Here is a 115343-nt window from a genome sequence, read left to right on the forward strand (position 1 = left end):
CAAGATTCAAGCGCCTGGCAACATCGGCATGGTCACCCAGAATAAGGGCTGCAAGGAGCACGATCACTGCCGCCGAGTTGCGGGGTGCGGCCGCGCACGTCCAGCGGGCAACGTACAGAACAGCAGGCATCGGGAGCCGTCGCGAAACCTGAAGGCAAAGCACCACCGGGTCATCGCCCAGGTGGTGCCAAACTGTAGTGAAGCCGAGCAGCACGTTCTTCAAGAGCTGAAACATTAGATTCTGGTGGATCCTTTGCCGAGAAGCGAACATATGAGGTCCATGTACTGGCTGGCCAATGGTTCGTATTCGGCGTGGGCCTTCACCCACTCCCTGCTGGTTCCGTTCCGCACGAGCCGCCCGCGGTCCGCCGCAAGTTCTCGCCAGAGGGCAGCAAGTTTGTTCGGATCGCTCTCCACAATGTCACCCGCTTCAGCCTCCCTGATAATCCGGGCGGCCTCCCCACGGACGATCGCTGTGACGTGGCGGCCTACGGCCAGTACCTCGTAGGTCTTGGACGGGACCGTCGTTTCAAAGGACTTCCAATCATCACGAAGGGATACCAAGCATGTATCGGCCGATGCGTAACGCTCGAGAACTGCTTCAGCGTGCAGGGGCGCATGGAAAGTAACTGGGGCATTCAAAAGTCGTGCAAGCTTCTCCAGAGCCGGCCGCTGGGTCCCATGACCCACCATATGCAGGTGCATTGATTCGCCCACAAGTGCGCTGGCGCGTATGGCAACATCCAGCTTCTGACTCTCGCCATGGTTTCCGAGGTACAGGGCTTCAAAAATGGGGCGGATGAGATCCGGTGGTTTCATGACTGGAATCGACTCCAGATGAACACCGTTACTGACGGTGGCTACATTCCGGACACCGCGTGCCCGAAGGGTTGCAGCAAATCCCTCGGTCACTGTGATCACGAGGTCGGCACGGTGCTGGACGAAGTCCACCAGGTGCTCGATGACGCCTTTGACCTTGCCCTTAACAATCCGTGCATCCCGGGCCAGGTCCGGCCAAGCATCCCGCATTTCAACGATAAGCGGCACCCTGCGTAGTTTTGCCAAGAGGTAGCCAGCGGCCAGGGAGGGGAGAGCCGGGGCTGTCACAATTACGACGTCAGGCTTCCTCACGAGCAGGCCCGCCGGAACAGACAGCGCCGCGGAATAGCATTGATCCAATAAGCGTGCAACGCGCGATGTACCGTGACGCAAATACGGCACATGCATGATCTTTTCGGTGAACTGCCCGTTGAGGACACGGAATCCGCGGCCGGCAGTAAGGCGCGGCAGGTTTCTCCTGCCGAAGGGATAATGAGCCACTGGCGCGACCACGTCAATCCCCCACCCGGCGCGGGAAAACTCCTTTATCATGGCTGTCCAGCGGCGCTGAGGCGGGCTGTGCTCAGGCCAGTACGAATGGGTGATGAGGGTGATCTGCGGAGCCTCGTTCAAGGCCCCGCCATCTATCGGCGATCCGTATTTCATCACTCAGGACTTGCCCGCCCTGGCTGAAATTGTCATCCTTGCCGACCGAAGAAAGCGAAAGTAACCGTAGCCCAGGCCCAAGAGGGCGCAAACGACAGCAGCCTGTAGCCATAGGGGGCTGCCAGACGCCGCCGCAACTGCCGCCTGAACCGTGGACTCAACCACGGCGGCGGGCTTTTCAGGTGGCGCTGCGGCAGCGGTAGATTCAAAAGGGGCTGGGGTCATAACTGCTGGCTCCGGGGCAGGCTCCGTAGCCACGGTATGGGGGACCGTTTCCTCGGTTACCTCTATGGGCAGTGCAGGAGGAAGGACGACAGGGGCAGCATATCCCGGCGGATTGAAGGCTGGCTCTTCGGCCACCAAAGGCGGAGCCGCCGGGTTCTGCGTGCCGGGGAATGGATCCGATGGCTGGTTAGGCACCGTACCCGGATCCGGATCCGGCGCCGGATCGGTGACCGGTTCTGTGGGTTCCGCTGGTGGTGGTGTTTGTGATTCAGTCGGCCCCGGTTCAAGCACTGTCAGGGGCGGAGGACTAATGGGAGGAGTCTCCGTGGCGAAGGCTACCCCGACCGGACAGAGCACCAGCGCGGACGTCACCGCAGCACTGAGAACCATGTTGGCAAACTTATGTCTCCAGCCGCGATCGATCACCGGCATTCCTCCCCCATATCGAATACATTGTGCATAGTTGTTTGCCGCCCTGAGCTTGCGGCAGATCGACCCGCGACTCCCAGTCTACTGGACGACCACAATCGTAAGATGTTATGGCTGCACGGATGTGCAATTACACAACCGGTCATAGTCTTACCGTCTCCGCGTTTAGGCTTGATCCATGCATCCAGTTGTTCCCTTCGAGTCCACGCTTCGGCTCATTGCCCTCGCCGTTACGACTGGAGCCGCGTTCCTAGGACTGACTGCCTGCTCGCCCGTTGTGGACGTGGCTGCCGCAAAAGACGCCGCGAATCCAGCCTGCGCCCCGATGATGTTGGCGCTGCCGGACTCCATCGGTGACGCCAGGCTGCGGAAGACGAACAGCCAGGCCACTGCAGCCTGGGGGGATCCCTCCCTGGTGGTCCTGCGATGCGGCGTCAACGTGCCGGGGCCGACGACGGACCGTTGCGTTAGCGTGAACGGCATTGATTGGGTCATCAAGGAGGGCGACCCCATCTACACGCTGACCACGTTCGGGCGCGAGCCTGCCACCGAAATCCTGCTGGACCCGGAAAAGATCCCTTCCGCCACTGTCCTGGCCGATCTTTCCGGCGCGGCAGCGAAAATCCCCGCCACCCGAAACTGCGTGGGCCAGCAGGAGCTGCAGGACCTGCCCAAAAGCCAATAGGGCGGGCGGTGCTGGGGACCAGTGCCGGTGGTGGGGACTAGCGCAACCCCGTCTTCCGGTTCAGCGCGAGGTAGATCAGTTCATCAATCAGTTCCGCATAGCTCAGCCCGGACGCCGCCCACATCTGGGGATACATGCTCTTGGGCGTGAATCCCGGCATGGTGTTGATCTCGTTAATGATCACGTCGCCGTCGGGGGTGTAGAAGAAGTCAACGCGGCTGAGCCCTTCGGCCCCCACCGCATCAAAGGCGGCAGCCGCCAGATCCCGCACCCGGGCGATGGCTTCTTCCGGGATGTCTGCCGGGCAGCTCAGGGCGGCGGCGTCATCCTCGACGTACTTGGCGTTGAAATCGTAGAACTCGTGGCTGCCGCCTGCTACCGAGATTTCACCCGGCATGGAGGTGCGTGGGGCATCCGTTCCACGGCCTTCCAATACGGCGCACTCGATTTCACGGCCGGTAATGCCTGCCTCGATAACAAGCTTGAGGTCGTGCCTGCGTGCTTCTTCGACGGCGGCATCCAGCCCCTCCATGGAATCCACCTTGGAAATCCCCATGGATGATCCGGCCCGGGCCGGTTTGACGAACACCGGAAAACCAAGCAGGTCCACCTGCTTCCGGACCGCTTCCGGGTCCTTAAGCCATTGCCGGTCAGTAACGGCAACGTAGGGCCCCACATGGAGCCCGGCTGCCTCAAACACCACCTTCATGTAGTGCTTGTCCATGCCTACCGCCGACGCCAGGACCCCGGCGCCCACATACCGGGTGTCAGAAAGTTCCAGGAGCCCCTGGATGGTGCCATCCTCACCAAAGGGACCATGGAGAAGGGGAAAGACCACATCAACGGTTCCTAGTTCCTGCGGCACTTCATTGGGGGAAGCGACAATCAACTGGTGGTCACCACCAATTTCGGCGAGTGTCACTGTTTTCGACGACGGCGGCACCTCCGGCAGCGACTCCGAGGACAGGGACCATTGGGCAGTGTCCGCGGCAGCGAGCACCCATTGCCCCGACTTGGCAATCCCGATGGGGATGACGTCGTACTTGTCCTTGTTGATGGCGCCGAGAACGCCGGCGGCGGTTACACAGCTCACGGCATGTTCGCTGGAACGGCCGCCAAACAGCACCGCCACTCTTGGTTTCCGTTGAGCGGCTGAAGCTTCTGCAGCCAGTTTGTCTTCACCGGACATGTCAATAATCGCCTTCGGGTTTCAGGTCCCGGGCCAGCAACAGCGGCCCCAGTTGGTCAACGGACAGTTTGCCCGCCAGGACGGCAACCACGGCGGCAGTAATGGGCATTTCCACGCCCAGCTTTCCGGCGAGCTCGTGCACGGCCTGGCCGGACTTGATGCCTTCCGCGGTTTGGGTCATCTTCTGGGCCACTTCGTCCAGCGTGAGCCCCTGGCCCAGGAGCCGGCCCGCTGTATGGTTCCTGGACAGCGGCGACGAGCACGTGGCCACAAGATCGCCCAGCCCCGCCAGTCCCGCCATGGTTTGTGCCTCGCCGCCCAGGGCAAGCGCCAGCCTTGAGGTTTCCGCCAGCCCGCGGGTGATGACTGAGGCCTTGGTGTTGTCCCCCATCTGCTTTCCTTCGCAGATGCCCACGGCAAGCGCGATGACGTTCTTGACGATGCCGCCGATTTCCACACCCACAACATCTGTGGTGGTGTAGGGGCGGAAGTACGGAGCGGTGCAGCTTCGTGCGATCCAGCCGGCTGCTGCGGCGTCCGTGCATGCCACCACGGAAGCTGTGGGTTCTTCGCGGGCAATTTCCATGGCAAGGTTGGGGCCGGACACCACGGCAATGCGGCTGCCGGGGATTCCCAGTTCTTCGCCGATGACCTCGCTCATGCGAGCGTCGGTGCCTAGTTCCAGTCCCTTCATCAGGGACACCACCATGGCGTCCGGAGCAATCATGGACTTCCACTCGCGAAGCTGGAGCCGGAGCGATTGTGCCGGCACGGCCAGGACAACAAGGTCTGCGCCATTAAGGACTTCACGGACGTTCGTGGACGCCACGATGACGTCCGGCAAGGGGATGTCTTTCAGGTACTGAAAGTTGCGGTGGCTGCTGTTAATCTGCTCCACCACTTCGCTGCGCCTGCCCCATAACCTGATGCTCCGGTGGTGTCCGGCAGCGGTGGCAGCATCGGCGAGGATTTTGGCGAAGGTGGTCCCCCACGAGCCTGCGCCAAGGACAGCGACAGACTTCGCAGCGCCCGGGTGGCTTCCGTCAGGCCTCATGAGCCGTCCGCCTCGCGGCCAGTCCCGGTAGCCGAAGGTTTATCAGAGCCGCCTGTCCGGGGGCCGCCTTCCACAAACCGCCCGTGCTTGGCCTGGTTGTGCTTGGAGGGGTCCCAGCGCTCGGCGGGAGCTTCCTCTCCCCTGATTCCGGCCAGCAGCGCCGTCACGGCATCCATAATGGCGTCCGTTGCAGCTGTCAGTGTGGCCTTATCCAGCGGGCGGCCGGAAAAGGCGCTGAGGTCCACCGGGTCACCCACCACAACCCGCGACGTTTTGCGCGGGAACAGGTGGAACCCCTTGGCATAGCGGGGAAACACTTCGTGGGCACCCCAGTGGGCTATGGGCACCACGGGGATTCCAGCTTCCAAAGCCAGCCTGGCTGCGCCGGTGTGGCCCTTCATGGGCCACAGGTCGGGGTCGCGGGTCAGCGTGCCCTCTGGATAAATGATGATCGCACCGCCCTCGGCCACGATCTCCTGGGCGAGCTGGAGCGACCGGTTGGCTCCCGCCGTCGAGCGTTCCACCGGGATCTGCTTGGTGGCCCGCAGGATCCAGCCCAGCGCGGGGACCCTAAAGAGGGTGGCCTTCGCCAGGAAGTGCGGCGCGCGCTTCTGGTTGTAGAGCAGGTGCCCCACGATAAGGGGATCGATTTCGGTGCAGTGGTTGGGCGCGGCGATGAAGCCGCCGGGTGGCAGCTTCTCGGTGCCCTCCCATTTTTTGGCCATCATAAGGTTCAGCAGGGTGCGCGCTATCGCGGCGATGACCACAAACGTGGCCTGGCTTTTGGCCGTTTCCTTCACTGTCCACCGCTACTTTGCTGAGGTGATGTCGAAATCGGCCCCGAGGCCGGCAAGCTTTTCCGTGAACCGCTCATAGCCCCGGTTGATGATGTCGATCCCGGTGACCCGTGAGGTGCCGGTGGCCGCCAGGGCGGCAATCAGGTGGCTGAAGCCGCCGCGCAGGTCCGGGACATCGATATCGGTGCCCTTGAGCTGCATCGGTCCGGAAATGACAGCGGAGTGGAGGAAGTTGCGCTGGCCGAACCTGCAGGGCACGCTTCCCAGGCATTCGCGGTGCACCTGGATGCTGGCGCCCATCCTGATCAGGGCGTCGGTGAACCCAAAGCGATTTTCATAGACGGTCTCGTGCACGATCGAGACGCCCTCGGCCTGGGTCAGGGCCACCACCAGCGGCTGCTGCCAGTCGGTCATGAAGCCCGGGTGTACGTCGGTCTCCAGCACCAGTGGATTGAGCTTCCCGCCCCGGTGGTAGAAACGAATGCCGTCCTCACCGATGTCCATGCCGCCACCCACCTTGCGGTAGGTGTTCAGGAACGTCATCATGTCCCGCTGGGAAGCTCCTTCCACAAAGATGTCCCCGCGCGTCACCAGGGCAGCTGATGCCCACGAAGCCGATTCGTTGCGGTCTGAGAGGGCACGGTGGTTATAGCCGCCCAGGTCCCTGACGCCTTCGATGCGGATGGTCCGGTCCGTCTGGACGCTGATGATGGCGCCCATTTTCTGCAGCACCGCGATGAGGTCGATGATCTCCGGCTCGGTGGCTGCGCCCTCGAGTTCCGTGATGCCTTCCGCACGGGTGGCGCTGAGCAGCACCTGTTCGGTAGCGCCGACGGAGGGGTAGGGAAGGGAGATTTTTGCCCCGTGCAGGCCTTTGGGCGCGGAGATGTGGATGCCGCCAGGCCGCTTTTCGACCACGGCACCGAACTGGCGCAGGACGTTGAGGTGGTAGTCGATGGGCCGGTCGCCGATCTTGCAGCCGCCCAGATCAGGGATGAAAGCCTCCCCGATCGCGTGGATGAGGGGCCCGCACAGCAGGATGGGAATCCTGGAATCGCCTGCATGCGCGTCGATGGCAGTACTGGGAGCAGTCTTGGCAGCCTTCGGGTCAAGGGTGAGGTCTCCGGTGACGGGATCCTTCACCACAGTTACTCCGTGCAGCTGCAGGAGCGAGGTGACAACCTCCACGTCCTTGATCTCCGGAACGTTCCGCAACACCGACGGTTCGTTTCCCAGCAACGCTGCCACCATTGCCTTGGGGACCAAATTCTTGGCCCCGCGGACGGTGACGCGGCCTGTCAGCGGGACGCCGCCGCGGATTGTCAGAACACTACTCATATACCGGTTTCCTTACGATTACTCGCCCCCAAATCCTTGCAAAGGCTCCTGCTAAGCATAGGAGGTCGCTTTACCGAACCGAAATACAGAGGCCACGAGGCCAATACCATGGCGCCCCTCCTGGCCTCCCTGGGCGTCGGAGGTTGCGGTAACAGCGTCCCTCATATGATCGGCTATCCCCATGTTCGCTTCTCGAGCAAAATAGTAGTCTGCGTATGCCCGACTACGCTCAGCATGCAACGGAGAGTTGCTCGGGCACCGTCAGCACTTTGTAGCCAAGACTCTTAATGTGCGCGCAGCACTCGGCGAAGTAGGCGTTCAGCTCCGCATCACTGGTTACGTGGGTGCTGTCCAGGGGCTCTCCGGATTTGGGGAGCTGGTTCAATGGCGTACTCAGCACCAGGGTCTTCTCACGCAGGCCCATAGTGGTCAACGCCCCGAACAGCCTGGTGGCCGCCGACTCCCATAATCGCCAGTGGTCTTCCGTGGCAGGGCCAATGTGGCGTTGAGTTCCCTGCACATTTTCCAGCCGCCCTGATCGTTCCAGCTCCTTTGACTGTGTGACGTAGCAGCCGTCCGGTAGCCGAATCACGCCCAGCCGTTCATCCCTCAGGTCTATGAAAAGTAGGTCGATGTTCGCCGCGAACCTCCGCAGCGTCGGCAACAAGTGCGATTTCAAATCGCCCTCCAGGGAACGGTCTTGAAAGGTTCGTTCATTTGCGTCCATTTGGAGGAGATCTGTAGGCCGGGACAACGCGCTGATCATCGACTGACGCCTCACATGAGCCAGCAGTTTGTACCCTGTTCCGAGCCCATCGAACGTGTGCCTTGACACGTCACTGCCATAGATCATCACGTTTTTCTGCATTGAAGAACCTTAACAGAGGACAAACCTCAGTCTCCTGCCCCCTCATCCGCAGGCAAGCGAAGCCACATAGGTGGAAGGTCCCGAGTACAATCACGAGGTCCGTAGCTGCGGACAGAAGGACTATACAGTGCGTCAGTTGATGCACTATTGGGGGCACATTGAGTTTTGGTAATAGGAAGTCGAATAACTTCAACATCTTCGCCGCTTTTTGCCTTGTAGTCATTCTGATGCCCCTACCGATCGTCATGGGGCCGGCGGCTTTGGCGGCCTCTGATGTGGCCGGGCCGGTGCTGGTTTCGTCCACGGTGACACCTCTTGACCTGAACATCGCCGCGGGCCCGGCCACCACCACAGTCACGGTACAAATCACTGACGCCACCGGCACAGCCGCCCCCACCCTGACCGTCGGCCATGACGCAACCGGGCAAAGCCAGGGATTCGGCAGCATGGCCCTAGTGTCCGGCACCCCCCAAGATGGCACCTGGGAACGATCCATAACCATCCCCCAAGGCGCCGCAACCGGCGCCTGGACGGTGACCCTCTATCCCCTCCGTGACACCATCGGCAACAACGGCACCGGCTTCCAAACCCTTGCCACCCTCAACGTCACAGGAACGGCCTCTGATGTGGCCGGGCCGGTGCTGGTTTCGTCCACGGTGACACCTCTTGACCTGAACATCGCCGCGGGCCCGGCCACCACCACAGTCACGGTACAAATCACTGACGCCACCGGCACAGCCGCCCCCACCCTGACCGTCGGCCATGACGCAACCGGGCAAAGCCAGGGATTCGGCAGCATGGCCCTAGTGTCCGGCACCCCCCAAGATGGCACCTGGGAACGATCCATAACCATCCCCCAAGGCGCCGCAACCGGCGCCTGGACGGTGACCCTCTATCCCCTCCGTGACACCATCGGCAACAACGGCACCGGCTTCCAAACCCTTGCCACCCTCAACGTCATGGCAAGCACCAGCCCTGCCACTTTGATCCCAGGGGTGCCGGTAATCAGCGGTAGCCCCAGAGCCGGGTACACCCTCACTGCCGCACCAGGGACCTGGTCCCCCGCGCCCGTCACGCTCAGCTACCAGTGGTATCGCACCGGAATCGCCATCCCAGGCGCCACCGCCAGCACCTACAAATTGACAACATCAGACATCGGCAAAACCATCACCGTTCGCGTCATCGGGCGCAAGACCGGCTACACAGCACTCGGAAAAACGTCCACCCCCACCGCAGCCATCACGGGCACACTGACTGCGCCGGTACCCACAATCACAGGCACCACCAAAGTCGGCTACACACTCACCGCCACCCCAGGAACATGGTCCCCAGCGCCCGTAACACTGACCTACCAGTGGTACCGCGCAGGAATCGCCATCACCGGGGCCGCCACAACCACCCATAAGCTGACGGCAACCGACGCCGGAAAACCCATCACCGTCCGCGTCATCGGGCGCAAGACCGGCTACACAGCACTCGGAAAAACCTCCACCCCCACCGCAGCCATCACGGGCACACTGACTGCGCCGGTACCCACAATCACAGGCACCACCAAAGTCGGCTACACACTCACCGCGACCCCAGGAACATGGTCCCCAGCGCCCGTAACACTGACCTACCAGTGGTACCGCGCAGGAATCGCCATCACCGGGGCCGCCACAACCACCCATAAGCTGACGGCAACCGACGCCGGAAAACCCATCACCGTCCGCGTCATCGGGCGCAAGACCGGCTACACAGCACTCGGAAAAACCTCCACCCCCAGCGCATCCGTGTCACCATAGGCGCATATCTCAGGGGATGCTCGAGATGGGAAATGCCCTGCCGAAACCGAGGTTTCGGCAGGGCATTTCCATCAAACAGCCTAGGAAAGGCACGCGGGCAACGTCTTCGACTTGAGCGACGGGCGCGTGGCTCGTAGGCCGTGAAGGTCCTATTCGTGCTGGAGGATGAGCCCGAGGTCGTCAAGGCCCCTCCAGCAGTCGCCAGCGTGTGTAGTCAGCGATCTCGAACTGTTGTGTCCCACTGCGGCACCGGCCGCACCGCCAGCCGCCCAAGTAACGTTAGGTAGGGACGGCGCTTACTTCGCCTTACACATTGGCGGAGCATGGAGACATGGTTAAGTACAAGGTGGAGCCGAGTGCATTGGAGCACCGCTGCCAGTGCTGCGGCGAGATCACGGAAACGGTCTTCTGCGAGGACTGCCAGCAACACATGCGCTCCGACGCTTTGGCCACAAAAGCTGAAGACGGCGAGCCCACTTAGGGCAGCTTATTGGCAAATTTCCATAATTCTCCAAGCTCAGCAGCGCAATGTTAGTGGGATGACGAACTCCACAGTGTCTCTAACCGCCCTGGAACACAGATGCCAATGCTGTGGCGAGCTGGCGGACTCGCTATTCTGCGCAGATTGTGGCGGGTCATCCGAGGTCGGACTTACCCCAGTAGATGTCCCTTATGAGATCCAGATGCCTATGGCCTCGTAGCGATCAGCTCCGTCAGGGCAGCGCAGTTCCAGATTGCGGCCTATGCGGATTGGCCCACAGACGTTAGCTACATGCGGTGTGTAACGTGACAAGAAGAAGACCTCTGAGCGGAGGGAGGCAGGTCGAGAGTCCGGTCCAGAAGGGTCGTCACGTCCTATGCTAATACGAACCAGATGCCGAGGGGCAGGCTCCGGGTGGCCCGATCCTCGGACTAATCCCTGACGCCAGCGGACACAGCAGCCCTGGGCAGGCGGGCGGGAAACGGAACAAGATCCGGTTCGGCGCCGAACCGGCGACCTGACGGACTAGGATCCTGTCACCCCTTGTCTGCAAGGACGCGCTGGCCCGGACATCAAGCACTACGATCATCCACCGAGGTCATACTTTCCTGAAAAGGTAAGCCAAACCGCCAGCAGCGCTACCAACCTCTCAGGTCAGACACCTAGGAAAGGCGCGCGGGCAACGTGGTGGGTTTGAACGCCGGCCTGGTGGCCTCGTAGGCGGTGATGTCGGCTTCGTGCTGAAGGGTGAGCCCGATGTCATCCAGGCCCTCGAGGAGGCGCCAGCGGGTGTAATCATCGATGTCGAACGGAGCCACGATGTTGCCGCAGATGACTGTCTTGGACACCAGGTCAACAGTGACTTCGGTGCCGGGGGCGTTCTCCAGCTCTTTCCAGATCAGCTCGATGTCATCCTGGGCGAGCTCGGCGGCCAGCAGCCCCTGTTTGCCCGAGTTGCCGCGGAAGATGTCTGCGAACCGGGAGGACAGGACGGTCTTGAAGCCGTAGTCCTTCAACGCCCAGACTGCGTGTTCACGGGACGAGCCTGTGCCGAAGTCCGGTCCTGCAACCAGTACGGAGCCGGTATTGAAGGGCGCCTGGTTCAGGATGAAGGACGGGTCTTTGCGCCAGGCCGAGAACAGTGCGTCTTCAAAGCCGGTGCGGGTGATCCGCTTGAGGTAGACGGCAGGGATGATCTGGTCCGTGTCAACGTTGCTTTGGCGCAGCGGGACGCCGATTCCGGTGTGCGTGGTGAACTTTTCCATGGCGTGTCCTAGGCTGCGTTGGTGCGGATGGCGGCAGATTCCGGGGCGGGATCAAGATCCGACGGCGAGCTCAGCGTGCCGCGGACAGCTGTGGCTGCTGCCACCACCGGAGAAACGAGGTGGGTGCGGCCGCCCTTGCCCTGGCGGCCCTCGAAGTTGCGGTTGGAGGTGGACGCGCAGCGCTCTCCCACTTCAAGCTGGTCCGGGTTCATGCCAAGGCACATGGAGCACCCGGCGAAACGCCATTCGGCGCCGAAGTCCGTGAAGACCTTGTCCAGGCCTTCAGCTTCGGCTTCGAGCCGCACACGGGCCGAACCGGGAACCACCAGCATCCTGATGTTCGGGTCCTTCTGCCGTCCGCGGATGATGTCCGCGGCGGCCCGGAGGTCCTCCATACGGGAGTTGGTGCACGAGCCCAGGAACACGGTGTCCACGCGGATGTCCTTCATGGGCGTTCCGGCTTCCAAGCCCATGTACTGCAGGGCGCGCTCTGCGGCGGCCTTGGCGTTTTCGTCACCGAAGTCCTCCGGCGAGGGAACTTTCGAGGACAGCGAAACACCCTGTCCCGGGTTGGTCCCCCACGTGACGAACGGCTCCAGGGTATCGGCGTCGAGGTCCACCTCAACGTCAAACGTTGCCTCGTCGTCGGTCCGCAGCGTGTTCCAGTACTCGACGGCGGCGTCCCACTCTGCGCCCTGGGGCGCATGCGGGCGGCCAAACATGTAATCGTAGGTGGTCTGGTCCGGCGCGACGAGGCCCGCACGGGCGCCCGCCTCAATGGACATGTTGCAGATGGTCATCCGGGCTTCCATGGACAATGCACGGATGGCGGAACCGCGGTACTCCAGGACGTAGCCCTGGCCGCCGCCGGTGCCGATCTTGGCAATCACGGCCAGGATGATGTCCTTGGCGCTGACACCCGGGCGCAGTGTGCCCTCGACGTTGATCGCCATGGTCTTGAATGGCTTGAGGGACAGGGTCTGCGTGGCCATGACATGCTCAACTTCGGACGTGCCGATCCCCATGGCCAGCGCCCCGAATGCGCCGTGCGTGGACGTGTGGGAATCACCGCAGACAACTGTCATGCCCGGCTGCGTCAGGCCGAGCTGCGGGCCGACAACGTGCACAATCCCCTGCTCGGCGTCGCCGAGTGAGTGCAGCCGGACGCCGAACTCGGCGCAGTTGTTGCGCAGGGTCTGGATCTGGGTGCGGCTGGTCAGGTCGGCAATGGGCTTGTCGATGTCCAGCGTGGGTGTGTTGTGATCCTCGGTGGCGATTGTCAGGTCCGGCCGCCGCAGCTTCCGGCCAGCCAGGCGCAGGCCTTCAAATGCCTGCGGTGACGTGACCTCGTGCACCAGGTGCAGGTCGATGAAGAGAAGGTCTGGCTGGGCGTTGACTCCTTCGCCGTCGCCTTTGCGCACCACATGTGCGTCCCAGACTTTCTCGGCCAGTGTCTTTGCCACGGCCATCTCCCTTCACTGCTGCTTGACTGCGGATTGCCTGCTATTAACACTGAATCAGGATGGCTGTGGAATATGCCAGCCGAAACATTTGCATCTCAGATATTGAGACGGCAATATCATTACATGGACAATTCTAGTGGAGTCGGAGTCATTGATAAAGCGGCCCATGTGCTTGATGCACTTGAGGCGGGCCCCACCACCCTGGCACAGCTGGTGGCGGCGACAGGACTGGCCCGGCCAACCGTCCACAGGCTTGCCCTGGCTCTGGTCCATCACCGGCTGGTAAGCCGCGATATTCAGGGGCGTTTTGTGCTGGGCAGCAGGCTTGTGGAACTGGCATCCGCTGCCGGAGAGGACCGCCTGATCGCCTCCGCAGGCCCCGTCCTGATGCAGTTGCGCGACGCCACCGGTGAAAGCGCGCAAATCTTCCGCCGGCAGGGGGACTGGCGTGTATGCGTCGCCTCGGCCGAACGGCCCATTGGCCTGCGTGACACCATCCCCGTTGGTACCCAGCTGTCCATGAAGGCAGGATCTGCCGCGCAGGTCCTGCTGGCCTGGGAAGACCATGACCGCCTCCTGGAAGGCCTTCAGTCCGCAAGGTTCACGCCTACTGTGCTGGCAGGAGTACGACGGCGGGGTTGGGGCCAGAGCCTTGGCGAGCGTGAGCCGGGGGTCGCCTCCGTTTCAGCGCCGGTCCGTGGACCCTCCGGCCGCGTAATCGCTGCGGTCTCCATTTCCGGCCCTATCGAGCGCCTCACCCGCCAGCCTGGCAGGCTACACGCCGAAGTGGTCTGCAACGCCGGCAGGATTCTTACCGAAGCCCTGCGCAAGAACAACGACTGACCGCGCAACCTTCAGCGCCCCAGGTCCGGAGCATCCCCGGCACAGGCTGTTCCCAACACTAGGCTGTTGCATATGAGCGGTTACGCAGTGTTTCTCCATGGCATCAACGTGGGCGGAATCAACATCAGGATGGCAGACCTGAGGGACGCCCTCACGTCCTGCGGGTTCACGGACGTCAAGACCCTGCTGGCCAGCGGAAATGTGGTGCTCGCCAGTGAGCATGGCGCCGCCGCCGTCAAGCAGCAGATCGAGGACTGCCTTCGCGCCTCGTTTGGTTACGATGCCTGGGTGGTTGTCCTGGCCGCCGGGCGGGTGGCCGAGTTAGTGGACGCCTGCCCCTACCCGGAGGATGACAGGAAAACCCACACCTACATCACGCTGGCCTCCGACGCCGCCATGCTGGACGAGCTCGATGCCGCCGGCGCCGCCCTTGAGGGCTCGGAGCAGAAACGGCTTGGACCGGAGGCCCTGGCCTGGCTCGCCCCCGCGGGCGGGACACTGGACAGCCCCTTCAGCAAGATATCGTCCAAGGCACGATTCAAGGCAACCACCACCACCCGGAACCTCAGGACACTGATCAAGGTCCGTGACGCGGCCGCCGCGCTCGCATAGAGCGGCCGAGCCAATATGCGCACAAAGACCAATATGCGCACATAGTGGCGCCGCGGCTCACTTGCCGAAGGCCGTCTTGAGCGCCGCGTTGAACGCGTTGAGCCGGCTGATCTCCACTTCTACCGGCTCCACCACCAGTTCCTGCGCTACCTCCGCCACGGCATTCCTGAGGCGCTTCCGGGCCTTCCCAGACCGGGCATTCGCTGCAGCCGCGGCAATAAACTTCCCGGTCACGGCCAGGAAGATGCCAAGGACCACTCCGCCGGCAATCATCAGGGTGGGAACCGGCCAGCCCTCCACGCGCGGGACCTCCGGGACCGGCATCTGGAAGTACCCCAGCGCGGCAAGCACTCCGAGCCAGCCGAGGCCGCCCAGGACAGTCAGCAGCGCCAGCCATTGGACAACATTGAACACTCCCCACCACCATGACTTCCGGGATGCCAGGAGGTCGGTGCCCGCGATGGCCTGGTCCAGGGCGTCCGGCAGACGTTCCCTCCCCTCCCGGGCTGCACCCCGGATAGCCGCCCGCCAGGGGCCAGGGGCGCCCGCGCTGGCGTGGTCTGCGAATTCACGGACCGCCGCATCGGTTCTGGCCCTTTCCGGTGCCCCTGCCGGCGGCAGGGAGGTCCGGCTCAATTCCGCCGGAGAGTCGCTGCGGAGGTTGAGCCGCCGCAGCGGATCGGGCCTGAACCGCGAGAGCCAGCGTGTCACCGGCCACCCGGTGCGGCGGGTGGATTCCAGCCGGTAGGAACGTGCCACGGCCCGCACCACGAGGGGCACATTGGCAGCGGTAGCCAGCTCATCGGTAAGGCGTGAGGTGGTGGCTGGCCTGACTCCGGCAGCTTCGCCGTCGCCGGACGCCTCCCGAACCAGGCGGGCAGCCTTCCCCACGTCGGCGGCCAGCCGTTGAGACAACGCCTGGCGCTGCACCGCAACCTTCCGGATGGCGCTGCGCACCCTGTCCACTCCGGTACCGAGCAGCGCCGACGCAGCCAGGACCTGGACGTTGCCCAGCCCGTCCCGGGCCAGGATCCCCTTCAGTGATTCCAGGACCGGTCCCACGTCCTTTTCAGGCAGCCGGTCCACCTGGTTAAGCACCACCAGGGTCACGGCACCATGGGCGGCCAGGGGCGCCAGGAAGTCATTGTGGACGGCGGCGTCGGCGTACTTCTGCGGGTCAAGCACCCAGACCAGGACATCCACCAGCCCCACCATGCGCTGCACGATCTCGCGGTTAGCTGCCCTGGTGGAATCGAAGTCCGGGAGGTCCAGCAGGATCAGGCCCGTGCCTTCGTCCGCGAATCCGTCAACGGGGGCGGCATGGTGCCGGCTGCGGACTTCCAGCCAGTCCAGCAGCGGTTCACTGCCCTCCACTCCCCATACGCCTGCCAAAGGTTCCGATGTGGTGGGCCGCCGCGCCGCCGCCGTCGCGATTTCGGCGCCGCTGACGGTGTTGAAAAGCGTTGACTTCCCGCTGCCTGTGGCACCGAAAAACCCCACCACGGTGTGGTCCGCGGACAGTGAACGCCTGGAACTCGCGCGCTCCAGGAGCTGGAGCACTTCCTCAAGCGGTTCATCAGGCAGCACCCCGTCCGCGAGTTGGCGGGCATCGTTCAAGGCATCAAGCCGGCGGTCCAGCTGCAACGATTCGCGGGCATCACCGTGGCGGCTCATGCGTAGTCCGCCAGCTGTGCCAAGGCGGTGGAATGGCCTGTCAGCACACGCGCAGCGTCCGGGTCTGACTCCGGGAGCCGGTCAAGGAACTTCTGTTGCTCCACCCGGAGCAGCTGCTGGCAGCGGATGTGGAGGTCCTCGCGCGCCGTCTGGGCGAGCCTGCGGACGGCATCCTCACCGAAAACGGCCTCCAGCAGCTTCTGGCCTACAACGGCGGTACCTCCAGCCACACCGATCTCCAACCCGGTCAGGCCGGCCGTCATGGAGAACACCACAATCATCAGCGCGGCGCCCAGCCCGTTGATGCCAAAGGACAGCAACCTGGCCTGCGTCCGTTTGCCTTGGCCCTCGGTCCGGATCAGTTCCATCAGGCTGGCCTGCCAGGCCCTGATCTCTTCGGCGGTCCTGTCCGCAAATCCGGGACTGGTCCCGGAAAGATCATCAGTTCCGAGCAGTTCCCGGCCGGCCGGGTCTGCCCGCCACCGTTGGTCGGTTTGCTCCGCCGCGTTGGCTGCCTCGTCCAGGATGACGGCCTGCAGCCCGGTCTCAATGGCCACTTCGACCTGGACGGCGGGAGCAGGCTCACCCCGGAAGAATGCTCCCACCCGGTCCCGGAAACGGCCAATGTTCTGTTCCAGGTTCCGGAAGAACTCGCCGGTCCCCACGAAGTCCTGCCAGCGGGCAAGCACTTCTCCGCGAAGCAGGGCGCCGTCCTTGGTGGCGTCCAGGATGCGTGCGGCAGCATCGCGGTAGGCGCCCTGGGCGTCTGACTCAAGGGTCGCCGCGGCGCGCTGCTGATCCTGCAGCGCTTCGGCGACACCGGCCACGCGTCCCGCCAGTGCCCTGACGGTTCCATTGAGCGTCCTGCGGGCGATCTCCGAGCGGCGTGCCGCGTCGGCAGCGAGCTCCTGAAGCCACAGCCGCAGCGGCTCCACCGCGTGCGGAGGAAGCATCCCCAGTGGATCTAGCTCCGTCTCCTGCACGATAAACAGTCCTGCTCCGCCGAGGCCTTCCTTGTCCAGCAAAGCCAGGAGGTCAGCACTCACTTCAGCCTCAGCTGCCGGCGGAACCCGGTCCAGTACCACGGCCACCATGATGTCCCGCGAGGCCGCGTCCAGCAGGAGCCGCCAGGGAACGGCGTCGGCATAGCGGTTGGCCGTGGTCACGAAGATCCAGAGGTCAGCGGCAGCCAGCAGCTGACCGGCGAGTCTGCGGTTGTCGTCGGAGATGGAGTCGACGTCGGGAGCGTCCAGCACCGCAATTCCCTGCGGGACGGCCCGGTCCGCCACCAGCACCAGCGAGGAGATGGCGGCGGCGTCCGGGGTCACTCCGGCGCGGCTGGCAGGGACAGGATCAGTGGCAAGCGTGCCCCTGATCCGACTCAGCGTGGGCAGGACGCGCTGGTCTTCGAACCACCCCGCGTCCGCAGGGTGGTGGAGCAGGATGGGCTGGCGCGTGGTTGGCCTGATGGCCCCGGAACGCGTAACCGGATGGCCTACCAGGGCGTTGACGAGGGTCGATTTGCCTGCACCAGTGGAACCTCCGACGACGGCAAGCAGCGGTGCGTCCAGGCTGCGGTAACGCGGCAGGATGTAGTCGTCCAGCTGTGCGAGTGCATTCCGGGCCTCTTGCCGGGCGCGCCCGGCCGCCGGGAGGGCAAGCGGAAGGGAAACGTGCGACAGGTCCCGCCGCACGGCTTCCAGCAGCGCGAGGGCAGCCGCCGCCGGTTGGCCCGGGCCTTGGGCGGGAGCCCTGGCGGGAGGATGGTCATTGGAGCTCACAGCATCATCATGCCAGTAACAAACTTCGGGAACGCAACCAACCACGATATCCCCGTGGAGATCACCAGCCATATCGAAGACCGGCGGCTACGCTATTGGAGCGGTAGCCTTGCTTCGGGCTGTAGTGCATCCTGTAGGTTTTAGAAAGCGTACTTCGCCACTAAGCGAGGTAAAGTCAAAGGAACAGACTTACGGAATTTACAGGGGCCAGCACTAGTGCAGAACAATCCAGGTTTTCTAAGCTTCGTCGTGGCTACTGCTCATGGAAAAAGCATAAAAATAGCAACGTCTTCTGAGGACGACCACATCAGCGCATCGATAAAGAACACCGGAAACTTTTACGAAAGCCAGTTCCTCGATGCGCTTGCCTCGATCCTCAAACCCGGTGATCTAGTGATCGATGTAGGTGCAAACGTAGGAAATCACACCCTGTACTTTTCTCAAGTTCTGGGCTGTCACGTCGTCGCCTATGAGCCGGTAGAAGAAGCGCTGCGATGCCTTCTCCATAGTGTTGAGCTCAACTTCGCAGACGAGCGGGTCGAGGTCCGCCCATTTGCCGTTGGGAGAACTTCCGGTCGAGCGCACGTACACTCCGTAAACAAGGGAAACCTCGGCGCAACTTCACTCATGCCCTCCATGAACGGCGATATTGTCCTGACTTCGCTCGACGAACAGGACATTGAAGGAAAGGTGGCGTTCATCAAGATTGATGTCGAGGGGATGGATTTAGATGTCATCTGTGGCGCAAAGACGCTGATCGAGCGTGATCGCCCGTTCATCTCTTGTGAAATTAACGACGGCAAGGACCTCGACAGACTCAGCGCAATTCTCGAAGAACTGGACTATGCTTCTCTCGGCCGTTTCAATGCTTCACCCACGTTCGTATTGGCTCCAGTCAGGACACACCAGGAACAAACCTCAATCATTAAGTTTCAGATGCAGCAAATGCAAACGCTGAGAGAGGCTCAAACTGAGTTAAACAACCGCTTGCTACGCTCCAACAGGTACACCGAGCGATTGCACCGGGAGGCTCTGCAGAAGATCGCGGCAGAGTGCTCCCTTGTGGACATCAATGCTGATGCGGACGGCTCCACCAACCGGGAAGACGCAATGGCTCAGCGAGTGAAGGAACTCTACTCGATGATGAAGAGTTCGAGAGCGGCCCAGGAGAAGAGCCAGTTGGCCATTGAAAGCCTTGAGAGGGAAGTTCGCTTGCTGAGGGGGGACGAGGCATGAACGTGGTCCGCGATCGGGACTACTCGGCATGGCCCGATACTCACTTCCAGTGGAATTCGATCGAGGCGTACAGCAACGAAAGTAAGTGGCAGGACGGCGTCCATACAATCTCCCTAGATTCTGGGCCGAGCCTGGATCTTATTATCAGTGGCAGCCCGCTATACAGCGATAACAAGATCATTCCAATTTTCCTGTCAGGTGCCGTTCAATCACGTGAATTGAAAGCTGGGCCGTTCTTTTCTGGCAGCAACGTCTCTGCAAAAGGCGGCTTCCCGTACATCTCAATTTCTGACCCATCGCTGGAATTAGACCCAACCTTAGGTCTTGCTTGGTACGCCGGAAACGAACAACAGGACCTAACTCAAGGCCTGCTGAAGGTACTGAGGAACCTAATCGCCGCTTCAGGGAAAGAACTCCTTCTTATCGGAGGCTCAGGAGGAGGTTTCGCCGCCCTGCGGTTGGGGCAGAAGCTGGGGAATGCCGCTTCTGTATTTGTCTGGAATGCGCAAACAGATATTCTCGAATATAATGAGAAATTTGTTCGTAATTATTTGCGAGCCGCCTACCCGACCCTAACTGCGAATTTGCTGGAGTCGGCAGGTTGGAAGGAGGCAGTACGTCGCAAATTCGATGCTGCTGGTGTTGAACTGTCCCTTCTTCCAGACGCAAGGGCTGGCAGGAGTCCTCGCCGCCTCCTTTTTGTACAAAATGCAACCGATTGGCATGTGCCGATCCATACCGCTCCGTTTATTGAAGCCTTTAATCTCAAACACTTAGGCCGAGGAGTTTACTGGGCCAACCCCGACCAACTGCTTTGGGTCACGCAATTTGGCACGGATCATCAGCCACTGCATGCGGACGCCGTAACCCTAATAATCAAAGAGATGCTAGATCCGGTGAGGGCTGTGAGTGATATAGTTGCCAGCCTCAAACAATCCAAACTGGTTCCCCATCAGCAGCCGGGAACGGAGCCTCGCGACCTGAGGCACATCGAGTCCCTAATTGCGTTGAATTTATCACTCGAACTTGAGTTTCGTAAGAATGGGCAGTTATATGCGCAAGTGAATCTCGGAGACGTACCCGCCTCTTATGGTGGCATCACATTCGGTTTCTTTACAGTTGACAAAGGTGGCGGCGTCAGTAACGTCCGCTGGTTCTCTTCTGATACGGAGTGCCTCATGGAGGTAGACACCGAATCAACAGGAGCCGTGCAAGTTCGTGTTCGTGATGGATTCAACAATGAACTAACGACGCTTTCCAAGAAGATTACTCCTAAAACTGCCGTAGAGCATTTACCCTTACGCGTCTTCATATACGGGAGTTGCGTTTCCAGAGATGCCTTCCAATTCCCACACGCCTTGCACCTCGTGGACTATGTCGCGCGGTCGCCACTGGGGAGTGCCTTCGCGGAGATTCCATCCACAACTGACTTCCGCACTGCTGCTATCTCAAGCTCATTCCAGAGGCGCATGGTGGAAATCGACTTGAAAAAGGAGCTTTCGTCCATTCTTCGTCACTCGGAATATGACCTTCTGCTTTTGGATCTCATTGATGAAAGAATACCTCTAATGAACTATGGGCATTCCGTCGTGGCGTATTCATCCGAGCTTCAAAGCACTGGTCTCACCGTGGAAGAAAAGTCGCTAATTGGAATGGGAACCGACGAATATTTTGCTCGCTGGCTGGAAGGCCTGTCGAAACTGTTAGCAATCTGTCCAGCTTCGAAAATTGTCGTAAACAAGGTTTGGTGGGCGGTCACCGACAGCGCCGGCGCACTTCTTCCAAACCAAGGATATATCAAGACCAATAACGAAATTCTGGAACGCCTTTATGCCGAGCTCGGCCGGTACCCAGAGATTCGCTTCATTGAGTACCCGGCAAATGTTCTGGTTGCTGATGCTCGCCACAAATGGGGCGCAGCACCATACCACTTTATTACCAGGGCGTCTACGCACCTGCTCGGCATACTGGCTGAGTATTGCCCGCCTGCTGAAGTTCAGTCCACAACCTCAGACAACTGACATAGCTAGTAACCATGCGACGTGCAGCCCGGTTGCCTATGGGTGCCCTCTAACCAGGAATGGACGCCCAATGCTGTGAAATGGATCTCTGCCGCGCTTCGTTTGCGGCAGAGCTACGCCGCATTTCACGCGGTGACGAGAACATCGGCTCATCGGAGTGGTTAGTTTCAAGTGGCCTGCAGGTTCTCAATCTCGTAAAAGCCATCTCCGTCTCCGCTGGCCAGAAGGACGATGGAATGCCGACATGGCCGACCCCGACGTACGGCCTTGAGACGGTCATTCTGTCTTCGAGTGCAACAAAAGCATGGACTGACTCGCCGATTTCTTCGAGAAAGGGGTTCAGATGCTCTTCCGTATGCCACGTATCGCCCGCGTTGTGCACATAGGATATGAGATTCCCACGGTTCCAACACGGGTCCGTATATAGGTCGGCAATACGAAATCTGTGTGAGTAGTCTTTCATAATCTCGACGTACGAGAGCCCTGACCAAGCCGTGTTGAGGCTTTCACGCACCGGCTGACGTATTGAATATCGGAAGATGTCCGTCTGCGGAATGCGTGGTATCGCGACCGAGTTTGCGAATCTTGCCCCTAGGCGCATGGCGACGAAACCGCCCGCCGAAGAGCCCTCAAGGATCAAGTATCGAGCACCTACAACGCCCATCAACTTCCTGATGATCGCTTCCATCCAGTTGTCTGGGTCAACATCCGGGGTACCAAGATACCAAGACAGTCGATTCTTTGGCGCCAGTGACAATGTGGGATCAGAGAATAACACGAAGGGCGCATTTGACGCCCGAGAGAGTGCTACCGGCGCGAAGTACCTGCCATCAGGGGTTATCGGTCCTTTTGCTGCATGAAACCCGGTCCTTATTTCCCCCCTGATGCTGGGACGACAATTTACGAGAAACGACAGCAACATGCCATCGCCGATTTCTAGCTCGTAGATGGTCTCGTCATCACCCAGACTGGGAGTGAAGGCATCCAGCTCACTCAGGGTGACAACTGGGGCTTTATAAAACTCGTCAAACTCTGGCACATGACCTCCGGGCCGGACGGTATTGGGGACACATTATGATTACGGCAAAAAGCTTCACTTGAACGGACGGGGACGCGGGTCGGCTAGCGGAAGCAGCTAGCATTCATCGAAATCCGCACGCGGTAGGATCCATGTGAGTGGAGAATCCTCAGTCGGCATACCGTTGGGCACGCGGTGAAGCTCAGCAAATTCTCCGTTTTTTCCCAGCTCGATGATTGGATTGCCAACGCCATCGCCGGCCCTGTACATGCGACCTGACAGCACACTGTAAGTTCCGAACCGTGTGGCGTGTAGAAGATCTTCAAAATATGAATCCGTGGGAACCTTGCCCCAAGAGGCGATCCAGCTTTGCTCTACTTGGCCAATCTGTGATGCGGGTGCTACAGAGATCCCTCCCTCTTCCAGCGCTGCGCGGTTCGGTGCACTAATGATATCCGTGAAGACAACAGCTGGCCGCCACGTTTGACGCAGAATTGCAGCCACTTGATCAGAGTCAATTCCTTTCCTCGCTAGAGCATAGGAGGGAAGAGGCCTGGCCATGACGGGTATTCCAGCGGTACGCATGACAATAGCCAGCGCGTGTTCCGCCAGATGGGACCTCGTGATGGTGCGCATCTGTCTCCAAACGGCTGCCACCCGCCCCGTTTCGTCAGACATCCAGGTGGAAAGCAGTTCTGCCCACCTCGAGTCGGAGTTGGTGGCTTCAATCCCTCGGATTTGCTCAGTAATGCCTCGTCCACGGCCACTTAATACCAAGGATCCGCTCGCTGCGATTTCTACGACTCGGCGCGAAAACATGGTGGGTGAATCATTTGCTGAATTCACATTGATGTTGACTGGGTGTGCTTTGTACACCTCGAGAACCTCTTTGTAAGGAACACCTTCGCGAACATAAGGAACGAGTTCCTCAGGGAAATGATAGGGCGAGTTGGGAACATTTACTTGACGGTCATAGATAGTGAGCCCATGAACCTTGGCAGCATCAAGAATTCTATGTAATTCTTCAGAGCGTTCTCTGAAACGATCGCCGTAGTATGTCCCCGCATAGCTCACTGTGTGCATATACTTTCGCTCTGTCGGCAGTGGATTATGAATTACCGGTTCAGCGTAGAAGGGCAGCGACGAAACGCTCTGGTTTGCAGAATCTGCACTCTGCAGGTATCTTCCGACCATATCAGCGTCGGTGGTGAAGACGTGATCCATCATCCGAGCCGTTCGTTCAAAGGCTCGGAAGTGCACGGGGTCTTCTTTATTCCAAAAGATCACTGGGATACCACGCGCTCTAGCGACCTTAATAATCTTTTCGAGGTCTTTGATCTCATCTGGATAGTAAGCAACCCCTCGGCGCCACTGATTTTGCGCGCCCTCCCAGGCCGACTCAACGAAAATTGCGTCCAAGTCTAGCGAAGCCACTTCGACGTAGCCTTCATTTCGCGAGAGCGGGAATGTGTGAAACGAATGCGCAATGGTTGTACTGGTGAAGTTGTCTGCGATGATACCAACGCGTAAATCCGCCAGGTTTTTTTGCTCATCCTGGTTTGTGGCTTCCCTGTAGGAATTTGTGGCATCCGCCAGACAGTCAACGGGTGTCCCGGCGAAAACCGCGTCAGCTTGCTCCAGGCAAATCAGAGAAAGCTCCTCATCTACCGCACCAGGTGAGTCTGCAAGCATAAAGGGCACACCGAGTCGTCGCGCCGCAAGAAGTGCGGGAAGCCCGACCCAGAAGTCCGAGTGAGCGGCTATTCCTGCTGGCCGGACCGCCCTTGCTTCTCTGACAATGGCGTCGGCGGCAGCAATTATGAACTGGGGCAGGAGAAGGTCATCAGAATTGCGGAGTGGAAGCCTTGTGACCGGCAATTCTTGCACATGGATGGTTTCGCGGCTCTGGTCTGAATCGAGGAATACGGTGTTGATTGTTGCGGACGTGACACTAACAATACTGACCTTCCCGTCTTGGACGCTTTCCAGTAGTGGAGCTGTCCAGGCACGTTGAAGGGACGCCTCGCAGAACTCATTTATTGCGAACAGGACACTGCCATGTTCGATGAGGTATGCAGCTCCCTCAGACCTTCTGGGCACCAGAGGGGGCGCGGCCCTTAAACGTTCAACACCTGCTGCCCATCTCTGAGCCGCCACGTACTTCAGAGCTGATCCGACAACAAGCTGAGGGTGACCTTCGGCCAGCTCTCCGATGCGCGCTAAATCTCCCTCTCGGTGTAAAACGCTGAGGAGCCTTGTCAGTGTCTCAGAAGTTGGCTTTTGGACGAACCGCTCTTCCATTGCATCGACTGAAATGTTTGTACTCGGCGCGTCAGAGTGCTCTGCCTCTGTTGAGAACAACATCTTCAGCCACCGTTGCCCATTGACCAGAAGATCATATCTTGCTGCGTAGTTTGACGCCGCACACGAAACTTCGGTATACGTATCTGCGTTGCGGTTCACGTTTGCAATATATTCAACCGCTGCATCCAAATTGGCATGGACCCACTCGTCGCCAAAAATCTCCACGGCACCTTCGCGTTCCCACACAACAGGGATTGCTCCAGACGCCATACCTTCCACCGGCGCAAGATGGAACGTCTCGCGGTAACTCGGCGATAACATCCAACCGACGTTCTGGAACCACCGACCCATGTCCGGACCGAACTCATCGAACGCTATTCTCCGCCTCAATAGTGGGTTGGTCGAAATGCGTTCGTAAAAGGCATCATAGGCTTCTCGGATTTCCTCATTTTCCCACATCCAGCCATATTCCCACGGCGCTCTTCCTCGGATGTGCAAAACATAGCGGTTGTCAAGATCAAGTAGCCGCTCAAGAATATCTAATGCTCGGTCTGGCCGCTTCAAAATCGGCACAATACCAGCGATACCAAGATGAAAACGAGCACCATCATTCTTTGGACGTTTGAGATCCAGAATGTCTACAACATTTGGCAGTACGACCGCTTTATCACGAGACCATCCGAGTTCGTTACAGACTTTCTCCATGTAAAAATTCGAGACAAAAACAACTTTGTCGACATTGTTCAGATTGATATCTTGAATCCAAGGGGAAAGTAGTTCATATCCGTGGAACCGAATTACTAGCACCTGATTAGGCTTTTTGTTCCATGAATACCAAACGGAATTGTGTGATGCGAATTCGCAGAGAACGATATCGGCCCAATCCCGAAGGCTTTGACTTTTATCCTCATCTTGTACGTTTTGCGCTTTCCAGTGATCAACTCGAAGCTCAACGTCGACTCTTTGTTGTAGGACATCAATCAACTCACCAGCAAACTTAAAGTCATGTCCAGCCAGCAGAATCTTGCGATTAGTAGAGTTGCACGGGACGGCCCTGTAGTCGGCCACGAACCTGTCGAGATAGCCTTCAAAGACATCTGCATTGGGCTTTGTTGCTCCAGCTAGACCCGGAGAAATGGGATCAGCCAAGAGAACCCCTTTCGATGTGGACGCTGGAATTCGAGATTCTACGACGGCACGGCACTCATCATTCAAGTAGACCAAACGAGGCAGCGCCTCAGCTATGCGCTCATAGCTCGAGAGTGCTGACCTATATTCGTCATAGCTGGGGAAGTCGATGATTGGCCATAGCTTCCGTTTCAGCTCGCTATTCGTGAAACCGTGCTCCACAGCTTCGAGATCATCGGTAAGAACGACTGAGCAGTCCAGATCCGCTGCGGCAACGAAGATATGCCACGCTGCGAACCTGGACATCAGCTCACCGTCGACGAGCTGATGTGCCGCACTTGCTGGTTCGATCACAGTCGTATACGGGCTGTCGTGTCTGAGAACCGACCCTAAAGCTGAATGCGCATTGTGGCACAGCACGACTACGTGGACTCGTGAGGAAGCCAGGGACTCGGCCATTTCATACCCGCGGTCTGCCCAGCGAGGATCGTTTGAATGGGGACGAAGATAAATCATTACACGACGCTGAGCGGTGGCAAGGTTGAAGGTACTGACAGACTTGCAGTCATCAACTGTAATGATTCTGTGAATAAAGCGCGGCTTGGCAAGGCGAACCTGGTTTTGCCGTTTTGGGTGCGAGACTACTGTCCTCGCAGATTCCTCGACCACCTGATCGAGAGATGGAGTAAAACTAGTTTGAGCTTCGATTATTGAAAAATCGGATTCGGATAGGACAGACCAAACCCGTCCCCTAAGTGAGTTCTGCTGGATTAGTTGAGCAATCAAATCCAGACCCAGTGCGATGACGAGGTCATAACCCTCGTTCTGAACGATGCGTTCGATCTTTTCCGCAAAAGTGACCACATCAGCACCCACTATCGCGCTGTTTTCGACGGGGCTAAAGTCAAAATTGGTCGACGGGTATGGATTTGGAGTCGGCCTGTCCGCAGCGTCGGTCGCGGCTGTTACCACATCGACATCATAATTTGACCGTAGGACTGCGTAGATCTGGTCTGCATATACGTCCTCGATAGCTTGGTTGATGCGACAAAAAAGCACTTTCACTTCAGATGTCTCCGTCTTGAGTCGATACATGCGGTGCGGTCGAAAACTTATGTGCGATGTAAAATACCCGAGGGCGTGGCGCTTGTTCAGGAACCCGACTAAGAGTATTTTCTGACGGCACAATTTCAGTGCCAATCCTCCGGAGTCGCGCCGTGAAGTACAGATCAGGCTTGCCGTTCTCTATGAAAAGAACGGGGACGGATCGTTTCCGACTCCACGGGAGCAGACGGGAAATTGTATCTGCGGCTACGCCACCTGTTGCGTATTCAGCACCGAACCATGGACCGCTTTCAAATGCCGAACGATGGATGATGATCATTTTTGGCTGTCCATCGTCCACAGAATTGACCAAGCACGAGGGCATAAGCGGCATAAGGAGGTACGATTTCTCAAGTTCGTCATATAGTTCGTCGTGGACTATTGTGGCAATCTTCAACTGGGGATGGTGTGCCGTGGCCGACTTATACCCGATGCCGATGGTGTCCGCCAATTTGGTCTTGGAAAGATTCGGCGGAGGGGGCGTGGACGATCGACCGCGAGCGGCTAGAAGGCTGCTAATGTTCCCGATGCTCGGGTCGAGATCTACTCGCTTTGTGGTGCTCACGCTTCCCCTATCCAGACTTCGACTAATGCTCATACTCCATAGCATTATCGGTCATGATCCAGCTAATTGCTAAAATTCTGACAACTCGATGCCTGGGCTCGTAAGCGCATGGCAGGTGTGAGCCGCGAGTTGTCAAGGAATTTATTGCTGCTTGCCGCCTGTAAATTCTTCGTATTTGAATCGACAAAGATATTCATTGTGGAGAACAACGCGTCACTCCGTGCAAGTAAGCACCAACGACTCGGCCAAACCAGCCTTTCCATGTTCTCTGAAAACGTCCACAGAACAATGCATGGCCACCACCCGTCCAGACAGTGAACGGACGACCAACCCCGCAATCCTCGTCATACGCTCGACCAGGTCCCGCCCTTCTAGGGTAAGTGGGGTGGCTAAGCTTTTGACGCTTAGGTGGCTCGAATGTTACCTCTGTGACCTCCGAGGTTAGAAGCTGGTCCGGAAAAGGAGAAGAGCTGTTGGCAACCAGCGCTCCCTGTCCCTTCGCTGCGGGACGAGCCGTTCGGGAGGGTCCCGACGAGAGCCGGTGTACGGAACTGAACCGCTTTCTTGGTCAGCTTATCAAGAAGGGCAACCTAGAAGGGACACCCCGTCCGGCACACATGGCACGGTCGGGTAACGCGGCGCACGGCCGGTGCCAGAGCACCTTGCCCTGGGATCCCAGCGACGGAAGATGTCCATGACCAGATCCAGGCCGACGGGGTCGATGTGTGGTCAATGGTTAGACACCGAGCACACAGCAGCGTGAACCACACTTGTCACGCATGCCTGAACGGAACCCTCGTGTTCCGCGATAAGTGCTCTGGAACCGAACAGTCCAGCCCGAGTGCTGGCAGGAGGCCGCTACTGAGCGCCATCTCATCCTCGTCCAGCGCAACGCTGTTGGAACCCGCTCCGGCCGAAGCTTCACCTCTTCCTGCCCGTCCAATTCGCCACCCTCGAGACTTCTTCCGCGATCACCCGAATCTAAGGTGGCACCAAAGAAAAATGGCCCCGGGCTTAGCCCGGGACCATTCTGCTGTGACCCCAGCGGGATTCGAACCCGCGTTACCGCCGTGAGAGGGCAGCGTACTAGGCCGCTATACGATGGGGCCTCATACTTTCCTGAACAGCATTTCTACCATTCAGGCCAACTGAGTATTTCATACACTCAGCCTGTGTTTCAAATCGGAGTGACCGTCTTGAAACCTCTGATTTTCCGCAAAGTTCGCGGATTTTCCAGAGCTGGGATACCAGGACTCGAACCTAGAATGACGGTACCAGAAACCGTAGTGTTGCCAATTACACCATATCCCAATGGAACATTCGGGCCGGATCCGCAGGTCTAAACCAGCGCTCCCGGCGCCTCAGCACGAGTAACAACTTTACCCGAGACTTTTCCAGCGCACAAATCGGCAGGCGATTAGGTGGGTCACGCCAGAAGTCCCCGCGGCAGTCAGTACGCCGTTGTGGTCAGATCCAAACTGGTGACGCGGGGCATCGTGAGCTTAAGGACCGTCAATGCCCTGCCGTCCGTCGTGGTTCCCGACGCCGGTTCCGCGCTCAGCACAGCTCCCGTTGGAACTCCAGTCAGAGCGATGGTGATCGCCTGTCCATCCCGCCGCAACACGGCCCTGTTTGTTCCGAGACTGACAGTGGCATCAGTGACCCACTGCCAGGTGAAGTCTTTTGCCACGGAGGAACGAACCACATCTTTGATGATCATACTGGTGGGCCCATGAGCAACAGTTCGGGTTGCGGTTGACGTGCCCGGAAGCGCCTGTCGCAGATCCACCATCGCTGTAGTAGACGAGACCCTACGGACCGGAGCCGTCGCATTAGTGGGCTGATTCAGGTCCGTGTAGGCAATCGTGGAATGGGCCGAAGTGCTGGGATTCCAATAGGAAAGGCGTTGACTCTCAGAATAGTAGCCAGGAGTCAGCGGCGGCATCGGTCCGGGGTCAACAGCCCATTCAATGCCTTTCCTGAAAAATGAGATAGTACCCAGGTCCAGGTGTGCGTGGTTCGCCGCGTTTGAGCCACCCTTCAAGGTCGCCGTGCTGCCAACGACATGGAGCGCCGCAAGTCCGGTCTGTGGATAGACAGTTGACTGCTTGGCGGGAAGCGTCCCAGGTGGGATCCGCCACCACATCAGATATGCATCCGGCTTCTGCGCGAAGCGGCCAGCAACCCATGCCGCGACCGTAGAATCACCGCGCACCTTAGCGTCCCAAGCAGGCATCAGTCCACTGAGCTCCTTCGGTTCGGCATCCGCAAACGGACTCGGCCGGCCGTCCGGACCCGTGCTGTTCATCGCATAATGGGACACGCTCTCCAGAGACGGAAGGGTCACCGGCAGAGTGGCGTAAGCGTTAGGAAGCGTTGAATAGAGCACCGCGATCGCCCGGCTTTGGTACGTCCAGTACCCCGGCCCTTCCTGCGTGCCTCCGTCCGTGGTAATCATGCTCAGGGCCGGCTGGACGGACTTCAGGGATTCCTGCGCCAGGGAGGCCGCCAGCTCCGGCCAGGACTTCAAGAAGACCGCTGCAGCCGTGAAATTAGCAGCGTTGTGTATCGCCCCCAAGTTCGTGGGCCCTTTTACAAAAGTGTCGCGGTCCTCGTGCAGGCACGTCTGCGGTCCCAGCCACCGCACGAGGACCGTTTCGTCCAAGGCCGGCAGCTTCACCCAGTCAGCGGCGCTCGACGCTGCCAGCAACAGATGCGACGACGCCAAGGTACTCATTCCTTCCGGCCCGGCCAGCAGGATGCGCTGAGTGTCTGCTGCCAGCACATCCCGGGCTTTGCCATCACTTCCTGACAACCATCCGTACGCAAGTCTGGGAGTACGCACCACATAAGACGATCGCAGTTGCTCCAGGCTCATCTCAATTGCCGACTCGTTCACTGCGGCACGAAGGAGCTGCCTGTGAACTGCCCCGGTAGCTGTGTCCGCTGAAGCGCCAGCGAGGGAATCCCGCAAGATCTGCCGGTTCGTTGCGACCCCTGGACCGTCAGTGGGGAGCGCGGGCCTGAAGGCAGGCGGTGCCGCTGGTAATGCACAGCCACCAGCAAATCCGACCAGGCCCGATACCGTCGGAATGCTCCCAGTCCCCTGTTCCAAAGCTGCCACGTAGGTCGGAGACGCAAGTGCCGGAGCGGGCACAGCGTGCCCCACGGCTCCGAGTTGCCTGGATGTGTCCGCCGAAAGCTGTGTGCTGAAACCAGCGGTGCGGGCTTTTTGCGCCTCATACGTTGACGCCGTGATCTTCCCGGCCATCAGATCCCCGAGAGCAGTAGTTGCTACCTGCTGCTGCTTTCCGCGCAAGTCTTTCAGCAAAGTGAGCTGGTATCCGCCTTTCTTTACCGTTGCAGCACGGAGCACCTCAGCCTTCATCTTCGCGGCTACCGCATCCATTGAACTTTGCGTCGACGCCGCCGTCAGCTCGCCGCCCACAACTTTGAGCATCTCCAGCCCGGACGCAATAGCTCCCTTGATCACAAGCCCGTTGGCCCGGGCCAACATAGGAACATAGTCACGCGATGCAACATAATCCTGTGCCGCAGAATACTGGGCTTGCCGCAATAACGCCCTTTGCTCGCTTAGCGTGGCAGCCAATGCAGGCGGAGCCAGAAGGCTGCTCAGGATGATAATCAGGACGGTGCCCGCTGCCAGGCAGGATTTTAAGCCCAGGCTTGCAATCGTTCCGGCGGAAAGGAGGGCAACGCGTCGGCCGCCCCTTGCGGCCCTGCTCTTTCGCTGTTCGGTGGATGACTGCTCGTACATCGAGAACCCCCGGATACCAGTGCGGCTCAGGGTCAACGCTCATGCCAACCCAAGGACGGAAAGGCACAGGCATCCGGTCACAACAAGGAACGGCTCGTTGAGCATCGGGTCAATCAACGATGCTGAACGATTACGGTCGCTTGCTATAGCCCGCAGACAGGAAATGGCTGCGAAGACGCCTGCTTTTAATGCATCCCTAGGAATTTCGAGTCTATGAAGGCGCGCGTATTGAAACACGCGTGGTGACTACTCCAATTTGGCATGCCACATTTCGGGCTGGCGGGAGAACTACTCGCAAAAGCAGGAGCTGACACTTGCACGAGGGATCACGCTCTACTCGTGTTCTCAGTTCCCACCACTTGGGACTGGAACGGCCGTGCCCCAAGCGCAAAAACGCTGGTTGGATCTATCTCCTGATCTGTTCCAATGACGAGATCATGTCGCCTTCGAACCCCTGAGACGGTTCACCCACCCTGTTGAGCCAAACGCCCAGCAGACCGGCCGCCGTCGCCCCTTCGGCGTCGAGCAGCCGATTATCGCCGACAAATAACGTGTCCCCCGGTTCAACACCCAGGAGCCGCACGCCCTCGAGGTAAATCGCCGGCTGGGGTTTGGCTACACCGACGGTATCGGTGCCCACGAGCCTCGTGATGCGTTCCAGACCGGCGCCGTCCAGTTTGGCCCGCTGATAATCGTGCACGTTGTTGCTCACGGCTCCGTAGGGGATACCTGCCTCATCCAGGAGATCCAGCAGCGGCGCAACGTCGTCAAAGGCCCTGACGTAGCCCGGCTGCAACCGGGCGTACGCGCTCACCCACTGGTGCGCTTCCTCACCGTCAGCGAGTTCCACGCCGAAATGCCCCAGCGCGGCCCGTCCACGCAGCAGCCGCTGGTCATTGAAGGTCAGCTCCCCCGCCAGGTACCTGTCGTAGTAGTGCGTGGTTTCATGGGTGAAGATCCTGCCGAACCTCGCCCATCCGGCCTGGTCCAGGCCGGGAAGGAGGTGTTCGCTGACCTCGCGCAGTGCGGTGGTCATGGAGTATTCAAGGTCAACCAGGGTGTCATCGATGTCGAAGAGGACTCCCCGGATGGTACCGAAGCGTGTCGCCAAGACTCCCTGGGCGGCCGTATTGGTTGCGTTCATCAGCCGCGGAAGGAACGGAGCCGGGTCAGGGACGGGCCCTTGCCCAGGATGACCATGGACTCGAACAGCGGCGGGGAGATCCGGCGCCCTGAGACTGCTGTGCGGACGGGACCGAAGGCGAGCCGGGGCTTGATGCCGAGGTCCTCCACAAGTGCCTGCTTGAGGGCGGTCTGGATGTTTTCCGGCTGCCAGTCCTCGATCGGCTCCAGGGCGGCAATGGCGGCATCGAGGACCTCGGTGAGGTTCTCCGGCAGCCCCTTGCGGGCGTCGTCCGCGACGTCGATGGCGTCGTCGGCCTTGAAGAGGAACGCGAGCATCTCCGGCGCTTCCCCCAGGAGCGCGATCCGTTCCTGGACCAGCGGAGCGGCCTCCGAGAGGATATCCTCCTCGCGGTCCGTCAGGGTCTCCCCCACCAGGCCTGCCGCGCGCAGATAGGGAACCAGCCGGGCCCGGAAATCCTCGGGGGCGAGCATACGGATGTGCGTGCCGTTGATGGCCTCGGCCTTCTTGATGTCAAAGCGGGCAGGATTGGCCAGCACGTCATGGACATCGAAGTTCTCGATGAGCTGATCCACCGTGAAAATGTCTTCGTCGGCGGACAGGCTCCAGCCGAGCAGCGACAGGTAGTTCAGCAGCCCTTCCGGGATGAAGCCCCGGTCACGGAGCAGGAAGAGGTTGGACTGCGGATCGCGCTTGGACAGCTTCTTGTTGCCTTCGCCCATAACGTACGGAAGGTGGCCAAAGACCGGCATGTAGGTGGCGACGCCGATCTCCATCAGCGCGCGGATCAGGACAACCTGGCGCGGGGTGGAGGACAGCAGATCCTCGCCGCGCAGAACGTGAGTGATTCCCATCAGGGCGTCATCCACCGGGTTCACCAGGGTGTACAGCGGCGAGCCGTCTGCGCGGACGATCACGTAGTCGGGGATGCTGCCGGCTTTGAAGGTAATCTCGCCGCGGACAACGTCGTTGAACGTGACATCCTCATCAGGCATCCGCACGCGCAGCACCGGCTGCCGGCCCTCGGCCTTGAAGGCGGCCAGCTGCTCCGCCGTGAGTTCGCGGTCAAAGTTGTCATAGCCCAGCTTGGGGTCCCGGCCTGCGGCCCGGTGCCTGGCCTCCACTTCCTCCGGGGAGGAATAGCACTCGTAGGCATAGCCTGCATCCAGCAGCTTCGCGACGACGTCCTTGTACAGGTCCAGCCGCTGCGACTGGCGGTACGGTTCGTGCGGGCCGCCCACTTCCACGCCTTCTTCCCACGTGATGCCGAGCCACTTCAGCGCCTCGAGCAGCTGCTGGTAGCTCTCCTCCGAGTCGCGCGCAGCGTCCGTGTCCTCAATGCGGAACACAAAGGTGCCCTTGGTGTGCTTGGCGTAGGCCCAGTTGAAGAGGGCGGTACGGATCAGGCCAACGTGGGGGGTGCCTGTGGGCGACGGGCAGAACCGGACCCGGACAGGGGTATCGGCGGTAACTTCACCGGTGACTTCAGGGAGAGCGGAGCTGGAAACGGCGTCGGGCGCAGAAGGAGTAGTCATAGTGACTCCAACTTTACCGCCTGCCAGGCGGGCGGCCGGGCGCCCGAATCGCTTGCCCTTAGCGGCGGACCACGGGGTTGGAGAGGCGCCCGATGCCCTCGATTTCCACCTCGTAGCGGTCTCCGGCCTCAACCAGGCCCACACCGGCGGGTGTTCCGGTCATGATGACGTCCCCGGGCAGCAGCGTGAAGGCCTGCGACACGATGGATACCAGCTCACGGACGCCGCGGATCATCTGGCTGGTGCTCCCGTCCTGGCGGAGCTCCCCGTTCAGCCTGCCCTGGATCTGGAGGTCCTCGGTGTCCAGCTCCGTTTCGATCCACGGCCCCAGCGGTGCTGAGGTGTCAAAGCCCTTGGCCCTGGCCCACTGCAGATCTGTTTTCTGCACGTCCCGGGCGGTGAGGTCATTGCCGCAGGTGTAGCCGAAGATGACGTCATCCACCCGTTCCTCCGGAACGTCCTTGCAGATGCGGCCGATGACCACACACAGTTCGGCCTCGAAGGAGACCTCCTCGGAAAATTCAGGCAGCACGATGGGGTCGTTCGGGCCCACCACTGAAGTGTTCGGCTTCAGGAACAGCAACGGCTGGGCGGGTACCTCGTTGCCCAGCTCGCGGGCGTGCTCCACGAAGTTCCGGCCGACGCCGATGACCTTGCTGCGGGGAATGATCGGAGCGAGGAGCCGCACGTCTTCCAGCTTGTGGCGGACAGCGGTGCGCTCCACTCCGTTGAAGAAGGGGTCGCCGTTGATGACAGTGATTTCTTCACTGCCGGGCTGGCCTTCAACCACGCCGTAGAGGGGATCAGAATCGACTACAAACCGGGCAATACGCATGGTTCCTACCCTACAGTCTTGGGGCGGCGCGCTCCGGCGGGTCACAGGAGCCCGGATTCTCCCCGCAGGTAGTCCAGCTGCGCCGCAACGGACATTTCCGCTGCCCGCCGGACGGACGGTTCGACGTCGGAATACACCGCGTCGGTCACGGCACCGACGGCGGCGTCCCGGCCCAGCCGGTCCAATGCGGCGCGGATCTGCGCCAGCCGTTCCTGGCGGTGGTCACGGTAAGCGCGGGTGATCGTTTCGAGGGAAGAAAGGACGGGGCCGTGGGCGGGAAGGACCGCGGCTGCCCCCAGCGCCTCCAGCCTGTCCAGTGAGGCAAGATAGTCTCCCAGCGTTCCGTCGGGGTAGTCCAGCATAGTGGTGCCGCGGCCCAGGATGGTGTCGCCGGTCAGCACACTACCGTTTGGGCCGTCCTCCGGGAGCTGGAAACACACAGAATCTGAGGTGTGGCCGGGCGTGGCCAGGACCCGGATATCCAGCCCGGCCGCCCGGATGGCCTCACCGTCCTGCAGCGGCAGCCCACCGCCGTGGCAATGCCGCGGGTCTGCCGCCCGAACAGGGGCGCCCGTCAGTTCAGACAACCGCGCCGAGCCGGCCGTGTGATCGGCGTGCCGGTGGGTGACCAGGACGAGTTCAACGGGTCCGGCGGCGGCCAGCGCCAGAAGATGGGCTTCATCTGCCGGCCCGGGATCCACGACGACCGCGCCGGCCTGGCCCGCCGCGCGTAAGACGTAGGAGTTGGTTCCCTCCAGGCTCATGGGTCCCGGATTGGGGGCCAGGATGAACCGCGTCAGGGCTGAGCTGCGCTGCAGGATAGGGCCGGAAGCTGAAGTCACCATCCCATCTTTGCATCCTCCCCGCACAGCCACCCCCGGAATAGAACCACGCACAGGCAGGGTTGACCACCAGTGAAGACCACACGAACTCCAGCAGGAAGCCGGACCCGGACACCATGAGCGACACAACCCCCACCCTTGCAGATCTCCTCGCCGAAGCTGACTCGGCCGGCCATGACCACGCTGCGACGGAGAAGAGCAGCGGCCTGCAGCACATCCACAACCACGCGACCGGCGCCGTTGTGTGGTTCCCCACGTGGCGGAAGTTCCGCGAGACCTCCGATTGGCGCGAGGATGTGGATGCCTTCGCCGCGGACCTCAGGTCGGGTTCACAGTTGGTGGAAGAAGTGGCAGCCCGCTCCGTGGCCGAAGAGCTGGAGTCACTCCTGAAGCGCGCAGCTGCAGCGAATGATGCGAATGTCTTTGTCCAGGAAAACCTGACCAGGCATCTGACCCGGACCTGGGCCATTGCCGACGCTGTCGCCGAGGTAACAGGGAAAGATCTGCCCACCGGCAACACCACGCCGACCGTTTTTGCTGATTACCCGTATGACGTCTACGCACAGGACGGCGGCGCCTTTGCCACCACGCTGTGGAATGACATTATCGATGCCCGCCGCAACAGTGTCCTGGCCGAAGAAGCGGCACGGAAGGCGTTGAAACCCGTTTCCCGGAAGGCAATGAAAAATGCCGCCCGGAAGGCCGCCCGGCGCTGACCGGCCGGCGTTTGCCCCTGAAACCAAAGGGACCAAAGGGATCAAAGGGACCACAGCACGACGGCGGCCGCCCAGCACTGCTGCCCGTCTTGGAGCAAGTGCCGGCCAACCGCCGTCGTAATTCTTGGGGTGAAAAGCCCGCCTAAGCCAGGCGCGTCAGCCAGCCGTGAGTGTCGGGAACCGTGCCTGTCTGGATGCCCAGGAGTTGCTCGCGGATGACCATGGTGGTCTCCCCTGCCTTGGCGTCCTCTGAACCGATGAACTCGGTGTCGTCCTTCAGCACCCCGATGGGAGTGATGACAGCTGCCGTACCGCATGCGAAGACCTCGGCGATCTCACCGCTTGCCACACCATCGCGCCATTCATCCAGCGTGATCTTGCGCTCGGTGACTTCCCGGCCCATGTCCTTGGCCACCTGGATGACTGACATGCGGGTGATGCCTTCCAGGATGGTTCCGGTCAGGGCCGGCGTCACGAGGGAGCCGTCCTTCAGCACGAAGAAAACGTTCATGCCGCCAAGTTCCTCGATGGCATTGTCATTGAACTGGTCCAGGAAGAGGACCTGCTTGCAGCCGTTGGCCTCGGCCTGCTGCTGTGCGATGAGGGAAGCCGCGTAGTTGCCGCCGCATTTGGCGTCACCGGTGCCGCCCCGTCCGGCGCGGGCATACTCGCGGGAGATCCAGATGGAGACAGGCTTCAGTTCCCGGCCGAAGTAGTTGCCCGCAGGGGAAGCGATCACCCGGAAGGAGACTTCGCGGGCCGCACGTACACCCAGGAAGGCTTCGGTGGCGATCATGAACGGACGCAGGTAGAGGGCCTCGCCGTCACCGGAGGGGACCCATTCCTTGTCGGCCGCCACCAGCTCCCGGATGGCTCCCAGGAAGTAATCCGCGGGCAGTTCCGGAAGGGCAAGCCTGCGGGCGGATTTGTTCAGGCGTGCCGCGTTGGCTTCCGGGCGGAAGGTCCAGACGGAGCCGTCGGCATGCCGGTAGGCCTTGAGCCCCTCGAAGATTTCCTGGCCGTAGTGGAACACAGCAGCCGACGGGTCCAGGGAGATCGGGCCATACGCCTCGATGCGTGGGTTGTGCCAGCCGCCGTTGCCGTCCGCGTCCACGCTGTAGTCGACGATGGCGGTGTGGTCGGTGAAGTAATCGCCAAATCCCGGGTTGGCCAGGATGGCATTACGCTCTTCAGCGGACTTCGGGGTTGCCGAGAGCTGCTGGGTGAATTCGACGCCAGGGGCAGTCTGAGTCATGGTTCCTCCACGATCGGCCGCCTGTGGAAGTGGTTCAGCGTTGAACCACAGGCAGCATTTGGTGATTCGAAACTAGCTTACGCCGCCGCGCAGGGCCGCAAACGCACAGCCCCAGGTGCTGGGCACCAAGCGCCCAGCCTCAAGCGCAGCGCCCGGCCGTGCCGTTACTAGAGGGCTGCCGTGATGGCATCCCCGACGGCGCTGGTACTGCGGGCGCCGCCGTCGCGGTTTTCGACGTCGGCAGTGACGGCAGCTTCAATTTTCCGCGCCGCCGCAGTGTAGCCAAGGTGGTCCAGCAGGAGCGCAGCCGAGAGGATCGCGGCTGTGGGATCCGCCTTCTGCTGTCCCGCGATATCCGGGGCGGAGCCGTGGACCGGTTCGAACATGGACGGAGCGGTGCGGTCCATGTTGATGTTGCCCGACGCGGCCAGCCCGATGCCGCCGGTGACGGCAGCGGCGAGGTCCGTCAGGATATCGCCGAAGAGGTTGTCGGTGACAATGACGTCAAAGCGCGAGGGGTTGGTAACCATAAAAATGGTCGCGGCATCAACATGCAGGTAATCGTGGGTGACCTCAGGGAAGTCCTGCGCTACGGCCTCAACAGTGCGCTTCCACAGGTGGCCCGCATAGACAAGCACATTGTGCTTGTGGACCAGGGTGACATGCTTTCGCTCACGGGCGCTGGCTCGCCGGAAGGCATCGCGGACAAGCCGCTCAACTCCGTGGGCGGTGTTGAGCGAGACCTCGGTGGCTACTTCATGGGGAGTGCCGGCGCGCAGCGTACCTCCGTTGCCGACGTAGGGGCCCTCGGTCCCCTCACGCACCACAATAAAATCGATGACGCCCGGGTTGGCCAGCGGGCTTCCCACCGTGCCGAAGAGCTTGGATGGCCGGAGGTTGACGTAGTGGTCCAGGCTAAAGCGCAGCTTGAGGAGCATCTCGCGTTCGATGATGCCGGACGGAATCCTGGTGTCACCGGGAGCGGCACCCACTGCGCCGAAGAGAATGGCATCCCTGGTGCGGAGGTCGGCAAGGACTTCATCCGGCAGCGTTTCACCCGTGGCCAGCCAGTGCTCGGCGCCCAGCTTGTAGTGGGTCTGCCGGAGGGCCACGCCCTCTGCGGCCACGGCCTTTTCGAGGACCTTCAGTGCCTCGGCAATGACCTCGGGGCCGATGCCGTCACCCGGGATGACAGCCAGATCAATAGTGGATGCGCTCATGTATTTTAGGGTAGCCAAGTCATCCACATTCTGGTCAAGCTGTCTCACGATACGAACGGCACTGGGTCAGACCACGGTATGACGCCGGAACGCTGCCAAGGAAATAGAGTTTCAGCGTGGATAAACGTCACGCCCTCTACAGCTGGATCCGCAGCAACCCCTGGAAAATGGACCTTGTGGCCACGGGGCTGCTGTTTGTGGCCTTTGGGCCGGTGTACCTCCTCGCGGGCCGCCTGGAACTCTTTGTGCTCTCCTGCGCGCTCCTGGTCCCGTTGGCCTGGCGCCGCGTCCGGCCGGCGGCTGCCGCTGCAGCCATCGCTTCGGTGTGCCTGGTGCAATGGGGCCTGGCCATCGAGCCGGTAGTGGGCCAGTTGGCCGTGCCGCTCATTATCTACGCCGTTGCCGCCTACGGGTCTCCGTGGGCCAGCCGGTCCGTGCTGATTCTGGGGCTTGTGGGCGGGGTGCTGCTGACCACCCGCTACTTCACCGGCCCGGCGGAATCCGGTGTGCTGGGGCTGACCACCGGGGCTGTCTACACGGTCCTCACCTGGTTGCTGGTTCTGTTCAGCTGGACGCTGGGTGACCTCACCAGGGTCAGGCGCCTCCAGCTGCAGACCCTGTCCGACCGGGCCCGGCGGCTGGAAGTCGAGCACCAGCAGGAAAGGTCCCTGGCGGCAGCTGACGAACGTTCCCACATTGCCCGCGAGATGCATGACATCGTGGCCCATTCACTCTCCGTGATCATCACGCAGGCCGACGGTGCACGGTACGCGGCTGCAGCCAGCCCGGAACTGGCTCCCCAGGCGCTGGAAACCATCGCCGCCGCGGGACGCAGCTCCCTGGCAGAGATGCGCAGGCTCCTGGGCGTCCTCCGGCGCGAGGATATGGCCTCCACCCGCCCCCTGCCGGGCCTGAATGACCTGGACGAGCTGTTTCTCAGTTTCCGGGCCGCCAGCCTGCAGCTGCGGTTTGAAGAGGCCGGGACAGCCCGGCGGCTGCTCCCGCCGGGAGCCGAGCTCACCGCCTATCGCGTCTTCCAGGAAGCCCTGACCAATGTGCTCAAGCACGCCGGGCCGCAGGCCCGGGCAAGGGCCACCATCGAGTGGCAGCCCCGTGGGCTCCGGATTGGCGTGCACGACGACGGCAGGGGCGCCAGCGCGGATCCCGTCCAGGGCGGGGGCAATGGGCTTCGTGGCATGGCCGAGCGCATCAGGCTTTACGATGGTTCGTTGACGGCCGGACCGGCCAGCGGCGGGGGCTTCCAGGTCTCGGCTTTTATCCCCTATACGGAAGCCTGAGCATGAGAACGCCAACAGTGGAACAGATCCGGGCAATTGAAACCATCAGGGTGGCCCTGGTGGACGACCAAAGGCTGGTCCGCTCCGGCTTCGGAATGCTGATCAACTCCCAGCCGGACCTTGACGTGGTGGTTGAGGCGGGAAACGGGCTCGAGGCCATCCAGGCGTTGAACGGAACCTCCGCCGACGTGGTGCTGATGGACGTCAGGATGCCCGGCATGGACGGGATCGAAGCCACCACGCGGCTGTTGGAGAGCGCCGCTGCCGCCCCTGCCGGCTCCCGCCGCGCTGACATCAAAATCATCGTGCTGACCACTTTCGACCTGGACGAATACGCCTTGGCTGCCATCCAGGCCGGTGCCAGTGGATTCCTCCTCAAGGATGCCCCGCCGGAGGAGCTGCTGGAGGCCATCCGCACCGTACACCGCGGTGATGCCGTGATCGCCCCCTCCACCACCAGGCGGCTCCTGGACCACGTCGCTCCGCTGCTTCGTGCCCAGGCTCCGGCCAGGCAGGAACACAGCGACGCCGTCGGACGCCTGACTGCCCGCGAGCGCCAAGTCTTCGAACTGATCGCCCAGGGTTGGTCCAATCCCGAGATCGCGGCCGGCCTGTTCGTGTCCGAGGCAACGGTGAAGACCCATGTAGGGCACATCCTGGCCAAGCTTGGCGCGCGGGACAGGGTGCACGCCGTAGTCATCGCCTACGAAACGGGCGTGGTTTCGCCCGGCACCTGACGGTCAGGGAAGGACGGGGGTAAGGATGACGCCCGGACCCGCCATCTCAAACCCCGGTATGAGGAGGCTGCCCGCCGGAACCATCCCGGGGCGCGATCCGGGCTAAAGTGCCGGAAACATAGCGTGGACCCATGACAACTTCGGTACACCATCAGCACTCCCCGGATGACCGCAGCGCGGCTGCCGGGAACCTCGCCGTCCAGGCGACGTCACTGACCAAAAGTTATGGGCGGGGCGATACCCGCGTCACAGCGCTCAGGGACTTCAGCGTCGCCTTCGAGACCGGCCGCTTCACAGCCATCATGGGCCCCTCCGGCTCCGGCAAATCCACGTTGATGCACTGCCTGGCCGGTCTCGATTCCGCAGATTCAGGACGCATCCTGGTTGGCGGAACGGAGATCACCTCTCTCTCGGACAAACAGCTGACCGCACTCCGGCGCGAGCGCATTGGATTTGTGTTCCAGGCATTCAACCTGGTGCCCACACTGACGGCTGAACAGAACATCACCCTGCCGCTCGCCCTGGCGGGCACGAAGACTGACGCTGACTGGTTCGGCTTCATCGTGGCCACGCTGGGCCTCAAGGACCGCCTCAAACACCGCCCCCATGAGCTGTCCGGCGGACAGCAGCAGCGGGTGGCAGTGGCCAGGGCATTGCTGACCCGGCCCGACGTCATCTTCGGCGATGAGCCCACGGGCAACCTGGACTCCACCTCCGGCGGCGAGGTCCTCTCCTTACTGCGCCGGAGCAGTCAGGAGATGGGCCAGACCATCATCATGGTGACCCACGATCCCGTTGCCGCCAGCTATGCGGACCGTGTGGTGCTGATGAGCGACGGAAACCTCGTGGGCGAAATCATGGACCCCAGCGTTGATTCCGTGCTGGCCGCCCTCGGCAAGCTGGGAGGCTAGGGTGCTGCAGGTTGCCCTGTCCCAATTCCGGGTCCACAGCCGCCGGTTCATCGCAGTGGGGCTCGCCGTGATGCTGTCTGTGGCCTTCCTGGCGACCACGCTGATGGTGAGCGCCAGCACTCAGGCGTCGCTGGAAGCCAGCCTTGGCGAGGCCTACAGCAGGGCCGGCATTATCGCCACGCCTGCCGGGCAGGCCTTCGACGAGGCCGCCCTTAAAGCAGTGGCCGCAACCCCGGGAATTAAGGAAGTTTACGGACAGCAGTCCGCTGCCACCGTCTTTGGCGTCCGCGGCGAGCAGGTTTTCGGCAGGGTACGGAACCTGGCACCGGCAGGACTGGAACCATCCAGCATGGAGAGCGGGACGGTGCCGGCGCACCCCGGCGAGGTGGCGCTCGATGCCACGACGGCGGCCCGCTATGGGCTCTCAGCCGGAGACTCCCTGACGATCGCTTCCAGCGACGGCGGCACAAGCGTCACCATGACCGTTTCCGGGGTCATGGGCAGCAGTAATGACCCATTCGCCGCCGCCGTCCCGCAGCTCCTGGCCCTGGCTCCGGCGGTCAGTGCCCTGGCCGGCCAGGGCACCGGTTCATCCCTCGCGGGCGGATACGAGAGCATTCAGGTGGCCCTGGCCCCGGGGACGGATGGCGCCAAGGCCAAGCAGGACCTTGCGGCCGCGTTGTCGGAGTCTGGAGCCGGGAATGCTTACCTGAGGACGTCCACCGAGCAGGTGACAAGCCAGGTGGCCCTGATGACGGGGGGCCGGGATGAGCTCACCATCGTCCTGCTGGCCTTTGCCGGCGTGGCGCTGGTGGTGTCGGGGCTGGTCGTGTCGAACACCTTTCCAGTGCTTGTGGCCCAGCGAACCCGCGAACTTGCCTTGTTGCGGTGCCTGGGCGCTGGACGGAGCCAGGTCCGGAACTCGGTCCTGGCTGAGGCGCTGGTGGTTGGACTGGCTTCGTCGGTGCTCGGCGTCCTGGCCGGAACCGGCCTTATGGCGGCGCTCATCGGCTGGGCCAGGACCCAGCCGGACATGACGTTCACCACCCTCGCCGTACCGCCGTCGGCCCTTGCTGCGGGACTGGCAGTGGGGACGTTGCTCACGGTCATTGCTGCGCTGGTGCCCGCGCGGGCAGCTACCGCGGTGGCACCGCTGGCAGCGCTGCGCCCGTCGGACGACGCCAGCATCGGCAATGCCAAGGGCCGGCTCCGGCTGGTCCTGGGCCTCCTGGCTCTGGTGGCGGGTGTTCCACTGCTGGTGGTGGGCGCCCTGGGCGTGCAGTTGGTCATCGCGTTTGCCGGGGGCATGATCTCTTTCATCGGTGTGCTGCTGTGCTCCACGCTGTTCATTCCTCGGCTGGTAGCCCTGTTCGGAAAGCTCGCGGCGCCGGCCGGAGTGCCCGGAAGGCTGGCAGCGGTCAACGCCCTCAGAAACCCGGCGCGCACGTCCGTCACTGCCGCAGCCCTCCTGATCGGTGTCACCTTGGTGGCGCTGATGATGACAGGTGCCTCCACCGCCCGGCTGGCTTTCGACGACGCATTGGCGCAAAACTACCCGGTGGACATGGGCGTGATGGCCGGAACGCCTGGAGGGTCCGGGGCGTTGGGGGTTTCCGCGAAGGCGGATGTTACAGGAGTGCCGGAGGTTCCCGGGCTTGCCCAGGAATCCGTCCTGACAAAGGAGCAACGCCAGGCCGTACTGCAGATCGGCGGCGTGTCGGCGGCTGTCCTGGTTCCCATCAGTGGCCACGTTGATTTGGCCGGGGTGAACACCCCTGTCTTTGCCCTTACCGCGGCTGAAGCGCGGGAGGTGCTGCGGGACGATGCACTCAGGCTGGAACCGGGGAAAATCTATCTCCCGGAGGGGTCGGCTTCAGGTGCTGCCACCGTCAGTGGAAATGCCGGCGTACGTGAGCTGGATGCCGTGGTCCTGAAGACGCGGAACATGCCCCCGCTGGTCAGCAGTGAAACCGCGCAGTCCCTGGGTGTTCCTGCCGAAGGTGCCGCTTTGTGGGTCCGCCTTGCTGACGGGCCCCGCGGAGCCCAGCTGTCAGCCGACCAAATTCATGACATCCAGCGCTCGATCGCCGACGTACTGGACGTCGGGGAAAGCGCAGTCAGCGGCGCCGCGATTGAGCGTGTCGCTTTCAACGATGTCATTGACGTGCTGTTGCTGGTTGTCACGGGACTGCTGGGAGTGGCAGTACTGATTGCCCTGATAGGAGTGGCCAATACGCTGTCCCTGTCTGTCCTGGAACGGACGCAGGAGAACTCCCTCCTGCGTGCCCTTGGCCTGACCAGGGGCCAGCTCCGAGGCATGCTTGCGCTGGAGGCAGTCCTGGTGGCCGGGGTTGCGGCGTTGCTGGGGGCAGCGCTGGGAAGCATCTACGGCTGGCTGGGCGCGAAGTCCGCGCTGGGAAGCCTCGCTGAGGTGACACCCTCAATTCCCTGGCTGCAGCTCCTGGGCGTCCTGGCGGTAGCCATCCTGGCCGGACTGTTGGCCTCGGTGGTGCCGGCCAGGCGCGCGGCCCGGCTCTCGCCGGTGGAAGGGCTGGCAACGAGCTAAGTCCCCAACCCCGGCCCCGGACTTCTGCACATCAAACTCATCCGACGGGAGAAGCCACAACAACAACGTTGGTGCCCCACAGGTCATCGGTGTAACAGGAAATCAGCACCAGCCGGTGGGGCGCCACGTCCCACACGGGACTGTCCTTGAGGCCGTCCTTAACGTACGTGGTGACCTCATCCACCTGGTACATCACCTCGCCCGTGGAGGTGGCCACCGTCAACCGGTCCCCCGCCGCCGCCATGGTGCTGAGCCTGTTGAAGGGTGCCTCCCTGTCCGCCCAGCTGTGGCCGACGATGTAGGTGGTGTTGACGGACCCCTCCCCCGGCATGCCAAACGGCGTCAGCCAGTACCCGTCGATCGTGGAAGGCGGAATGATGGTCCTGGTAGCAACGTCCGCGCCATTTGGATCCAAGGGATGAACGGCCACATCAATCCCTGCCGCCGCGTAGACCAGCCGTTGCGGCGGGGCCGCGGCGGGACCAGCCGGGATGGGCGCCACCGGCGGATTGGCAGGCACCGGGTTGGAAGGGGCCGGACCGGAGGCAGTGGGGCTTTCTGTCCATTGGCCCGCGGCTGGGGCTGATGCCGGCGCCGGGTCAGTGGCCGGGTCAGTTCCGCCTCCGCCGCCGGCCAGAAGGGGGATGAGGGCCACCACCAGGTAACCCAGGACACCGCACAGCACCACAAAGATCATCGCCCGGCGCCAACGGCCGCTGCGTGCAGCTGTCGACGTTTGCGCGGCAGGCGGAACAGTGGCCGACGGAACTGTGGCGGGTGGATCCCCGTTGGAAATTCCAGCCTGGTGATCAGTATCCATGGGTTCCTCGCGAAGGGGCCGGACATAGCGAACGAGAAGCGACGAAGAGCAGGCGCCGTGCACCTTCCGGGCACGGCGCCTGTCGGTGTGTCATCCGACGCCGTCTGGGGCGTCAGCGGGTGCCGTCACTTCTGGCGCTGGCCTCCCGAGCCTGCACTGATGGCCAGTTTCCTGTGAACTGCCACGCCGGCAGCAGCGAGCAACATCGCCACGACGCCGCCCAACCATGGGGCGAGGGCAGTGTCCGGTGAGCCTGTCACGGCAGTCTGGACGTTGAACCCCTGGTTAGTCGCCACTGCTCCTGCTCCGGCGGGCTGTCCGGCTGCCGCCCCGCGGGGAACAACGGCACCTGGCACCACCGTTTTGCCTGCCGGAGGCACCACCTCAGGAACAACAGGCCGCTTGACGGGAACACAGCCGTTGTTGAACGTTGCCTGCCCTTCAGCGGTCCAGTTCTGTCCACCAGGAACAATGTTGCCGCTGTTCGGCGGGATGATGTCCTCACCGTTCTGGTGCCCCGCGCCTGCGTGTCCATTCAGGCCGTTCAGGGAGATGGTGATGACCACAAACGGATTGGACGCCGAGCCGGTGGCGTGGCAGATGGTGATCTTGTGGTCGCCATTGCCTTTGGGCGGTGTGACCGCTCCCCCCGGTTTCACGCAACCCGCGTTCCACCAATCCACCTTGTGAAGGTTCTGGCCGCCAGGCAGGACGCTCCCGGAGTTGGCGGGGATGATGTCCTCGCTGTGCTGGTGGCCCACGTGCCCGTTAAGTCCGCTGAGGCTGATGGTTATCGGCACGTAGGGGTTCGTCGCTGACCCGGTGGCGTGGCAGATGGTGATCTTGGCTCCACCATCCTTGGTGTCATCCGACGCGGTTGCCGGTGCGGTGGCGCCCAGCAATGCAAGGCCTGTGACTCCTAGTGCGGCAAGGATCCGTTTCATTTCCGTCTCCGTCCATTGTCTGGTCGAACTGATCAGACACGGGGAAAACGGCGACCGCCCCTTGATGACGGGTCAAACAGCAAACAGACGGCATCGGGGCGACGGTTCTCCCAGATGTGAATCATCAGTTCGCTTACAGATCTAGGCTACGGACCTGCATACTTGCCCGTCTCCAGTACTCAGTACCCGCTTTGGCGGACGGACGCTACTTGGTGGGGCCGTTCCAGTACCTGTTTCGGGCCGGGCCAGGTAGCCCGGCCCGAAGGTACTCTAGGCCTCGGCAGGTTCCTCGTACTTGGGGAAGACGGGGGCCGGCGCCGGCAATGCGGTCCCTGCGGCAATCGGTGTGGTGAGCGCAGCAAACTGCCGGGCCTGGCCTTCCCGCTGGCCAAGGGTGTCCAGGAGTTTTGCGGTTGCGGTGGGCATCACCGGCTGGGCAAGGATGGCCACGATCCGCAGCACCTCCAGCGTGACGTACAGGACGGTGTTCATCCGTTCGACGTCGGTCTTCCGCAGCACCCATGGCGCCTGGTCTGCAAAGTAGGCGTTGGTATCCCCCAGTACGCCCCAGATCGCTTCGAGGGCGCGGCTGAATTCCTGCTTTTCGAAAGCGGTCCGCGCGGTCTCAAGAAGCCCGTTGGCCTGGTCCAGCAGAGCGGAGTCCGCGGCGGAGAAATCCCCCGGTGCCGGAACAACGCCTGCACAGTTCTTGGCGACCATGGACAGCGAACGCTGGGCCAGGTTGCCGAAGTTGTTGGCCAGGTCCGAGTTCATGCGTCCCACAATGGCCTCGTGGTTGTAGCTGCCGTCGGCACCAAACGGAACTTCACGAAGGAAGAAGAACCGCACCTGGTCAAGGCCGTACTGGGCCACAAAGTCCGCGGGGGCCACCACGTTGCCCAGCGACTTGGACATCTTGACGCCATTGTTGTGCAGGAAGCCATGGATCATTACGCGCTTGGGCAGTTCCAGTCCGGCACTCATCAGGAAAGCCGGCCAGTAGATGGCGTGGAAGCGGGAAATATCCTTGCCGATGATGTGGACGTCGGCAGGCCAGAACTTGCGGAATGAAGCCGAATCCACGTCCGGGTAGCCAACCCCCGTGAGGTAGTTCGTCAGTGCATCAACCCAGACGTACATCACGTGCTTGGGATTGCCGGGAACCGGAACACCCCAGTCAAAGGTGGTGCGGCTGATGGAGAGGTCCTCCAGGCCACGCCTGACGAAGCTGATGACCTCGTTGAACCGGGACTGCGGGGCACCGAATTCCGGCTGTGCCTCATAGAGGGCAAGGAGCCGGTCCTGGTACTGGGACAGCCTGAAGAAGTAGCTCTCCTCGGCAGTCCAGGTCACCTCGGTGTCCGTCTCCTTGGAGTAACGTACGCCGTCGTCCTTAACCAGCGTGTCGTCCTCGACGTAGAAGGCTTCATCCCGGACGGAATACCAGCCTTCGTACTTCGACAGATAGATATCGCCGTTGGCTTCCAGCTTTTTCCAAATGGCCTGCGATGCCGCGTAGTGGTCAGCGTCCGTGGTGCGGATGAACCGGTTGTACGTGATTCCCAGGGCGGAATGCGCAGCCTTGTAGACCTCAGCATTGCGGTCCACCAGCTCCTTGGGGCTGATGCCTTCCTTTTCGGCTGTCTGGGCAATCTTCATGCCGTGCTCGTCCGTGCCGGTCAGGAACATCACGTCATAGCCGTCCAGCCGCTTGAAGCGCGCCATGGCATCAGTGGCGATGTACTCATACGCATGCCCGATGTGCGGCACACCGTTCGGGTAGGTGATGGCCGTGGTGATGTAGAACGGAGGTTTTTCTGTTGCAGTCACGAGCGGACGTTACCTTTGGTGCGGAGGGACGGGCTAGATGAGTTCAGTCAGCGTATCGCTAAGACGGACCAGTTCGTGGTCGTGGGAAGCGACCAGCACGGCGATCCCGTCGTTGGTGGTGTCCTTGAGGATGCTGATGATGCGGTTCGCTGAGGCCCGGTCCAGGCTTGCGGTTGGCTCATCCACCACCAGCACGCGGGTGCCCAGGATCAGCGCACGCGCAATGGCCACGCGCTGGCGTTCACCACCGGACAGCTGGGCGGGACGGTGGCGCATCCGGCGGCCCAGCCCCACAAGGTCGAGCAGGTCCTTTGCCATGTCCCGGCGCTGGTCCACTTCGCCGTCCGGGACGGCCGGCAGGAGCACGTTCTCAAGTGCGCTCATGCCGTCAATCAGGGCGCCGCCCTGGTCAACGTAGCCGATCAGGGCCCGACGGCGGTCAGCGATTTCGTCGTCGCCCATGCTTTCGAGGGAGTCGCCCTCCCAGAAGACACGGCCCGACGTCGGCAGTGTCAGTCCCGCGCCCACTGTCAGGATGCTGGTCTTGCCGGAACCGCTTCGGCCGGCAACGCAGTGCATCTCGCCGGCGTGCAGGGTGAGGTCAAAGCCCTCCACGACGCTGACTGCCTCGGCGCCGCCCTTGCCACCGCCGTAGCGGATGGTGACATCGCTGAGCTCCAGCGGTGTCCCGTGGTCTGCAGCCTTGACGATGGTATTGGCGCGCGTCTGGAGAGGGTCTCCACCGGAGTCGGCCCTGCGGCTCCGTTGAACGTTCGTCTGGTTTGTCATTGGACCACTTTCGTTGCAATCGGTATCCAGCAAATCACAGCCACAAGGCCGGCCACTCCGGCCCACAGTGCGGCGTACGGGGCCAGGAGCATTCCTATGCCCAGTGCGCCCAGGACTCCCAGCGGCAGGGCCACTGTTCCCACGAGCGCGTTCTCGAAGAAACGGACCTGGCGGAGCATGTCCGGGTTCCAGCCCATGGCCTCGAGGATGCCAAGGTACTGGCGTTTGGCGGTGAGCTCAAACCTGCCCGTCACCAGGGTCAGCACCAGGCCAACCGTCACTCCGGCCAGCGCCAGGAGGATGCTGGGCAAAGCGATGCTGGCTGCCGCCAGTCCGCTGAGTGCACTGGCCCCGGCCGCGCGGGGAATATCGATCAGCAGCGCAACCAGCCCGCCGACAGCTGCTCCAAACACTCCAACCGCCACCGCCAGTGACAGGGTGTTGAACTTGTTGGTGCTCAGCTGCCGGTTGGCGAACGTCAGCGGCGAGTCAACGGCGATCAGCCGTTCGTCGTGCTGCGGTTCCTGGTCCACCTCGTCACGGTGGCGCAGCTGCTGGGCAGCGAAGAACGCCGCTGCGGCATACAGGACCAGGACCGACGCCGAGACGATCACGGTCGCCAGGCTCCAGCTGAGCAGGCTCAGGGCAATTCCCGCCACTGCCAGCAGGGCAGCACCCACCGCGAACTCCTCAAGGACCCAGTTCCGGATCCGGCCCTGCGTCCAGCCCATGGCCCGGAGGGTGCCGGCTTCCTGCTTGCGTTTCCGGATGTAGCTGACAGTGGACGCCCCGGTGAGCAGTGCAGCCCCACACAGAGTCAGGAAGAGCAGTGTGACGTTGGTGCCGGTGAGGGATCCGGAGACGGCATCGGCGGCGTTTTGCCGGACCCATGACTGCTGGACTGTGCCCAGGTCGGATTCCTTGCCGGCGTCGTCCTTGGAGTAGCCGGGAACAAAGATGCTGGCGTCCTCACGGGCGGAACCGGCCACGACGGTGGCTTCCAAGCCCATGGCACGGATCTCGCCCGCCAGCTTTTCGACGTCCGGCTGGGCCTGCTTCCAGCTGCCGGGGGCCTTGGCGCGGACTCGTACGGCATCGATCACCGCAGCGTTGTCCTTGTAACCTCGGGCGGCGGCCAGGCCGTAGTAGTCGGTGATGGCGCCGGCGGACTGGCTGGCGAGCCCGGTCGCGCTCAGCGAGGGCTTGAGTTCGGTTTCGGTGACGGCCTTTCCTTCGGCGTCCTTGGTCAGCGTCAACGGGGTGGGGTCATAGCCGCCCAGGGGCAGCCTGTTGACGTCGCCGGCGGCCTTTTCGACGGCGGAAGGGTCAAACGTTCCGTAGACCATGGCAAGCGGTGCCGCGAGCTTCTCCCCTGTTGCCAGGTTTTCACGGTAGGAACGCTCATCTACGGGATCGCGCTGGGTCTGGTCCACCGAAGCACCGCTGGCACTCTTTTCGGGCAGCCGGTTGACGGTGACCCAGTCGCCGGGAACGGCTGACTTTTCAACTGCGCCGTTGCCGGCCGTGCTGCCATCCGTGTACTTCGGGGCAGACGCAAAGTCGGTGCTCCAGGCTGCAGGGGTGTACAGGCCCTGGTTGAAGTTTCCGGTGTTGCCCAGCAGGTCGGAGTGGTCCTTGGAGCCGGGCCAGGACAGTGCGAAGGGATCCTTGGAAACGAACGGCAGGTAGTCCTTGTCCAGGGAACGCGTCGCTGTGCCGACGTCCTTGACCACCTTGCCGGACGCGTCGATTTCCTCGATCTTGACGTTGTACTTCAGGTCAAGGGACGTGCCTGAACGCACAATCAGGGGAATGGCCTGGGAATCCGCGGTGAGCAGGCCGTTGCGTTTGGCCTGCTGGTACTGGGTCATCAGCGGTGCCCAGTGCTTGAGCTTGACGCCCAGGAAATCGGGACCGTCTGCCAGCTCCTGCATGCTGATGCCGTTGGTGAAGAGAGTTTCAAAGTGCCGTCCGATGGCGCCGGCGTTGCGGGCATCAGCCGGCGGCGCCTTTTCCAGCGGCGCCAGGAAGTCGCCAGCGGAGCCGAGCAGCGCACGTTCTGCCACGGGATCAACAGCGACCACCGACTCCGTCACCTCCGGTGACAGCGGCAGGGAGACTGAAAGGTTGAAGAGGTTGTGCTCCGAACCGCCGGCAGGCGCTGGGAACTTGATGCCGGTTTCCCCGGCCGGCGGGGCAATCCGGATGCTGCTGCCGCCGGCGGCCTTCTCCTCCACGAGCTTGCCTTTGCCCAGGGTGCCTTCGGCGGTGGACTTGAAGAGTGTCTGTTCAGAAACGCCGTCGGAGCTGACAGCGCTGGCTGTCAGCCGGTAGGTCTTGGGAGTGTCGCTCAGGACGGACTCCGCAGCCGGCCACTTGCTGGGCTCGGTGGCACCCGCGGCCTGGTCGGCTGTGGCAGTGCCTGCCAGTCCTGCGTTGTAGCCGAGGTAGTCCATGGCATCAAGCCGGGGCGCCTCGAGGTTCTGCGTCACACGGGAGACCAGGCTGATGGGAGCTGCCACTGACGTGCCGGTGAGGTCGCGGATGCCCTCCAGCTGGTCAAAACTGATTCCGCCGCCGCCGTTGGCGATTTCCGGCTGCATCAGCGCCCCGGATCCTGCCTTGGCCTGGACCAGGACGTCATAAAGTCCGCGTGAATTCTCATCCACGGTCCGGTTGAGCGCGGCCTGCGACTGGCCTTGGACGAGGACCGACAAGCACATGGCTGCGATCAAGATGGCCGCGGTCAGCAGCAGCACTTTGCTTCTGATGAACCTCTGGACGGCGTTCATTGGGCTCCCTGAAACCTGGATTGCGTGTGTGCACCCCCACGTCCGCCGGGCGGAGCTAAAGGATTACCTGCGGGGTGTGCAAAAGGTATTGGCCGGCCTGCCGGATGTGTGTCCTGAATCAGGACCCAGTCATTGTAAGCAGACCGGCCAATCATACGTGGCCGACGTTGATCCGCCGTTAAGATGCTGTCACGCGTTGCTCACGGTGGTGCGGTTCTTAGTCCTCGAGGTCCACTTCGCGGACCATCTCGGCGCCGATTCCCGCCTTGATGGCGTCCAGGACCTGCTGCGGAACGGAGCTGTCGATGGTGAGCAGCGCCAGTACCTGTCCGCCCTCAGCCTGCCGCGCCACCTGCATTCCGGCGATGTTGATGTTGTTCATGCCCAGGATGTGGCCGATGGTGCCGATCACTCCGGGTCGGTCGGCGTAGGCCACCACCACAAGGTGCTCGCTGATGGGGATCTCCACGTCATAGCCGTTGAGGCCCACCAGCTTCTCCACCTGCTTGGGCCCCGTCAGGGTGCCGGCCACTGAGATCTGGGAGCCGTCGCTCAAAGCACCCCGGATGGTCAGGACGTTGCGGTAGTCCTCGGCCTCCGGCGTCGTGATCAGGCGGACATTGATGCCGCGCTGTTCCGCGATGACGGGGGCGTTGACGTAGGAAACCTGCTCGGTGACAACGTCGGCGAAGATGCCCTTGAGGGCTGCCAGTTCCAGGACCTTGACGTCCAGGGCGGCGATCTCTCCGGCTACTTCAACATCGATCTGGGTCAGGGAGGCGTGCGTCAGGGCGGTGAAGATGCGGCCCAGCTTTTCGATCAGCGGGATGCCCGGCCTGACGTCGGGGGCGATCACGCCACCGGCGACGTTGACCGCGTCCGGAACCAGCTCGCCGGCCAGGGCCAGGCGTACGGACCTGGCCACCGAGACGCCTGCCTTTTCCTGGGCCTCATCGGTGGAGGCACCGAGGTGCGGGGTAACCACAACGTTGTCGAGGGCGAAGAACGGCAGGTCCGTGCTGGGCTCCTTGACAAAAACGTCCACCGCGGCACCGGCGATCTGCCGGTCCTGGAGGGCAGCGTAGAGGGCTTCCTCATCGATAAGGCCACCGCGGGCCACGTTGACCACGTAGGCGGTGGACTTCATCTTGGTGAATGCATCTGCCCCGAGCATGCCTACTGTCTCCGGCGTCTTGGGCATGTGGATGGTGACGAAGTCAGCCTGGCTCAGGAGTTCATCCAGGGTGACGAGCCTGACGCCGAGCTGCGCAGCGCGGGCCGACGTGATGTAGGGGTCGTACGCGAGGATCTCGGTTTCGAAACCCTGCAGGCGGGCGGCCACCAGGGCGCCGATCCGGCCCAGGCCGATGATGCCGACCTTCTTTTCGAAGAGTTCGATTCCGGTGTACTTGGAGCGCTTCCACTCACCGTTTTTCAGTGCCGCGCTGGCCTGCGGGATGTGGCGGGCCAGGCTGAGGATGTGCCCAACTGTGAGTTCCGCGGCAGAGACAATGTTCGACGTCGGGGCGTTGACCACCATGACCCCGGCCTGGGTGGCGGCCTTGATGTCCACGTTGTCCAGTCCCACGCCGGCACGGGCGATGACCTTGAGGTTCTTGGCCGCGGCAATGGCTTCGGCGTCCACCTGTGTGGCGGAGCGGACCAGGATGGCGTCGACGTCGGCGATCGCAGACAGCAGCTGGGAACGGTCGGCGCCGTCGGTCTGGCGGATTTCAAAGTCCGGGCCGAGGGCCTCGACGGTGGCGGGCGAAAGTTCTTCGGCGAGCAGTACTACGGGTTTTGACACGGCTGATCCTCTGCGTTGCAGTCCTGGGGGATATAACAAGTCTAGGCCGACGGAAAGGCCGGGCCCACATTGTGAAGTGTGAACCCGGCCTTGTCCGGTGCCGGGGCTATGCGAAAAGCATGGCCTAGCGGGCTACGGAGCCCTCGGTGTAGTCGTCGCTGGTCTTGATCCAGGAGAAGAGCTTGCGCAGTTCACGGCCGGTGGCCTCGATGGGGTGGTCCTCACCCTTCTTGCGCAGCTCGGCGAACTCCGGAGCTCCGGCATCCTGGTCGTCGATGAAGCGCTTGGCGAAGGCACCGCTCTGGATGTCCGCGAGGACAGCCTTCATGTTTTCCTTCACCTCGGGGGTGATGACGCGCGGGCCGGAGACGTAGTCGCCATATTCGGCGGTGTCGGAGACGCTCCAGCGCTGCTTGGCGATGCCGCCCTCGACCATCAGGTCAACGATGAGCTTGAGCTCGTGGAGGACCTCGAAGTAGGCGACCTCCGGCTTGTAGCCGGCCTCGGTGAGGGTTTCGAAGCCGTACTGGATGAGCTGCGAGGCGCCGCCGCAAAGGACAGCCTGCTCGCCGAACAGGTCCGTTTCGGTCTCTTCGGTGAAGGTGGTCTCGATGACGCCCGCACGGGTGCCGCCGATAGCCTTGGCGTAGGACAGTGCCAGTTCCTTGGCCTTGCCCGAAGCGTTCTGCTCCACGGCAATCAGGTCGGGAACGCCGCGGCCGGCCTCGAATTCGCGGCGCACGATGTGGCCCGGGCCCTTCGGTGCAACCAGGGCGACGTCAACGTCAGCCGGCGGCTTGATGTAGCCATAGCGGATGTTGAAGCCGTGGCCGAAGAACAGGGCGTCGCCGGCCTGCAGGTTGGGGGCGATGTCTTCGGCGTACACGTGGCGCTGAACCTGGTCCGGGGTGAGGACCATGATGAGGTCGGCCTCGGCAACGGCGTCGGCAACGTTCAGGACCCGCAGGCCCTCGGCCTCGGCCTTGGCGCGGGACTTGGAGCCTTCCTTCAGGCCAACGCGGACGTCGACGCCGGAATCGCGCAGGCTGAGGGCGTGCGCGTGGCCCTGGGATCCGTAACCGATGACGGCAACGGTGCGGCCCTGGATGATCGACAGGTCGGCGTCGTCGTCGTAGAACATTTCAGTCACTTTGGGTGTCTCCTTTTGAGTGGATTCTCTGGTGTAAATAGTCTTGCTGCTGTACTGCACGGGCTTTTGGCTCGTAGAACTGCCCTGGGCTGTGTCCTACGCGGAGCGCAATGCCCTGTCACTCATGGAGCGGGATCCCCGTCCAACGGCCAAGGTGCCGGACTGCACAATTTCGCGGATGCCGAAGGGCTCGAGCACTGAGAGCAGCGCCGTGAGCTTTTCGGGGTGGCCTGTTGCTTCAATGACTACGGAGTCTGTGGAGACGTCAACCACTGAAGCACGGAACAGGTCTGCAGCCTGGGTCACCTGCAGACGAGTTGCGGCATCCGCACGTACCTTGACCAGGATGTGGTCTCGCTGTACGGAAGATTCGGAGGTCAGCTCAACGATCTTGATCACGTTGACCAGTTTGTTGAGCTGCTTGGTGATCTGTTCAATCAGGTCACCATCGGCGTCGACGACGACGGTCATCCGGGACATGCCCGGAACTTCCGTCGGTCCAACGGCCAGGGAGTTGATGTTAAAGGCACGGCGGGCGAAAAGGCTCGCAACGCGGGTCAGTACACCGGGTTTGTCTTCGACCAGAACGGACAGTGTGTGGCGGCTCATGATCAGTCCTCCTCTTCCCATTCCGGGGTCATGTTGCGGGCGACCTGGATTTGGTCGTTGCTTACTCCGGCGGGCACCATCGGCCACACCATGGAGTTGGGGCTCACCACAAAATCGATGACCACGGGTCGGTCGTTGATCTCGAGTGCCTTCTGGATGGTGGCGTCGATGTCCTCGTCGCGTTCGCAGCGGAAGGAAGCGCAGCCGTAGGCGTCAGCCAGCTTGACGAAGTCCGGGATGCGGACGGTGTCGTGCCCTGTGTTCAGGTCGGTGTTGGAGTAGCGGCCTTCATAGAAGAGCGTCTGCCACTGTCGGACCATGCCCAGGGACGAGTTGTTGATGATGGCGACCTTGATCGGGATCTTGTTGATCGCGCACGTGGCAAGTTCCTGGTTGGTCATCTGGAAGCAGCCGTCACCGTCGATTGCCCACACCACCCGGTCCGGGTCCCCCACCTTGGCACCCATGGCGGCCGGAACGGCATAGCCCATGGTGCCGGCCCCGCCGGAGTTGAGCCACGCGTGCGGACGCTCGTACTTGATGAACTGGGCAGCCCACATCTGGTGCTGGCCAACGCCGGCAACGTAGATGCCCTCGGGCCCGGTCAGGGCTCCGATCCGCTCGATGACCCGCTGCGGGGCGCTCAGTCCGTCGTCCGGTTCCGTCCAGCCCAGCGGATAGGTTTCCTTGAGGTTGTTCAGGAAAGCCCACCAGGTGGTGAGGTCGGGGACGCCTGACGTGTCGAACTGGGTGCGGACAGCTTCCGTGAGTTCGGGGATGATTTCCTTGACCGAGCCCACAATGGGCACGTCCGCCGTACGGTTCTTGGAGATCTCCGCCGGATCGATATCGGCATGGATCACCTTGGCGTTCGGAGCGAAGGTCTTCAGGATGCCTGTCACGCGGTCGTCAAAGCGGGCGCCCAAGGTGATGAGGAGGTCGGACTGCTGCAGGGCGGTCACGGCGGACACGGTGCCGTGCATGCCCGGCATGCCCACGTGCTGCGGGTGGGAGTCGGGGAACACGCCCCGGGCCATCAGGGTGGTGACCACCGGCGCTCCGGTCAGTTCGGCCAGTTCACGCAGCTCCGCTGAAGCGTGCGCCTTGACCACGCCGCCGCCCACGTACAGGACAGGCTTGGTGGCCGCCGCGATCAGCTTTGCCGCTTCACGGACCTGCTTGTTGTGGCCGCGGGTGACGGGACGGTAGCCCGGCAGATCCACCTTAGGGGGCCAGGAGAACGTCATCTGTCCCTGCTGGGCGTCCTTGGCAACGTCCACCAGTACCGGGCCAGGCCGGCCGCTGGAAGCCAGGTGGAAGGCCTCGGCCATCACATGCGGGATGTCGTTGGGGTTGGTCACCAGGAAGGAATGCTTCGTGATCGGCATGGTGATGCCGACGATGTCCGCTTCCTGGAAGGCGTCAGTGCCAATGACGCCACTGGACACCTGGCCGGTGATGGCCACGAGCGGCACGGAGTCCATGTGGGCGTCCATGATGGCGGTAACGAGGTTGGTGGCACCGGGACCGGAGGTGGCAATGCACACACCTACCCTCCCCGTGACCATGGCGTAGCCTTGCGCGGCGTGGCCGGCTCCCTGTTCGTGACGGACCAGAACGTGATTCATACTGGAGGCCATCAAGGGGTCGTAGGTAGGCAGGATCGCGCCACCGGGCAAACCAAAAATATCGTCGACGCCGAGTTCTTCGAGCGAGCGGACAATAGCTTCTGAGCCGGTCATCACCGTTGGGGGTACAACGTTGTTCGGCCCAAGGACAGGAGAGACTGCAGCAAGGTCGGTGACGACAGCGACGGCGTCAGCCGATCGGTCGGCACGTTCCGGAGCCTTGTGGGCTCCAGCGGACTTAGTAGCCATCAGCGAGGGGCTGATCGGCGATCCTTTGCTCATCGGACTCTTCCTTGTGGATCATCTTTATTCTTGGAAACTGCGGGAAATAAAAAAACCCCTCAGCCTGGCGGCTCTTCGAGGGGTTTGCGCGTGACGGTTCGTTACCAGTCGGGCTATTGAGCCACGCGCCTGGTAAGGACGACTACTGCATCTGCAGCAGTGAAGCCGGTAACGAACGAGATCATGCGTTCAGTTTTCCCTCTGGCGGGATACGTGTCAATGTGACCTTACCGCATCTCACCATGTGGACTACATTGTCCACGTGCTGGCGCCGTCCCCCAACTGGGTCGCGCTAACTGTCGTTTTGAACGGTTATAACGACAGTTAGCGCTACCTGGTTGGGCTTGGCCGCCGCATACGTGCTTGCTACCCGCAGTATGCGCCGGTGGAGGCGCTGTGCACCAGCTTGGCATACTTGGCCAGGACGCCCTTGGTGTACCTGGCCGGCAGCGGCTCCCAGCCGACGCGCCGGGATACCAGTTCCGCCTCATCAACGAGGAGGTCGAAGCTGCGGGCCGCGATGTCAACGCGGATCCGGTCCCCGTCCTCGACGAAGGCGATGGGGCCGCCGTCGACGGCTTCCGGGGCGACGTGGCCGATGCACAGGCCGGTAGTGCCGCCGGAGAACCGGCCGTCGGTAAGGAGCAGGACGTCCTTGCCCAGCCCCGCGCCCTTAATGGCACCCGTGATGGCGAGCATTTCGCGCATGCCCGGGCCGCCCTTGGGGCCTTCATAGCGGATGACCACAACGTCACCCTTCTGGATGTCGCCCTTGTCCAGCGCATCCAGCGCGCCCTGCTCGCGCTCGAACACCCGCGCCCTGCCTTCGAAGACGTCGGCGTCAAAGCCTGCGCTCTTCACAACCGCACCTTCAGGTGCCATGGTGCCGTGCAGGATGGTGATGCCGCCGGTCTTGTGGATCGGGTTGTCCAGTGCACGCAGGATCTTGCCGTCCAGGTCCGGCGGGTTGATCGCTTCGAGGTTTTCGGCGACGGTTTTGCCGGTGACGGTGAGGCAGTCTCCGTGCAGCAGGCCGGCGTCGAGCAGTGCACGCATGATGACCGGCACGCCGCCGATCTTGTCGACGTCGGTCATGACGTAGCGCCCGAACGGCTTCAGGTCACCCAGGTGCGGGATCTTGTCGCCGATGCGGTTGAAGTCCTCCAGGCTCAGCTCCACCTCGGCCTCGCGGGCGATGGCCAGCAGGTGCAGGACGGCGTTGGTGGAGCCGCCGAAGGCCATGGTCACGGCGATGGCGTTTTCGAAGGCCTTCTTGGTCATGATGTCCCGCGCGGTGATGCCCAGGCGGAGCAGGTTCACCACAGCCTCGCCGGACTTACGCGCGAATTCATCACGACGGCGGTCTGCCGAGGGCGGCGCGGCGGAGCCGGGAAGGGACATGCCCAGGGCTTCGCCGATGCAGGCCATGGTGTTGGCCGTGTACATGCCGCCACAGGCACCCTCGCCCGGACAGATGGCCTTTTCGATGCGCTCCAGGTCGCCCAGGCTCATCTTGCCCGCAGCGCAGGCGCCCACGGCCTCGAAGGCGTCGATGAGCGTGACTTCCTTCTCGGAGCCGTCCTCCAGCTTGACCCAGCCCGGCATGATGGAGCCGGCGTAAAGGAAGACGCTGGCCAGGTCCAGGCGGGCCGCCGCCATCAGCATGCCCGGCAGGGACTTGTCGCAGCCGGCCAGAAGCACCGAGCCGTCGATCCGCTCAGCCTGCATCACGGTTTCCACTGAGTCGGCGATGACCTCGCGGGACACCAGGGAGAAGTGCATGCCCTCATGGCCCATGGAGATGCCGTCGGAAACGGAGATGGTGCCAAACTGCATGGGGAACCCGCCGCCGGCGTGGACGCCTTCCTTGGCGCCCTGGGCCAACCGGTTCAGGGAAAGGTTGCAAGGAGTAATTTCGTTCCAGGAACTCGCGACGCCGATCTGCGGCTTGGCAAAGTCATCGTCACCCATGCCCACGGCGCGGAACATGCCACGCGCGGGCGCTGCGTGGATTCCGTCGGTAACCACACGGCTGCGGGGCTTGATATCTGGCTTGTTCTGGGTCGCGATCTGGGTGTCCTCACTCATGGATCAAAGTCTATGGCTCGAATCAGGGGGCCAACGACACGGGACGGTCCGTTAAGCTGAAATCCGGGAATATTTCGATCATATGGTGGACGCTCGTCTCATATATTGAGATGACAAAGCAGGCGCGACGCTTGGTCGCGTGTCAGGAATCACCCGGGGCAGCGCCGTCGGCCACTGATGCCGCTTCAAGCTTGAGCATTTCCAGCACCTCCCGGACAGTGGTCCTGGCAGCAACGTCGGGGCGGGCAAGCGCCACGATGGTGCGCCTGGCGGGGACGCCCACCAACGGACGGAGCACAAAGCCCCTGCCCTGATTGGCTGCGGAGGTGTACCTCGGCAGGAGCGAGAGCCCATGGCCTGCGCTGACGAGGGCTTCAAGAACCCTGAGGTCCGGGAACAGCTGGGCCCTGACAACGGTTGAGCCTGCCTGTTTTTCGATCTGGCGAAGAACAGCGTCGAACGGGAAGCCGTCCGGGACACCCATCCAGGGGTAACCCACCACGTCCCGGGCCGTCACCCGCGGCCTGCCCGCCAATGGATGGCCGGCCTGCATGGCAACGTCTAGCGGTTCATTGAGCAGCGGAACAACCACCAGCCCATGCCTGGAAAAGACCTCTGGCCCGTCCACGCTGTGGGCCAGGACAATGTCGTAGTCCGCTGCCAAGCCGGCAAAACCGGCAACTCCGGGATCCTCAAAATGGGCCTCAAAGTGCATCCCCTCGATGGCCTTCACCCGGTGCAGGAGGCCGGGAAGGAACATTTCAGCAGCACTGGGGAAAAAGGCTGCCCTGATGTGGGCCTGCCAGCCCTGCCTGTAGGTGTCGATGGTGGCTTCGGCCCTGGCCATGGCGGTGGAGACGTCTGCGGCCGCGGTTGCCATCGCCTGGCCGGCCTCGGTCAGCCGTACTCCCCTGCCGGACTTTTCCATCAGGACCACGCCGAGTTCGTCCTGCAGGGTCCTGAGTTGTTGCGACACGGCGGACGGGGTGACATGCATGGCTTCCGCTGTGGCGCCCACCGAACCCCGGTCGGCAAGTTCACGCAGGATCCGGAGCCGTTTAAAGTCCATGGAGTGAGGCTACGCCACGGCAGCTATGTTCCCTTGATGCTTGGAACAGATGACCACGGGAGCGGGCCGTCGACGGAATGGCGGAAGTCACCGTTATCCAGGCGTCGCTCCAGCCTGACCTGCGGATACAGGAACAGGACACAAACCTAGACAGTCCCGTCCGGCCCGACGTACCGTCGGGGAACGGCAACCTTGCCATCCGGACCGAAGGGCTCTGCTATGGATTTTGTCTTCTGGATTATTCTCATTGTGCTGATCGTCGGTGTTGTCTGGTGGCTGCTGAACCGCAGCAGTTCCGCGAATACCAGTGACGCCGGGAGCCGTGCCGGAGGAATGCGGACCGACGGCGCCCTTGAGGGCGGCAGCGCCGCGGCCTCCGCCGACGCTGCAGCCACCACCGGAATCGCCGGCGCAGCCGGTTTTGGCCGGCCTGCGGAACCCACTCCCCCGACGACGGCGGATGAGGCGCCTGAACTGTCCACGTCCCCCGGTTGGAGCATGCGGGACGCGGAGCCCGTCCCGCATGCTCCAACCGGGGGACCCGCCGACTCCCCTTCCCACAGCCCGACAGTCCGCGGCAACGAGGAGACCGACGGCGGCAACGAGGAGATCGACGGCGGCACGCGCACCACCGGCGCCACCCCTGACGCTGAAGGTGAAACCTGGGCTGAAGCAGAAACCGGCAGCCCCGCCCAGGAGACCGGTCCCGGACTGGAGGATGCGCGCGTCGAGGAGGATGCGGGCCTCGAGGAAGATGCGCGGCTCCAGGAGGAGGCACGCCGGCAGGCTGAGAAACGCCGGGAGGAAGATGCTGCCGAGTGGGAGACCCAGTGGTCCGAGGCCAGCGGATCCACCGCAGTGCCGCGGACAGAGGCTCCGCAGGGAGATCTGTCCCCGGGAAGCGATGGAGAACCGTCAGGCGCCGCAGCCCCCGTCCATAACCCGGAATACACGGGCCCGCATTCCCCCACCCTTCCGGGTGCTGAAACTGCAGCCCTCGAGGATGCCGACGCCGGTGCCATGCCGGCTGAAAAGGCAGGCGCCGGCGTCGAAGGGCGCCGTGGCGAGGACACCGCCACGGCAGGGAGCATGGCACAACCGGAGGTGCCGGACAACGCAGCCGCGACGGAGACACTGGACCGGACGCAGTCCTCTGCAGCTGTTGAAACCTCAGCAAGCCACACAGCAGAACCGCCGGAGGCCGACGCCGAACGTGCACCAGGTTCTGAGCCTTCCAGCCATCTGGACGCGGAGGAGCCGTACGGCCAGGGTTCGGCATCACCGGCCCCCGACGGCAGTGGTCCAGCGGACTACACGGTCAAAGGGGACGCCGCGACCATGACCTACTACGAGGAGGGGCATCCGGACTATGAGCAAACCCGGGCCGGAGTCTGGTTCGAATCGCCGGCACATGCCGAGGCCGCCGGCTTCCGGGCTCCGCGGAGGAAACGGCTTTAGTTCATCCGCTTCGTCTTCCCACCCGCTTGCCGTAACCGCCGCGGCGGCTCTGAGCCTGGCCCTGCTGCTGTCCGGCTGCACTGGTGAAGGCGATGGAATGCCCACCGGCAGCACCAGTACCAGCACAGGGACAGGCACCAGCACCAGCACAGGCGCAGGCACTCAGTCAGCACCGCGGATAGTTGAACAACTGGACCTCCAACTTGAGATCCCGTGGGCTGCGGTCTTTTTACCAAACGGAACAGCGGTCATTTCGGAGCGGGACTCAGCCCTACTGAAGGCTGTCCGTGAAGGCAGCGCGACCAGCATCGGGCAGGTCCCTGGCGTGGTGCCGGGCGGCGAGGGCGGCCTCCTGGGGCTCGCGGTGTCGCCCGCGTTCGCCACGGACAATTACCTTTACGTATATTTCACCGCCGACCAGGACAACCGGATTGCCCGCGTGGACCTCCGGGAAGAGACCGACGGAACCCTGGCGCTGGGCGAAACGGAGGTCATCTTTACCGGGATCCCCAAGGCCTCCACCCACAACGGTGGCAGGATCAGGTTTGGCCCCGATGGTTTCCTGTACGTGGGGACGGGTGACTCGCAGCGGCGGAATCAACCCCAGGACTCCAACGCCCTGGGCGGCAAGATCCTGAGGTTGACGCCCGACGGGGACCCCGCCCCCGGAAACCCGTTCGGCAACGCCGTCTACAGCCTGGGGCACCGGAACGTTCAGGGCTTGGCATGGGACAGTGCAGGGCGGTTCTGGGCCAGTGAATTTGGGCCGGACGTCAATGATGAACTCAACCTGATCCAGCCAGGTGGCAACTATGGATGGCCGGCGGTGACCGGCGCGCCGGGCAGGGAAGGCTTCATCGACGCAAAAGTTGTGTGGCCCTCCACGTCGGATTCCTCCCCCAGTGGCCTTGAGATTGTTGGTTCAACTGCCTACCTCGGGGCACTCCGGGGCCAGCGGCTCTGGACGGTTCCCCTGGACGGCGAGGACGCCGGCACACCTGTGGCCTACTTCACGCGCGAATATGGGCGGATCAGGGACGTCGTAAGGTCGCCGGAGGGTGGATTTTGGCTCCTGAGCAACAACCAAAACCCTGATTTTGTGCTGGTTGTGGCTCCTCCCGGGTGAACACCCCGAAGGAGCATCGGTTCGATTTCACTTGGACTGAAAGTTCGTGTAGAGTTTCATGTCGTTGCGGAGATCAACGGGGAAAGAAAAAGCCCCGGGAGATCGAAACAAAAGATGCACCTCTAGCTCAATTGGCAGAGCAATTGACTCTTAATCAATGGGTTCCGGGTTCAAGTCCCGGGGGGTGCACGAACGAAACCCCGTCTTCATGGCCACAAGCCACGAAGGCGGGGTTTTCTTTTGCTCCCCGCCCTTTTAGAGCGTGACGCGATAGACGTGGTGAGTGTATTCGGCTGAGAAGCTGTCAGAGAACCTGCCGTCCACTACAGGCAATGTGCGGCCTTCCCCCACTACCTCCGCCGATGTCCCGGTAACACCCTTCGGCAGGGTGAAGGTCCGGTCGCCCGGTACTGAGGTTTCCTCGCCACTTGGCATCGCGAAAATGTAGGCCGAGCCGTCATGGGTTTTCAGCATGGTGTCCAGGTTTGGCCCGAACGTATGCACATACGATTGCGTGTTCAAGATGGGTGCAAGGGACTTGATTTTCAGGTTTATTTCCCTCATGCCCGCGATGTTGTCCGCCATGCAGTGGTTGGGGTCGACCTGAACCTGACGGATGAGGTTACCCCCGGTGCAGGGGCCGTTGAATGACTGGTTAAAGTAGACGACGCCACGGGCCTCATTAATGATGCCGTTCATGACGGCGCCCTGGATCTCGCCCGGGGAGATGTACTCGTTGGAGGCTGTTGATTCCGTGCCCCCGCCCATGAGTTCAACGAAGACGTACACCGGCTGAAGGATGCCGTCCGACGCGACTCGCTCACGTACTGATTTGACCATTTTCCCGTAGCTGGAGGCGGTGCGGCAGTGGGATTCATTGACCGGAACGAATGACCAGTCTACGTACGGCCTGTCGCTGCAATGCGTGTCGGTGTACCAGTACCCGTCAACGGAAACAGGCCCGTCCACCATATTCACGTAGGTGTTTCCGGCAGTGACCTGGTCCCCGTTGTAGTTGCTGGCGACGACGGCTGTGAAGTTGTTGTACTTCATCCTTCCGGTATCTCCGTATTCGTCTATGATCCGTTGCAGTTCAGCGATGCCAACTGACGGCGGGTCGAAGCGGCCGTCAATCTCGTCGGGGAGCATGTCGGCAGACTTGGTGCTTTCCGCCGTGGCTTTAGCGCTTTTCAGGTGGCCTATGTACGTCATCCCGTTCGCTGCCAGGAGGTCGGGGTCCGAGTCCGGATTGACTTCGAAATACGTGTTCAGGCCCTGCGCCTTGTCGAACTTTACGTTCTCGTCGGTGCTGAAGTTATTCCACCAACTTCCTATGGGGAAGAAGCTGGGGTCAGCCCATCCGGCCGCTTTTGTGATCGGATATTTCCCGTAGAACGCTGACGCGCCCTCCCATGGCACCCGAGGGAGGTCCGGGACCGAGCTCCCAGGATTTGTCGGGGCCTGACATCCAACCAGTGCGAGCGCCGACACGGCAAGCAAGACTACAAGTTTCTTCATGGACAATGACCTCCTGCCTTCCCGTTATACCCGGCGCGGATGGCCATGTCGCGGCTTGAATTAAAAGTTCACAACGGTGGCCGGCCGGCACGAGGTTCTGGAGGTATACCCATCGGGGCCTTAGGCGATGATCAGCGCCGGCAGACCAGCAGGTCCCCCACCTCGCAATCCAGCGCTTCACAGATTGCAGTCAGGGTTGAAAACCGGATGGCTTTGGCGTGATCGTTCTTGAGGATGGAAAGGTTCACGAGGCTCACGCCTACCCGCTTGCTTAGTTCCGTCAGTGTCACCCCCCGTTCGGCCAGCAATTCATCGAGCCTGCAATGAATGGCTGAAACATCGTCAGCAGGCATCAGACCAAACCCTCGGTGTCTTTTTGGAGGCGGCGGCCAAATTGGAACACCCCGGCGATCACCAGCAACATCAGGCCCGCCGCGGAAGGAAGCAGATTGATTTCAGCGATGAACACGATCGCCTCGTCAGGCGTTCGTTGATTTGCGCCGACAACTTCCGCTAGCCGGTGCCTGGCGGCGGAGCCGAGCACCTGGCCTGCTGTACCGGCCAAGGCAAGTGCCAATCCCGAAATGCCTACCACCAGGACGGAGCCCGCGGTGAAAAGATTCTCCTTCAGGAACCGGATGGCAAGAAGAAACACCAGCAACGCCACGGCAAGGATGCCTACCTGGTTCAACGCAGCAGACCACATCAGGAGCACGGCCTCATCAACCGGAACGGCAGGAATCGTTACTTCCATTTCCGTATACCGGCCTTCCGCTCCTGGAACCAGCCCCACGGGGTCCTGACGGGCAGCAGCCAGTGGAACGGTCAGGGTTGCCGGGCCGGATCCCAGGCCCACAATGCCTGTTACGGTGTAAAAAGTGGTACCAAGGGCGGCAGTTGCTGAGGCGGTCATCAGGAAGAGCGCATCCGCCCTGGACACGATCCTCCTGGTCCGCACTGGACGGTCGGCGCGGCTGCTGGCTTTCATGAATCCCCCAATTTTTTGTTATCGATACTCGTTAATAACGATATTCGATAACATAGGGGCAATTCAGGAGTGGGTCAAGAAGCGGCAGGTGATCCCGCCGCGATCAACAGTGCGGGATCAAGGAAGTCCGTGCGCGGTTCAGCCGGCGCGGCAGGATCCTTCGGACGCGTCACAGCCGGGATACCCACAGCAACAGATTGCGCCGGGACATCCCGCACGACGACGGCGTTGGCACCGACCGCGGCATCGTCTCCCACCACCACAGGGCCAAGGATCTTTGCTCCGGCACCCAGCATGACGCGGTTGCCGATGGTTGGGTGCCGCTTCGTCCTGTTCAGTGCCCGGCCACCCAGGGTCACACCCTGGTACATCAGGACGTCGTCACCTATTTCGGCGGTTTCGCCCACCACTATGCCGGTTCCATGGTCGATGAACAGCCGCCTGCCGATGGTGGCGCCCGGATGGATCTCAATCCCTGTGAGGGATCTCGATAGCTGGGAGAGGAGGCGGGCCGCTCCTTTGAGCTTCCGGTGCTGCCACAGTGCATGCGCCACGCGGTGACTCCAGACAGCGTGGACACCCGAATATACGAAAGCCATTGCCAAGAGGCTCGACGCCGCTGGATCCTGGTCTTTGGCTGCCTGCAGGTCCTCCCGCAGAAGCAGCATGATCTTCACCCGCGCTGACCTACGCGAGCGGTGCGCCGTCCACCAGTGCCCTGGTGGCGGGGGAAGCGAATTGACTCGCCAGCTCACGGACTACTGCCTTAAGCTCCTGGCGCAGTGCATCGGGATCAATGGATGCGGCAGCAAGCACGGAACGCTCCATTTCCACGGCCGCCGCTACCGCCTCCTTGCCGCGTTCAGTCAGCGAAACAACGTGGCTCCGGCGGTCCGAAGTGCTCCGGACCCGGGCAATGTGGCCGTGAGCTTCCAGCCTGCTGAGGGTTTTGCCCATAGTTTGGGCCTGAACGCGGACATATTGGGCCAGCTGTGCCTGGGTCATAGGCCCCTGAGCCGCTAGAACTTCGATGGCGATAACACCGGCGTGGGTTAATCCAATGGCGCCGAGCTTTTCATTCCACGAGTGTTCAACGAGACGGGCCGCAGTGGACAAGAGGCGCCCCGTGGGCCAGTGATCCATATCAGGCATACCGCAAGTATAGCCAAGTGCCGATTCGCACCGGTCCCCTGCACTTACTAAACTGGTGTGTCCCGCCCGCAACCAGGAGATAAACATTGGCAGACAAACTTATGACCGGTGCTGAAGCACCCGGCTTCACCTTGAAGGACTCCTCCGGACAGGACGTCAGCCTTTCCTCGCGGCTCGGGCGCAACACCATCGTTTACTTCTATCCGGCCGCCTCCACGCCGGGGTGCACCAAGCAGGCCTGCGACTTCCGCGACAACCTGGCATCGTTCCAGTCTGCCGGTTACGAGGTCCTGGGAATCTCACCCGACCCCGTTGCCAAGCTGGCTGCCTTCGCCGCCAAGGAGACCCTCAGCTTCCCGGTGCTCTCGGATGAGGACCATATGGTGGCGGAGGCATACGGTGCGTGGGGTGAAAAGAAGAACTACGGCAGGACCTACCAGGGCCTCATCCGCTCCACGATCGTTGTCGATCCTGAGGGCAAGGTGAAGGTGGCGCAGTACAACGTCCGGGCTACCGGGCATGTCGCCAAACTGCGCCGCGACCTCAAGCTTGATGCGTAGCCTGATTCTTCACGCTGAATAATTTCCAAAGGCACGGGCTGACGGGATCCCCGCAGGCCCGACGCTACAATGGAACCTGATAACCGCCGTCGTACGTTTTCCCCAGGTCTGGCACCATCGGCCCTGGCCAGCGGCAGCAGTCGTCAAGCGCGAGTGGTGAAATTGGCAGACACGCAGGATTTAGGTTCCTGTGCCTTCGGGCGTGGGGGTTCAAGTCCCCCCTTGCGCACAATCCAGACAGCACGAAGAAATACAGACAGCACCAAGAAGAATCCCGGGCCCTGCCGCCCGGGATTCTTGCATTTAACAGCAGCCTTGCGGGACCTCCCGCAACCCGTTTTCTCCTGCTTCAAAAAAAACTCCTTAGGTTCCACCCATCCGCTGCCGGGCAGTCCCCGAATACCCATTGAGACACCAGCCAGGGGCAGGTGCCCGCAATAACAGTTGGAACAAGAGTCGGAACAAGCCACGCCGCCGGCACCAAGCATGCGGCGGGCAACACATCGGCACAACCAAGGAGAAACAAAATGCAGTCATTCAAGCGCACAACCTTCACCGTCGCAGGCGTTGCAACTGCAGCCCTGCTCAGCCTGACCGCCTGTGGCGGAACTGCGGCAACGGCGCCGAACTCCTCGGCTCCCGCAGCCGCACCGTCAGAGTCCAGCATGGCGCCGTCTCCGTCGGCCAGTTCCTCAGCGGCCATGGATCCGGCAGCAAACCTGGTTGGTCCCGGTTGTGCAGGCTACGCGGAAAAGGTCCCCACCGGAGCAGGGTCGGTAGCCGGAATGGCTCTGGACCCCGTTGCGGTGGCTGCTTCAAACAACCCCATCCTGACCACCCTCACAGCTGCCGTCTCCGGCAAGCTGAACCCCAAGGTGGATCTGGTGGACACACTCAACGGCAGTGAATTCACGGTCTTCGCTCCCGTTGACGACGCCTTCGCTAAGATCGATGCAGCCACCATCGAAACGCTCAAGACTGATGACGCCCTCCTGAGCAAAATCCTGACCTACCACGTGGTCCCGGGCCAGATCACCCCTGACAAGATCGCTGGCACCCACGCCACGGTCCAGGGCGGAAGCGTCACCGTAACAGGCAGCAAGGACGCCCTGATGGTGGACGGTGCGAACGTGATCTGCGGCGGAGTCCAGACCGCCAACGCCACGGTCTACCTGATCGACTCTGTACTGATGCCCAAGTAACATTTCGGTACTGATGCCCAAGTAACATCAAGGCGCAAAAAAGCTGGGGCCCGGCCTGCACATGCCGGGCCTCAGCCATGCCCTCAGGTCGGTCAACTAGACTGTGTCCGGTCCGCAGTCCGCGGTGCCTGCCATCAGCCCAGAGGTGATTAGAGCGTGCCCAGCAGTACATCGCGGCGAACGGTGATCAAGACCGGCGCCGTTCTCCTGGCGTTGACCGTAACGTCATGCACGGGAGGCCCCGGGCCCGCTCCTTCGCCGACGTCTCCTACAGCCACCACCGGAGCTTCGGATCCTTCGGAGATTTTCAACTTTGGTACGGCATCGCAGCCGCTGGGCCTGGACCCCGCGCTCTCCAACGATGTGGAGTCCCACCGCATCACCCGGCAGATCCTGGAAGGCCTGGTCGGTGTGGACCAAACCACCGGCAAGCCCACACCGCTGCTCGCCACTGAGTGGAATGAATCCGACGAAGGCCGCAGTTACACGTTCAAGCTCCGAAGCGGCGTCACATTCCAGGACGGCACCCCCTTCAACGCCGACGCCGTCTGCGCCAACTTCAACCGGTGGTTCGCGTTCTCTGAAGGACTTCGGAAACAGGCGCCGGGAAGTTCCTTCAAAGGCGTCTTCAAGGCCCACTCCGATGAGGCATCACTGTCCATCTTCAAAAGCTGCACCGCGCTGTCCGCCGACACTGTACGCATCGATCTCACGCAGCGCTTCACGGCTTTCCTCCAGGCCCTGACGCTCCCCGCCTTTGCCATGGCTTCCCCGGCTGCCCTTGTGGCCGGCACCGCCGACGTCCTGGACCGGACCAAGGGCGGACAAGCCCTGTCCGCCTTCGCCACCAACCCGGTGGGAACAGGGCCGTTCAGCCTGGCAGCCTGGGATGAAGCCAGCGTCACGCTCATCAACAACCCAAACTATTGGGGGGACAAGGGCCAGATTGCCACCCTCAAATTTGTCACGTACGACCATCCGCAAACACGGCTCCAGGCACTCCTGGACGGCGCAATAGACGGATACGACGCCGTCACCGTGGGCAACTTCGATCAGCTGGTCAAACGTGGAAAGCAGATTGTCCAGCGGGACCCGTTCTCCGTGATGTATCTGGGCATGAACCAGGAGGTGCCTATCCTGCAGAACACCAAGATCAGGCAGGCCATCGAAATGGCGATCGACAAAGACACGCTGATCCGCAGGTTTTTCATCGACAACACAGCCCAGGCCACCCAGTTTGTTCCGCCCAAGATCAGCGGCTTCAACAACAATGCTCCGTCGCTGGGCCATGACCCTGTCAAGGCAAAGGCCTATCTGGCCGAGGCAGGCTACAACGGCGAGGAGCTGCGGTTCTACTACCCGCTCAACGCCACACGGCCGTACCTGCCCACGCCCGAAAAGGTTTATGCCGAAATCAGCCGCCAGCTGACCGCCGTCGGGCTGAACATCAAGCCGGTACCGGTGGAGTGGTCAGACGGGTATCTCCAGAAAGTCCAGTCCCCCGGCGACCACGCCCTCCACCTGCTCGGCTGGAACGGCGCGTACTCGGATGCCGACAACTTTGTGGGCCCGCTCTTCGGCGAGAAGAATGGCGAGTTCGGATACCAGGACGCCCAGGTCTTCTCCAAGATCAACAGGGCTCGCGGAATGCCGGAAGGCAAGGAACGCGACGAGCAGTACCACACCATCAACGCCCAGATAGCGGCCTCCGTCCCCGCTGTCCCCATCGCCTTCCCCATTTCGGCGCTGGCACTCTCGGACCGGGTGATCAGTTACCCTGCGTCCCCTGTCTTAAACGAAGTTTTCACGAAGGTGCAGCTAAAGCCTTGACGGGCCGGACCAATTTCAGTATGCGGGCCGCGCGGGGATATTCTGTGACAGCCAGAGCCGCTGCTATCGGAGACTGATTGTGACCTTCATTTCCAAGACCAAACATGCCGACGTTGTCCTGATTGGCGGCGGCATCATGAGCGCCACGCTGGGGGCGTTCATCAAGCAGCTTGAACCTGACTGGACGATTTCCCTCTTCGAGCGGCTGGACCAGCCCGGGCTGGAGAGCTCGGATCCGTGGAACAACGCCGGAACGGGGCATGCCGCCCTATGCGAGCTCAACTACTCCCCCGCAGCCAAAGACGGCTCGGTGGACCCTTCCAAGGCACTGCTGATCAATGAGCAGTTCCAGCTCTCCCGTCAGTTCTGGGCCCATCTTGTGGAACGGTCGCTGATCGGCTCACCCAAGGGCTTCATCAACACCGTCCCCCACATGAGCTTTGTCATCGGGGATGACAACACCAAATTCCTGCGGACACGCTATGAGGCACTGAAGTCCCATACCCTGTTCCGGGGCATGGAATATTCCGAGGACCAGGCCCAGATTGCCAAGTGGGCGCCGCTGATAGTCAAGGGCCGGGATCCGCGGCAGCGCGTCGCCGCCACCCGGGCAGCGGAAGGAACAGACGTCGACTTCGGTGCCCTCACCCGCGAGCTCGTCACGTACCTGGGAAACAACGGCGTCGAGACCAACTACGGCCACGAGGTCACCGGAATCTCCAAAGCGTCCGACGGCGGCTGGAACCTTTCGCTCAAGTACCCGGCTTCCGGGGAACACGGGAAGATTCACGCGAAGTTCGTCTTTGTGGGCGCCGGCGGCGGGGCACTGCATCTCCTCCAGGCCTCCGGCATCCCGGAAAGCAAGGGCTACGGCGGCTTCCCTGTTTCCGGACAGTTCTTCCGCTGCACCGATGAGAAGCTCGCGGCGCAGCACAGCGCCAAGGTCTACGGCCAGGCCTCCGTGGGCGCCCCGCCCATGTCCGTGCCGCACCTGGATACCCGCTACGTCCACGGGAAACGTTCCCTCCTGTTCGGACCGTATGCCGGCTTCTCCACCAACTTCCTGAAGAACGGCTCGTACCTGGACCTTCCGCTGTCCATCCGCCCCAGCAATGTCATCCCCATGCTGGCCGTGGCCAAGGACAACATGGACCTGACGGCGTACCTGATCAAGGAAGTGGCGAAGAACCACGGAGACAAGGTCGAAGCGCTCCGGGAGTACTACCCGGAGGCCAAGGACAGCGACTGGGAACTCATCACCGCCGGCCAGCGTGTACAGATCATCAAGAAAGACCCGAAGAAGGGCGGCGTGCTTCAGTTCGGTACCGAAGTAATTGCCGGCCGCGACGGTTCCATCGGTGCCCTCCTGGGGGCATCGCCCGGAGCTTCCACCGCGGTGCCCATCATGATCGAACTGCTGCAGAAGGCGTTCCCCAAGAACTTCAAGGGGTGGCAGTCCAAGCTCAAAGACATGATGCCCGGCTACGGCGTCAAGCTCGATGACAACCCGGAACTGGCGGAGGAGCTCGAGAGGGCAACGGCCAAGGCTCTTCAGCTGGAAGGCGTCTCGGCCTCACGCTGACCCTGCAGGGTCTTCTGTTCGGGTCCCGGTCTTCAGGACCGGGACCCGAACGCGGAGGGGGCAGATCCGGTCCACAGCAGTCCGTCAACCCCACAGGAGTCCACGCGATGTTCCGGCTGGCACAACTCTCACTGGGGAACCGGGCCCTGATCGCTCTGGTCACAGTGTTCGCGTCCGTGTTCGGGGTGATCACCATGTCATCGCTGAAACAGGAACTCATACCCTCCATCGAGTTCCCCCAGATCACTGTCCTGACGGCCATGCCCGGCGCGTCCCCCGAAGTGGTGGACAAGCAGGTAAGCGCGCCGCTGGAGACTGCGCTGAACGGCGTCGAAGGCCTTGAGTCCACCTCCTCCACTTCACGCAACGGCGTTTCGCAGATCACCATGGTCTTCACCTACGGGTCCAACCTTGACCGGGCCCGGAACCAGATCGACCGCGCCATTTCAAATGCCAAGCGCACCCTGCCAGAGGACGTGCAGCCGCGGCCCATCGCCGGCAGCATCAGTGACTTCCCCATCGTGTTCCTGGCCGTGTCATCGGATAAACCGCTCAGCGACCTGAACGCCGATCTGCAGCGCCTCAGCGTTCCCGCGCTCCAGAAGATCGACGGCGTCCGGGGTGCCGATGTGACAGGCGGCGCCACCCAGCACATCGAAATCCTTCCCCGTGCTGACGCCATGGCGGCAAAAGGCGCCACCATCCAGTCCATCCGGGATGCGCTGGGCAATAACGGGGCATTGATCCCAGCGGGCACCATAGAAGAGCAGGGCAAAACGCTTTCGCTGCAGATTGGCAGCCCCGTGGATTCACTGGACGCCATCAAAGCCCTTCCCCTGGGCGGCGCCAAGGACTCCGCCACCATCGGCACGGTGGCAGAGGTCAGCCTCAAGGACGATCCACAGACATCCATCACGCGGACCAACGGCGAGGAAACCCTGGCTGTCTCCGTCACCAAAAAGCCCGAAGGCGACACTGTAGGGATCTCCCACTCGGTGAAGGACTCCCTGGCCCAGCTGGAAGCCGAACTCGGCTCGAACGCCAAGTTCACGGCAGTGTTCGACCAGGCGCCCTTTGTCGAGAAATCCATCAAGGACCTCACCACTGAGGGGCTGCTGGGACTGGGCTTCGCCGTCGGCGTGATCCTGGTGTTCCTGATGTCCGCCCGCTCCACCATGGTCACAGCAATCTCTATCCCGCTCTCGCTCCTGATCACCTTCATTGGGTTGTCTGCCACAGGTTATTCGTTAAATATCCTCACGCTGGGCGCACTCACCATTGCGATCGGGCGGGTGGTGGACGACTCGATTGTGGTGATCGAGAACATCAAGCGCCACCTCAGCTACGGCGAGGAAAAGGTGACCGCGATCCTGACGGCCATCCGCGAAGTCGCCGGCGCCATCACGGCCTCGACCCTGACCACGGTGGCAGTTTTCCTGCCGATTGCGTTTGTCGGGGAATTGGCAGGCGAGCTCTTCCGCCCGTTCGCCCTGACCGTCACCATGGCGCTCCTCGCTTCGCTGCTTGTGTCCCTGACGATCGTCCCTGTTCTCGCCTACTGGTTCCTGAAGTCCCCCACACGTGCAGGATCATCAAGGGACGGTGAAACGGCCAGCCGGGAAGCGGCGGCTGCCCGTGCCAAGGCGCAGGAAGCCGAACAGAGGAGTCTGCTGCAGCGTGGTTACCTGCCGATCCTCACCAAGACCCAGAAGCATCCTGTCGTGACCCTGGTGGCCGCTGCCCTGGTGCTGGGGGGCACCGCCGCCATGACACCCCTGATGGCAACCAACCTTTTGGGCGATTCCGGCCAGAACAGCATGACCGTCCGCCAAGTGCTGCCGGCCGGAACAAGCCTGGCAGACACGAGTGCTGCCGCCATCAGGCTTGAGGAAGTGATCCGCAGGATCGACGGCGTCAAAAACGTCCAGGTCACCTCAGGCAACGCGCAAACAGGCTTCGCTGCCCTGACATCATCCGGGGCGTCCAACTCCACCTTCACTGTGGTCACGGATGAGAAGGTCAACCAGGCCCGGCTGCAGCAGACTGTCCGGAATGAGTTGGCTAAGGTGCCGGACTCGGGGAAGGTTTCGGTGGGAACGCAGCAGGGCGGCTTCGGCACGTCCTCGACTGTTGATATCACTCTGAAAGCGGCAACGTCCGCGGATCTCCGGACAGCGAGCGATGCAATGGTTCAGGCCATGATGGGCGTGCCGGGAACCAGCGAAGTCACCACCAACCTTTCGGCCTCTCAGCCTGTTGTCCAGGTCAAGGTGGACCGCGGCAGGGCGGTAGCGGCCGGGCTCAACGAGGAGCAGGTTGCGGGTGTCCTGGCCTCAACCATCAGCCCCGTCCCTGCCGGCACTCTCCGGATCGAAACCAATGACTTTCCGGTGCAGATCGGGCAGGGTACGAAGTTCGCCAGCATAGATGCCGTGCGGGCCATCCCGCTTCCCGCCGCCGCAGGCCCCGTGACCCTGGGCAGCATCGCCTCCGTGGAGCAGGTGGATGTTCCGGTCTCCATCACCGCCAGCAATGGGCAGCGAACCGCCAAAGTGTCAGTGACGCCGTCGGGCTCCAATCTCGGCGCCGTCAACGCGGAGGTGCAGAAACGGCTCACGTCGGTGGCTCTGCCTCCCGGAGTCACGGCTGAGATCGGCGGCGCCACTACCCAGCAGGCGGAGTCCTTCCAGCAGCTGGGCCTGGCTCTGCTGGCAGCGATAGCGATCGTCTACGTCATCATGGTGGCGACGTTCAAGTCCCTTGTTCAGCCGCTGATCCTGCTGGTGTCCGTCCCGTTCGCGGCAACCGGTGCGGTTGCCCTTTTGCTCGTGACCGGTGTTCCCCTGGGACTGCCTTCCCTCATCGGCATGCTGATGCTGGTGGGAATCGTGGTGACGAACGCCATTGTGCTCATTGACCTCATCAACCAGTACCGCCAACCGCGCAACGGCCAGCCCGGCATGGGCGTGGCGGATGCCATTACGCATGGGGCACGCCAGCGCCTCCGGCCCATCCTGATGACTGCGCTCGCCACGGTCTTTGCCCTCACGCCCATGGCACTCGGCCTGACCGGGGGCGGCGGTTTCATCTCCCAGCCGCTGGCCGTAGTGGTGATCGGCGGCCTGATTTCCTCCACCGCCCTGACACTGGTGCTGGTTCCTGTGCTGTACCGGCTCGTGGAAGGGCGGCGCGAAAAGAAAGCACTGCTCAGCGCGATGCTCGGACGGCCGGAGTTTGCGCAGGCGAACGACGTCGACGCCGAGTTTCGTGACTGGACCACCGGGATGATCCCCAAGGCATCCGGCCGCCGCGCGGCTCCCGGGGAACCTGAATAGCTCTGTTTTGAGGGTCTTCATCCGGCAAAACCGAAACCTGTCAGGCACCTGGCGTCCGCGGCCACGAACGAGTACCACTCCGGGAACGGATCCATAGGCAGGTGGGCGTCGTCCACGTCACTGTCTGGCCCACAACCTTCAAACAGGTCAGCATTCCTCGAGTCAGCGTGCGGCGGATGAGTATCTGGTGGACGAGTATCCGGCAGATGAGTATCGGGCGGATCGGTGCCGGGCGGATCGGTGCCGGGCGGATCAGTGCCCGGCGGATCAGTGTCGGGCGGATCAGTGTCGGGCAGGGATGGGCCAGCCGGCTTAAAGAAGGCCGGGCCGGCGCCAACGAGATCGAGGAATGAACCAACTCCGTCGATCAGGTCCAGGTCAGCCTGCGTATCCGTGATTTCCTCCGGCCAGCGGGGTGGTTCCCAGTCGGGTTGTTCGCTGGGGTAGCTTCGTCCTGTTGGTGAGGTCCAGCCGGGTGGTTTGTTTTTGGTGGCGCCGGTTGGGGTCCAGGGTGTGGTGTGTCTGAGTCGGTGGTGTTTGGGGCAGGGCTGTCCCAGGTTGGCTATGCCGGTGGTGCCGCCGCGGGCCCAGGCGAGGATGTGGTCTGCTTCGTTGTCCAGGGAGTGGTTGTTGCAGCCGGGGAAGGGGCATTTGCCGTCCCGGAGCCGCAGCCATTGGCGCATCGCTTTGGTGATGCGGTAGCTGGTCCGGCCGATTTCCAGAGGTGCGCCGTCGCGGGGGTCTGTCAGGACCCGCATGAACGAGGTGGCGCCGTCGCTGACGAGGCGGCGGGCCATGGACGGCGGGATGGGCCCGTACCCGTCCAGGGTGGCTGGTTCGTCGGTGGCGCCCAGGAGGGCCATGACCGGCACGGTGATGAGGACCTGCGCCGTTGGCGACGGCACAGCACCGGCGATGCCGGTCTCGAGCCTGGTGCCGTTGCCCGTTCCGGTGCCGCCGATGCTGCTATTAGTGCTGGTGGCGCCCATCGTGCGGTCGCCAGTATCGCCGGCAATTCGTCTGCGATCGGTTCCTCCACCAGCCATAGGCGCGGTGAGGCTGCCGCTGGTGTTGTTGGTGAGCAGCCAGGTGGCGGTCAGGTCGGCGCGGAGTTGGGTGAGGGTCCTGCTTTCGTGCGGGCCCTGCAGGGCGCGGGCGGCGGTGGTGGTCCGGTCCCAGATCCCGGAGGCTTGGTCGGCCGGGAGGTACGCGGCGAGCCAGGCCATGCCGTCGCGGTCCGGCTGGTACTCCAGCCGCCGGTCCTGGACGCCCTTGGCGTGGCGTTTCTCGATGGAGACGGGGTGGTGGCGTTCGCGCCAGGTGCGGGCCTTGGCGCGGAACCGGGACGGCACGAGTTCCCCGGCCGCGACTCCGCGGGCAGGGGCGGGTGCCTCGGGGTCCAGGAAATGTGCCTCCAGCGCGGCCGCGTCTGCGGGTTTCAGATTGTTGGTTTCGTCAACCATAATCCGGGCGTGCTGCCGGAGCCTGTCAAGTTATTTGTGTAAGTCGGGTGCAGTCTCATCGGTTTAGGTAAGGTCCGAGTCTGTCGGGATAGTTCAGGAGGAGGACGCCAAGGGCTTCGCTCCATCCAGGTGTGAAGGTTCCCTCGATGAGTTTGTTCACCGTCTTGGCACGGTTTTCCCGGGCTCTGCCTTCAAGCTTGGTCCGGGCACTGGTGCGTTTGTCCTCGATGTTGCAGATCGCCAGCCAGAGTAGCTTCACGGCCGCCTGGTCGTTGGGGAAATGCCCGCGGTTCTTGATGATCTTGCGCAGCTGGTAATTCAGCGACTCGATCGCGTTCGTGGTGTAAATAATCCGTCTGACCGGCGGTGGGAACGCCAGGAAGGGGATGAATCTCTCCCAACCGTTGCGCCAGGTTCGTACAGTTGCGGGATACTTCCGTCCCAGATCGGAGGCCTCGAATGCATCGAGTGCCTCCTGCGCGGCGTCGGCCGTCGGGGCGGTGTAAACCGGCCTCAGAGCGGACGCGACCTTCTTCCGGTCCTGGTAGCCGATGAAGCGCATCGAGGCACGGATCAGGTGCACGACACAGGTCTGGACGGTCGCGGCCGGCCAGGTCGCGGCGATCGCCTCAGGGAAGCCGGTGAGCCCGTCGCAACAGACGATCAGAACGTCCTTCACGCCGCGGTTGGCGAGCTCGGCGCAGACCCCTGCCCAGAACTTCGCACCCTCGGTAGCTTCGACCCAGATCCCCAGAACGTGCTTGATCCCGTCCATGTCCACGCCCACGGCAATGTGCGCGGCACGGTTCTGCACTTGGTGCCCGTCACGGACCTTGATGATGATCGCATCCAGATACAGGATCGGATACAGCGGCTCCAGTGGGCGTTTCTGCCACTCCATCACCTCGTCCAGGACCTCATCGGTGATCTTGGAAATCGTCTCGTGGGACAGCTCCGTGCCCAGCGTGGATTCCAGATGGTGGGCGATGTCCCGGACCGTCATCCCGCCGGCGTAAAGGCTGATAATCATGTCATCCAGGCCACCTGTCCGGCGCGCACCCTTCGGGACCAGATGCGGGGTGAATGACCCAGCACGGTCACGAGGCACGGCCAGATCCACGTCCCCCGCGGAGGTCCCGAGCGTCTTCGGATAAGACCCATTGCGGGCGTTAGGCAGGAAACGCCCGATCGGATCGCCCTTGTCATAGCCCAGATGCCCCGACAGCTCGGCCTGGAGCCCGCGTTCCAGCGAGGCCTTGATCAGCTGCTGGATGAAACCGTCCTTGCCGTCGAGTTCCAGCTGTCCGGAATCGATCTGGTTCATCAGCTCATCGAACGCGCCCGAAGCCTTCAACGCCTCCATGCTGCCGGCCGCCGCAGCCCTGCGGGCCAACTCCTCCGGGGACACCTCACGGGGTCTAGTCATAGCCACAATGATTCTCCAATCACCCAGCGACTACAGCCCTCCTACACAAACAATCTGACACCCCCTGCTGCCAGGAAATGCTGCCTTCCTGCAGCGCAGACAAGGTCTGCGGCAGGCCTCTGGTCAGGGCCTGGGATTCAGAGATCAGCGCACCCGCGGTGCGTTCGCTGACTGTCAGGGCGCACGCGACCTCCGCGATCACCGACATTTCCTGCGCCGTGGCGTCCTGCGCGGTCACCGCCGGGGCGGCGACGGCCTCTGCCAGCTCGGCGATTCCGGCGGCCAGATGTACCTTCAGCGCCGCATGTTTTGCCTCAGCGCGGCCAACCTCGGCCAGCGCATTCAGGTAAGCGTCCAGCCGTCGGCGCAACGGATCAGAATCCTGCATCGGATCGGCGTCCAGCACCGAAACAGGATCGGCGTCCACCTCACCAGCGGCGCCAGGGCCAGCCGTGCTGTCATCCAAATGGGGCCGGATGATTCGGCCAAAGGCAGCCGTGGAGGCTTCAACAGCAGCCAGGGCACCCGCGATCCCACCACCGGTGGCAGCCTCCAAGCCCGCCCCGCTCCCCGCCGTCCAAGCCCCCGTGCTGTCCATAAGAAAAGCATCCCAGCAGGTTCTGACAAAAACGCTGCCCCAAACTGAAGCGTCCCAAACTGAAGGCGCCCAAACTGAAGCGTCCTTAACTGACCGGTCCCAGGCGCACGGGTCGCTATGCATTGCGGGGGGACGGACCTTCCCAGGGACCAAGCGAACTGAACGGTGTAGCGGATAGCCGCGCCGTCGTCGTCGTGCACCAGATGGCCCGCCGAGCCCCGCTAGGGCTAAGGCACGCCGCCGGGGAATAACTCCAGCAGCCCTGCGTTACAGAAGACGATAGATGCAAATGCATCTAGTTTCGGGTACAGTTGGAACAAGCCCGGAGAAGCCAGCAACGGAAGGCACATCATGCAGATCGGCGTATTCAGCGTCAGCGACATCACCACTGACCCCACCACAGGCCGCACCCCCAGTGAGAATGAGCGCATCAAAGCCTCGGTGGCCATCGCCAAGAAGGTCGAAGAAATCGGCATGGATGTCTACGCCATCGGCGAGCACCACAACCGCCCCTTCTTCTCCTCCTCCCCCACCACGACGCTCGCCTACATCGCGGCGCAGACCGAGCGGATCATCCTGTCCACGGCCACCACGCTCATCACCACCAACGACCCCGTCAAAATCGCCGAAGACTTCGCGATGCTCCAGCACCTCGCGGACGGACGCGTGGACCTCGTCCTGGGCCGCGGCAACACCGCGCCGGTCTACCCCTGGTTTGGCAAGAACATCCAGGACGGCGTGGAACTGGCCATCGAGAACTACAGCCTGCTGCGCCGGCTCTGGGACGAAGACACCGTGAACTGGTCGGGGAAGTTCCGCACGCCGCTCCAGAACTTCACGTCCACGCCGCGGCCTCTCGACGGCGTCGCCCCCTTTGTCTGGCACGGTTCGATCCGCACACCTCAGATCGCGGAAGTGGCTGCTTACTACGGTGACGGGTTCTTCGCGAACAACATCTTCTGGCCCAAGGAGCACTACCAGCAGCTGATCGGCCTTTACCGTGAACGCTACGAACACTACGGACACGGCAAGGCAGACCAGGCAATTGTGGGCCTTGGTGGCCAGTTCTTCATGCGGAAGAACTCGCAGGATGCCGTGAAGGAGTTCCGTCCCTACTTCGACAACGCTCCTGTTTACGGCCACGGCCCATCGCTGGAGGATTTTACGTCACAGACACCGCTTACGGTGGGCAGCCCGCAGGAAGTCATCGAAAAGACCCTGACATTCCGGGAGTACTTCGGCGACTACCAGCGCCAGCTGTTCCTGATCGACCACGCGGGCCTGCCCTTGAAGACAGTCCTTGAGCAACTCGACCTGTTCGGCGAGGAAGTCCTCCCGGTGCTCCGCAAGGAATACGCAGCGCTGAAGCCGGCGCACGTTCCGGATCCGCCCACCCACGCGGGCCGGGTTGCCACCCTGATGGCTGCCCAGAGCGCCGAACCGGCACCGTCGGAGGCGTGATGAGCCCCGGAGGATCTGAATCCCCTGTGCGCCTGGCCGCAGAAACATGGGAGTCCCTGTTCCGGGCGCAGGTAGCGGTGATGCGGAAGCTTCAGTCGGGTCCGGCTTTTCGAAAGCTGGCGCTCAATGAGTACGACGTCCTCTTCACGCTCTCCAGATGTCCTTCCGGCTGGCTCCGGCTCAACGAACTAAACGACCATGTCCTGCTGAGCCAGTCGAGCCTCAGCCGGCTGGTGGAGAGGCTGGAGAAGCGCGGGCTTGTGGCGCGGACACCTGCTCCCGACGACGGCCGCGGCGTGCTGCTGAAGCTGACCGAGGCGGGGGTGGAGTTGCAGAAGGAGATAGGCCGCGAGCACGTCCGCGACATCGCCGGCCTGATGGGGCCCGCCCTGACCCCTGCCGAGCAGAAGGAACTGAAGCGCCTCACCGAGAAGCTCAGGAATTCAGTGGGTGCGCGGCCGGCAAAACAGCCGGTGAAGTAGCCCGCAGGACAGCGGAGCCTTGTCAGCCAGCGGAGCCTGTCTGCCAGCACAACCTGTCAGCCCACACAGCCGTCAGGCCAGCGGAGCCTTGTCAGCCTGGGCAGCCTGTCAGGCCAGCACAACCAGCCTGGCAGGGTCTTCCACCGGCAGGTTTCCGTTGACCACAGCGGTGATACGCATCTGGTTCAGGGTCAGGCTGCCGCCGATGGTGGACAGGAATGCGGTGTCGGAGGAATCCCTTCCCGCCGTGATCCTCAGCATTGACTCCCTGGGGGCCAGGCCAGTGGGGTCAATGATGTGCCAGGCTCCATTCACGTGCGCTTCAGCCACGGCATGGAAATCCATGGGGCTCAGTCCCGGGGCGTACACGGCCGCGAGCCGGGCCGGGATGTCCTTCGAGCGGAGCAACGCAATGGCCAGGTGGGCGAAGTCCCGGCACACCCCGCGGCGGTTCAGGAGCGTCTCCACCGCCCCGTCCGTCCCCCTGGAGGAGCCGCTGATGTACCTCAGCTCGCCATAAACCCAGTTCCTGACACCGTGCAGCAGTTCCTCACCGTGCAGGCCGCCAAATTCCGCATAGGCCGTAGGCAGGAGCTTGTCCGATTCCGCATACCGGCTGGGCCGGACGTAGCGGATAAGGTCCGCCAGTGAGGCTTCCTCCGGGAGGGCCTGTCCTGTCACCGTTGCTGAATAGTCAACGGTTACTTCAGAGGGGTCGGCGAACTCCATGTAGTGCATGCGGCCCCCATGGTGGTCCGGAACCTCCGTCACCGGCACCTCCTCGCCGGCCACCGTGACGGCCAGGGATTCCTGAAAGGACGAGTAGCCGGGGTTTTTGGCCACGGCAACGGCCAGGGCAGCCTTTGTGTCGGCCGCTGTCTTGAATACCAGGCGTGCTGCAACAGTGCGTTCCATGAGTCTCCGGAGTATTGGGGTGGCGGCAGGATGGCCGCCGCTCCTGCCGGGCCGTGGTACAGCCGGGAGCAGGATTAGTTCTTGATCTCCAGAGACATTAGCATCCGTTGGACATTGGCAAATTCAGGGCTCTCCTTGGCATATTTTGCCGCCTGCCCTAGAGTGTCAAACGCCTTGGCGGGAGCCACCTTTTCGTCCGGGGCAAAAGCCTTGAGCGTTCCCAGGTCACCGAAGGAATAGTCGCCCTTCCCGGCTGGTCCACGGACAACGTTCCGCAGCTCGCAGGCCTGCCCGTCGGCTCCGCCCACGATGTTGGTGATGCCGTACGAGCCGAAGTACCGGTAGCCCTGGATGACACGGAACACCACATGCGGAGCAATGGTGCCTTCCCCGGCCAGTGCCGGGAGGTCCACCGGAAGGCTGCTGATCACGGTGTACGGCCTGCGCGCCGCTTCCGGGCAATCGGGCGCCGACGGCGGGAGCCCGGTCTTCAGGACGGCGACCACTGTGCCGTCCTGCTTTTTCACCTCAATCTTCAGCGCTCCGGCCTGGGTTCCTTCCTCAGGAGCAACCGACTGGGCGATCCATTCCTCCGGCAGCTCGAAGCTGACCGTCTTACCTGGATCCGAGAAGGACTTCCACGCGGACGCCGTCGCCGGGGCTGCTGCATCGGGGGACGCTGCGTCCGGGGATGCTGAACCTACTGCCGAAGAACCTGAACCAGGCACCGGTTCTGTGGCCGCAGGGCTGGCTGTGCCGGCGTCGGAAGAACCGGCGGTGGAGGAAGCGTCCGGCTGAGCCGTCCAGGAGGGCGCCGATTGGCCTTGCCCGCCGCAGCCGGCAAGGATGCCCCCTGCCAGCAGTACTGCCGCGATCCGCAGCCCGACCATCGTTGCCTTGCCTGTCATGGAGCCAGCCTAGCCGCCGTCGACGGTGCTGATGTGGACAGGCGTCAGCGTTTCGCCCGCGGCACGGGCACCTGTACCGGGGGCGGCTGTTAAGGCGCGGCTCGCTGTGTGTCGCGGTCCGGCGGGCTGCGGTGGCCGGACGGACTAGGCTTGGGGTTATGGCGGATCAGCAGTACGGCACGGCCGAAGGCAGCCTGGCGGACATCTCCGCCATCGATAGTGCAGACTGGCGGCTGCGGACCTTTGCCCTCTATGACACGGTACGGAAAATAGCCGTGGAAAACCCCGCCGAGGCGCACAGCTACTGGCGGCAGGAACGCGACCGCATGTTTGCGACCCACCCGGCATCAGCCTTGACTGAGCGGGACAAGGCACGCTTCTCCGGCCTGAAGACCGCCGACTACGATCCCATTTACCGCTTCCATGTGCCCCTGACCAAAGAGGGTGCGGGGCGGGAGCTGACAGTGGAAACCACCGAGGGAACAGCCAGTTTTGTCCGCCTGGGCACATTTGATCTTCCGGAGATGGGCCAGCTCGCAGTCTGGAAGCTGCACGGCTATGGCGGTGGCATCTTTGTCCCCTTCCGGGACGCCACGTCAGGCCAGCCCCGCGGCAGTTACGGCGAAGGTCGGTACCTCCTGGATACCAGCAAGGGTGCGTTTCTTGGCGTCCGCGGCTCGGGTTCGGGGGCCGAATTCATCCTGGACTTCAATTTCGCCTACAACCCGTCCTCCGCCTACAACGATGCCTGGACCTGCCCGCTCCCGGGGCCTTCCAACAGGCTTGCCGTGGACATCCCGGTGGGCGAGCTGTCCTGAAGATGCCACTGACCACTGCCCCGCGCCGTCTGGCCCGGGTCCGTCCGCTCCCGGAAGCATCAGCCGGCGAACAGTTCTTTGTCACCAACGGCGAGACTGATTTCGCCAGCCCCGCAGGCACGGTCTGGACGGTGGCGGTCACCCCCTTTCCGGGTTCACCGGCCAACGCCGGCAGTGCCCCGCGTCCAGGGTGGGAACCTGGCGACGACGTGACCGAGGCGTCTTTTACCTTTCTGGCACCCTGCCTTCCGGCCAATGTCCTGGGCATGGCGCACAACACGGGCCAGGCCGGGCGCGACGTGCCGCCCCAGGCCTTTCACAAGGCCGCCACGAGCGTCATTGGCCCCGGCGAGGCCATTGAGCTGCCTGCCGGGTCCGGCCACGTGGACCCCGAGGCGGAACTGGCCATCGTTGTGGGCACAAAGGCCAAAGGCCTGACTCCCGCGAATGCGCGCAGCGCGGTCCTGGGGTTTACCATCGCCAACGATGTGACCTCCCGTGACCGGCAGAAAACGGATGAGCTGTGGATCAGCGCGAAGAGCCAGGACACTTTCACACCGGCCGGGCCATGGATTGTCACCGGCCTGGACGATTCAGACCTTGCCATCAGCATTGTCCATAACGGCACGCACCTGAAAGCGGCAAGCACAGCTGACCTGGGCTGGAAAGTGGATGAAATCCTGGTCTACCTGACATCGTTTATGACGCTCCATCCCGGCGACCTCGTCCTCACCGGCTTCCCGGCGGAGAGCGCCCCGATAGCTCCCGGTGACACCGTGACGTGCCGCGTGGAAGGAATAGGCCAACTCTCAAACCCGGTTAAGGCAGGTTCCGGGGAGGGTTTCAGCGCCTGATGTGTCAGGCTTGAGCCATGGATTCCCCTGCTGCGCCCGCCCAACTGACGCAGCAGCCCGGCAGCCAACCCGCAGCCCGGCGGGCACCAGCCACGAGGCACTACCGCGGAATGCTGCGGTTTCCCGTGCTCCGACAGCTCATCCGCTTCACCGGCGTGGGCATCATCTGCACGGCCACGTCCCTGGGTTTGTACGCGATACTGCGTCCCTGGCTGGGTCCCCAGCTGGCCAACGCTGCCGCCCTTGTCCTGACGTCCATGATGAACACGGCCTTGAACCGGAGATTCACCTTCAAGATCGAGGGGCAGGGCCGGATGGCACGCGACCACCTGAGCGGCCTGCTGGTGATTGCCGTTGCCCTGGTCATCACCGGGGGAAGCCTGGGCGTCCTGCACTGGCTGCGCCCGGAAGCCACAGTGTCCGATGAACTCCTGATCACCACGCTGTCAGGTTTCCTGGCCACAGCAGTCCGCTTCACCATGTTGCGGCACTGGATCTTTCGCCGGGCCCGCCACCGCTAACACCCAACTGGGTCGCATTTAACGTCGTCATTCGCTGTTTTGGCGACGTTAAATGCGACCTGGTTGGGCGGGGAAGGCGCGTCTTGTCAGGCCAAGCCAAGGGAACGGACGCTTGCGACGGCGTCCCGGATGCCCTGCGCTGCAGTCTCCAGGTCCAGGGCGGTCACCGACGAGTCAAAACTGAACCGTACCGCTGTCTGTGCCACCTCGGCCTCAATGCCCAGAGCCGTCAGCACAGGCGACGGCGCATCGGAACCGGCGGCGCAGGCCGAGCCGCTTGAACACACAACACCCCGCCGCTCCAGCTCCAACAGAACCGACTCACCACTGGTACCGGGGAAGCAAAAGGAGGCCACGGAGGGAAGGCGCTCTGTTGCGTGGCCCGTCAGGACAGCCTCCGGAACGCCGGCCAGCACGGAAGCGATGAAGGCGTCGCGGAGGGCCGCCACCCGCCCCGCTGCCTGCAGCTGCTGGGCCTGCGCCATGGTGAGGGCAGTGGCAAGCCCCACAGCGCCCGCGACGTTTTCGGTCCCCGAGCGGCGCCCGCGTTCCTGGCCGCCGCCGTGGACCAGTGGCTCAATCCGCGTGCGGCCCCGGACGTAGAGCACACCGCACCCCTTGGGCGCACCGAGTTTGTGGCCGGAGATGCTCAGGGCATCCACACCGAGCGCCTTGACGTCAACTGACAGCCACCCGGCGGCCTGAACCGCGTCAGTGTGGAACGGGATGCCGTGTGAACGCACCAGCGCAGCGAGCTCGGTGATGGGCTGGACAGTCCCCACTTCGTTGTTGGCGTACATCACGCTGACCAGGGCAGTTTCCGGCCGGAGCACCGACTCGAGCGCTTCGGGGCTCACCAGCCCTGTCTCGTCAACGGGAACCACGTCCACGGCGAAACCGTGGAACCGCTCCAGGTACCGTGCCGATTCCTCCACGGCAGGATGTTCGACGGCGCTGATCACCACCCGATTCAGCACCCGATCTGCGGCCTGCCGGGCCAGGGCGATTCCTTTGACGGCCAAGTTGTCCGCCTCGGTGCCGCCGGACGTGAACGTCACCTCGCCGGACCTGCAGCCGAGCACACCGGCAACGGCTGCCCGGGCCTCCGAGAGCGCGGCCGCGGCCGTTTCCCCCAGAGAATGATGGCTGGACGGGTTGCCGAACTCACCGGTGAGATACGGCCACATCGCATCCAGTACCTCGCGCCGCACGGGGGTGGTGGCGGCCGCGTCAAGGAAGATCATGGCCTGCTTACCCCACCGTCAGTTCCACATCGAGGCCCAGGTCCAGGGCGGCCACGCTGTGGGTGAGGGCACCGACGGAGATGACGTCAACACCTGCATCTGCGATCCCGGCCACCGTCTGGAGGTTGACGTTGCCGCTGGCCTCCACCGTTGCGCGGCCGTCTACAAGCGCCACTCCTGCCTTGAGCTCATCCAGGGTGAAGTTGTCCAGCATGATGGTGTCCACCCCAGCCGCCAGGACCGGTTCGATCTGGTCCATCCGGTCCACTTCAACTTCGAAGTGCGTGGTGTGGCCGAGCCGGGCCTTTGCCGCCGCCAGCAGCCCGGTGAGCCTGCCCGGGTCCCCGCCGGTCATCACGGCAAGGTGGTTGTCCTTGGCAAGCACGGCGTCGGAGAGGCTGTACCGGTGGTTGGCCCCGCCGCCGCAGCGGACAGCGAACCGTTCCAGGATCCGCAGGCCCGGGGTGGTCTTTCGCGTGTCTGTGATCCTGGCGTCGGTGCCTTCGGCCAGCTTGACGTACTCGGCTGTTTTCGTGGCGATGGCAGACATCCGCTGCACCAGGTTCAGTGCCACGCGTTCGGCAAGCAGCACAGAGCGTGCGTTGCCGCTGACCCGTGCAAGGGGGGTACCGGCGTCGAACGTTTCACCGTCGGTGAGCAGCAGTTCCACCTCGGTCTCCGGATCGACCAGCAGCATGGCATCCCGGAACACGGTGGCGCCGCTGAGCACGCCGGGGACGCGGGCGTTCAGCACAGCCGTGGCCCGGGCTTCTGCCGGAATCAGCAGCTGTGAGGTGATATCCCCTGCGGGGGCATCCTCCGCGAAAGCCCGCTCCAGGATCTCCCGCACCGGTGCCGCCGGGAGGGCCAGGTCAAACAGGGAGGCGTTAGTCATGGACAAGGCTCGCTTTCGGGCGCATCTGGTAGGTCTCTTCAAGTTCATGGATGGCGGCGCCCTCAATGCTGTCGCTCCGGTAGTGCGCCCCCAAGGACGCCCGCCGTTCCCCGGCAGCGCGCACCAGCAGCTGCGCGGCGAGCAGGAGGCTGGCATCCTCATGCACCCGCGGATCCGCGGACAAAGGAACCATTTCAGGACGCATGACGGCGGCCCACCCCGCCAATGTCTCCGCCGCCTCCCGCAAAAGCACCCCATTCCGCAGCACCCCGGCGTTGGCAGTCATCAGCCTGCGCAAAGCAGACCGGGAGAACGGCTGTCCTGGAACCGGAGCGAACGAGAACCTGGTCTCCCCCGATGGCATCTCCGCGGAGACACCTAGGCCACACTTCCGTTCGTCGTTCGAGGCTGTTCCGGAAGCGAGCGTCAAGGGGAGGCCGCCAGCGGCCGAGACAGCGAGCGGAGGAACAGCGTCGAGCGACGCGCCAACCAGTGAGTCAGCCAGGAACCCTTCAACGGCGCGGCGGCCAAAGACGAGACCTTCGAGGAGCGAGTTGCTTGCAAGCCGATTGGCGCCCTGAACTCCCGTGCAGGCAACCTCGCCGGCGGCCAGGAGCCCGGGCACACTGGTCCGGCCGTGCAGGTCGGTGGTGACGCCGCCCATCCAGTAGTGCGCGGCAGGTGCCACCGGAACAAGCTCGCGGGTCCAGTCGAGGCCGGCTTCGCGGGTCTTTCGGCTGAGGGTTGGGAACCGCCGTTCGAGAAACCCGGGGCCCTTGGCGGCCTCAACGAGGCGGGCGTCAAGGTACACATGGCCGTTGGGGTCGCCCAGTTTTGCCAGGTGGAGGGCAATGCTGCGGGACACCACATCCCGGGGTGCCAGTTCGGCATCAGGATGATAGTCCGGCATGAACCTGAGGCCGCGTGTGTCCAGCAGGACGGCACCTTCACCACGGACCGCTTCAGAGATGAGCAACGGGTCCTGGTCCACTTCCGGATCCGTTGTGGCCCCTGTGCGCACGAGGCAGGTGGGGTGGAACTGGAAGAACTCCAGATCGGACACGGCAGCCCCGGCCCGCCAGGCAAGGGACAGTCCATCGGCCGTGGCAACGGCAGGGTTGGTGGTCTGGGCGAAGAGCTGGCCGGCACCGCCGGTGGCCAGCAGCACGGCGTCGCCCGTCACGCTCAGGCTCCGGCCACCCTGGCTGAACTCAACTCCTGAAACCCTGCCATTGGCCTGGTGCAGGGCTGTGGCGTGGGCTCGGCCGTACAGCTGGATCTTCGCGTCGGCCCGGCGTGACAGCACGGCTCGGATGAGGGCATTCGCAACCCCGGCTCCCGTGGCGTCCCCGCCGGCGTGCAGGATCCGCGGCGCGGAGTGGGCAGCCTCAAGACCCAGGGCGGGGCCGCCGTCGTGGGCCAGGTCGAAACGCACGCCGAAACGGCCCAGCCCTGCAATGTCCTCCCGCGCTTCCGAGCAAAGGACGCGCACCGCCTCCGTATTGCAGTGGCCGGCACCCGCATTGAGCGTGTCGGCGATGTGGGCCGCCACGGTGTCGCCCGGCGCCGGGTCGGCAAGCACTGCCGAGATGCCGCCCTGGGCGTAGTAGGTATTGCTTTCAGCGAGCTCGCCCTTGGTGAGCAGCACAACCTCCACGCCCGCATCTGCGGCCAGGAGGGCGGCGTAGAGCCCGGCGATGCCGCTTCCGACGACGATGAGCCGCTGGGGCTCCGAAGTCCCGTGCACGGAGGCCCTGGTCATGATGGCCTGGCGGCCAGCATGCGCTCGAGCGCGGTCCTGGCGTTCGACTGGACTGCGTCTGCCACGGTGATGCGGTTGACGATGCGGCCTTCCACGAGTTCCTCAAGGACCCAGGCGAGGTATCCGGGGTGGATCCGGTACATCGTGGAGCAGGGGCAGATGACCGGGTCCAGGCAGAAGATGGTGTGCTGCGGGTATTCCGCGGCCAGCCGGTTCACCATGTTGACCTCGGTGCCGATCGCGAACGTCGTGGGCTCGGTGGCGGCAGCGATTGCCTTTTTGATGAAGTCAGTGGATCCTGCTGAATCGGCTGCGTCCACCACCTCCATGGGGCATTCCGGGTGGACGATGACCTGGACGCCGCGAAAGTCCGCCCGCGCCTTCTCGATCTGGGCCACGTTGAAGCGCTTGTGGACGGAGCAGAAACCGTGCCACAGGATCACCCGGGAATCCAGGAGCGCCTGCTCGTCATTGCCGCCCAGTTCCTTGCGCGGGTTCCACATGGGCATCTGCTCCAGCGGCACGCCCATGGCCTTGGCGGTGTTGCGGCCCAGGTGCTGGTCCGGGAAGAAGAGAACGCGCTGCCCGCGCTCGAAGGCCCATTCAAGGACAGTTTTGGCGTTCGACGACGTGCAGACGATTCCCCCGTGTTCACCGCAGAAGGCCTTCAGCGCGGCGGAGGAATTCATGTAGGTGACCGGGATGACCGGGACCCGGCCGTCGGCGTCGGGCTCGGTCCCGAAGATCTCTTCGAGCTGCTCCCAGCACTCTTCCACGGAGTCCGTGTCCGCCATGTCCGCCATGGAGCAGCCGGCCGCCAGGTTGGGCAGGATGACTGCCTGCTCCGGCGTGGAGAGGATGTCCGCCGTCTCGGCCATGAAGTGCACACCGCAGAAGATGATGGCTTCGGCGTCGGGTTTGGTCAGGGCAGCATTGGCCAGCTGGAACGAATCCCCCACGAAGTCCGCGTACTGGATTACTTCGTCACGCTGGTAGAAATGCCCCAGGATCACGGCCCGGTCACCCAGGGCGGCCTTGGCCGCGCGGATCCGGCTGTCCAGTTCAGCGTCGCTGGCCAGCTTGTACTGTTCGGGAAGCTGGCCCTGGCGGGGGGTGGCAGCCGGGGCAACATCGGCACTGGATGCGCCGGGGCCGTAGGCGGGAATACCCGCCAGCGCCTCGGCCAGGTCATAGTCCCAGGGACCCTTGGCAAGTGCGGGGCTGCACGTACTCTTGCCGGCCGCGCCGCTGGCGGCCTTTTCGGCCTGTTCCCGCGTGATGAGCTGGATTGCTGTGTTGACGCTGCTCATGGAGTACTCCTGTTGTCTGGGTCAAGGCCGGGGCGGCCGGTGAAGCGGTAGAGGCGTGGCGGGCGGTGTTTGCCGCCCTGGAGGTATTCACCGGTGTCTTCGATCTCCGGTGTGGACTTGAGCTGCCGGCGGAAGTTGGCCGGATCCAGTTGACGGTCCAGCACCGCCTCGTAGACTTCGCGGACCTGCGCCAGGGTGAAGTACTCCCCCAGCAGGTGGTAGGCGACGGAGCCGTAGGCAAGCTTGTTGCGCAGGCGCCACAGGGCGTATTCGACAATGGCGTTGTGATCAAAGGCAAGGTCGCCGGGCCGGTCTGCGCGGAACCATTTGACGTTCTCGGATTCGTCCGCGAGCGCCGCTTCCGTGGGCTGCACGAGCGCCCAGTAGACGATCGAGACGACGCGCTGGGTGGGCGAGCGGTGCAGGCCGCCAAAAGCGTAGAGCTGCTCAAGGTAGGTGGGGGCCAGGCCGGTGGTCTCCTGCAGGTTCCTTGAGGCCGCGTCCTGCAGGGACTCCGAGTGCGACAACGGTCCGCCTGGGAGTGCCCAGAGCCCTTTGAAGGGCTCCCGGATCCTCCGGACCAGCGGGATCCAGAGCGTGGGCCGGCCCGAGGCTTCGCTGGGCCGAAGGGCGAAGATGACAGTGGAGATGGCGAGCGAAGGGGGCGCCGCCTGCCGCTCTGCGACGTTGGCTGAACTGGCGTACATGGTTGCTCACCCACCTTCCGAGCGCCTTCAGTTAGTTATGGTCATGATGACCAGAACTAATTCTACGGCCAGCCTCCCCTGAATCAAAATGTTGCGGATTCTCCTCGTACCGCATCAGCCGGCACAGCAACTTGTGAGGGCCCTGGCGCTTTGATAAAACAAACTGCCGCCATCGTTGCATGCCGGCAGCAGCGTGCATCCGGCCGAGGCTGTACATTCGAGTGGTCCCACGAGGACACCACCACCTACACCCCAAGAAGGTTCAAGGCATGACGATGAAGTCCACCCAGGTGCTTCCGCAGATCCAGCTGGGCCATAGCATGAAACCGCGCCAGCTGACCATGATGGGCCTGGGCAGTGCGATCGGCGCCGGACTGTTCCTTGGGTCCGGCGCCGGAGTCCAGGCAGCCGGCCCGGCAGTTCTCGTCTCCTACCTGGTGGCGGGCACCCTCATCATCCTGGTGATGTGGGCACTCGGCGAAATGGCCGCCGCCAACCCCACCAGCGGCGCTTTCTCGGTGTATGCCGAGCGGGCACTGGGAAAAACAGCAGGCGCAACCGTGGGCTGGCTGTGGTGGCTCCAGCTGGTGGTGGTGATCGCGGCCGAAGCCCTGGGCGCGGCCGGCCTGCTGTTCTCGGTCTGGCCGGTCGTACCCGTCTGGGCACTTGCCCTGATCTTTATGGTGGTGTTCACGGCCATCAACCTTGCCGGGGTACGCAACTTCGGCGAGTTCGAGTTTTGGTTCGCCATCCTCAAGGTTGCCGCCATCGTTCTCTTCCTCGCCGTCGGGCTTGCCCTTCTGCTCGGCCTCCTGCCAGACGTGGCATCGCCGGGGCTGGGGAACATCACCTCCGACTTCGCCCCGGCGGGACTGGGCGGCATCGCCACTGCACTCTTTGTGGTGATCTTTGCCTTCGGGGGAACAGAGATCGTTTCCGTGGCGGCCGCCGAAACCGAGGATCCTGAGCACAGCGTGGGCAAGGCGATCCGCACCGTGGTGTGGCGCATCCTGGTGTTCTACATCGGCTCCGTCTTTGTGATAGCAGCGGTCCTCCCGGCCACATCCGAAAGCCTTGCCTCCCCGTTTGCGGGGGTGCTCAACACCGCCCGCATACCCGGCGCCGGCACGGCGATCACCCTGGTGGCCGTCGTCGCACTCCTCTCGGCACTGAACGCAAACCTGTACGGTGCCTCACGGATGGTGTATTCGCTCTCCCAGCGTGGCGAAGCGCCCGCATTCCTGTCCCGGCTCAGCGGCGCCAGTGTGCCAATGCTGGCGGTAGGCATATCAGTGGCCTTCGGCTTTGTCGCCACCGTCCTGGAACTGATGTTCCCGGAGCGGATCCTGCCTGCCCTCTTCCAGCTGGTTGGCTCCACCTGCCTGGTGGTCTGGGGCACGGCGCTGGTTTCACAGCTGATTCTTCGGCGGCGCGCGGACAGCAGTGGCACTCCCCTCCCGCTGCGGATGAAGGGATTTCCGCGGCTCACGATTTTTGGCCTGGTGCTCCTGGGCCTCATCTTTGCAGTGGGCTTCAGTGCCGAAAGCAGCCGCGGCCAGCTGTTCAGCACGTTTGCCCTGGTTGCCGCGCTGGCAGCGGCGTGCTGGCTGGGAGCGCGCGTCACGTCCCGGGCCCGGCAGCCCAAGTAGGTGGCGCTATCTGTCGTAATAGGCCCTCATAACGACAGTTGGCGCGACTCACTTGGGTGGGATGCGGACGTGGAGCCAGCCCCTTGTGGAGGGGGAAACCAGCAAATCCGCTGTTGAACTGCCCGGTCCACAGGCAGGTAAAGTGGTGCGTACCTTCGGTGGGCCCGGTGACAGGATCAATGTTGGCGACGCCCTGATTGTGTTCGAGGTGCCGGGCGATACCGCCGGAATCGTGGGCACTGTGCCGAAGGACGAGGCACCGAAGCGCCGGGTCCGCCTGAGCGCCGTACTTGATGATGAGGACTGACACCATGAGCGGCAGGCATACCGGGGCAATGCATTCCCACACAGTGGAAGGAACGGATCCGCAGCTTTACGTCGGGGTGCATGATCCGGAGCAGGACGCCGGGCTCAGGCCTGTACTGCTGCTGCATGGCTTCTCCTCGTCCAGCAAACTCAATTGGGAAGACACCGGCTGGCTGGCGGCCCTCCTTGAAGCCGGCAGGCGCGTCATCACCGTGGATCTGCCGGGCCACGGCCGCAGCGGCGCGCCGGAGGACCGGGATTCCTACTCCCCCAGCCGGATCCGGGCGGATCTTCTCCAGATAGCGTTCGACGCCGGTGTGCGGCCTTTGCAGGAAGGTGACCCTTCCAGCGGGCTGGATATCATTGGCTACTCCCTTGGTTCTCGGCTCGCCTGGGAGTTCGGGGCCACCCAGCCGGAGATTGTCCACCGGCTGGTTCTGGGCGGGCCCAATATCGCGGATCCCCTGGCCGCCTTCGACCTTGTGGCTGCGCAGCGTTACCTTGCAGATGGCACACCCATCGAGGACGAGTCCACGGCAGGCCTGCTGAAGATGGCCATGCTGTTGCCGAGCAACAATATCTTTGCGCTGCTTTCACTCGTCGAGGCGATCAAGGCCGAGCCGTATGATCCTGCCGAAGCCGTGCCGCACATGCCCATGCTCCTGGTGGCCGGGGACCAGGATGAGCGCGCCACCACCATGCCGCAGCTCGCTGAGCTGGGGATCAAGGCGGGATCAATGGCCGAGCAGCTGGTGCTGCCGGGCCGCACCCACACCAACGCCATCACCAGCAGGGCTTTCAAGCAGGGTGCCATAGACTTCCTCGGCGTTTAGCCGGCTCGCCTGCCGGCCGGTCTTGATAGGCCCACCCCGTGGCGCCGTGCTTTCGTGGCGCCGTGCTTTCGTGGCGCCTCGCCGTCGGTAAAGTCCTGGCGCCTTTTCCCAATCGCCCTGCATGTTCCGGCGAACGTCCGGACGGTAGGCTGGAAAGTAGTCTGGACAAGGGGGCGGAAGAGCCGGAGAGGGACCAATGACCATGCGTTTTGAAGACCGCACAGATGCCGGCGAGCGCCTGGCGGCGGTGCTGACGCAGTTCAGGGAGCGTCCCGACGCAATCGTCCTGGGACTTGCGCGCGGCGGCATCCCTGTGGCGGCGGCGGCGGCCAAAGCCCTCTACCTGCCCCTGGGTGCCGTGCTGGTCCGCAAGCTCGGCATACCGGGTCATGACGAAACAGCCTACGGAGCCCTTTCCTGGTCCCGGGGCCGCATTGTCCGGCTCGTCAACAAACCACTCGTGGAACGCATCCTGGAGCACGGCGTCCGGCAGGAGTGGCTTGATGAAGTAGAGGGGCGGCAGCGGGCCGAGTTGGTCCGCCGCGCCGAAACCTATCCCGGAACGGATCAGGACCTCACTGGCAAGACTGTCCTGCTGGTTGATGACGGCCTGGCGACCGGCGCCACCATGCGGGCCGCCGTCGAAGCCGTCCGCGCGGCAGGTGCCTCCCACGTAGTGGCCGCCGCGCCGGTGGGTTCATTGGAGGCGGAGGCCTCCGTGTCGCGTGTGTGCGATGCCGTCCTGTGCCTGCACCTGCCGGGAAAGTTCCGCGCTGTGGGAAGCTTCTACCGGCATTTCGAGCAACTCACAGATGAGGACACCATCAGCCTGCTGAAGCAGTAGCAGCGCCAGGAATTGGTCGCCGCAACGACGGCGGGCCCGGACTGGATAAGTCCGGACCCGCCGTCGTAATGAATGGGCCCACGCCGTCAGGGTTCCCTGGCCGAAACGAAGCGAGGTTAGGGGGACGGTGGGGACTAGTGGTGGCTTACCCCCAGCGGCCGGCCCTTGGTTTCCTTGGCCAGCAGGACGCCAACTGCCGAGATCACGCACAGGATCATGATGTAGATGCCAATGGACCCGGTCCACCTGGTTGCCTGCAGCAGTGTTTCGGCGATGGTTGCGGCGAAGGCGCCGCCCAGGATGGCGCCAAAGGCGTATCCGATGGAGATGCCCGAGTAGCGGACATTAGCCGGGAACATCTCGGCGTACATCGCGGACATCGGACCGTAGGACAGGCCCAGGCCGATCGTGAGGACAAAGAGGGCCAGGCCGTAGAGCCAAATGTCCTTGGTGTCGATCAGAGCGAACATCGGAATCATCCAGGCGAAGATGATCGCGTAGCCTGTCAGGAAGGTCTTGACCCGCCCAATTCGGTCCGAGAGCCAGCCACCGGCAAGTGTGAAGATCAGCCAGCCGAAGGATGCCAGGGTGGTGGCCAGGAGCACTTGGGGCGTGGGCATCTGCAGGGTCCTGGTGGCATAGGCGATGAAGAAGGCGATCAGCAGGTACCCCGCCGCGTTGTTCGCGATGAAGATCATGGTGGAGTACAGAACCGGCTTCTTGTGGCTGCGGATCAGCTCGCCCAGCGGCGCCTTGCTTTCCTTCTTCCGTGCAGCCATTTCCTGGAAGACCGGGCTTTCGGCCACGGCGCGGCGGATGAGGTAACCGACAATGATCAGCACAATGGACAGCAGGAACGGCACGCGCCAGCCCCAGGCGGCGAAGTCCTCCCTGGACATGTTGCTGTTGAGGAAGAACAGCAGGCCGGTGGCGAGGATCATGCCGATCGGTACGCCGATTTGCGGGTAGGCGCCGAAGAGGCCGCGCTTGTTCAGTGGCGCGTGTTCTACCGCCATCAGCGCCGCTCCGCCCCATTCGCCTCCAGCGGAGAAGCCCTGGACAATCCGCAGGAGGATCAGGAGGATGGGCGCCCAGGCGCCGATCTGCGCGTAGGTGGGCAGCATGCCGATCAGAGCGGTTGCGGCCCCCATCATCACCAGGGTGAAGACAAGCATTGCCTTGCGTCCCAGCCGGTCGCCGAGGTGGCCGGCAACCACTGCGCCCAGCGGGCGGAACAGGAAGCTGATGCCGATCAGCGCAAAGGAGAGGATCCGCGCCAGGCCGGGGTTGGACTCGTTCAGCGGCGCCAGGAAAAGGGGTGACAGCAGCGTTGCGGTCAGCTGGGCGAAGATGAAGAAGTCGTACCACTCGATGGTGGTGCCGACGAGGGTGCCGGCCAGGACCTTGCGTTCCTCCTGCCGGGTGCTGGGACCGGCAAGGGTGTCCACCTTGGATGGTGTGGTCATTGAAACTCCATTGTTTATCGGCGGCAGTGCTGCCGGGACGCCTTCAGGATTACCGACAGAACGGTCAGTTAGTTAGTAGGGTACTACGGAAATGTGAGGGACAACACGCCTGACGGGTTTTTGTCCTGGAATGGCCTTCTCGCTGGACGGCTTTTCTCCCATGTGGGCTTTTCCAGCGGCCGCCGGTACCGGGCCCTCATTCAGTGCGGGCCAGGAACTCTCGGACCCTGGCGCGGGCAGGATCCCGGTCATAGGAGTTCACCAGCGCTCCGGCCATGCGGACTGGGTCACCAAAGAAGAAGTACTCGTAGAGCCCCTGCCGGCCCGAGAACGATGAGATGCAGGCGTCGAATGCCAGTTTGAACAGCCGGATACGTTCCGGGCCGGTGAGTGTTTTGGCCTGCAGGTACATTTCGATGTCCGGAAGGGCTTCGCTGGCCACATCCGCCTCACCGGGAAGGGCCATCAGCCCGGAGGCGCAGAACTTTCGGATGATCTGCGGGAACCGCTGGGCCACCTTGGGGTACCAGTTGCGGGCAGCGTTGAGCGTGGCCCACCTGGGCAGCATCACGCCGTCGTCGTTCACTGCTGCTTCAGCTTCGGACGCCGTCATCAGCGCCTTGCCGATCTCAACGGTTTGGATCAGCTCGGCAAGGTCCTCCTGGATGTGCTGGAAACCGTCAATGCCGATCGAATCAGCAATTTCGGAGGCCAGGCCCAGATAAAACTCACTCTTGGCGATGGTCCGGGTGACCACCTGGTGCGTCATCAGGGCCCCCGCGCCGGTTTCGGAGTAAAACCCGTTACAGAGTTCGGGGTGGCCGAGCATAAAGATCCGCTCGCTGGGGATAAAGACGTTGTCAAAAACCACCACGGCGTCCATTTCCTCGAACCGGCTGGCCAGCGGTTCATCGTGCGTGCTTCCGCCGTGATGGAGCGATGCCCTGCAGAGGTAGCGCACGCCGTCGGCATCATTGGGAACTGCAAAGGCGTACGAGTAGGGGGCGTCCTCCGGTGTGGCCCGCAGAAGCGTGGACGGGAACACCAGCAGTTCATCGGCGATCGGGCCTATGGTTGCCAGCATCCTGGCGCCCTTGACCACAATGCCGTCGTCGTGCTCCTCCACCACCCGAGCGGAAAGCTGGCCGCCCATTTGTTCCGATCCGGAGACGGACCGGTTGGCCTGCGGCGGAATGAGGGTATGGGTGGCCAGCAAGTCATTCTCGCGGCACTGTTCGTAGTACGCGCGGATGTTTTCGCCAAACATCGGATCCGCCTGCGCGAACCATTTTTCAGCTCCGGCCAGGGCGGTGAGTGCGCTGTTCATGTAGTCCCCGGTGCGGCCCAGGAAGCCGTTGGAGTATTCCGCCCAGGTCCGGATGGCCGCCCTGCGGTGGGCTAGGTCCTCCCTGGTCCGCGGAATCAGGAAGGAGGCACTGACCTGATCCCCTGTGCTGGGCGATTCATAGGTCAGGGCCGGTGCATATTCGGGCTCGTGCTGCATATCAAAGAGCCGCGCATAGGTGCGCGCCACGTTGGCGAAGGCAGGGTGCTCCGCGATGTTTTCGGTGACCACCTCGCCCCCGATCACTACGTGGGGCTTCATGGAATTGAGCTTGTCCAGGTATTGCTGGCCGGTGCGGATGCCCATCGTGTTCTCTCCAGTCGTCGTTGAGCTGATGTGATGGCTTGATGGAAGTGGCAGTCAGAGGAGCTCCTCGATCCCAAGCTGGCTCTCAGGAATGGTGGTGAACCCGCTGTTGGCGAAGGCCAGGGCATCGCCCCTGCGGTAGTTGAAGTCGGACACCTCCCCCACGTAGAGCGTGTGGTCGCCGCCGTCGTATGCGGCCCAAGGTGTGCATTCGAAGTAAGCCAGGACCCCGGCGAGCCGCGGCGCGGTTCCGCCTTCCACCCACACGGGCTCCGCTCCTGGCCAGCCAGCGAAGTGCATGGCAAGCTGGCGTTGTTCGGCGCCCAGGATGTTCACGGCAAACGGCCGGCCTGCAAGTTCATCATGGGCCTTGGCGCTTCGCGCGATGCCCACCAGCACCAGGGGCGGTTCCATGGAAACTGAGGTGAAGGAATTGACCGTTATGCCGTGGCGTTTGGTGGCACCATCGAAAGTCACAATGGCTACACCGGTGGCGAACCGGCCCAGGCTGCCCCGGAAGTGATGGAACCGCGGCGCTGAGGCACGGCCTGCGACGGGACGCTCCGGCTGGCTCCGCGGCTTGGACATCATCGTTGATCCTCAGGTGCGATCACATTGAGTTCTGGACTGCCATGGCGGGTAGTTCTATATTTACTTCTATAGCTTAGTTCCATATCCGAACTACCAGTTCCTATATAGGACGGTACTCGGATATATCAGGCAACACAAGACCCGCCGGATTCCCCCAGCCCAGCCGCCTAGGATGGATTCATGAACCCCACAGCCGCCGCTTCTGCCGGGACAGCGCCCCCGCCGGCCTCGCCCTCGCAGACCCTTTCCCGGGGTATTCGCGCCCTTGAAATCCTGGCTGCTGCCCAGAACCCGTTGACCATTGCGGAGCTGGCAGATGCCATGGGGGTGCATCGTTCGGTGGCCTACCGGATTCTGCGCACCCTGGAGGACCACTCACTGCTGGTGCGCGACGACGCCGGACGGGTGCAGCCCGGCCCGGGACTTGCCGTGTTGGCGAGGGGTGTTTCCCGGAACCTTCAGGCTGCGGCGTTGCCTGAACTCACCCACCTGGCCAACACCCTTGACATGACAGCCTTCGTCACGGTTTGGGACCATCACGAATGCATCACCCTGGTGACGGTTGAACCACGGCATTCAGGGGCAACGGTGGCCCAGCACCCAGGCACGCGGCACCCCATCAATGCAGGGGCCCCCGGCATCGCCATCCAGTCTGCGCTGACCGAAACGGAATGGAATCAGCTCTCAACGGGCATTCCCTACAGGCCCGAGGCCGCGGAAGCCCGGCTGGCTGGGTATTCGACGAGCCACGATGAAGTCATTGCCGGCGTGTCATCGCTGGCGGCCCCTGTCCGGGTTCCGGGCGGCCGGCCGGCTGCGCTCGCCGTCGTCTACATCCGCTCCGCCCATGATCCCGCCACACTAGGCAAGGCACTCGCCGAAAGCGCGGCCAGGATCGAACGCCAGCTGGCATAGCCGCCGCCGGCCATTTCACGCGCCCTTCAGCCCTTCCGCGCCGTTCAATGCCGCGCTGTCAGCCGCTGCTTCTGGCATCCCTGCGTCGGAGTACGACGGCGGTGGCCAGGCCGAGGAGCAACAGCGCCATTGCGGCGCCCACAGTCACCAGAAAAGCAGCAGCATATCCGTGCACCTGCGCGAGCTGGCCGGCCAGCGACGATCCCAGGGCAGTACCGGCAACGATTCCGCTGGCAAGGGCGGTCATCACGGTTCCAAGGCGCCCCACCGGGGCCACCAGTCCACCGATGGAAAAGACCGTGACCATCAGCGGTCCGACTGGAAGCCCCAGGATGAGCAGGACCGCCACCATGCCGCCTGCGGATGCCGGCACCAGCAGCAGGAAGGACAGCGCTGTCATCAGCGCAGCAGACACGAGCCAGCGCACGGAGACTGCAAACCCGCGCGGCCAGTAGGCCACCGACAAGGCCGTTGCCGCTGAACTCAGCCCCATCACTGCATACAGCAGCCCGGCCGCCTCAGAACTGGCGAAGCTGGCCCCGAACGCGCTGAGTGCTGTCTGGGTGGATCCGAAGAAGGTCCCCATGCAGACCATGGCCAGAACGGGCAAGGCAGCAACTGCCGGGAACGTAGTGCCTGCGGCTGAAACTGCACTGCCACGTGGAACGGCCCTGTTTCCTGAATCTGTACTGCTAGGTGGAACCGCCCTGTTTCCTGAAACTTCACTGCCACGTGCAACCGCCCTGCTCCCTGGAACCGCATTGTGCGTCCTGTGGACAGCGAAGGCCGGGACCAGGGTAATGGTCAGGGCAGCGGCGACGGCCAGCGGGAGCCACGGCGCCACCAGGCTGGCAAGGATTCCCACCAGCGCCGGCCCCAAAACGAAAGTGAGCTCGTCTGCCGTGCTCTCGTAGGACAGTGCCGTATCCAGATCAGCGGTGTTCCCCGCCCGGGCGCCGCCGGAGGTGAGTGCCATCCACCGCACGCGGGCCAATGGACCCACCTGCGGACAGCTTGCACCTGCAAGGAAGGCCGCAGCAAACACTCCCAGGGGAAAAGACCCGGCTGCACCCAGGGCGGAGGCCACCGCAATGAGCGCCGTAACAGCGAGCGCGTTAAGTACTGCGGCGGCCAGGAGGACGGGGCGCTGGCCTCGCCGGTCCGCGAGCGCCCCGAGCAACGGTGCACCCAGTGCTGAGCCGATTCCGACAGCACCAGCAACGATGCCGCCCAGTGCGTAGGAGCCGGAGACAGAGGTGGTGAGGGTGAGGGCACCCACAGTGAGCATGGCCAGAGGCAGCCGGGCAAACAAACCGAGTGGTATGAAGCTGCGGCCGGCGAGGAGCGGCAGCCTGGCAAACCGATTGCTTCGGCGGGCCGTGGGGACGTGAGTCTCCGCGACGGCCGTGGAGGAGGTCTGGGAAGGGAGGGTTGAAGAGTTCAAAATTCCGGGCTCAACTTATGTCGTGCGCATCGTCCCTCCTCCCGATGCGCGCAACCCGGTAACGGATTAGATTATATCCTCCATGAAGCAGATCCCCCTGCGCAGGGCCAGGATCAGGGCAGCTCCGCGGCGTCCGAGATGCGAAGGGTGGACCCGTTGCGGCCCTTGACCACCTGCAGCTGCGTTCCAATACGCTGCTTCATTTCGGCGACATGGCTGACCAGACCTACAACCCGTCCGCCGTCGCGAAGCCCTTCCAGGGCGTCCATCACTTGTTCCAAAGACTGCTCGTCCAGGCTGCCGAAACCCTCATCCACGAACAGTGTTTCAATCTGGATGCCGCCCGCTTCCTGCTGGACGACGTCGGCCAGCCCGAGCGCTAACGAAAGGGACGCCATAAATGATTCCCCGCCGGACAACGTTGAAGTGTCCCGGCGGTGCCCTGTCCATTGGTCCACCACTTCCAGGCCCAGCCCGGACTTGGCGCCGCGGGCGGCCTTCGCATCTGTGTGCTGCAGCAGGTAGCGGCCGTCGCTCATGGCTACGAGCCGCTCTGATGCCGCCAAAGCCACCTGCTCCAGGCGGGCGGCAAGGACGTAGCTGTTCAGGCTCATGCGGTAACTGTTGTCGCCGCGGCCAGTTGCGGTTTCTGCCAGCGAAGTCAGAAGCTCTGCACGCTCCCTGGGGCCGCATCCGGAGCTGGCAAGGTCCTCGTATTCCTGCCGGATGGCCGTCAGTGACTCCAGGGACCGGAGCGCCAACCCGGCAGCAAGATGGGCCTCACGGGCTCCCTGTTCGGCCTGCAAAGCCTGGGCGCGGAGCTCTGCCAACCGTGCCCCGTCCACTGTGATGCCTGCCGACTGTTCCTCCGCGGCCAGCACCAGGTCTTCGGAGGCGAAAAGCTCGGCGATCCGTGCCTGTTCATCGTGGCCTGCCCGTACCTCGGCCTGCAGCGACGCTGCCTGGCCGCCTGGCAACAGCTGGGAGCGCGCCTCGTCGGCGCTGCTGAATCCGGCATCCGGCAAGGCAAGTTCCAGCTGCCGGCCCGCGTCGGCCACCCTTGCCTTGGCCTTGTCCAGCTGAACCTGGGCGTCCACGGCTTTCTCAAGCGTGCGGGCAGCATCCTGCAGGGAGCGCAGGCGGTGGCCCAGGCTTCGGTGACCCGAGCGCAGGCCTGCGAGCGCCTGGTCCAGGGAGGCCATCTGGTCCAGCACCTCGGACAACGTGGACGCCCCCTGTGCACGTTCTGATTCTGCTTTGGTGCGTGCCGATTCGGTGGCTGCCATTCTTGCCTCGAGCGCCTCCAGCTGCCCGCGGATGGCGGCGACCTTGTCCGCGGCGTCCTGCGAGGCAGCGGCGGCCCGGCGCGCCGTGTCTGCCGCCTGCACGGCCTGGTCTTCCGGCGTGTTCCCGCCCTGGCTGGCCAGCACCGCCACCAGTTGACTGGCCTCCCCCAGCTTGGCGGCAAGGCCGGCGAGACGTGTTTCCGCGGCCTCCACGGCCAGGCGGGCGTCTTCTTCCGCCTGCCCCAGTCCCAAGGCTGAGGCGGCAGCCTCCGCCGGGTCCGGATGGGTCAGGCTTCCGCAGACAGCGCAGGGCTTTCCCTCAGTCAGCCCGGCCGCGAGTTCCGCCGCAGCGTTCGCCAATCTTTCCTCCCGAAGGTCAAGCCAACGGCTCTTCTTCTCCAGGAGGACACCGCGGAATTCCTCGTGGCGATCCTTCGCCAGGTCCTTCGCTTCGACGGCGGAGCCATAACGGCGTACTACGTCAAGCAATTCGTCAGCTGCGGTTGCTTCCTTGGAATGAAGGACGGCACCTGAAGCCGCCTCCTCCAGCGGCTCAAGGACTGCGGACAGTCCTGCATGTTCGGTCCGGAGCGATCCCAGGAGGGTGCTGAGCTCAGCTGCTTCAACGGCAAGTTCCGCCTGCCGTTTCTTCAGCGCAGCACTTCTCGCCGAGAGGGAGTGGAGCCGCTCTTCATCAGGAAGCCGGCCTTCGACAACTGCCAGGAGGGAACGCAGGCGGCTGAGTTCGGCTGCAGCGTCGGGGGCATTGGCAGTCCATGTACCCGCAGCAGAGAGCTCCGCGTCCTCTTCGGCTGCCATGCGCAGCAGGGTGAAAGCAGACTCCATGGCACCGGTGGCATGGCGCAGCTGGGCCTCGCTGCTGTCCACTGCCTGGAAGTGCCCGCTGAGGACTTCTGCCTGGCGGTGCCGTTCAAGGCGGGCCGCCTGGTCCTGCAGCCGGGCAAGGGCGGACTCTGCTGCGGCTTTCCGGGCCGACGCGGCAGCGAGCCGTCGCTGCCGCTCCGTCCGCGCGGCCTCAGTCTCCAGTTCCGCGGCCTTCAGCCGGCTTGTAGCTTCCGCGTCCTCCGCCACCCCGGAGAGTGCCGTGGCGCGTTCGGCGACAGCTGCGTGGAGCCAACCCAACCTGGCGGTTGCGTCTTCAGCTGGCGGCGCCGAAGAGGTGTCAATGCCAACGGCGGCTGCCTCAGACCAGGCACGGGATGCCAGCAGATCCAGTTCCCCGTTGTGACGGGCGACGTCGTTCCTTGAGGCCTGCGCCTGGTGCACCAGCTCCTGCTCGACGGCTTCAAAGCGTTGGGTGCCGAAGAGCTTCTGCAGCAGCTCCAGCCGGTCGGTGGCCTTGGATCGGAGGAAGGCCGCGAAGTCGCCCTGGGGCAGCATCACTACGCGCGTGAATTGATCCCGGTCCATCCCCAGGAGGGCTGTGATTTCCGCGCCGGCTTCATCGTTCCGCCCTGACTTTTCCGTCCAGGCTCCGCCTACCTTCTCCCGCAGGAGGGTCTTGGCCTGTTGGGTGGTGAAGCCGTTTTTTCCGCGGGCGCTGGGCTTGTCCCAGGCCGGGGACCGGGTGACCTCGAAGTGACGGCCCTGCGCGGAAAACTCGCAGGTGACCGCCGGCTCCCGGGTTGGTTCCGCGTGATCACTCCGGAGGCGTTTGCCGTCCTGCCGTGTGCCGGGCACCGATCCGTAGAGGGCGAAGCAAATGGCATCCAGCACGCTGGTCTTGCCGGCACCGGTGGGTCCGTTGAGCAGGAACAGGCCGTGCCCGCTGAGCCTGTCGAAGTCGACTTCCTCTGTGCCGGCGAAGGGACCGAATGCGGCCACCGTCAGGCGATGAATCCTCACAGCGATGCCTCCTGGAGCCGCACGTTGTCCAGTGCGGAGGTCAGCGCCTGGCGCTCGGGCTCCGTGGCATCGCGTCCGCGCACGTGCTCCAGGAAGCCGCAGCAGACGGACAGGTCATCCTGGGCCTGCGCCAGCCTGCTGCTGTAGCTTGCGGGAACTTTGGCCGCCCCGCCCTGTGGATCGAATCCCAGAACCAGCGTGTCCGGAAAACGGGCGCGGAGGCGCTCCATGGCCTGGGCCGGCCGATGGGCGTCGGTCAGGGTGATCTGGCAGTAGGCATCCTCCGCCCAGGCATGTTCTGCGGATTCCAGCAGGTCTGACAGCTCCCCGCGCAGCACCGCCAGCTTCCGCGGCGCTTCCCACAGAAGTTCGGTGACGTCCGTCACGCCCTCAGGGCCGACGTCGATAAGCCAGGCCCCTTTGGTGTGCCGGGCCTCCGAGAAGGAGTAGGCCAGCGGAGACCCCGAATACCGCACTTCCGGCGAAAGGCACTGCCGGCCATGCAGGTGGCCCAGGGCCGTGTAGCTGAAGCCGTCGAACAGATCCAGCGGAACGGCACCCACTCCCCCAATGCTGAGATCGCGTTCGCTGTCCGAGCTGATGCCGCCGCTGGCAAACGTATGCGCCAGGACCACTGCATGGACCGTGCCGCCTGACCTCCGCCGTTCAAGGTCCTGGCGGACCAGCGCGGTGGCTGCCCTGGTGACCTCAAAATGGGTGGCTGTGTCCACACCCAGCTGTTCGGCAACAAGCCGGGGCTCCAGCCAGGGGATGCCATAGATGGCAAGCACGGCTCCCTGGGCATGGTCATCAAACTGGGCGCGGCTATCAAACTGGGCGCGGTCATCAAGCGGCAGCAGCAGCGGCTGGTCAAGATCGGCCAGCCGGGTCCGAAGGTGCACACCGCCCTGTTCCAGGAGCCGTGAGGCAAACCCCAGCCTGATGGCGGAGTCATGGTTGCCGCTGGTAAGCACTACCTTGGCCCCTGCTGAGGCTATCCGCACCAGGGCATCATCCAGCAGGTCAACCACATCCACGCCGGGGAGGGCGCGGTCATACACATCGCCGGCAATCAGGACGACGTCAACGCCCTGTTCCGAGACAGCGCTGACGAGCTGATCAACGAACGACCGCTGGGCGTCCAGCATTCCAACCCCGTAGAAGGACCGGCCAAGGTGCCAGTCGGATGTGTGCAATAACCGCATATTTCTACGCTAGCGGCTGCCACTGACAGTTTCGGCAACCGCCGCCCCACGACAGCGTTTCAGCAGTCTCCTAGCTGCTCTTTCCCTCAAAGAAGTCCTGCGCCTCATCCCGGCCGTTGCGGCCGCCGTCGGCTTCGGCACGCGTGGCGTCTGCCGTGCCATCTTTCTGAGGCGGAACCTGCCCGGCAGACGGCGTTGCGACAGCCGGCGTTGCGGGAGCCCGCGTAACAGACCCTGCTTGCCCGTCTTCTGCCGCAGAAGTCAGGTCCTCCCGGCCCCCGGGGGTCACGTCGTCCGTGTCGTCGTCGTCCGTGTCATCGTCATCCAGGTCGTCATCATCAGCGTCCTGCCCATCCCCGGCGTGGTGATCCCCAAAGGCGGATGCGCCGGCCAACCCTGCTGCAGAATCCGGGGATGCGCCAAACCCGCGGAAGGCAAGCCCGGCAATGGCAGCTCCCACCAGCGGGGCAACCCAGAACACCCACAGCTGCTCGAGCGACCAGCTTGAACTGAACAGCGCCGATGCAGTGGCGCGGGCGGGGTTGAAAGGGGCATTGCCCACGGCCTGGCCCAGCTGCAGCAGCACCGCGAAGGCGAGGCCCACGGCAACCGGGGCGGCGGCCTTGTTCAGGTTGTTCCGGGCTGTGGCGCTCAGGAAAACGGCAACAAGGAGGGCACTGCCGACAACTTCGAGCAGCAGGACTCCGGCCAGCGGGGCCTGGACGATGGAATGCTCACCAAATCCCGCTGTGACGGTGTCGAACGCTGTCCGGCTGTCCTGGATCCCGGGAAGCGTGCGGAGGATGCCGAAAAGGGCCAGGGCGCCAACCAGGCCGCCCATCAGCTGGGCACCGACGTAGGCTGCCGCCTCGCCAAGGCTGATCCGGCCTGCAATTGCGTTGCCCACTGTCACTGCAGGATTGAAATGCCCGCCCGACACATAGCCAAAGGCAAGCATGGCGGCGGTGATGGCAAGGCCTGCCGCCAGCGCGGCCGGCAAGGGGCTGGACTGCGGGATTGAAAACAGCGGTACGCCCAGGCCGGCCACCACCACGAAAAGACTCCCGAACGCCTCCGCCGACAGCCTCGCCGGCAGTCCGTGCCGGCCTTCGGCAGCGCCGACACCTGGCAGGCCGGTGTCAGGAGCATGATGGGCGCGAACAGGCATGGTCATAGGTTCTGCAATCCTTTGTGATGGGAGTCCTGTGGATGGGCGGAACAGGAAAGGATGTCCCATTCGCCTTCTGTATTCTGCCAAGAGTAACTGGATGTTGGCTGGGTCCACACTGGGCGCCGGTTCGGGCGGTGCTCACCGCCACGGTAAATTTACTGTCATGAGCACAGATCCCGGCCCCTTTGGCGTGCCCCAGCTGGCCTCCCGCATCCATGGCTGTCTCCTGGGTGGAGCCCTGGGTGATTCCTTGGGCTACGCCGTCGAGTTCGACTCGATCGAAACGATCCGCCGCCGCTTTGGTGCGGACGGGCTCACGGACTTTTCAGCGCTCGACGGCAGCAGCCACTTTTCGGACGACACCCAAATGACGCTTTACACCGTGGACGGACTGGTGGAGGCCATCGAATGGGCCAACTCCGGGGTGGGTGCGGACGTCAACGCCTGCCTGTGGCTGGCCTATCTCCGCTGGCTGGCCACGCAGGGCGAGGCTGCTCCGCTGTCCGCCCCGGTCCCCCAGCCGCGGTGGATTGACGCGCAGGAGGCGCTCAAGCACCGCCGCGCCCCGGGGAACGCCTGCCTCACCGGACTGGCAACAGGGGAAATGGGAACAACTTTCCGTCCCGTGAATCCACAGTCAAAAGGTTGCGGCACGGTGATGCGGTCTGCACCGTTTGGGCTGATCCCGCACATCACCCCCGACGCCGTCTACAAACTCAGTGCCGACGCCGCCTGCCTGACCCACGGACATCCCTCAGCCCGGCAGAGTGCGGGCAGTTTCAGCCTTTTGATCCACCGGCTGGTTTCCGGCGACAGCCTTCGCGCGGCGGCCGACGCGGTCCTCGCCGGGGTACACAGCATTGACGGAGTGGCCCCCGAACTGGTGCAGAGGCTGGAGGCAGCTGTGCGCCTTGGCCGCTCGGCGGTACTGTCCCCCGAGGACCTGGTGATGGAACTGGGCGAAGGCTGGGTCGCCGAGGAGGCACTCGCCGTCGGGCTTTACGCCGTACTGGTGACCGACCCAGCGCGGGATGCCGGGCCTGCCAACGAGGCTGGCACGGGGAACAATACGGACACTGCGAACAATTCGGACTCTGTCCTCCCCACTGCCGATCCCCGGGAGCATTTCCGGGCCGCCATGGCGGTAGCCATCAACCACAGCGGGGACAGCGACTCCACGGGATCCATCGCCGGAAATATCCTGGGAGCGTACTACGGCGAGCCGTGCCTGCCGGCGCCGTGGCTGGACGCACTTGAGGCCCAGGACGTCATCCGCGGAATGGCTGATTTGCTGGCAGGGGTTACGACCGCCTGAGCGGAATGTTGTTGCATGCCTCGCAAATGTCCTCAGGAATGAGGCCGCGGCGCTGAAGCAACCCGAAGATGACGCAGCCCAGGCAGAATCCGGCAAACGCCTCCAGTGATGCCGCCGCGACCAGCACAGCCAGGACGGCCCACGCCGCAGGAGCGGCGCCGGCAAGGAACAGAACCAGGGCGGTGGTGGAAACAAAAGCGCCCAATCCCTGGGCGAAGCGCTTGGGCGGTCCGGGAACAAGCTTTGCCGGCCCCAGGCGGGGAGCCAGGACTTTGACCGAAAGCAGCGCCAGCGGCGATATCCGTGGCCCAAACAGCACCCGCAGCCAGAATCCCGCGGCGATCACCAGCAGGCCCCAGCCAGAGCCTGCCAGCAGCGTAGCGACAGCGAGCAGCACCACCAGCCCTGCCGTGATCCGGGCAGCGTATTCGTTGACCGGGTTGGGGAACGCAAACACGGCACGCCAGTCCACACCGGTCTTAACGGGTGTGGGGAAGCTCCCGCTGTCCGCCGTGCGGGCGTCGGTGGGGCTCGGTGCCTGCGGATTTGATCATGCTGTAAATCTAGGAGCCCGCCGCCCGGCAGGAAAGGAATGTTGCGCCACATGAACGCCGCACCTCCAAGGAAGTCCCCTAGGCACTGGCCGCTGCCGTGTAACCGCCCACCATCTGCAGGAACTCCCCTTCGGACAGCACCTCGATCAGCTGGCCGCGGTCATGGAGCTCCAGGACGCGCCGCGCCTTACCTGTCAGCCTGCCGGAGCGGAGGTCAGATGCCACAAAGCCGTCTCCGACCACCAGCACCGTAGTGCGGGCTGTCACCCGGCTTTCAGGCCGGGCGCCCAATTCCGCCGAGAGGACCTTTGCCTGCGGCCGCCCCATGGCGAGCTGGCCCGTGAAGACGACGGTCTGGCCGTACAGCGGGTGGTCCGGTTCGGCATCAGCATTGGGAACGGGATTGGCTCCCTCCTCGGGCCAGCCGGAGCGGAAGCCCTGGACCAACGCCCCACCGGACCCGCCGGAAAGAGAGGCACCGGCGATGGCTGTGAGGCTTGATTTGGACAGGGGTTCCGTTGCCGGATCGAACGCCTGCTGATGGGGCAAGGAGAGTCCCAGCGACAGGTAGAGCTCCGCGATGCTGTTGGCGCCGTTGCGCGACGCGATGTCGATCAGGATGCCGGCACAGGCGCGCGCGTCCTCGGCGGCATCGTGATGGTTGACCAGCGGGACTCCCGCTTCCTCTGCCGCAAACGGTAAGGAATTGGAAACCAGGGAATAGCAGCGCCGGGAAAGCATCACGGTACAGACGTAGTCGTAGGCCGGGCCGGGCAGGCCGGAAACTTCAAGGCCGGAGCGGATGACACCCATGTCAAAAGCGGCATTGTGGGCGGCCAGGATGTCATCACCGATGAAGGCGCCGATTTCGGGAAAAAGCTCGCCGAATCGGGGAAGCCCTGCAACATCCAGGGCACGGATGCCGTGGATCCTCACGTTGTGGTGGTCAAAGTGATCATGGTTACGGGGCGGGCGCATCAGCCAGGACGCCTCCTCCACCACCTGCCCGCCACGTACCTTTGTAAGGCCCACCGCGCACGGCGAACCTCGGAAGCCGTTGGCAGTCTCGAAGTCGATCGCCGTAAAGTCCAAACTCACGCGCCACACTTTACCGCCGAATAGTCCGGGCGCCCTTCAAGTACCCTAGGTAAGTGAACCTTCTTGCGATCAGTGACTTTGCCGTGCCCATGCTGGGCGGTGCGGGACCGGTCCAGCCACCGCTGGCCTCCTTCCTGCCCGACTGGCTGAACCCTCAAATTTTCCTTGCTGACCCAGCATTGGCCCCCTGGGTTGTGCTGCTGGTCTGCGGCATCGTCTTTGCCGAAACAGGCCTGCTGGTGGGCTTCTTCCTGCCGGGCGATTCGATGCTGTTCACGGCAGGACTGCTGGTTGCCACCGACACCATCAAGTTCAATGTCTGGCTGTTCTCGCTGCTGATTATTGTCGCGGCTATCATCGGCAACCAGACCGGCTACCTGATCGGGTCCAAGGCCGGCCCGGCCATCTTCAACAAGCCGAATTCCCGGCTGTTCAAGCGGGAAAACGTTGAAAATGCCCATGCTTTCTTCGAAAAGCACGGCGGCAAGGCGCTGATCCTCGCCCGCTTCGTCCCCATCATCCGCACGTTTGTGCCGGTCATCGTGGGCGTTGCCCAGATGAACAAGAAGAAGTTCTTCCTCTTCAACGTGATCGGCGCAGTCCTCTGGGGCGGCGGCGTCACGCTCCTCGGTTACCTTTTGGGCGACAGGATTCCCTGGGTCCGCGAGAACCTGGACATCATCTTCATCGTCATCGTGCTGGTCTCGGTGATTCCCATCGGCATTGAAGTGCTCCGGGGAATCTCGGCCAAGCGCCAGGCGACTGCCTTTGGAACCGATCCCGTTGATGAGTTCATCGAGGAACATGCTCCTGAGGACGAGCGGAAGACGAACCCCAAGCACTAAGCCGGGCATCACAAGCCGCACAGGAGAAATGTCAGGGCGCCCCACCGTGTGGGGCGCCCATTCGTTTCTATCAGCGGTATTTCACGGCGCTGCAGTTCCACAGCGCTTGGCCCAGTGTCAGCGCCCGCCCAGTGCCTCGACGATCGCCGGGAGCAGCGCCCTGAAGGCCTTTCCACGGTGGCTGATGGCGTTCTTCTCAGCGGGCGACAGTTCGGCGCAACTGCGGGCCTCACCTGCCGGCTGCAGCACGGGGTCGTAGCCAAAACCGCCGTCGCCCCGCGGTTCGCGCAGGAGGACGCCTTCAAGCTGGCCGTACTCCACCACTTCACGGCGTTCCCCGCCATCCACCTCCCCTGGAACGGCGAGCGCCGCGGCGCAGACAAAGGCGGCACCGCGGTGCTCATCCGGCACATCGGAGAGCTGGTCCAGCAGGAGCCTGAGGTTGGCTGCGTCATCACCGTGCCTTCCGGCCCATCTTGCGGAGAAAATGCCCGGGGCGCCGCCCAGGACGTCCACGGCCAGCCCTGAATCGTCAGCGATGGCCACCAGTCCGGTGGCGGCGGCAACCGCGCGTGCCTTTAACAGCGAATTCTCGGCGAAGGTGATTCCTGTCTCGACGACGTCCGGCGCACCCGCCGCGGCGGCATCCACCACCTGGGTGTCTACGTCGAGTCCGGGGACCTGCCCGCGGAGGATCTCCCGCAGCTCCTTCAGTTTGCCCTTGTTGTGGGTTGCCAGGACCAGACGGGGAGCCGCCCCGCCCTGCCCAGCGGTTCCGGGATCCGGCAGGCTCACAGGGCGTCCGCGAGCGTCTCACGCTGAATGGCGGCCAGCTGGGTGGTTCCCAGCAGCGCAAGATCCAGCAGCTTATTCAGTTCATCACGGTCGAACGGTGCGCCCTCGGCGGTGCCCTGGACCTCCACGAACTTCCCCGACCCCGTGACGACGACGTTCATGTCGGTCTCGGCCCGGACGTCCTCAACATACGGCAGGTCCAGCATGGGGATGCCGTCGATGATGCCCACCGATACGGCGGCAATGGTGTCCACCAGGGGCTGGGCGTTCTTGGCGATCAGCTTGTTGTCCCGGGCAAACCGGATGGCGTCGGCGAGGGCAACGTAGGCCCCGGTGATCGCGGCTGTGCGCGTACCGCCGTCGGCCTGGAGGACATCGCAGTCCAGCACTATCGTGTTCTCGCCCAAGGCCTTGGTGTCAATAATGGAGCGCAGCGAACGGCCGATCAGCCGGGAGATCTCATGGGTGCGGCCGCCGATTTTCCCCTTGACTGATTCACGGTCCGAACGGGTGTTGGTGGCACGCGGCAGCATGGCGTATTCAGCTGTGACCCAGCCGCGGCCTTCGCCTTTGAGCCAGCGGGGCACACCCGCGGTGAGGGAAGCCGTGCACAGCACCCGGGTGTTGCCGAACTCGATCAGGGCCGATCCTTCGGCCTGCTTGGACCATCCGCGGGTGATGCTGATGGGACGGAGCTGGTCGGGAGCGCGGCCGTCCGCGCGCACGACAGGAACTGCGGTTGCTTCAGAAGTCATGCCCTTAGCTTATCGACTCAGGGAGACACGCCTCGCTGCCACGGGCAGGACGCAGCTTCACCTAAATGGTGTAATGCACCCCGGCCACGGCGACCGCCACGTCGCCGCCGAAAACCGGCCTCGCCTCGGCCATGACTTTTGTCTGGGAAGTCCAGACGGGAATGTGGGTCAGCAGAAGCCGCCGGGCTCCGGCCACGGCAGCCGCCTCACCGGCCCTTTTTCCGGTCAGGTGCACGTCCTTGATGCCGTCGTCCCGGCCTTCCTCAAAGGCAGCTTCACAGAGGAACAGGTCCGCGTCCTTGGCGGCTTCCTCCAGCCCGGCACAGGAGTCAGTGTCCCCTGAGTACGTCAGGACCCGTGAGACCAGGTTGCCCTCCTTATCCGGTTCGGTGGCCTCCACCCGGAGGGCATAGGCCTCCTCCACCGGATGGTTGACGGCAAACGGAGTCACGGTGAACGGTCCCAGCTTCACGGACTCCCTCTCGGTCCAGTTGGTGAAGTCGAATTCCTCATGCATGCCCGGATCCAGTTCCAGTCCGTACGCCGTTGCCATCCGGTCTGCCGTCGCCGCCGGTCCCCAGACCGGGATTCGGCCGCGGCCCCATCCGCCGGGCTTCCAGCGCACCGCAACGTGGAGCCCGCACAGGTCCATGCAGTGGTCCGGATGCAGGTGAGTCAGGAAGATGGCGTCGATGTCTTCAAGATCGGTGTAGCGCTGGATCGCGCCCAGCGCACCGCTGCCGAGGTCCATCACGATCTTCCAGGTCCGCTCGCCGTCGTGGGCCGTCAGGAGGTAGCACGACGCCGGCGAGCCGGGGCCGGGGAAGGAACCTGTACAGCCGACGATGGTGAGCTTCACAGGCCGGAACCTCCGGTTCCGTTGCCCACAAAATTGGAGATCCGGGGCCGCGGCGTGGCGCGTGCCGCCGAGGCCCCCTGCGCGGCGGCAATCATCTCGGGGGTGATCCTGGCCAGGCTGCCAGTGGGGTACTGCGCGGCCACATGATCAACGTGGCGCACAGACAGGACCTCAGGTCCCAGGAAACGGCGGGCCAATGCCTCGAATTGGCCGGCGTCACCGGTAGCGATGAAGTGGTGCTCCGGCGGTGTTGGCGTTGTCCGCTGAAGATCGTGGGTGGCCAGGGCACGGTACACATCCTTGGCCGTTTCCTCGGCGCTCGAAACCAGGGTGACGTCCTCGCCCATGACGTAGGAGATGACACCGGTGAGCAATGGATAGTGTGTGCAGCCCAGCACCAGAGTATCCACCCCCGCAGTCTTCAGCGGGGCCAGGTATTCCTCCGCGACAGCCAGCAGCGCCGGCCCCGTGGTGATGCCGGCCTCCACATAGCTGACGAATTCAGGACAGGCAACGGAGGTGATGTCCAGGTCAGGCGCGGCCGCGAAAGTATCCTCATAGGCCCGGGAGCCCACCGTCGCGGACGTGCCTATGACGCCGATCCTGCCGCTGCGTGTGGCCGCCACGGCACGCCTGACGGCTGGCTGGATCACCTCGATGACAGGAATTCCGTACCGTGCCGTATACCGCTCGCGGGCATCACGGAGGACAGCGGCCGACGCCGAATTGCAGGCTATGGTGAGCAGCTTAACGCCGGAATCCACGAGTTCGTCCATCACACCAAGGGCGTTCGCCCGGACTTCGGCGATCGGCAGCGGTCCGTACGGCCCGTGCGCCGTATCCCCGACGTACAGGATGGACTCGTTGGGGAGCTGGTCGATGATGGACCGTGCCACTGTCAGTCCGCCCACGCCGGAATCAAAGACGCCGATGGGCCGGGATCCCAGGAGACCGCCGGGGGTGGTGCTGGCTGGGGACCCGGATGCAGCTGCTGCTGACGGGTCCATGCTCGAGGCTGTTGTCATGATTATTCGAGGATAGGTCTTCCCGGACCCCTCAGCCATCTCATTGTGGCGTCCGACTCATGTCAAATTTGTCACAGTCCGCCGGACAGGACCGCTGCGAAGCGGCCCAGGGGCGGCCCAAAAGCAGGGCCAAGGGCGCTGTTACGCCCTGGCGTCCATGGACGTGAGCATCGCCTGGACCAGCGATTCCTGCAGCCACGTGGCGAAGTTGTAGACCAGGGCGAGGTAGCTCTCCACGTCCTCCGCCTGGGACCAGTCCTGCATCAGGTGGACGTGTTCGGCGTCCTCCTCGTCCCGGATGTCCAGCCGCTCGGCCAGCACCAGGCGGACGTCGTTCAGCGCCATGGACCAGTGCCGGGCGCCTTCCGGAGTCAGCACGATTTCGTCCTTGTCAAGATCCAGTGCGGCCGCCCGCAGGGCGCCGATCTTTGTCTCGCGCAGCGCTCGCTCGGTGAGCTGGCGGAACTCCAGCGACGCGCCGTCGTCGTTTTTCATGACGTTGGGCAGGAGCCGCTTCACGGCGCGGTCCGTGGGCTCACGGACGTCCATGTCCAGCCCGATCATTGCCGCCAGCGGATCCTGGTTGGCCCGTTCCTCCGGCTCAAGCATGGAGATGACGTCATCAATCAGGCTGCGGAGGAGTTCGCGCTCGGCTGGCTCCAGGAACCCTGTGATGCCTTTGAGTCCGTACTTGAATGCCTTAGCCACGTTTTCCCTTGCCCTGCCCGGAGCCGCCCGGTTTCCCCGGGTTGCCGCCGCGTCCGCCGCTTGCCTGTTCAACGGTGGCCCACAGGCCAAAGCCGTGCATGGCGACAGCGTGCCGCTCAACCTGCTCCTTGCTGCCGTGGGCAACAATGGAGCGGCCTTTCTTGTGGACTTCCATCATGAGCTTGTTGGCCTTGCTCTCCGGGTAGCCAAAATAGCTTTGGAACACGTAGCTGACGTAACTCATCAGGTTTACGGGATCGTTCCAGATCACCAGGTTCCACGGGATGTCCGGTGCGGTCAGGGAACCCTGGGACGTTTCTGTTCCGGTCCGGGTGCCCTCCTGGGTCTCAGGGCCGAGCGCAACGCTTGAAGTCATCTGTCTATTCTATGGGGAGGATGGGCCCACCCCGGCGAGGGCCCCGCGGCGAAGCGAAGCGAGACGTGCGAGCCGGTGGGTGGGCCCACGCCGGCGAGGGGCCCGCGGCGAAGCGAAGCGAGACGTGGGAGCCGGTGGGTGGGCCCACGCTGGCGAGGGGCCCGCGGCGAAGCGAAGCGAGACGTGGGAGCCGGCGGGGACTAGAGTGAATTTGTGAGTACCTCTGCACGCTGGGACCATCCCCGCACGTCTTTTTATACGGACCACTACGAGCTGACCATGCTGCAGGCGTCGCTTCATTCGGGCGCGGCGCACCGGAAATCCGTCTTCGAAGCTTTCACCCGGCGGCTGCCGGACGGGCGGCGGTATGGGATTGTTGCCGGAACGGGACGGCTGCTGGAAGGCATCGCCAGTTTCCGTTTTGGTGACAGCGAGCTGGAATTCCTTGAGCGGACCGGCGTAGTCAACCAGGACACGCTGGACTATCTGGCCGGTTACAGGTTCTCGGGGGACATCTGGGGATACCCCGAAGGCGAGGCGTACTTCCCCCACTCCCCCATCCTGATTGTGGAGTCGACGTTCGCCGAGGCCTGCATCCTGGAGACCTATCTGCTCTCGGTCCTGAACCATGACAGCGCCATCGCCTCGGCAGCCTCCCGGATGATTTCCGCAGCCGGCAACCGGCCATGTATTGAAATGGGTTCCCGCCGGACCCATGAGGAGGCGGCCCCGGCCGCCGCCCGCGCCGCTTTTATCGCCGGCTTCGACAGTACGTCCAACCTTGAGGCCGGCTTCCGGTATGGCATCAGGACAGTGGGCACGGCGGCGCACTCCTTCACGCTCCTGCACGACAGTGAGCAGGATGCCTTTGAGGCCCAGGTGGCCTCACTGGGCGCCGGGACGTCCCTCCTCGTGGACACGTACGACGTCGAAACGGCGGTCCGCGCGGCTGTGGACCTGGCAGGACCCAAGCTGGGGGCAGTACGCCTCGATTCCGGGGATCTCGTGGCGCAGGCCCAATGGGTCCGCCAACTGCTGGACGACCTGGGCAACGTGAACACCAAGATCGTCGTGACGTCTGACCTTGATGAATTCGCCATCGCAGCGCTGCAGTCCGCGCCCGTGGACTCCTACGGGGTGGGAACATCACTGGTGACCGGGTCCGGGGCACCCACCGCCAGTATGGTCTACAAGCTGGTCAGCCGCACCGACGGCGCCGGCAACTTCGTTTCGGTGGCGAAATCCGCCAAGAACAAGGCCAGCAAGGGCGGGCGCAAGTACGCCCTGCGCAGGCTCAATGAACACGGCATCGCAAGTGAGGAAATCGTAGGGATTGGGCACCGGCCCGAGGACGACGGCAACGACCGCCCGCTGCTGGAGCAATTCATGAAGAACGGCGAGCTGCTGCCGGGCTGGACCGGCCACGAGGGTGTGCTCCGCGCCCGTCAGCGGCACGCCGACACCATGGCCGAACTGCCGCCGGTGGTCAACCGGCTCCAGCGCGGCGAGCCCGCCATCCCCACCACTTATGAGGAGAACTAATGTCCCGGGCCCTGATCATCGTTGACGTCCAGAACGACTTTTGCGAAGGCGGTTCCCTTGCCGTTGCCGGCGGCGCCCACGTCGCCGGGGCAATCAGCGACTACGTCGACGCCCACCATCTTGAATTCGACCACA

General features: G+C 63.2%; 92 protein-coding genes, 4 tRNA genes and 2 pseudogenes (2 of these 98 running past the window's edge). 35 read left to right on the forward strand and 63 right to left on the reverse strand.

Translation table 11 applies throughout. From position 1 onward, the window contains the following. Together M1E17_RS14725 and M1E17_RS14730 are read right to left on the reverse strand one after the other, a co-directional pair. Positions 1–235: the 5' portion of a glycosyltransferase family 4 protein gene (locus M1E17_RS14725; RefSeq protein WP_457962734.1), read on the reverse strand. The gene continues 1508 nt to the left of window position 1, outside the view; only the first 235 of its 1743 coding nucleotides appear in the window; it begins with the start codon at positions 233–235; its stop codon lies beyond the left edge, outside the window. After that, positions 235–1485, reverse strand: a complete 1251-nt coding sequence (locus tag M1E17_RS14730) for a glycosyltransferase family 4 protein (protein ID WP_457962735.1) — start codon at positions 1483–1485, stop codon at positions 235–237. The genes M1E17_RS14725 and M1E17_RS14730 overlap by 1 nt, the downstream gene beginning before the upstream one ends. An 832-nt stretch (positions 1486–2317) precedes the next feature. On the opposite strand from M1E17_RS14730, the gene M1E17_RS14735 reads away from it, so the two are divergent. Continuing rightward, on the forward strand, positions 2318–2824 hold the full coding sequence (locus M1E17_RS14735; protein WP_457962736.1) for a DUF3515 domain-containing protein: 507 nt from the start codon (positions 2318–2320) through the stop codon (positions 2822–2824). Between the two features lie 37 nt (positions 2825–2861). On the opposite strand, the gene M1E17_RS14740 is transcribed toward M1E17_RS14735, so the two are convergent. From M1E17_RS14740 to M1E17_RS14760, 5 genes are all read right to left on the reverse strand, one after another. Then, the gene (locus tag M1E17_RS14740; protein ID WP_457962737.1) at positions 2862–4013 is read right to left on the reverse strand and encodes a D-alanine--D-alanine ligase family protein; all 1152 of its coding nucleotides are present in this window, start codon (positions 4011–4013) and stop codon (positions 2862–2864) included. A gap of 1 nt (position 4014) precedes the next feature. Further along, positions 4015–5067 (reverse strand): NAD(P)H-dependent glycerol-3-phosphate dehydrogenase, encoded by a 1053-nt coding sequence (locus M1E17_RS14745; protein ID WP_457962738.1) that lies wholly within the window; start codon positions 5065–5067, stop codon positions 4015–4017. Beyond that, positions 5064–5867 carry a lysophospholipid acyltransferase family protein gene (locus M1E17_RS14750; RefSeq protein WP_457962739.1) on the reverse strand — a complete coding sequence of 268 codons (804 nt, stop codon included), beginning with the start codon at positions 5865–5867 and terminating at the stop codon, positions 5064–5066. Before M1E17_RS14750 ends, M1E17_RS14745 begins: the two co-directional genes overlap by 4 nt. Before the next feature lie 9 nt (positions 5868–5876). Beyond that, a complete protein-coding gene (gene murA / locus M1E17_RS14755; RefSeq protein WP_457962740.1) occupies positions 5877–7202 on the reverse strand; it encodes a UDP-N-acetylglucosamine 1-carboxyvinyltransferase in 1326 nt (441 codons plus the stop codon). A 229-nt stretch (positions 7203–7431) separates the two neighbouring features. Continuing rightward, complete coding sequence (locus M1E17_RS14760) at positions 7432–8070, reverse strand: DUF6270 domain-containing protein (protein ID WP_457962741.1); 639 nt, start codon at positions 8068–8070, stop codon at positions 7432–7434. A gap of 227 nt (positions 8071–8297) precedes the next feature. On the opposite strand from M1E17_RS14760, the gene M1E17_RS14765 reads away from it, so the two are divergent. Next, a complete protein-coding gene (locus M1E17_RS14765) occupies positions 8298–9854 on the forward strand; it encodes a hypothetical protein (protein ID WP_457962742.1) in 1557 nt (518 codons plus the stop codon). 331 nt (positions 9855–10185) lie between these two features. After that, positions 10186–10335: a hypothetical protein gene (locus tag M1E17_RS14770; protein ID WP_457962743.1), complete on the forward strand. Its 150-nt coding sequence runs from the start codon at positions 10186–10188 to the stop codon at positions 10333–10335. Between the two features lie 662 nt (positions 10336–10997). Here the strand turns inward: M1E17_RS14770 and leuD are convergent. Both leuD and leuC read right to left on the reverse strand, forming a co-directional pair. Continuing rightward, complete coding sequence (gene leuD / locus M1E17_RS14775) at positions 10998–11600, reverse strand: 3-isopropylmalate dehydratase small subunit (RefSeq protein ID WP_457962744.1); 603 nt, start codon at positions 11598–11600, stop codon at positions 10998–11000. An 8-nt stretch (positions 11601–11608) separates the two neighbouring features. Beyond that, positions 11609–13063, reverse strand: coding sequence for a 3-isopropylmalate dehydratase large subunit (leuC, locus tag M1E17_RS14780; protein WP_457962745.1), 1455 nt, complete (start codon positions 13061–13063; stop codon positions 11609–11611). Positions 13064–13186: 123 nt separating this feature from the next. Here leuC and M1E17_RS14785 point away from each other — a divergent pair, with 123 nt between their 5' ends. Both M1E17_RS14785 and M1E17_RS14790 read left to right on the forward strand, forming a co-directional pair. Then, on the forward strand, positions 13187–13906 hold the full coding sequence (locus M1E17_RS14785) for an IclR family transcriptional regulator (RefSeq protein WP_066292257.1): 720 nt from the start codon (positions 13187–13189) through the stop codon (positions 13904–13906). 72 nt (positions 13907–13978) lie between these two features. Next, entirely contained in the window at positions 13979–14518 is a 540-nt protein-coding gene (locus tag M1E17_RS14790) for a DUF1697 domain-containing protein (RefSeq protein WP_457962746.1), read from the forward strand. A gap of 57 nt (positions 14519–14575) precedes the next feature. Here M1E17_RS14790 and M1E17_RS14795 read toward each other — a convergent pair whose 3' ends face one another. Together M1E17_RS14795 and M1E17_RS14800 are read right to left on the reverse strand one after the other, a co-directional pair. After that, positions 14576–16192, reverse strand: coding sequence for a GTPase (locus M1E17_RS14795; RefSeq protein WP_457962747.1), 1617 nt, complete (start codon positions 16190–16192; stop codon positions 14576–14578). Beyond that, positions 16189–18045 carry a dynamin family protein gene (locus M1E17_RS14800; RefSeq protein WP_457962748.1) on the reverse strand — a complete coding sequence of 619 codons (1857 nt, stop codon included), beginning with the start codon at positions 18043–18045 and terminating at the stop codon, positions 16189–16191. Before M1E17_RS14800 ends, M1E17_RS14795 begins: the two co-directional genes overlap by 4 nt. Before the next feature lie 144 nt (positions 18046–18189). Here M1E17_RS14800 and M1E17_RS14805 point away from each other — a divergent pair, with 144 nt between their 5' ends. Both M1E17_RS14805 and M1E17_RS14810 read left to right on the forward strand, forming a co-directional pair. Next, positions 18190–19209, forward strand: a complete 1020-nt coding sequence (locus M1E17_RS14805; RefSeq protein ID WP_457962749.1) for an FkbM family methyltransferase — start codon at positions 18190–18192, stop codon at positions 19207–19209. Continuing rightward, entirely contained in the window at positions 19206–21230 is a 2025-nt protein-coding gene (locus M1E17_RS14810) for a DUF6270 domain-containing protein (RefSeq protein WP_457962750.1), read from the forward strand. The genes M1E17_RS14805 and M1E17_RS14810 overlap by 4 nt, the downstream gene beginning before the upstream one ends. A 49-nt stretch (positions 21231–21279) precedes the next feature. Here M1E17_RS14810 and M1E17_RS14815 read toward each other — a convergent pair whose 3' ends face one another. From M1E17_RS14815 to M1E17_RS14855, 9 genes are all read right to left on the reverse strand, one after another. After that, positions 21280–22269 carry a hypothetical protein gene (locus M1E17_RS14815; RefSeq protein ID WP_457962751.1) on the reverse strand — a complete coding sequence of 330 codons (990 nt, stop codon included), beginning with the start codon at positions 22267–22269 and terminating at the stop codon, positions 21280–21282. 96 nt (positions 22270–22365) lie between these two features. Beyond that, positions 22366–26745: a glycosyltransferase family protein gene (locus M1E17_RS14820; protein ID WP_457962752.1), complete on the reverse strand. Its 4380-nt coding sequence runs from the start codon at positions 26743–26745 to the stop codon at positions 22366–22368. Between the two features lie 1640 nt (positions 26746–28385). Continuing rightward, positions 28386–28458 (reverse strand) — tRNA-Glu (locus M1E17_RS14825). Positions 28459–28588: 130 nt separating this feature from the next. Beyond that, positions 28589–28660 (reverse strand) — tRNA-Gln (locus tag M1E17_RS14830). Between the two features lie 139 nt (positions 28661–28799). Further along, a complete protein-coding gene (locus M1E17_RS14835; RefSeq protein WP_457962753.1) occupies positions 28800–30866 on the reverse strand; it encodes a heparinase II/III domain-containing protein in 2067 nt (688 codons plus the stop codon). 667 nt (positions 30867–31533) lie between these two features. Further along, complete coding sequence (locus M1E17_RS14840) at positions 31534–32271, reverse strand: HAD family hydrolase (protein ID WP_457962754.1); 738 nt, start codon at positions 32269–32271, stop codon at positions 31534–31536. Then, positions 32271–33806, reverse strand: a complete 1536-nt coding sequence (gene gltX / locus M1E17_RS14845) for a glutamate--tRNA ligase (RefSeq protein ID WP_457962755.1) — start codon at positions 33804–33806, stop codon at positions 32271–32273. Before gltX ends, M1E17_RS14840 begins: the two co-directional genes overlap by 1 nt. Before the next feature lie 58 nt (positions 33807–33864). Further along, complete coding sequence (locus tag M1E17_RS14850; protein WP_457962756.1) at positions 33865–34641, reverse strand: fumarylacetoacetate hydrolase family protein; 777 nt, start codon at positions 34639–34641, stop codon at positions 33865–33867. A 41-nt stretch (positions 34642–34682) separates the two neighbouring features. After that, positions 34683–35486: an MBL fold metallo-hydrolase gene (locus M1E17_RS14855; RefSeq protein ID WP_457962757.1), complete on the reverse strand. Its 804-nt coding sequence runs from the start codon at positions 35484–35486 to the stop codon at positions 34683–34685. A 113-nt stretch (positions 35487–35599) separates the two neighbouring features. On the opposite strand from M1E17_RS14855, the gene M1E17_RS14860 reads away from it, so the two are divergent. Beyond that, positions 35600–36199 (forward strand): hypothetical protein, encoded by a 600-nt coding sequence (locus M1E17_RS14860; RefSeq protein WP_457962758.1) that lies wholly within the window; start codon positions 35600–35602, stop codon positions 36197–36199. Positions 36200–36341: 142 nt separating this feature from the next. On the opposite strand, the gene M1E17_RS14865 is transcribed toward M1E17_RS14860, so the two are convergent. Beyond that, positions 36342–37454 (reverse strand): branched-chain amino acid aminotransferase, encoded by a 1113-nt coding sequence (locus M1E17_RS14865; RefSeq protein WP_457962759.1) that lies wholly within the window; start codon positions 37452–37454, stop codon positions 36342–36344. A gap of 167 nt (positions 37455–37621) precedes the next feature. After that, on the reverse strand, positions 37622–38674 hold the full coding sequence (locus tag M1E17_RS14870; RefSeq protein WP_457962760.1) for a 3-isopropylmalate dehydrogenase: 1053 nt from the start codon (positions 38672–38674) through the stop codon (positions 37622–37624). A gap of 116 nt (positions 38675–38790) precedes the next feature. Here M1E17_RS14870 and M1E17_RS14875 point away from each other — a divergent pair, with 116 nt between their 5' ends. From M1E17_RS14875 to M1E17_RS14890, 4 genes are all read left to right on the forward strand, one after another. Next, the gene (locus M1E17_RS14875) at positions 38791–39972 is read left to right on the forward strand and encodes a sensor histidine kinase (protein ID WP_457962761.1); all 1182 of its coding nucleotides are present in this window, start codon (positions 38791–38793) and stop codon (positions 39970–39972) included. A 2-nt stretch (positions 39973–39974) separates the two neighbouring features. Next, positions 39975–40709, forward strand: coding sequence for a response regulator (locus tag M1E17_RS14880; RefSeq protein WP_457962762.1), 735 nt, complete (start codon positions 39975–39977; stop codon positions 40707–40709). A 131-nt stretch (positions 40710–40840) separates the two neighbouring features. After that, entirely contained in the window at positions 40841–41620 is a 780-nt protein-coding gene (locus tag M1E17_RS14885; RefSeq protein ID WP_457962763.1) for an ABC transporter ATP-binding protein, read from the forward strand. Between the two features lies 1 nt (position 41621). Further along, positions 41622–44186, forward strand: a complete 2565-nt coding sequence (locus M1E17_RS14890) for an ABC transporter permease (RefSeq protein WP_457962764.1) — start codon at positions 41622–41624, stop codon at positions 44184–44186. A 37-nt stretch (positions 44187–44223) separates the two neighbouring features. On the opposite strand, the gene M1E17_RS14895 is transcribed toward M1E17_RS14890, so the two are convergent. The 11 genes from M1E17_RS14895 to M1E17_RS14945 all read right to left on the reverse strand — a co-directional run bounded on the left by M1E17_RS14895 (position 44224) and on the right by M1E17_RS14945 (position 59994). Further along, a complete protein-coding gene (locus M1E17_RS14895) occupies positions 44224–45006 on the reverse strand; it encodes a class F sortase (protein WP_457962765.1) in 783 nt (260 codons plus the stop codon). Between the two features lie 125 nt (positions 45007–45131). Continuing rightward, positions 45132–45950, reverse strand: a complete 819-nt coding sequence (locus M1E17_RS14900; protein ID WP_457962766.1) for a hypothetical protein — start codon at positions 45948–45950, stop codon at positions 45132–45134. Between the two features lie 270 nt (positions 45951–46220). Beyond that, positions 46221–47780 (reverse strand): methionine--tRNA ligase, encoded by a 1560-nt coding sequence (gene metG, locus M1E17_RS14905; protein WP_457962767.1) that lies wholly within the window; start codon positions 47778–47780, stop codon positions 46221–46223. Between the two features lie 33 nt (positions 47781–47813). Then, entirely contained in the window at positions 47814–48569 is a 756-nt protein-coding gene (locus tag M1E17_RS14910; RefSeq protein ID WP_457962768.1) for an ABC transporter ATP-binding protein, read from the reverse strand. Beyond that, positions 48566–51361 carry an ABC transporter permease gene (locus M1E17_RS14915; protein ID WP_457962769.1) on the reverse strand — a complete coding sequence of 932 codons (2796 nt, stop codon included), beginning with the start codon at positions 51359–51361 and terminating at the stop codon, positions 48566–48568. Before M1E17_RS14915 ends, M1E17_RS14910 begins: the two co-directional genes overlap by 4 nt. A gap of 217 nt (positions 51362–51578) precedes the next feature. Beyond that, positions 51579–53168: a phosphoglycerate dehydrogenase gene (gene serA, locus M1E17_RS14920; RefSeq protein WP_457962770.1), complete on the reverse strand. Its 1590-nt coding sequence runs from the start codon at positions 53166–53168 to the stop codon at positions 51579–51581. A gap of 124 nt (positions 53169–53292) precedes the next feature. Next, on the reverse strand, positions 53293–54318 hold the full coding sequence (gene ilvC / locus M1E17_RS14925) for a ketol-acid reductoisomerase (protein WP_457962771.1): 1026 nt from the start codon (positions 54316–54318) through the stop codon (positions 53293–53295). Between the two features lie 96 nt (positions 54319–54414). After that, entirely contained in the window at positions 54415–54927 is a 513-nt protein-coding gene (gene ilvN / locus M1E17_RS14930; RefSeq protein WP_056628144.1) for an acetolactate synthase small subunit, read from the reverse strand. A 2-nt stretch (positions 54928–54929) separates the two neighbouring features. Then, entirely contained in the window at positions 54930–56837 is a 1908-nt protein-coding gene (locus tag M1E17_RS14935; protein ID WP_267275488.1) for an acetolactate synthase large subunit, read from the reverse strand. Positions 56838–57203: 366 nt separating this feature from the next. Next, on the reverse strand, positions 57204–58925 hold the full coding sequence (gene ilvD / locus M1E17_RS14940) for a dihydroxy-acid dehydratase (RefSeq protein ID WP_457962772.1): 1722 nt from the start codon (positions 58923–58925) through the stop codon (positions 57204–57206). Positions 58926–59067: 142 nt separating this feature from the next. Next, positions 59068–59994, reverse strand: a complete 927-nt coding sequence (locus M1E17_RS14945; protein WP_457962773.1) for a LysR family transcriptional regulator — start codon at positions 59992–59994, stop codon at positions 59068–59070. A 219-nt stretch (positions 59995–60213) separates the two neighbouring features. On the opposite strand from M1E17_RS14945, the gene M1E17_RS14950 reads away from it, so the two are divergent. The 3 genes from M1E17_RS14950 to M1E17_RS14960 all read left to right on the forward strand — a co-directional run bounded on the left by M1E17_RS14950 (position 60214) and on the right by M1E17_RS14960 (position 62767). Then, on the forward strand, positions 60214–61452 hold the full coding sequence (locus tag M1E17_RS14950) for a sunset domain-containing protein (protein WP_457962774.1): 1239 nt from the start codon (positions 60214–60216) through the stop codon (positions 61450–61452). Positions 61453–61549: 97 nt separating this feature from the next. After that, entirely contained in the window at positions 61550–62578 is a 1029-nt protein-coding gene (locus tag M1E17_RS14955; protein WP_457962775.1) for a PQQ-dependent sugar dehydrogenase, read from the forward strand. 116 nt (positions 62579–62694) lie between these two features. After that, positions 62695–62767: transfer RNA gene (locus M1E17_RS14960), tRNA-Lys, on the forward strand. Positions 62768–62833: 66 nt separating this feature from the next. Here M1E17_RS14960 and M1E17_RS14965 read toward each other — a convergent pair. The 5 genes from M1E17_RS14965 to M1E17_RS14985 all read right to left on the reverse strand — a co-directional run bounded on the left by M1E17_RS14965 (position 62834) and on the right by M1E17_RS14985 (position 66227). Further along, positions 62834–64096 (reverse strand): hypothetical protein, encoded by a 1263-nt coding sequence (locus M1E17_RS14965; protein WP_457962776.1) that lies wholly within the window; start codon positions 64094–64096, stop codon positions 62834–62836. 131 nt (positions 64097–64227) lie between these two features. Continuing rightward, a complete protein-coding gene (locus M1E17_RS14970) occupies positions 64228–64449 on the reverse strand; it encodes a helix-turn-helix domain-containing protein (RefSeq protein ID WP_457962777.1) in 222 nt (73 codons plus the stop codon). Beyond that, positions 64449–65084 carry a hypothetical protein gene (locus M1E17_RS14975; protein WP_457962778.1) on the reverse strand — a complete coding sequence of 212 codons (636 nt, stop codon included), beginning with the start codon at positions 65082–65084 and terminating at the stop codon, positions 64449–64451. The genes M1E17_RS14970 and M1E17_RS14975 overlap by 1 nt, the downstream gene beginning before the upstream one ends. Before the next feature lie 74 nt (positions 65085–65158). Further along, a complete protein-coding gene (gene epsC / locus M1E17_RS14980) occupies positions 65159–65761 on the reverse strand; it encodes a serine O-acetyltransferase EpsC (protein WP_457962779.1) in 603 nt (200 codons plus the stop codon). 10 nt (positions 65762–65771) lie between these two features. Beyond that, positions 65772–66227, reverse strand: coding sequence for a MarR family winged helix-turn-helix transcriptional regulator (locus M1E17_RS14985; protein WP_457967772.1), 456 nt, complete (start codon positions 66225–66227; stop codon positions 65772–65774). 95 nt (positions 66228–66322) lie between these two features. Between M1E17_RS14985 and bcp the strand changes: the two genes are divergently transcribed. The 6 genes from bcp to M1E17_RS15015 all read left to right on the forward strand — a co-directional run bounded on the left by bcp (position 66323) and on the right by M1E17_RS15015 (position 74745). After that, complete coding sequence (gene bcp / locus M1E17_RS14990; protein ID WP_457962780.1) at positions 66323–66796, forward strand: thioredoxin-dependent thiol peroxidase; 474 nt, start codon at positions 66323–66325, stop codon at positions 66794–66796. A 147-nt stretch (positions 66797–66943) separates the two neighbouring features. Next, a tRNA-Leu gene (locus M1E17_RS14995) sits at positions 66944–67025 on the forward strand. Between the two features lie 298 nt (positions 67026–67323). Further along, complete coding sequence (locus M1E17_RS15000) at positions 67324–67998, forward strand: fasciclin domain-containing protein (RefSeq protein ID WP_457962781.1); 675 nt, start codon at positions 67324–67326, stop codon at positions 67996–67998. 156 nt (positions 67999–68154) lie between these two features. Then, a complete protein-coding gene (locus M1E17_RS15005; protein WP_457962782.1) occupies positions 68155–69828 on the forward strand; it encodes an ABC transporter substrate-binding protein in 1674 nt (557 codons plus the stop codon). A gap of 79 nt (positions 69829–69907) precedes the next feature. Further along, positions 69908–71410 (forward strand): malate:quinone oxidoreductase, encoded by a 1503-nt coding sequence (locus M1E17_RS15010; RefSeq protein ID WP_457962783.1) that lies wholly within the window; start codon positions 69908–69910, stop codon positions 71408–71410. 107 nt (positions 71411–71517) lie between these two features. Beyond that, positions 71518–74745, forward strand: a complete 3228-nt coding sequence (locus M1E17_RS15015; RefSeq protein ID WP_457962784.1) for an efflux RND transporter permease subunit — start codon at positions 71518–71520, stop codon at positions 74743–74745. A gap of 17 nt (positions 74746–74762) precedes the next feature. On the opposite strand, the pseudogene M1E17_RS15020 reads toward M1E17_RS15015, so the two are convergent. The 3 genes and pseudogenes from M1E17_RS15020 to M1E17_RS15030 form a co-directional block, all read right to left on the reverse strand. Continuing rightward, positions 74763–76223 (reverse strand): annotated as a pseudogene (locus tag M1E17_RS15020) (DUF222 domain-containing protein); the annotation flags it as partial. Between the two features lie 40 nt (positions 76224–76263). After that, entirely contained in the window at positions 76264–77571 is a 1308-nt protein-coding gene (locus M1E17_RS15025) for an IS256 family transposase (RefSeq protein ID WP_457965858.1), read from the reverse strand. An 82-nt stretch (positions 77572–77653) separates the two neighbouring features. Then, positions 77654–78232 (reverse strand): hypothetical protein, encoded by a 579-nt coding sequence (locus M1E17_RS15030; RefSeq protein ID WP_457962785.1) that lies wholly within the window; start codon positions 78230–78232, stop codon positions 77654–77656. Between the two features lie 351 nt (positions 78233–78583). Between M1E17_RS15030 and M1E17_RS15035 the strand changes: the two genes are divergently transcribed. Then, complete coding sequence (locus M1E17_RS15035; RefSeq protein ID WP_457962786.1) at positions 78584–79693, forward strand: LLM class flavin-dependent oxidoreductase; 1110 nt, start codon at positions 78584–78586, stop codon at positions 79691–79693. Beyond that, on the forward strand, positions 79693–80175 hold the full coding sequence (locus tag M1E17_RS15040) for a MarR family winged helix-turn-helix transcriptional regulator (RefSeq protein WP_457967774.1): 483 nt from the start codon (positions 79693–79695) through the stop codon (positions 80173–80175). The genes M1E17_RS15035 and M1E17_RS15040 overlap by 1 nt, the downstream gene beginning before the upstream one ends. A 108-nt stretch (positions 80176–80283) precedes the next feature. On the opposite strand, the gene M1E17_RS15045 is transcribed toward M1E17_RS15040, so the two are convergent. Both M1E17_RS15045 and M1E17_RS15050 read right to left on the reverse strand, forming a co-directional pair. Continuing rightward, a complete protein-coding gene (locus M1E17_RS15045) occupies positions 80284–81090 on the reverse strand; it encodes a transglutaminase-like domain-containing protein (RefSeq protein WP_457962787.1) in 807 nt (268 codons plus the stop codon). Positions 81091–81164: 74 nt separating this feature from the next. After that, a complete protein-coding gene (locus M1E17_RS15050; RefSeq protein WP_457962788.1) occupies positions 81165–81998 on the reverse strand; it encodes a hypothetical protein in 834 nt (277 codons plus the stop codon). 158 nt (positions 81999–82156) lie between these two features. On the opposite strand from M1E17_RS15050, the gene M1E17_RS15055 reads away from it, so the two are divergent. Genes M1E17_RS15055 through M1E17_RS15065 form a run of 3 tightly spaced genes read left to right on the forward strand, consistent with a single transcriptional unit; the run spans position 82157 to position 84191 of the window. Beyond that, a complete protein-coding gene (locus M1E17_RS15055; protein ID WP_457962789.1) occupies positions 82157–82816 on the forward strand; it encodes a DUF1684 domain-containing protein in 660 nt (219 codons plus the stop codon). A 2-nt stretch (positions 82817–82818) separates the two neighbouring features. Next, on the forward strand, positions 82819–83670 hold the full coding sequence (locus M1E17_RS15060; protein WP_457962790.1) for a fumarylacetoacetate hydrolase family protein: 852 nt from the start codon (positions 82819–82821) through the stop codon (positions 83668–83670). A 17-nt stretch (positions 83671–83687) separates the two neighbouring features. Further along, complete coding sequence (locus M1E17_RS15065) at positions 83688–84191, forward strand: GtrA family protein (RefSeq protein ID WP_457962791.1); 504 nt, start codon at positions 83688–83690, stop codon at positions 84189–84191. An 86-nt stretch (positions 84192–84277) separates the two neighbouring features. Here the strand turns inward: M1E17_RS15065 and M1E17_RS15070 are convergent, their stop codons facing one another. Genes M1E17_RS15070 through M1E17_RS15090 form a run of 5 tightly spaced genes read right to left on the reverse strand, consistent with a single transcriptional unit; the run spans position 84278 to position 90109 of the window. Continuing rightward, complete coding sequence (locus M1E17_RS15070) at positions 84278–85435, reverse strand: cysteine desulfurase family protein (protein ID WP_457962792.1); 1158 nt, start codon at positions 85433–85435, stop codon at positions 84278–84280. 7 nt (positions 85436–85442) lie between these two features. Next, positions 85443–86330, reverse strand: a complete 888-nt coding sequence (gene nadC / locus M1E17_RS15075) for a carboxylating nicotinate-nucleotide diphosphorylase (RefSeq protein ID WP_457962793.1) — start codon at positions 86328–86330, stop codon at positions 85443–85445. Further along, on the reverse strand, positions 86323–88092 hold the full coding sequence (gene nadB / locus M1E17_RS15080; RefSeq protein ID WP_457962794.1) for an L-aspartate oxidase: 1770 nt from the start codon (positions 88090–88092) through the stop codon (positions 86323–86325). Before nadB ends, nadC begins: the two co-directional genes overlap by 8 nt. Further along, entirely contained in the window at positions 88089–89402 is a 1314-nt protein-coding gene (gene nadA, locus M1E17_RS15085) for a quinolinate synthase NadA (RefSeq protein ID WP_457962795.1), read from the reverse strand. Before nadA ends, nadB begins: the two co-directional genes overlap by 4 nt. Next, positions 89399–90109, reverse strand: a complete 711-nt coding sequence (locus tag M1E17_RS15090; protein ID WP_457962796.1) for an NUDIX hydrolase — start codon at positions 90107–90109, stop codon at positions 89399–89401. The genes nadA and M1E17_RS15090 overlap by 4 nt, the downstream gene beginning before the upstream one ends. A gap of 269 nt (positions 90110–90378) precedes the next feature. Here M1E17_RS15090 and M1E17_RS15095 point away from each other — a divergent pair, with 269 nt between their 5' ends. The 4 genes and pseudogenes from M1E17_RS15095 to M1E17_RS15110 all read left to right on the forward strand — a co-directional run bounded on the left by M1E17_RS15095 (position 90379) and on the right by M1E17_RS15110 (position 93741). Then, positions 90379–91758, forward strand: coding sequence for an amino acid permease (locus M1E17_RS15095; protein ID WP_457962797.1), 1380 nt, complete (start codon positions 90379–90381; stop codon positions 91756–91758). 73 nt (positions 91759–91831) lie between these two features. Continuing rightward, positions 91832–92065: pseudogene (locus M1E17_RS15100) on the forward strand (biotin/lipoyl-containing protein); the annotation flags it as partial. Positions 92066–92069: 4 nt separating this feature from the next. Continuing rightward, complete coding sequence (locus tag M1E17_RS15105) at positions 92070–92897, forward strand: alpha/beta fold hydrolase (RefSeq protein ID WP_457962798.1); 828 nt, start codon at positions 92070–92072, stop codon at positions 92895–92897. A gap of 196 nt (positions 92898–93093) precedes the next feature. Then, the gene (locus M1E17_RS15110) at positions 93094–93741 is read left to right on the forward strand and encodes a phosphoribosyltransferase (RefSeq protein ID WP_457962799.1); all 648 of its coding nucleotides are present in this window, start codon (positions 93094–93096) and stop codon (positions 93739–93741) included. A 134-nt stretch (positions 93742–93875) separates the two neighbouring features. On the opposite strand, the gene M1E17_RS15115 is transcribed toward M1E17_RS15110, so the two are convergent. The 3 genes from M1E17_RS15115 to M1E17_RS15125 form a co-directional block, all read right to left on the reverse strand. Continuing rightward, a complete protein-coding gene (locus M1E17_RS15115) occupies positions 93876–95207 on the reverse strand; it encodes an MFS transporter (protein WP_457962800.1) in 1332 nt (443 codons plus the stop codon). Positions 95208–95403: 196 nt separating this feature from the next. Beyond that, positions 95404–96858: a 4-hydroxyphenylacetate 3-monooxygenase, oxygenase component gene (gene hpaB / locus M1E17_RS15120; protein WP_457962801.1), complete on the reverse strand. Its 1455-nt coding sequence runs from the start codon at positions 96856–96858 to the stop codon at positions 95404–95406. 54 nt (positions 96859–96912) lie between these two features. Further along, positions 96913–97449 carry a flavin reductase family protein gene (locus tag M1E17_RS15125; RefSeq protein ID WP_457962802.1) on the reverse strand — a complete coding sequence of 179 codons (537 nt, stop codon included), beginning with the start codon at positions 97447–97449 and terminating at the stop codon, positions 96913–96915. A gap of 180 nt (positions 97450–97629) precedes the next feature. Between M1E17_RS15125 and M1E17_RS15130 the strand changes: the two genes are divergently transcribed. Then, on the forward strand, positions 97630–98364 hold the full coding sequence (locus tag M1E17_RS15130) for an IclR family transcriptional regulator (RefSeq protein WP_457962803.1): 735 nt from the start codon (positions 97630–97632) through the stop codon (positions 98362–98364). 58 nt (positions 98365–98422) lie between these two features. Here M1E17_RS15130 and M1E17_RS15135 read toward each other — a convergent pair whose 3' ends face one another. The 4 genes from M1E17_RS15135 to M1E17_RS15150 all read right to left on the reverse strand — a co-directional run bounded on the left by M1E17_RS15135 (position 98423) and on the right by M1E17_RS15150 (position 105339). Further along, the gene (locus M1E17_RS15135) at positions 98423–99808 is read right to left on the reverse strand and encodes an MFS transporter (protein WP_457962804.1); all 1386 of its coding nucleotides are present in this window, start codon (positions 99806–99808) and stop codon (positions 98423–98425) included. A 113-nt stretch (positions 99809–99921) separates the two neighbouring features. Then, a complete protein-coding gene (locus M1E17_RS15140; RefSeq protein ID WP_457962805.1) occupies positions 99922–102960 on the reverse strand; it encodes an AAA family ATPase in 3039 nt (1012 codons plus the stop codon). After that, positions 102957–104165, reverse strand: coding sequence for an exonuclease SbcCD subunit D (locus M1E17_RS15145; RefSeq protein ID WP_457962806.1), 1209 nt, complete (start codon positions 104163–104165; stop codon positions 102957–102959). The genes M1E17_RS15140 and M1E17_RS15145 overlap by 4 nt, the downstream gene beginning before the upstream one ends. A 70-nt stretch (positions 104166–104235) precedes the next feature. Further along, a complete protein-coding gene (locus tag M1E17_RS15150) occupies positions 104236–105339 on the reverse strand; it encodes an MIP/aquaporin family protein (RefSeq protein WP_457962807.1) in 1104 nt (367 codons plus the stop codon). Between the two features lie 160 nt (positions 105340–105499). Here M1E17_RS15150 and M1E17_RS15155 point away from each other — a divergent pair, with 160 nt between their 5' ends. Next, complete coding sequence (locus M1E17_RS15155; RefSeq protein WP_457962808.1) at positions 105500–106651, forward strand: ADP-ribosylglycohydrolase family protein; 1152 nt, start codon at positions 105500–105502, stop codon at positions 106649–106651. On the opposite strand, the gene M1E17_RS15160 is transcribed toward M1E17_RS15155, so the two are convergent. Continuing rightward, positions 106638–107123: a DUF4395 domain-containing protein gene (locus M1E17_RS15160; protein WP_457962809.1), complete on the reverse strand. Its 486-nt coding sequence runs from the start codon at positions 107121–107123 to the stop codon at positions 106638–106640. The two genes, M1E17_RS15155 and M1E17_RS15160, sit on opposite strands and share 14 nt — an antisense overlap. Positions 107124–107283: 160 nt before the next feature. Further along, positions 107284–108303 (reverse strand): exonuclease domain-containing protein, encoded by a 1020-nt coding sequence (locus M1E17_RS15165; RefSeq protein ID WP_457962810.1) that lies wholly within the window; start codon positions 108301–108303, stop codon positions 107284–107286. Positions 108304–108371: 68 nt separating this feature from the next. On the opposite strand from M1E17_RS15165, the gene M1E17_RS15170 reads away from it, so the two are divergent. Then, complete coding sequence (locus M1E17_RS15170) at positions 108372–109148, forward strand: DedA family protein (RefSeq protein ID WP_457967776.1); 777 nt, start codon at positions 108372–108374, stop codon at positions 109146–109148. A gap of 117 nt (positions 109149–109265) precedes the next feature. Here M1E17_RS15170 and rdgB read toward each other — a convergent pair whose 3' ends face one another. From rdgB to clpS, 6 genes are all read right to left on the reverse strand, one after another. Then, positions 109266–109943 carry an RdgB/HAM1 family non-canonical purine NTP pyrophosphatase gene (gene rdgB, locus M1E17_RS15175; RefSeq protein ID WP_457962811.1) on the reverse strand — a complete coding sequence of 226 codons (678 nt, stop codon included), beginning with the start codon at positions 109941–109943 and terminating at the stop codon, positions 109266–109268. Next, positions 109940–110698: a ribonuclease PH gene (rph, locus tag M1E17_RS15180; protein WP_457962812.1), complete on the reverse strand. Its 759-nt coding sequence runs from the start codon at positions 110696–110698 to the stop codon at positions 109940–109942. Before rph ends, rdgB begins: the two co-directional genes overlap by 4 nt. A 61-nt stretch (positions 110699–110759) precedes the next feature. Beyond that, positions 110760–111557, reverse strand: a complete 798-nt coding sequence (locus tag M1E17_RS15185) for an MBL fold metallo-hydrolase (RefSeq protein WP_457962813.1) — start codon at positions 111555–111557, stop codon at positions 110760–110762. Continuing rightward, on the reverse strand, positions 111554–112621 hold the full coding sequence (murI, locus tag M1E17_RS15190) for a glutamate racemase (RefSeq protein ID WP_457962814.1): 1068 nt from the start codon (positions 112619–112621) through the stop codon (positions 111554–111556). Before murI ends, M1E17_RS15185 begins: the two co-directional genes overlap by 4 nt. Before the next feature lie 102 nt (positions 112622–112723). Further along, positions 112724–113290 (reverse strand): DUF2017 domain-containing protein, encoded by a 567-nt coding sequence (locus M1E17_RS15195; RefSeq protein WP_457962815.1) that lies wholly within the window; start codon positions 113288–113290, stop codon positions 112724–112726. Beyond that, on the reverse strand, positions 113283–113666 hold the full coding sequence (gene clpS / locus M1E17_RS15200; RefSeq protein ID WP_457962816.1) for an ATP-dependent Clp protease adapter ClpS: 384 nt from the start codon (positions 113664–113666) through the stop codon (positions 113283–113285). The genes M1E17_RS15195 and clpS overlap by 8 nt, the downstream gene beginning before the upstream one ends. A gap of 213 nt (positions 113667–113879) precedes the next feature. On the opposite strand from clpS, the gene M1E17_RS15205 reads away from it, so the two are divergent. Both M1E17_RS15205 and M1E17_RS15210 read left to right on the forward strand, forming a co-directional pair. After that, positions 113880–115208, forward strand: a complete 1329-nt coding sequence (locus M1E17_RS15205) for a nicotinate phosphoribosyltransferase (RefSeq protein ID WP_457962817.1) — start codon at positions 113880–113882, stop codon at positions 115206–115208. Further along, positions 115208–115343, forward strand: partial view of an isochorismatase family protein gene (locus M1E17_RS15210; protein WP_457962818.1) — the beginning only. Its footprint extends 503 nt past the window's final position; only the first 136 of its 639 coding nucleotides appear in the window; the start codon lies at positions 115208–115210; its stop codon lies off the right edge, out of view. The genes M1E17_RS15205 and M1E17_RS15210 overlap by 1 nt, the downstream gene beginning before the upstream one ends.

The sequence above is a fragment of the Arthrobacter sp. D1-29 genome, assembly GCF_054130585.1.

Excerpts from the sequence above, each read along its gene's own strand:
- M1E17_RS14730 (WP_457962735.1), bottom strand. The coding sequence starts at position 1,485 with ATGAAATACGGATCGCCGATAGATGGCGGGGCCTTGAACGAGGCTCCG.
- M1E17_RS14735 (WP_457962736.1), top strand. The coding sequence starts at position 2,318 with ATGCATCCAGTTGTTCCCTTCGAGTCCACGCTTCGGCTCATTGCCCTC.
- M1E17_RS14740 (WP_457962737.1), bottom strand. The coding sequence starts at position 4,013 with ATGTCCGGTGAAGACAAACTGGCTGCAGAAGCTTCAGCCGCTCAACGG.
- M1E17_RS14745 (WP_457962738.1), bottom strand. The coding sequence starts at position 5,067 with ATGAGGCCTGACGGAAGCCACCCGGGCGCTGCGAAGTCTGTCGCTGTC.
- murA (WP_457962740.1), bottom strand. The coding sequence starts at position 7,202 with ATGAGTAGTGTTCTGACAATCCGCGGCGGCGTCCCGCTGACAGGCCGC.
- M1E17_RS14760 (WP_457962741.1), bottom strand. The coding sequence starts at position 8,070 with ATGCAGAAAAACGTGATGATCTATGGCAGTGACGTGTCAAGGCACACG.
- M1E17_RS14765 (WP_457962742.1), top strand. The coding sequence starts at position 8,298 with ATGCCCCTACCGATCGTCATGGGGCCGGCGGCTTTGGCGGCCTCTGAT.
- M1E17_RS14770 (WP_457962743.1), top strand. The coding sequence starts at position 10,186 with ATGGTTAAGTACAAGGTGGAGCCGAGTGCATTGGAGCACCGCTGCCAG.
- leuD (WP_457962744.1), bottom strand. The coding sequence starts at position 11,600 with ATGGAAAAGTTCACCACGCACACCGGAATCGGCGTCCCGCTGCGCCAA.
- M1E17_RS14785 (WP_066292257.1), top strand. The coding sequence starts at position 13,187 with ATGGACAATTCTAGTGGAGTCGGAGTCATTGATAAAGCGGCCCATGTG.
- M1E17_RS14790 (WP_457962746.1), top strand. The coding sequence starts at position 13,979 with ATGAGCGGTTACGCAGTGTTTCTCCATGGCATCAACGTGGGCGGAATC.
- M1E17_RS14795 (WP_457962747.1), bottom strand. The coding sequence starts at position 16,192 with ATGAGCCGCCACGGTGATGCCCGCGAATCGTTGCAGCTGGACCGCCGG.
- M1E17_RS14800 (WP_457962748.1), bottom strand. The coding sequence starts at position 18,045 with ATGGCTGGTGATCTCCACGGGGATATCGTGGTTGGTTGCGTTCCCGAA.
- M1E17_RS14810 (WP_457962750.1), top strand. The coding sequence starts at position 19,206 with ATGAACGTGGTCCGCGATCGGGACTACTCGGCATGGCCCGATACTCAC.
- M1E17_RS14835 (WP_457962753.1), bottom strand. The coding sequence starts at position 30,866 with ATGTTGGCCCGGGCCAACGGGCTTGTGATCAAGGGAGCTATTGCGTCC.
- M1E17_RS14840 (WP_457962754.1), bottom strand. The coding sequence starts at position 32,271 with ATGAACGCAACCAATACGGCCGCCCAGGGAGTCTTGGCGACACGCTTC.
- gltX (WP_457962755.1), bottom strand. The coding sequence starts at position 33,806 with ATGACTACTCCTTCTGCGCCCGACGCCGTTTCCAGCTCCGCTCTCCCT.
- M1E17_RS14850 (WP_457962756.1), bottom strand. The coding sequence starts at position 34,641 with ATGCGTATTGCCCGGTTTGTAGTCGATTCTGATCCCCTCTACGGCGTG.
- M1E17_RS14855 (WP_457962757.1), bottom strand. The coding sequence starts at position 35,486 with ATGGTGACTTCAGCTTCCGGCCCTATCCTGCAGCGCAGCTCAGCCCTG.
- M1E17_RS14860 (WP_457962758.1), top strand. The coding sequence starts at position 35,600 with ATGAGCGACACAACCCCCACCCTTGCAGATCTCCTCGCCGAAGCTGAC.
- M1E17_RS14865 (WP_457962759.1), bottom strand. The coding sequence starts at position 37,454 with ATGACTCAGACTGCCCCTGGCGTCGAATTCACCCAGCAGCTCTCGGCA.
- M1E17_RS14870 (WP_457962760.1), bottom strand. The coding sequence starts at position 38,674 with ATGAGCGCATCCACTATTGATCTGGCTGTCATCCCGGGTGACGGCATC.
- M1E17_RS14880 (WP_457962762.1), top strand. The coding sequence starts at position 39,975 with ATGAGAACGCCAACAGTGGAACAGATCCGGGCAATTGAAACCATCAGG.
- M1E17_RS14885 (WP_457962763.1), top strand. The coding sequence starts at position 40,841 with ATGACAACTTCGGTACACCATCAGCACTCCCCGGATGACCGCAGCGCG.
- M1E17_RS14895 (WP_457962765.1), bottom strand. The coding sequence starts at position 45,006 with ATGGATACTGATCACCAGGCTGGAATTTCCAACGGGGATCCACCCGCC.
- M1E17_RS14900 (WP_457962766.1), bottom strand. The coding sequence starts at position 45,950 with ATGAAACGGATCCTTGCCGCACTAGGAGTCACAGGCCTTGCATTGCTG.
- M1E17_RS14910 (WP_457962768.1), bottom strand. The coding sequence starts at position 48,569 with ATGACAAACCAGACGAACGTTCAACGGAGCCGCAGGGCCGACTCCGGT.
- M1E17_RS14915 (WP_457962769.1), bottom strand. The coding sequence starts at position 51,361 with ATGAACGCCGTCCAGAGGTTCATCAGAAGCAAAGTGCTGCTGCTGACC.
- ilvN (WP_056628144.1), bottom strand. The coding sequence starts at position 54,927 with ATGAGCCGCCACACACTGTCCGTTCTGGTCGAAGACAAACCCGGTGTA.
- M1E17_RS14935 (WP_267275488.1), bottom strand. The coding sequence starts at position 56,837 with ATGAGCAAAGGATCGCCGATCAGCCCCTCGCTGATGGCTACTAAGTCC.
- ilvD (WP_457962772.1), bottom strand. The coding sequence starts at position 58,925 with ATGAGTGAGGACACCCAGATCGCGACCCAGAACAAGCCAGATATCAAG.
- M1E17_RS14945 (WP_457962773.1), bottom strand. The coding sequence starts at position 59,994 with ATGGACTTTAAACGGCTCCGGATCCTGCGTGAACTTGCCGACCGGGGT.
- M1E17_RS14950 (WP_457962774.1), top strand. The coding sequence starts at position 60,214 with ATGGATTTTGTCTTCTGGATTATTCTCATTGTGCTGATCGTCGGTGTT.
- M1E17_RS14955 (WP_457962775.1), top strand. The coding sequence starts at position 61,550 with ATGCCCACCGGCAGCACCAGTACCAGCACAGGGACAGGCACCAGCACC.
- M1E17_RS14965 (WP_457962776.1), bottom strand. The coding sequence starts at position 64,096 with ATGAAGAAACTTGTAGTCTTGCTTGCCGTGTCGGCGCTCGCACTGGTT.
- M1E17_RS14970 (WP_457962777.1), bottom strand. The coding sequence starts at position 64,449 with ATGCCTGCTGACGATGTTTCAGCCATTCATTGCAGGCTCGATGAATTG.
- M1E17_RS14975 (WP_457962778.1), bottom strand. The coding sequence starts at position 65,084 with ATGAAAGCCAGCAGCCGCGCCGACCGTCCAGTGCGGACCAGGAGGATC.
- M1E17_RS14985 (WP_457967772.1), bottom strand. The coding sequence starts at position 66,227 with ATGGATCACTGGCCCACGGGGCGCCTCTTGTCCACTGCGGCCCGTCTC.
- M1E17_RS15000 (WP_457962781.1), top strand. The coding sequence starts at position 67,324 with ATGCAGTCATTCAAGCGCACAACCTTCACCGTCGCAGGCGTTGCAACT.
- M1E17_RS15015 (WP_457962784.1), top strand. The coding sequence starts at position 71,518 with ATGTTCCGGCTGGCACAACTCTCACTGGGGAACCGGGCCCTGATCGCT.
- M1E17_RS15025 (WP_457965858.1), bottom strand. The coding sequence starts at position 77,571 with ATGGAGGCGTTGAAGGCTTCGGGCGCGTTCGATGAGCTGATGAACCAG.
- M1E17_RS15030 (WP_457962785.1), bottom strand. The coding sequence starts at position 78,232 with ATGGACAGCACGGGGGCTTGGACGGCGGGGAGCGGGGCGGGCTTGGAG.
- M1E17_RS15035 (WP_457962786.1), top strand. The coding sequence starts at position 78,584 with ATGCAGATCGGCGTATTCAGCGTCAGCGACATCACCACTGACCCCACC.
- M1E17_RS15040 (WP_457967774.1), top strand. The coding sequence starts at position 79,693 with ATGAGCCCCGGAGGATCTGAATCCCCTGTGCGCCTGGCCGCAGAAACA.
- M1E17_RS15045 (WP_457962787.1), bottom strand. The coding sequence starts at position 81,090 with ATGGAACGCACTGTTGCAGCACGCCTGGTATTCAAGACAGCGGCCGAC.
- M1E17_RS15050 (WP_457962788.1), bottom strand. The coding sequence starts at position 81,998 with ATGACAGGCAAGGCAACGATGGTCGGGCTGCGGATCGCGGCAGTACTG.
- M1E17_RS15055 (WP_457962789.1), top strand. The coding sequence starts at position 82,157 with ATGGCGGATCAGCAGTACGGCACGGCCGAAGGCAGCCTGGCGGACATC.
- M1E17_RS15060 (WP_457962790.1), top strand. The coding sequence starts at position 82,819 with ATGCCACTGACCACTGCCCCGCGCCGTCTGGCCCGGGTCCGTCCGCTC.
- M1E17_RS15065 (WP_457962791.1), top strand. The coding sequence starts at position 83,688 with ATGGATTCCCCTGCTGCGCCCGCCCAACTGACGCAGCAGCCCGGCAGC.
- M1E17_RS15070 (WP_457962792.1), bottom strand. The coding sequence starts at position 85,435 with ATGATCTTCCTTGACGCGGCCGCCACCACCCCCGTGCGGCGCGAGGTA.
- nadC (WP_457962793.1), bottom strand. The coding sequence starts at position 86,330 with ATGACTAACGCCTCCCTGTTTGACCTGGCCCTCCCGGCGGCACCGGTG.
- nadB (WP_457962794.1), bottom strand. The coding sequence starts at position 88,092 with ATGACCAGGGCCTCCGTGCACGGGACTTCGGAGCCCCAGCGGCTCATC.
- nadA (WP_457962795.1), bottom strand. The coding sequence starts at position 89,402 with ATGAGCAGCGTCAACACAGCAATCCAGCTCATCACGCGGGAACAGGCC.
- M1E17_RS15090 (WP_457962796.1), bottom strand. The coding sequence starts at position 90,109 with ATGTACGCCAGTTCAGCCAACGTCGCAGAGCGGCAGGCGGCGCCCCCT.
- M1E17_RS15095 (WP_457962797.1), top strand. The coding sequence starts at position 90,379 with ATGACGATGAAGTCCACCCAGGTGCTTCCGCAGATCCAGCTGGGCCAT.
- M1E17_RS15105 (WP_457962798.1), top strand. The coding sequence starts at position 92,070 with ATGAGCGGCAGGCATACCGGGGCAATGCATTCCCACACAGTGGAAGGA.
- M1E17_RS15110 (WP_457962799.1), top strand. The coding sequence starts at position 93,094 with ATGACCATGCGTTTTGAAGACCGCACAGATGCCGGCGAGCGCCTGGCG.
- M1E17_RS15115 (WP_457962800.1), bottom strand. The coding sequence starts at position 95,207 with ATGACCACACCATCCAAGGTGGACACCCTTGCCGGTCCCAGCACCCGG.
- hpaB (WP_457962801.1), bottom strand. The coding sequence starts at position 96,858 with ATGGGCATCCGCACCGGCCAGCAATACCTGGACAAGCTCAATTCCATG.
- M1E17_RS15125 (WP_457962802.1), bottom strand. The coding sequence starts at position 97,449 with ATGATGTCCAAGCCGCGGAGCCAGCCGGAGCGTCCCGTCGCAGGCCGT.
- M1E17_RS15130 (WP_457962803.1), top strand. The coding sequence starts at position 97,630 with ATGAACCCCACAGCCGCCGCTTCTGCCGGGACAGCGCCCCCGCCGGCC.
- M1E17_RS15145 (WP_457962806.1), bottom strand. The coding sequence starts at position 104,165 with ATGCGGTTATTGCACACATCCGACTGGCACCTTGGCCGGTCCTTCTAC.
- M1E17_RS15150 (WP_457962807.1), bottom strand. The coding sequence starts at position 105,339 with ATGACCATGCCTGTTCGCGCCCATCATGCTCCTGACACCGGCCTGCCA.
- M1E17_RS15155 (WP_457962808.1), top strand. The coding sequence starts at position 105,500 with ATGAGCACAGATCCCGGCCCCTTTGGCGTGCCCCAGCTGGCCTCCCGC.
- rph (WP_457962812.1), bottom strand. The coding sequence starts at position 110,698 with ATGACTTCTGAAGCAACCGCAGTTCCTGTCGTGCGCGCGGACGGCCGC.
- murI (WP_457962814.1), bottom strand. The coding sequence starts at position 112,621 with ATGGCTGAGGGGTCCGGGAAGACCTATCCTCGAATAATCATGACAACA.
- clpS (WP_457962816.1), bottom strand. The coding sequence starts at position 113,666 with ATGACTTCAAGCGTTGCGCTCGGCCCTGAGACCCAGGAGGGCACCCGG.